The sequence below is a fragment of the Corallococcus interemptor genome (assembly GCF_003668875.1).
Taxonomy (GTDB): Bacteria; Myxococcota; Myxococcia; order Myxococcales; family Myxococcaceae; genus Corallococcus; species Corallococcus interemptor.
Window position 1 is genome coordinate 1 of the sequence record NZ_RAWM01000003.1, and the last position, 113291, is coordinate 113291.

The 113291-nt window shown below is 71.1% G+C and carries 95 protein-coding genes and 2 pseudogenes (1 of these 97 running past the window's edge); 44 read left to right on the top strand and 53 right to left on the bottom strand.

Features of this window, described 5'->3' with window-relative positions; translation table 11 throughout:
* Positions 1-145: 145 nt before the first annotated feature.
* Entirely contained in the window at positions 146-856 is a 711-nt protein-coding gene (locus D7X96_RS01600) for a C40 family peptidase (protein WP_147442934.1), read from the bottom strand.
* Between the two features lie 131 nt (positions 857-987).
* Entirely contained in the window at positions 988-1869 is an 882-nt protein-coding gene (locus D7X96_RS01605; RefSeq protein ID WP_121768799.1) for a hypothetical protein, read from the bottom strand.
* 161 nt (positions 1870-2030) lie between these two features.
* Between D7X96_RS01605 and D7X96_RS01610 the strand changes: the two genes are divergently transcribed.
* The 4 genes from D7X96_RS01610 to D7X96_RS01625 all read left to right on the top strand — a co-directional run bounded on the left by D7X96_RS01610 (position 2031) and on the right by D7X96_RS01625 (position 7565).
* On the top strand, positions 2031-2273 hold the full coding sequence (locus D7X96_RS01610) for a hypothetical protein (RefSeq protein ID WP_233610131.1): 243 nt from the start codon (positions 2031-2033) through the stop codon (positions 2271-2273).
* A 12-nt stretch (positions 2274-2285) separates the two neighbouring features.
* A complete protein-coding gene (locus D7X96_RS01615) occupies positions 2286-4841 on the top strand; it encodes a M1 family metallopeptidase (protein ID WP_120547620.1) in 2556 nt (851 codons plus the stop codon).
* 87 nt (positions 4842-4928) lie between these two features.
* A complete protein-coding gene (locus D7X96_RS01620) occupies positions 4929-5582 on the top strand; it encodes a hypothetical protein (RefSeq protein WP_244219411.1) in 654 nt (217 codons plus the stop codon).
* Between the two features lie 624 nt (positions 5583-6206).
* Complete coding sequence (locus D7X96_RS01625; protein WP_121768801.1) at positions 6207-7565, top strand: DUF6986 family protein; 1359 nt, start codon at positions 6207-6209, stop codon at positions 7563-7565.
* Here the strand turns inward: D7X96_RS01625 and D7X96_RS01630 are convergent.
* From D7X96_RS01630 to D7X96_RS01650, 5 genes are all read right to left on the bottom strand, one after another.
* Positions 7557-8630, bottom strand: coding sequence for a zinc ribbon domain-containing protein (locus tag D7X96_RS01630; protein WP_147468197.1), 1074 nt, complete (start codon positions 8628-8630; stop codon positions 7557-7559). The two genes, D7X96_RS01625 and D7X96_RS01630, sit on opposite strands and share 9 nt — an antisense overlap.
* 106 nt (positions 8631-8736) lie before the next feature.
* Entirely contained in the window at positions 8737-9810 is a 1074-nt protein-coding gene (locus D7X96_RS01635; protein WP_121724743.1) for a DUF2804 domain-containing protein, read from the bottom strand.
* Between the two features lie 95 nt (positions 9811-9905).
* Positions 9906-11078: an ABC transporter permease gene (locus D7X96_RS01640; RefSeq protein ID WP_121768802.1), complete on the bottom strand. Its 1173-nt coding sequence runs from the start codon at positions 11076-11078 to the stop codon at positions 9906-9908.
* Entirely contained in the window at positions 11075-11809 is a 735-nt protein-coding gene (locus D7X96_RS01645; protein WP_120547613.1) for an ABC transporter ATP-binding protein, read from the bottom strand. Before D7X96_RS01645 ends, D7X96_RS01640 begins: the two co-directional genes overlap by 4 nt.
* Positions 11810-11822: 13 nt before the next feature.
* Positions 11823-13358: an alpha/beta hydrolase gene (locus tag D7X96_RS01650; protein WP_370450049.1), complete on the bottom strand. Its 1536-nt coding sequence runs from the start codon at positions 13356-13358 to the stop codon at positions 11823-11825.
* Positions 13359-13448: 90 nt separating this feature from the next.
* Here D7X96_RS01650 and D7X96_RS01655 point away from each other — a divergent pair, with 90 nt between their 5' ends.
* The 5 genes from D7X96_RS01655 to D7X96_RS01675 all read left to right on the top strand — a co-directional run bounded on the left by D7X96_RS01655 (position 13449) and on the right by D7X96_RS01675 (position 16706).
* Complete coding sequence (locus D7X96_RS01655) at positions 13449-14291, top strand: LEA/WHy family protein (protein WP_121723159.1); 843 nt, start codon at positions 13449-13451, stop codon at positions 14289-14291.
* A gap of 101 nt (positions 14292-14392) precedes the next feature.
* Positions 14393-14785, top strand: coding sequence for an aspartate 1-decarboxylase (gene panD, locus D7X96_RS01660; protein WP_120527400.1), 393 nt, complete (start codon positions 14393-14395; stop codon positions 14783-14785).
* 106 nt (positions 14786-14891) lie between these two features.
* Positions 14892-15332: a hypothetical protein gene (locus tag D7X96_RS01665; protein WP_121768804.1), complete on the top strand. Its 441-nt coding sequence runs from the start codon at positions 14892-14894 to the stop codon at positions 15330-15332.
* 43 nt (positions 15333-15375) lie between these two features.
* Positions 15376-16011: an EcsC family protein gene (locus D7X96_RS01670; RefSeq protein ID WP_120547609.1), complete on the top strand. Its 636-nt coding sequence runs from the start codon at positions 15376-15378 to the stop codon at positions 16009-16011.
* A 155-nt stretch (positions 16012-16166) separates the two neighbouring features.
* Positions 16167-16706, top strand: a complete 540-nt coding sequence (locus D7X96_RS01675) for a winged helix DNA-binding protein (protein ID WP_120547608.1) — start codon at positions 16167-16169, stop codon at positions 16704-16706.
* Between the two features lie 2 nt (positions 16707-16708).
* Here the strand turns inward: D7X96_RS01675 and D7X96_RS01680 are convergent, their stop codons facing one another.
* Positions 16709-18412 (bottom strand): carboxypeptidase regulatory-like domain-containing protein, encoded by a 1704-nt coding sequence (locus tag D7X96_RS01680; protein WP_121768805.1) that lies wholly within the window; start codon positions 18410-18412, stop codon positions 16709-16711.
* A 6-nt stretch (positions 18413-18418) separates the two neighbouring features.
* On the bottom strand, positions 18419-19282 hold the full coding sequence (locus tag D7X96_RS01685) for an endonuclease/exonuclease/phosphatase family protein (protein WP_121768806.1): 864 nt from the start codon (positions 19280-19282) through the stop codon (positions 18419-18421).
* A gap of 325 nt (positions 19283-19607) precedes the next feature.
* Between D7X96_RS01685 and D7X96_RS01690 the strand changes: the two genes are divergently transcribed.
* The 5 genes from D7X96_RS01690 to D7X96_RS01710 all read left to right on the top strand — a co-directional run bounded on the left by D7X96_RS01690 (position 19608) and on the right by D7X96_RS01710 (position 23321).
* Positions 19608-20198, top strand: coding sequence for a hypothetical protein (locus D7X96_RS01690; protein WP_120547604.1), 591 nt, complete (start codon positions 19608-19610; stop codon positions 20196-20198).
* Positions 20199-20225: 27 nt separating this feature from the next.
* Entirely contained in the window at positions 20226-20870 is a 645-nt protein-coding gene (locus D7X96_RS01695) for a hypothetical protein (RefSeq protein WP_120547603.1), read from the top strand.
* A gap of 93 nt (positions 20871-20963) precedes the next feature.
* Positions 20964-21704, top strand: coding sequence for a putative metal-binding motif-containing protein (locus D7X96_RS01700; RefSeq protein ID WP_121768807.1), 741 nt, complete (start codon positions 20964-20966; stop codon positions 21702-21704).
* A gap of 63 nt (positions 21705-21767) precedes the next feature.
* Complete coding sequence (locus tag D7X96_RS01705) at positions 21768-22658, top strand: Ig-like domain-containing domain (protein ID WP_121768808.1); 891 nt, start codon at positions 21768-21770, stop codon at positions 22656-22658.
* A gap of 126 nt (positions 22659-22784) precedes the next feature.
* Positions 22785-23321 (top strand): Uma2 family endonuclease, encoded by a 537-nt coding sequence (locus D7X96_RS01710; RefSeq protein ID WP_120547600.1) that lies wholly within the window; start codon positions 22785-22787, stop codon positions 23319-23321.
* Position 23322: 1 nt separating this feature from the next.
* Here the strand turns inward: D7X96_RS01710 and D7X96_RS01715 are convergent, their stop codons facing one another.
* Both D7X96_RS01715 and D7X96_RS01720 read right to left on the bottom strand, forming a co-directional pair.
* Positions 23323-24135, bottom strand: coding sequence for a hypothetical protein (locus tag D7X96_RS01715; RefSeq protein WP_121768809.1), 813 nt, complete (start codon positions 24133-24135; stop codon positions 23323-23325).
* Positions 24132-26564 (bottom strand): TonB family protein, encoded by a 2433-nt coding sequence (locus tag D7X96_RS01720; RefSeq protein ID WP_208647254.1) that lies wholly within the window; start codon positions 26562-26564, stop codon positions 24132-24134. Before D7X96_RS01720 ends, D7X96_RS01715 begins: the two co-directional genes overlap by 4 nt.
* A 114-nt stretch (positions 26565-26678) precedes the next feature.
* Here D7X96_RS01720 and D7X96_RS01725 point away from each other — a divergent pair, with 114 nt between their 5' ends.
* A complete protein-coding gene (locus D7X96_RS01725; RefSeq protein WP_121768811.1) occupies positions 26679-27566 on the top strand; it encodes a hypothetical protein in 888 nt (295 codons plus the stop codon).
* 39 nt (positions 27567-27605) lie between these two features.
* On the opposite strand, the gene trxA is transcribed toward D7X96_RS01725, so the two are convergent.
* The 5 genes from trxA to D7X96_RS01750 form a co-directional block, all read right to left on the bottom strand.
* Positions 27606-27989, bottom strand: coding sequence for a thioredoxin (trxA, locus tag D7X96_RS01730; protein WP_120547596.1), 384 nt, complete (start codon positions 27987-27989; stop codon positions 27606-27608).
* Between the two features lie 9 nt (positions 27990-27998).
* Entirely contained in the window at positions 27999-28322 is a 324-nt protein-coding gene (locus D7X96_RS01735) for an FKBP-type peptidyl-prolyl cis-trans isomerase (RefSeq protein WP_120547595.1), read from the bottom strand.
* A 182-nt stretch (positions 28323-28504) separates the two neighbouring features.
* Positions 28505-29644, bottom strand: coding sequence for a hypothetical protein (locus tag D7X96_RS01740; protein WP_121768812.1), 1140 nt, complete (start codon positions 29642-29644; stop codon positions 28505-28507).
* A 201-nt stretch (positions 29645-29845) separates the two neighbouring features.
* Positions 29846-31738: an NAD(+) synthase gene (gene nadE, locus D7X96_RS01745; RefSeq protein ID WP_121723147.1), complete on the bottom strand. Its 1893-nt coding sequence runs from the start codon at positions 31736-31738 to the stop codon at positions 29846-29848.
* 93 nt (positions 31739-31831) lie between these two features.
* Entirely contained in the window at positions 31832-32488 is a 657-nt protein-coding gene (locus tag D7X96_RS01750) for an LON peptidase substrate-binding domain-containing protein (RefSeq protein ID WP_120547592.1), read from the bottom strand.
* A 117-nt stretch (positions 32489-32605) separates the two neighbouring features.
* Here D7X96_RS01750 and D7X96_RS01755 point away from each other — a divergent pair, with 117 nt between their 5' ends.
* Positions 32606-33196, top strand: a complete 591-nt coding sequence (locus tag D7X96_RS01755) for a YqaA family protein (RefSeq protein ID WP_120547591.1) — start codon at positions 32606-32608, stop codon at positions 33194-33196.
* 7 nt (positions 33197-33203) lie between these two features.
* Here D7X96_RS01755 and espC read toward each other — a convergent pair whose 3' ends face one another.
* Positions 33204-35654, bottom strand: a complete 2451-nt coding sequence (espC, locus tag D7X96_RS01760) for a serine histidine kinase EspC (RefSeq protein WP_167510784.1) — start codon at positions 35652-35654, stop codon at positions 33204-33206.
* 210 nt (positions 35655-35864) lie between these two features.
* On the opposite strand from espC, the gene D7X96_RS01765 reads away from it, so the two are divergent.
* Positions 35865-36086, top strand: a complete 222-nt coding sequence (locus D7X96_RS01765) for a hypothetical protein (protein WP_121723769.1) — start codon at positions 35865-35867, stop codon at positions 36084-36086.
* 92 nt (positions 36087-36178) lie between these two features.
* Here D7X96_RS01765 and D7X96_RS01770 read toward each other — a convergent pair whose 3' ends face one another.
* Together D7X96_RS01770 and D7X96_RS01775 are read right to left on the bottom strand one after the other, a co-directional pair.
* Positions 36179-36370, bottom strand: coding sequence for a hypothetical protein (locus D7X96_RS01770; RefSeq protein ID WP_120547588.1), 192 nt, complete (start codon positions 36368-36370; stop codon positions 36179-36181).
* A gap of 92 nt (positions 36371-36462) precedes the next feature.
* Complete coding sequence (locus D7X96_RS01775; protein WP_120547587.1) at positions 36463-36669, bottom strand: cold-shock protein; 207 nt, start codon at positions 36667-36669, stop codon at positions 36463-36465.
* A 358-nt stretch (positions 36670-37027) separates the two neighbouring features.
* On the opposite strand from D7X96_RS01775, the gene D7X96_RS01780 reads away from it, so the two are divergent.
* Positions 37028-38161 carry a fatty acid desaturase family protein gene (locus D7X96_RS01780; RefSeq protein WP_121768814.1) on the top strand — a complete coding sequence of 378 codons (1134 nt, stop codon included), beginning with the start codon at positions 37028-37030 and terminating at the stop codon, positions 38159-38161.
* Positions 38162-38230: 69 nt separating this feature from the next.
* On the opposite strand, the gene D7X96_RS01785 is transcribed toward D7X96_RS01780, so the two are convergent.
* The 4 genes from D7X96_RS01785 to D7X96_RS01800 all read right to left on the bottom strand — a co-directional run bounded on the left by D7X96_RS01785 (position 38231) and on the right by D7X96_RS01800 (position 40958).
* On the bottom strand, positions 38231-38890 hold the full coding sequence (locus D7X96_RS01785; RefSeq protein ID WP_121768815.1) for an HAD family hydrolase: 660 nt from the start codon (positions 38888-38890) through the stop codon (positions 38231-38233).
* Between the two features lie 108 nt (positions 38891-38998).
* Complete coding sequence (locus D7X96_RS01790; protein WP_120547584.1) at positions 38999-39577, bottom strand: ExbD/TolR family protein; 579 nt, start codon at positions 39575-39577, stop codon at positions 38999-39001.
* Between the two features lie 18 nt (positions 39578-39595).
* A complete protein-coding gene (locus tag D7X96_RS01795) occupies positions 39596-40084 on the bottom strand; it encodes an ExbD/TolR family protein (protein ID WP_120547583.1) in 489 nt (162 codons plus the stop codon).
* Between the two features lie 136 nt (positions 40085-40220).
* Positions 40221-40958 carry a MotA/TolQ/ExbB proton channel family protein gene (locus D7X96_RS01800; RefSeq protein ID WP_120547582.1) on the bottom strand — a complete coding sequence of 246 codons (738 nt, stop codon included), beginning with the start codon at positions 40956-40958 and terminating at the stop codon, positions 40221-40223.
* A gap of 314 nt (positions 40959-41272) precedes the next feature.
* On the opposite strand from D7X96_RS01800, the gene D7X96_RS01805 reads away from it, so the two are divergent.
* Positions 41273-42145 carry a cyclic di-GMP-binding domain-containing protein, MshE-related gene (locus D7X96_RS01805; protein WP_121768816.1) on the top strand — a complete coding sequence of 291 codons (873 nt, stop codon included), beginning with the start codon at positions 41273-41275 and terminating at the stop codon, positions 42143-42145.
* 3 nt (positions 42146-42148) lie between these two features.
* On the opposite strand, the gene D7X96_RS01810 is transcribed toward D7X96_RS01805, so the two are convergent.
* The 5 genes from D7X96_RS01810 to D7X96_RS01830 all read right to left on the bottom strand — a co-directional run bounded on the left by D7X96_RS01810 (position 42149) and on the right by D7X96_RS01830 (position 49410).
* Complete coding sequence (locus D7X96_RS01810; RefSeq protein ID WP_121723766.1) at positions 42149-44071, bottom strand: ATP-binding protein; 1923 nt, start codon at positions 44069-44071, stop codon at positions 42149-42151.
* Entirely contained in the window at positions 44061-46019 is a 1959-nt protein-coding gene (locus D7X96_RS01815) for a PAS domain S-box protein (protein ID WP_199747002.1), read from the bottom strand. Before D7X96_RS01815 ends, D7X96_RS01810 begins: the two co-directional genes overlap by 11 nt.
* 53 nt (positions 46020-46072) lie before the next feature.
* Positions 46073-47704 carry a right-handed parallel beta-helix repeat-containing protein gene (locus D7X96_RS01820; RefSeq protein ID WP_121768817.1) on the bottom strand — a complete coding sequence of 544 codons (1632 nt, stop codon included), beginning with the start codon at positions 47702-47704 and terminating at the stop codon, positions 46073-46075.
* 209 nt (positions 47705-47913) lie between these two features.
* Complete coding sequence (grxC, locus tag D7X96_RS01825; RefSeq protein ID WP_120547578.1) at positions 47914-48192, bottom strand: glutaredoxin 3; 279 nt, start codon at positions 48190-48192, stop codon at positions 47914-47916.
* Positions 48193-48276: 84 nt separating this feature from the next.
* Positions 48277-49410 carry a heparan-alpha-glucosaminide N-acetyltransferase domain-containing protein gene (locus D7X96_RS01830; protein ID WP_121768818.1) on the bottom strand — a complete coding sequence of 378 codons (1134 nt, stop codon included), beginning with the start codon at positions 49408-49410 and terminating at the stop codon, positions 48277-48279.
* A 262-nt stretch (positions 49411-49672) separates the two neighbouring features.
* Here D7X96_RS01830 and D7X96_RS01835 point away from each other — a divergent pair, with 262 nt between their 5' ends.
* Positions 49673-52282 (top strand): U32 family peptidase, encoded by a 2610-nt coding sequence (locus D7X96_RS01835; RefSeq protein WP_121768819.1) that lies wholly within the window; start codon positions 49673-49675, stop codon positions 52280-52282.
* Positions 52283-52315: 33 nt separating this feature from the next.
* Here D7X96_RS01835 and D7X96_RS01840 read toward each other — a convergent pair whose 3' ends face one another.
* The 4 genes from D7X96_RS01840 to D7X96_RS01855 form a co-directional block, all read right to left on the bottom strand.
* On the bottom strand, positions 52316-53062 hold the full coding sequence (locus D7X96_RS01840) for a queuosine precursor transporter (protein ID WP_121723763.1): 747 nt from the start codon (positions 53060-53062) through the stop codon (positions 52316-52318).
* A gap of 76 nt (positions 53063-53138) precedes the next feature.
* The gene (locus D7X96_RS01845; RefSeq protein WP_120547574.1) at positions 53139-53930 is read right to left on the bottom strand and encodes a dihydroneopterin aldolase; all 792 of its coding nucleotides are present in this window, start codon (positions 53928-53930) and stop codon (positions 53139-53141) included.
* Positions 53927-54652, bottom strand: a complete 726-nt coding sequence (locus D7X96_RS01850; RefSeq protein WP_120547573.1) for an SDR family oxidoreductase — start codon at positions 54650-54652, stop codon at positions 53927-53929. Before D7X96_RS01850 ends, D7X96_RS01845 begins: the two co-directional genes overlap by 4 nt.
* Before the next feature lie 154 nt (positions 54653-54806).
* Positions 54807-55295: a hypothetical protein gene (locus tag D7X96_RS01855; RefSeq protein WP_167510785.1), complete on the bottom strand. Its 489-nt coding sequence runs from the start codon at positions 55293-55295 to the stop codon at positions 54807-54809.
* Positions 55296-55431: 136 nt separating this feature from the next.
* Between D7X96_RS01855 and D7X96_RS01860 the strand changes: the two genes are divergently transcribed.
* Positions 55432-56142, top strand: coding sequence for a class I SAM-dependent methyltransferase (locus tag D7X96_RS01860; protein WP_121723376.1), 711 nt, complete (start codon positions 55432-55434; stop codon positions 56140-56142).
* On the opposite strand, the gene D7X96_RS01865 is transcribed toward D7X96_RS01860, so the two are convergent.
* Positions 56139-56660: a GreA/GreB family elongation factor gene (locus tag D7X96_RS01865; RefSeq protein WP_120547571.1), complete on the bottom strand. Its 522-nt coding sequence runs from the start codon at positions 56658-56660 to the stop codon at positions 56139-56141. The two genes, D7X96_RS01860 and D7X96_RS01865, sit on opposite strands and share 4 nt — an antisense overlap.
* Positions 56661-56787: 127 nt before the next feature.
* On the opposite strand from D7X96_RS01865, the gene D7X96_RS01870 reads away from it, so the two are divergent.
* Entirely contained in the window at positions 56788-57123 is a 336-nt protein-coding gene (locus tag D7X96_RS01870) for a PilZ domain-containing protein (protein WP_158616186.1), read from the top strand.
* A gap of 9 nt (positions 57124-57132) precedes the next feature.
* Here the strand turns inward: D7X96_RS01870 and D7X96_RS01875 are convergent, their stop codons facing one another.
* From D7X96_RS01875 to D7X96_RS01895, 5 genes are all read right to left on the bottom strand, one after another.
* Complete coding sequence (locus tag D7X96_RS01875) at positions 57133-57624, bottom strand: hypothetical protein (protein ID WP_244219412.1); 492 nt, start codon at positions 57622-57624, stop codon at positions 57133-57135.
* A gap of 749 nt (positions 57625-58373) precedes the next feature.
* Positions 58374-61214 carry an Lnb N-terminal periplasmic domain-containing protein gene (locus D7X96_RS01880; RefSeq protein ID WP_121768820.1) on the bottom strand — a complete coding sequence of 947 codons (2841 nt, stop codon included), beginning with the start codon at positions 61212-61214 and terminating at the stop codon, positions 58374-58376.
* Positions 61211-62143 carry a hypothetical protein gene (locus tag D7X96_RS40710; RefSeq protein WP_233609853.1) on the bottom strand — a complete coding sequence of 311 codons (933 nt, stop codon included), beginning with the start codon at positions 62141-62143 and terminating at the stop codon, positions 61211-61213. The genes D7X96_RS01880 and D7X96_RS40710 overlap by 4 nt, the downstream gene beginning before the upstream one ends.
* A gap of 159 nt (positions 62144-62302) precedes the next feature.
* Entirely contained in the window at positions 62303-63664 is a 1362-nt protein-coding gene (locus D7X96_RS01890) for a D-arabinono-1,4-lactone oxidase (RefSeq protein WP_120547568.1), read from the bottom strand.
* 4 nt (positions 63665-63668) lie between these two features.
* The gene (locus tag D7X96_RS01895) at positions 63669-64844 is read right to left on the bottom strand and encodes an alanine racemase (RefSeq protein ID WP_121723373.1); all 1176 of its coding nucleotides are present in this window, start codon (positions 64842-64844) and stop codon (positions 63669-63671) included.
* 390 nt (positions 64845-65234) lie between these two features.
* On the opposite strand from D7X96_RS01895, the gene D7X96_RS01900 reads away from it, so the two are divergent.
* Positions 65235-66362, top strand: a complete 1128-nt coding sequence (locus D7X96_RS01900) for a helix-turn-helix transcriptional regulator (RefSeq protein ID WP_167510786.1) — start codon at positions 65235-65237, stop codon at positions 66360-66362.
* Positions 66363-66404: 42 nt separating this feature from the next.
* Positions 66405-67553 (top strand): metallophosphoesterase, encoded by a 1149-nt coding sequence (locus D7X96_RS01905; protein ID WP_121768821.1) that lies wholly within the window; start codon positions 66405-66407, stop codon positions 67551-67553.
* Between the two features lie 19 nt (positions 67554-67572).
* On the opposite strand, the gene D7X96_RS01910 is transcribed toward D7X96_RS01905, so the two are convergent.
* A complete protein-coding gene (locus D7X96_RS01910) occupies positions 67573-68952 on the bottom strand; it encodes a thioredoxin family protein (protein WP_121723370.1) in 1380 nt (459 codons plus the stop codon).
* A 110-nt stretch (positions 68953-69062) separates the two neighbouring features.
* Between D7X96_RS01910 and D7X96_RS01915 the strand changes: the two genes are divergently transcribed.
* From D7X96_RS01915 to traB, 4 genes are all read left to right on the top strand, one after another.
* The gene (locus D7X96_RS01915) at positions 69063-70802 is read left to right on the top strand and encodes a GTPase (RefSeq protein WP_121723369.1); all 1740 of its coding nucleotides are present in this window, start codon (positions 69063-69065) and stop codon (positions 70800-70802) included.
* Between the two features lie 86 nt (positions 70803-70888).
* Positions 70889-71953: a hypothetical protein gene (locus tag D7X96_RS01920; RefSeq protein ID WP_120547563.1), complete on the top strand. Its 1065-nt coding sequence runs from the start codon at positions 70889-70891 to the stop codon at positions 71951-71953.
* 138 nt (positions 71954-72091) lie between these two features.
* A complete protein-coding gene (traA, locus tag D7X96_RS01925) occupies positions 72092-74149 on the top strand; it encodes an outer membrane exchange protein TraA (protein ID WP_121768847.1) in 2058 nt (685 codons plus the stop codon).
* The gene (gene traB / locus D7X96_RS01930; protein ID WP_121768822.1) at positions 74146-75762 is read left to right on the top strand and encodes an outer membrane exchange protein TraB; all 1617 of its coding nucleotides are present in this window, start codon (positions 74146-74148) and stop codon (positions 75760-75762) included. Before traA ends, traB begins: the two co-directional genes overlap by 4 nt.
* A 7-nt stretch (positions 75763-75769) precedes the next feature.
* Here the strand turns inward: traB and D7X96_RS01935 are convergent, their stop codons facing one another.
* The 3 genes from D7X96_RS01935 to D7X96_RS01945 all read right to left on the bottom strand — a co-directional run bounded on the left by D7X96_RS01935 (position 75770) and on the right by D7X96_RS01945 (position 82626).
* Positions 75770-76609 (bottom strand): Ig-like domain-containing protein, encoded by an 840-nt coding sequence (locus tag D7X96_RS01935; protein ID WP_121768848.1) that lies wholly within the window; start codon positions 76607-76609, stop codon positions 75770-75772.
* Positions 76610-76737: 128 nt separating this feature from the next.
* Positions 76738-80718, bottom strand: coding sequence for a protein kinase domain-containing protein (locus D7X96_RS01940; protein WP_244219414.1), 3981 nt, complete (start codon positions 80716-80718; stop codon positions 76738-76740).
* Positions 80719-80742: 24 nt separating this feature from the next.
* Positions 80743-82626 (bottom strand): lipase maturation factor family protein, encoded by a 1884-nt coding sequence (locus D7X96_RS01945; RefSeq protein WP_121725538.1) that lies wholly within the window; start codon positions 82624-82626, stop codon positions 80743-80745.
* 138 nt (positions 82627-82764) lie between these two features.
* Here D7X96_RS01945 and D7X96_RS01950 point away from each other — a divergent pair, with 138 nt between their 5' ends.
* Complete coding sequence (locus D7X96_RS01950) at positions 82765-83418, top strand: MBL fold metallo-hydrolase (protein ID WP_244219415.1); 654 nt, start codon at positions 82765-82767, stop codon at positions 83416-83418.
* A gap of 4 nt (positions 83419-83422) precedes the next feature.
* On the opposite strand, the gene D7X96_RS01955 is transcribed toward D7X96_RS01950, so the two are convergent.
* Together D7X96_RS01955 and D7X96_RS01960 are read right to left on the bottom strand one after the other, a co-directional pair.
* Positions 83423-84220 (bottom strand): hypothetical protein, encoded by a 798-nt coding sequence (locus D7X96_RS01955; RefSeq protein WP_121768825.1) that lies wholly within the window; start codon positions 84218-84220, stop codon positions 83423-83425.
* Positions 84210-85112, bottom strand: coding sequence for a dimethylarginine dimethylaminohydrolase family protein (locus D7X96_RS01960; RefSeq protein ID WP_244219416.1), 903 nt, complete (start codon positions 85110-85112; stop codon positions 84210-84212). Before D7X96_RS01960 ends, D7X96_RS01955 begins: the two co-directional genes overlap by 11 nt.
* A 147-nt stretch (positions 85113-85259) precedes the next feature.
* Between D7X96_RS01960 and D7X96_RS01965 the strand changes: the two genes are divergently transcribed.
* The 3 genes and pseudogenes from D7X96_RS01965 to D7X96_RS41970 form a co-directional block, all read left to right on the top strand.
* Positions 85260-86204 carry a hypothetical protein gene (locus tag D7X96_RS01965; protein ID WP_147468198.1) on the top strand — a complete coding sequence of 315 codons (945 nt, stop codon included), beginning with the start codon at positions 85260-85262 and terminating at the stop codon, positions 86202-86204.
* A 127-nt stretch (positions 86205-86331) separates the two neighbouring features.
* Complete coding sequence (locus D7X96_RS01970; RefSeq protein ID WP_121768827.1) at positions 86332-87945, top strand: Na+/H+ antiporter; 1614 nt, start codon at positions 86332-86334, stop codon at positions 87943-87945.
* An 81-nt stretch (positions 87946-88026) separates the two neighbouring features.
* A pseudogene (locus tag D7X96_RS41970) lies at positions 88027-88395 on the top strand (DUF7151 family protein); the annotation flags it as partial.
* A 1524-nt stretch (positions 88396-89919) separates the two neighbouring features.
* On the opposite strand, the gene D7X96_RS01990 reads toward D7X96_RS41970, so the two are convergent.
* Positions 89920-90582: an SRPBCC family protein gene (locus tag D7X96_RS01990; protein WP_121724624.1), complete on the bottom strand. Its 663-nt coding sequence runs from the start codon at positions 90580-90582 to the stop codon at positions 89920-89922.
* Positions 90579-91229, bottom strand: coding sequence for a 2OG-Fe(II) oxygenase (locus tag D7X96_RS01995; RefSeq protein ID WP_120550097.1), 651 nt, complete (start codon positions 91227-91229; stop codon positions 90579-90581). Before D7X96_RS01995 ends, D7X96_RS01990 begins: the two co-directional genes overlap by 4 nt.
* A 238-nt stretch (positions 91230-91467) precedes the next feature.
* Between D7X96_RS01995 and D7X96_RS02000 the strand changes: the two genes are divergently transcribed.
* The 4 genes from D7X96_RS02000 (at position 91468) to D7X96_RS02015 (ending at position 96645) form a co-directional block, all read left to right on the top strand.
* Positions 91468-93735: a di-heme oxidoreductase family protein gene (locus D7X96_RS02000; protein ID WP_208647255.1), complete on the top strand. Its 2268-nt coding sequence runs from the start codon at positions 91468-91470 to the stop codon at positions 93733-93735.
* Between the two features lie 157 nt (positions 93736-93892).
* Positions 93893-95419 carry an ATPase domain-containing protein gene (locus D7X96_RS02005; protein WP_121768831.1) on the top strand — a complete coding sequence of 509 codons (1527 nt, stop codon included), beginning with the start codon at positions 93893-93895 and terminating at the stop codon, positions 95417-95419.
* Positions 95419-95808, top strand: coding sequence for a response regulator (locus tag D7X96_RS02010; protein ID WP_121768832.1), 390 nt, complete (start codon positions 95419-95421; stop codon positions 95806-95808). Before D7X96_RS02005 ends, D7X96_RS02010 begins: the two co-directional genes overlap by 1 nt.
* A 144-nt stretch (positions 95809-95952) precedes the next feature.
* The gene (locus tag D7X96_RS02015) at positions 95953-96645 is read left to right on the top strand and encodes a hypothetical protein (RefSeq protein WP_121768833.1); all 693 of its coding nucleotides are present in this window, start codon (positions 95953-95955) and stop codon (positions 96643-96645) included.
* A 3-nt stretch (positions 96646-96648) separates the two neighbouring features.
* Here D7X96_RS02015 and D7X96_RS02020 read toward each other — a convergent pair whose 3' ends face one another.
* Positions 96649-99555, bottom strand: a complete 2907-nt coding sequence (locus D7X96_RS02020; RefSeq protein WP_147468201.1) for a PD40 domain-containing protein — start codon at positions 99553-99555, stop codon at positions 96649-96651.
* A 121-nt stretch (positions 99556-99676) separates the two neighbouring features.
* Between D7X96_RS02020 and D7X96_RS02025 the strand changes: the two genes are divergently transcribed.
* On the top strand, positions 99677-101386 hold the full coding sequence (locus D7X96_RS02025) for a GTPase (RefSeq protein ID WP_121768850.1): 1710 nt from the start codon (positions 99677-99679) through the stop codon (positions 101384-101386).
* 222 nt (positions 101387-101608) lie between these two features.
* Here the strand turns inward: D7X96_RS02025 and D7X96_RS41370 are convergent.
* Positions 101609-102001: pseudogene (locus D7X96_RS41370) on the bottom strand (M23 family metallopeptidase); the annotation flags it as partial.
* A 369-nt stretch (positions 102002-102370) separates the two neighbouring features.
* Here D7X96_RS41370 and D7X96_RS02035 point away from each other — a divergent pair.
* The 7 genes from D7X96_RS02035 to D7X96_RS02065 all read left to right on the top strand — a co-directional run bounded on the left by D7X96_RS02035 (position 102371) and on the right by D7X96_RS02065 (position 108956).
* A complete protein-coding gene (locus D7X96_RS02035; protein ID WP_208647256.1) occupies positions 102371-103018 on the top strand; it encodes a TetR/AcrR family transcriptional regulator in 648 nt (215 codons plus the stop codon).
* A 21-nt stretch (positions 103019-103039) separates the two neighbouring features.
* A complete protein-coding gene (locus tag D7X96_RS02040; RefSeq protein ID WP_120550089.1) occupies positions 103040-103933 on the top strand; it encodes a sterol desaturase family protein in 894 nt (297 codons plus the stop codon).
* A 182-nt stretch (positions 103934-104115) separates the two neighbouring features.
* Positions 104116-105705, top strand: a complete 1590-nt coding sequence (locus D7X96_RS02045; protein WP_121768835.1) for a glucose-6-phosphate isomerase — start codon at positions 104116-104118, stop codon at positions 105703-105705.
* A gap of 795 nt (positions 105706-106500) precedes the next feature.
* Positions 106501-106881: a hypothetical protein gene (locus D7X96_RS02050; RefSeq protein ID WP_244219417.1), complete on the top strand. Its 381-nt coding sequence runs from the start codon at positions 106501-106503 to the stop codon at positions 106879-106881.
* 95 nt (positions 106882-106976) lie between these two features.
* Positions 106977-107558, top strand: a complete 582-nt coding sequence (locus tag D7X96_RS02055; protein ID WP_120550087.1) for a methyltransferase domain-containing protein — start codon at positions 106977-106979, stop codon at positions 107556-107558.
* A 57-nt stretch (positions 107559-107615) separates the two neighbouring features.
* Positions 107616-108386, top strand: a complete 771-nt coding sequence (locus tag D7X96_RS02060) for an SDR family NAD(P)-dependent oxidoreductase (protein ID WP_120550086.1) — start codon at positions 107616-107618, stop codon at positions 108384-108386.
* Between the two features lie 42 nt (positions 108387-108428).
* On the top strand, positions 108429-108956 hold the full coding sequence (locus tag D7X96_RS02065) for a hypothetical protein (protein WP_120550085.1): 528 nt from the start codon (positions 108429-108431) through the stop codon (positions 108954-108956).
* On the opposite strand, the gene D7X96_RS02070 is transcribed toward D7X96_RS02065, so the two are convergent.
* The 5 genes from D7X96_RS02070 to D7X96_RS02090 form a co-directional block, all read right to left on the bottom strand.
* Positions 108946-109956 (bottom strand): cytochrome d ubiquinol oxidase subunit II, encoded by a 1011-nt coding sequence (locus D7X96_RS02070; RefSeq protein WP_121768852.1) that lies wholly within the window; start codon positions 109954-109956, stop codon positions 108946-108948. The genes D7X96_RS02065 and D7X96_RS02070 overlap by 11 nt on opposite strands.
* On the bottom strand, positions 109946-111286 hold the full coding sequence (locus tag D7X96_RS02075) for a cytochrome ubiquinol oxidase subunit I (protein ID WP_244219419.1): 1341 nt from the start codon (positions 111284-111286) through the stop codon (positions 109946-109948). Before D7X96_RS02075 ends, D7X96_RS02070 begins: the two co-directional genes overlap by 11 nt.
* Positions 111287-111322: 36 nt before the next feature.
* Positions 111323-111820, bottom strand: coding sequence for a hypothetical protein (locus D7X96_RS02080; protein ID WP_121768837.1), 498 nt, complete (start codon positions 111818-111820; stop codon positions 111323-111325).
* Entirely contained in the window at positions 111817-112221 is a 405-nt protein-coding gene (locus tag D7X96_RS02085; RefSeq protein WP_120550082.1) for a phage holin family protein, read from the bottom strand. The genes D7X96_RS02080 and D7X96_RS02085 overlap by 4 nt, the downstream gene beginning before the upstream one ends.
* A 184-nt stretch (positions 112222-112405) precedes the next feature.
* Positions 112406-113291 carry the 3' portion of an ADP-ribosylglycohydrolase family protein gene (locus D7X96_RS02090; RefSeq protein WP_120550081.1) on the bottom strand. 146 nt of this gene lie beyond the right edge of the window, so 886 of the gene's 1032 nt are visible here — the last part of the coding sequence; its start codon lies off the right edge, out of view; it ends in the stop codon at positions 112406-112408.

Below are 113291 nucleotides of genomic sequence, written 5' to 3' on the forward strand. Positions count from 1 at the left end.
CACCAGCACGCCCCCCACCGCCCAGCGCGCCCACCGCCTCTTGCGCGGCGGCGCCTCGGGGCGCACCTCGGGCGCTGCCGGCGGGACGGGTCCGGAACTCGGGGGCTCGGGCGGAGCTTCGACGGTGGACATCGGCCGGCCGTGTCTAGCGCCGCGCGCTCCGGGCGTCACCCTTCACGGCGAGCTTCGCGGAGGCCAGGCGCGGCGGCTCGGGCGAGCGCCAGCGCTCGTCCACCGACGCGAAGCCCGCCACCAGCTCCCCCGCCAGGTAGCCGCGCGTCTTCTTCCCCTTGCGGCGCAGCCAGTCGTTGAGCACGTGCCCCTTGGCGTCCTTGCGCGCCTCCGGCTGCAGCAGGTTGAAGCGCGAGCGCTTCACCAGCCCGCCCGACTTGTGCACGAACGTCACCGTGCCGTCCGCCCCCACGCGCTCCACGATGCCGATGTGCGTGAGGCCGTCATTCATGAGGCCGTCGCGGTTCTTGTCGAACGTGTTCGTGAAGAACACCAGCGCGCCCGGCTTCGGCGTGTCCGTCAGCATCCCCAGCGCGCGCGCCTTGCGGTGGATGGCCGTGACGCCGTTCTCCTCCGGGAGCACGTCGTCCGGCAGCAGGTCCAACCGCTTCTGCTGGAACGCCAGCCGCGTCATGCCCGAGCAGTCATCCGTCACCGTCGAGCTCATCTTCGCCAGCGTCGTCATCCCCACCCAGGACTTCGCCCGCCACAGTGCCCGGTCCGCCAGCTGGACCACCGGCCGTTCCTTCTTCGTCGCCGTGGCCTTGCTCGCGGCCTCGGCCGCCCCGCCCCACACCAGCGCGCTCACCAACGCGCCCACCCACACGCCTCGTCCCATGCCCACGCGACAGAGCAACCGCCGTGCCCGGCCCGCGCGGCGTGGCGCGTGTCCACCTCACGACGAAGCGCGCGCACCCTTCGGCACGAGGTGGGCAAGGAAGTTCCCACCCACGGCAAGCGCGCGCCCTGAAGCCCTCAGGGCAGGTCGTTCTCGTAGGGGTTGTCCCGCCGGGAACCCGAGGCCGCGGGCTCGATGGGCTGGCCCTCCGTGCTCGCGCGGTTGTTCCACCGCCGCGAGGGCCGGGGCGGCGGCATCTTCCCCGTGGGGGGCAGCGTGAACAGGTGCTCGTCGTGGACGGTGGGCGCCTGACGGGGCTCGGGGTCGAAGAGGGCTCGCGAGGACGGAGGCCGCTCCCCGCCGGAGGTCTGCACCGGAGCACAGCCCCGGGACGCGCACCCGGGGACGTTGGACTCGCCGGCGGGCCCCCAGGTCCGCGTGGGCCGGGGCTGCAGCCGGGTTGGAGCGTTGGGCGGCGGAAACTCGCGCGGCGGCGGGCTCTTCTCCCGGGCCTCCAGCGCGACCATCAACGGCAGCGCCAGCCCCAGGACCGCGAACTGCCCAAGGGCGCCCGGCATCCGCGAGCCCGGCGCGGGCAGCACCTGCGTGCGCAGGCTCGAAAGGATGAACGCGCCACCAATGGCCATGCACAGCGCGAGCGCGCCCCACGTCATGGCCTGCGCCGTCAGGGTGATGGAGGACAGGCGCCACGTCGTGCCCATCTCCACAGCCTCCTTCCAGGCCCGGGCCTTCCAGTCCGCCGCCGGCCCGGCCATGCCGTAGCCCACCGCGCACGCCGCCACCCACACCGCGGCGCCATGCACCTCGCGCCGCAAGAGCCACCCCTGCGTGAGGCCCACCACCACGCCCTGCTCCACCATGGACAGCCGCCAGACGGCCGCGGACGACAGCACCGCCTCCAGCAGACGGGCCCCGTCCTCCGCCTGCATCAGCGGAAGGAACAGCCCCGCCACCGTGGCCACCGCCACGAGGAGTACCTGCGACAGACGTGCGCCCATGCCCGGCAGTCTGCGCGACTCCCGCCGTCCAATGCCATCCAGGGGGCCCACCTCCTGCCCTCCGGCCAACGAAGGTGTCGCCCGGTGGAGGTGGATGTACGGCGCGACAGGACCCCACGGGCACGTGGGCGCCGGGACAGCGGCCCCGCATCCAGGTGTGGATGCGCACCGCGAAGCGCGGCCGGGTCGTGGCCTTCCGCACGTACCTGCGCACCTTCCTGCATGAGCTGTGTCACCTGGACTTCCTCTGGCTGGAGCTGCCCTCCTCCTTCCACACGGAGGGCTTCTTCCAGCGCGAGTCGAGCCTCTTCGGGCAGCGGGTGCCCCCGGCGACAGGGGTGGAGGGCCGTGAAGCGCAGGACACTGGGAAATGGAGCACGAGCACAAGGCGCGGCCGGCGCTAGATTGCCGCCCCTATGGCGCATCCCACCGACGACAAGAACTTCCGTCTGCCCACCACCCTCCGCCCGCGCCGCTACCAGGCGACAGTGACCCTGGACCTGGAGGGGCGCAGCTTCGCGGGTGAAGAGCGCGTGGAGCTGGAGCTGTCCCAGCCCACGACGGAGATCATCCTCCACGCCAACGCGCTGGAGCTGGGCGAGGTCACCTTCCGCGCCGGCAACGACGTGCGCAAGCCCACGTCCAAGCGCGTGTCGACGGTGAGCGAGACGGTGGTGCTCACGTTCGACGCGCCCCTGCCCGCGGGCAGCGCCACGCTGGAGGTGCCGTGGACGGGGCGCTTCAGCGACGGCCTGCGCGGCCTGTACGCGGCGGGCAAGGTGGCCGCCACGCAGTTCGAGGCCGCGGACGCGCGGCGGCTGTTCCCCTGCTTCGACGAGCCGGCCTTCAAGGCGCGCTGGGCGCTCACGGTGCGCGTGCCGGAAGGCCACACGGTGCTGGGCAACGGCCGCGTGGTGAAGGACGAGAAGGACGGGGCGCTGCGCAAGGTGACGTTCGAGGAGACGGAGCTGCTCAGCTCGTACCTCATCGCGCTGGTGGTGGGCCCGCTGGTGGGCACGCCCGAGGAGAAGGCGGAGGGCATCCCGGTGCGCACGTGGGCGCTGCCGGAGAAGGCGCACCTGGCGAAGTTCGGTCAGGACGCGGCGCTCCAGGTCCTGCCCCGGCTGCAGGACTACTTCGGGCTGCCGTATGCCTTTGGCAAGGTGGACCAGGTGGGCATCCCGGACTTCGAGGCGGGCGCCATGGAGAACGCCGGCCTCATCACCTACCGGGAGGTCGCGCTGCTGTTGGACCCGGCCACCGCCCCCCTGTCCGTGCAGAAGCGCGTGGCGGAGGTGGTGACGCATGAACTGGCGCACCAGTGGTTCGGCAACTGGGTGACGATGGTGTGGTGGGACGACCTCTGGCTCAACGAGGCGTTCGCGACGTGGATGGCCTTCAAGATTGTCGACCAGTGGAGGCCGGACTGGCGCATGTGGCTGGACTTCGACGCGCACCGGGCCAGCGCCCTGGCGCTGGACGCGCTCAAGTCCACGCACCCCATCCACGGCGAGGTGCGCAACGCGGGTGAGGCCGGTGAGAGCTTCGACGCGATTACGTATGAGAAGGGCGGCGCGGTGCTGCGGATGATTGAAGGGTTCCTGGGAGAGGGCCCCTTCCGCGAAGGCATCCGGCTGTACATGCGCAAGCACGCGCGCGCGAACGCGGTGAAGGAGGACCTGTGGAACGCGCTGGGTGAAGCGGCGAAGCAGCCGGTGAACGAGCTGGCCACCAAGTGGATTGGCCAGAGCGGCTTCCCGCTGGTGTCGGTGAAGGTGGAGGGGCGGAAGGTGACGCTGTCGCAGCGGCGCTTGTACTCGGAGCCGGGGGTGACGAGCGCGGAGACGTGGCCGGTGCCCATGGTGCTGCGCTTCGAGGACGCGGGCGGCGTGCGCGAGCAGCGGGTGCTCTTCCGCGACGCGAAGACGACGGTGACGCTGGAGGGCGGCGCGGGGGACGTGAAGTGGCTGTGCGCCAACGGCGGCTCCACGGGCTTCTACCGGGTGGCGTACGAGAAGCCGGCGCTGGACGCGCTGGTGGCGAACCTGGGGACGCTGGTGCCGTCGGAGCGCATCTCGCTGCTCGCGGACACGTGGGCGCTGGTGCGCGCGGGGCAGGCGCCGGTGGCGGACCTGTTGGACCTGGCGGCGCGCTTCGGGGACGAGGAGGACGAGGCGGTGCTGGACGAGCTCATCGGGCGGCTCGGCTACATCGACAACCGGCTGACGGAGGGCGAGGACCAGCAGCGCTTCCGCCGCTGGGTGGAGGGGCTGTTGGGCGGCGGCCTGAAGAAGCTGGGCTGGCAGGCGGCGCCGGGTGAGCCGGACCGGGTGAAGCTGCGCCGCGCGGCGCTGGTGCGCGCGGTGGGCGGGCTGGCGCGCAGTCCGGAGGTGCTGGCGCAGGCACGTCCGCTGGTGCAGCGGATGCTCCAGGGAGACAAGGCCGCGCTGGACGCGAACCTCCTGGACACGGCGGTGGGCATGGTGGCGCGCGCGGGCGACACGGCGCTCTTCGAGGACCTGCTGCAGCGGATGCCGAAGGAGCCGGACCCGGCGACGCAGCGGCGCTACCTGATGGCGCTGACGTCCTTCGAGGACGCGACGCTGGCGGAGCGCGCCCAGGGGCTGTTGTTCACGGAGACGGTGAAGACGCAGGACGTGGCCAGCTTCGCGACGGGCCTGTTGGGCAACCGCACCGGCCGCGACGCGTGGTGGGCGCAGCTGCAGAAGCGCTGGAAGGACCTGGTCTCGCGCACGGGAGCGGCGCCCATGCTGCTGCGCCGGGTGGTGGAGGGCCTGGGCCTGCTGCGCACGCGCGAGCAGCTGGAGCAGATGAAGGCGCTGCTCCAGGCGAACCCCATCCCGGAGGCCCAGCAGGCCACGGCGCAGACGCTGGAGCGGCTGACCCAGGACGTGGCCCTGCGCGAGCGCGTGGCCCCGGAGGTGTCCGCGTGGATCAAGCGCCAGCCGTGAGGTGAGTACGCGCTGGGAGGGGTGATGTGGAGATCACTTCTGTTCTGCATGGCCTGGGGGCTTGGATGCGCGGCCTCCAGGCCTCCTGTGGGCGTCGTTCAACCGCCTCCCGGTGAGCGCCTGGAGCGCATCGCCGGTCCCCTTCCTGGCTACGGCCCCTATCCGACCTACTCCGATGCGCTGATTGCGGCCTGCCCGCTGATCCTGAAACAACCCCAGGCCACCGCGGGCCGTCCGGGCGACCAGGAATTTCCGCTGCGCTGGAGGCTCTCGAAGGAATACTGCGCCTGGGTCTACTACACGCCGGATCAGCAATTTGAATTGAGCATGCTCGCGACCAGCGCGGTTCAGGACGATCCACGCAAGAGGAGCTGCGCGCTGCCGGCCGTCGTGGAGGCTCCTCGTCACCCACCGGAGAGCCTGGGTTACGTCTTCATCCTCCACAACCATCCCTTCGAGAACGAGCTCTCCGATTTCGACATCCGGTTCGCCGTCGCCATGGCGGACGTCCATGGCCTGAGCGTGAACACCCGGGCGGGTTCCGTCCCTTTGTCCATCATCGCGTTCTTTTCCAAGGGCCACGACCCCACGCAGCCCACCTGCGATGGCTTCTTCCAGTACGTTCCCGGCACCGGGCAAATCATCCGGTGGACCGCACAGGAGAAGGGGCGATGGCAACGAAAGCAGATCGCCACGCTCACCTGGCTCGATGACACGAACTACCGCATCCAACGGCAGTAGGGGCTCCCTCCTCATGCGCATGAGCACGCTCTTCATCGTGTCCGGCCTGATGCTCGGTGGCTGCATGAAGGCCCATCGCCCCGTGCTGGTGGAAGCCGAGCCGTCGCTTGTCTTTCCTTCCTTCTTCGCTGGCACCAGCGAGCCCCTGGGAAGCGCTGGAAGCACATATGTATTGGACGGCGCCGTCCTGCGCGCGCTCTCCCTATCCGTCGAAGATTTCCTTCCCCCCCCTGCATCCTCAACGCCCTGCTGGGACCGGCCTGAGTCCCATCGCTATCGGATCGTCCGTGAGCCAGGCGTCGTCTTCATCCGGATTGAAGAGGATCCCGCTGCCTGTGGCCGCCAGGTCCCCGCCCTGCACTCCGGAGCGCGCTATGCATTCAGCGACGATGGCCGGCTTCTACGGCGCCTGATTGATGGCGAGCCGGAGAACTCTCCTGACCAGACGTCCCCCAAGGACGACGCGGGCGAGGATGCGCCACCCGGCACGCTCCCACCTCCAGGCCCCCAGCCGGGAGGCCCCCCTCCTCGTTTCTCCCATGCCCCAGACGGCGGCACTCGGGCCATGATGCCCGCGCCGCCAGTGGAGCCGAGTCCCCCTCCTGATGGTGGCCCTGGAACCCCATGAAGACCACGCTCACGCCCGAAGCCTCCGCCGCCTCCCGTGAGGCCCTGCGCCGCGCCAACGTGGCATTCACCCACGCCTATCCGGGTGAGTCCTCCCGGCGCCAGCCCGTGCACACCGTGTACGGCGGCGCCCACCTCTTCCGCGCGAACACGGCCCGGAAGATGGGGGACCTGGCGCTCGCGGCGCTGCGCGATTACGCCGCCGACGGCTCCCAGCTGGCCCATGGCCTGGGCCTGCCCCAGCGCGGCGGCTTCGCCCAGCGCGTCCATGACCGCGTCGTGGACAAGCTCCAGCGCGAACCCGTGGAGGACTTCCGCATCGACTTCGAGGACGGCTATGGCCACCGCCCCGACTCCGAGGAAGACGCCCACGCCGTCGCCGCCGCGACCGAAGTGGCCCGCGGCCTGGAGCAGGGCTCGCTGCCGCCGTTCATCGGCATCCGCGTGAAGTCCTTCACGGAGGAGCTCTACGCGCGGGCCTCGCGCACGCTGGACCTCTTCGTCACCGCGTTGCTGGAGCAATCCGGTGGCAGGCTGCCTCCGTCCTTCGTCGTCACCCTGCCCAAGGTCACCGTGCCCGAACAGGTGACCGCCCTGGCCAAGCTCCTGTCGGAGCTGGAGTCCGCCCACCAGCTGCCTCCCGGCGCGCTCGCGCTGGAGCTGATGGTGGAGACGCCCCAGGCCCTCTTCGACGCGCGCGGCCGGCCGCACCTGCGCTCGCTCGTGGAGGCCGGCGAGGGCCGCTGCTCGCACGTGCACCTGGGCGTCTACGACTACACCGCCGCCCTGGACATCAGCGCGCACATGCAGCACATGCGGCACCCCGCCTGTGACTACCTGCGTGACACCGTGCAGGTGCTCCTCGCGGGCAGCGGCGTGCGCCTGTCCGACGGCGCCACCAACGTCATGCCCGTGGGCCCCCACCGCAAGCAGGGCGACACCGCGCTGCTGCCCACCGAGCGGCGTGAGAACACCGACGCCGTGCACCGCGCGTGGCAGGTGGCGTACCGGCACACGCGCCACTCGCTGGAGCGCGGCTATTACCAGGGGTGGGATCTGCACCCCGCCCAGCTCCCCGTGCGCTACGCCGCCGTCTACGCCTTCTTCCTGGAGGGCCTGGAGCCAGCGTCCCAGCGCCTCAAGGCCTTCGTGGACAAGGCCGCCCAGGCCACCCTGCTGGGCGACGTGTTCGACGACGCCGCCACCGGCCAGGGCCTGCTCAACTTCTTCCTGCGCGGCCTGGCCTGCGGCGCCCTCACGGAGGAAGAGGCCCGCGCCCCCGGCCTGACGCTGGAGGAGCTGCGAAGCCGCTCCTTCCGCGGCATCGTCCAGGGCCGCGCGAGCGCGTCACGCTGACGCGGGCGGCTGCCCCGGAGGTGTCGCGCTCCGGGGCCCCAGCCACTCGCGCGCGACGGCCACGTCCACCGCGAGGATGCCCAACAGGAACAGCCACGGCCCCGGCCGCGACGACAGGCCCGTCAGCGCCCAGACGGTGATGAGCCCCGCGAGCACCGCCGGCACCACCGGGGGCAGCGCCTCCCGCGCGCGCCGCACCGACCCCAGCACGCCCAGCGCCAGCAGCCCCAGCACCACGCCCGTCGAGCCCAGCCGGCCGCGCCCCGTCCCCGCGCCCTGCGCCGACGACGGGAACACCAGCGTGTTGAACTTCCACGTGTCGTGGTCCTGGATGTCCCAGGCGAAGTTGTCGTCGATGGTGATGTTGCGCTCGCGCTGCAGGTGCGCCGTGGGCACCAGCGAACCCGTCCACGCCGAGCTCCACGGCAACAGCAGCCCCACCGCGCACGCCGCCACGCCCGCGAACACCCACCGCTTCAGCCGCACGTCCGCCGGCCGCCGCGTCAGCGACGGCTCCGCCAGCGGCGACGCCTGGAACGCCTTCCACTGCACGAAGCCCAGCACCACCGCCGCCAGCACCCACAACAGCGGCGCCACGCCCAAGCCCAGCGACAGGAACGCCTGCGTCACCGTGAGCGCGGTGAACATGGGCAGGAACGCCGGATGCGCGGCCCACTTCACCGCCGGCACCAGCGCGTCCGGCAGCTTCCGGCCCGCGGCCAGCCACTCGCGCGCGCCCAGCATGCCGGCGCCCACCAGCATCAACGCCGCCCACGGCAGCCCCAGCCCGCCACCAATGAAGGGCAGCACCGGCACCACCACCGCCGCCACCACCAGCCCGGAGCCGAGCAGCGGCAGCGAGCCCCCGGGCAGCCGCTCGCGCAGCCTCGGGTCGTCCAGCACGTCCTGCACCGCGCGGCCCGCGGAGTCCGCCGCCCGCTGCGCCTTGTCCGCGACGTCGTCCATCACCGGCGAACCGGGCGCGTTCACGTCCCCGCCGCAGTGGGGACACGTCCGCGACGACAGGCCTTCAGGGAGCGGCTGACCACAATGCGGGCAGGACATGGGGTGGAGTCCTCCTCAGGTGAGACAGGAGCGCGAAAGCCTACACCGTGCCCCGTCGCATCCATGAACCATCACCCGGGCTTCGCCCCTCCCGCACGCCCGGCCGCTACCAGAGCATGTCCTGGTCCTCGGTGACGCCGGGGACGTTGGACAGCTTCAGCTCCTGGCCGCCCACGCGCAGGGTGCCCTCGAAGAAGCCCACGGGCTGGGCGAAGTGGCTCACCACCAGGCGCAGGTTGCGCTCCTCGCGGTGCACGTAGATGGGCTTGAAGCGCAGGTCCACCGCGCCGTCCGCCGTCGTCAGGCGCCACGGGTCCAGCAGCTCCTTCGCGTCGTATTCGAAGTGCGCGCGGCCTACCGGATAGAGCCGGTCTCCCAGCCAGACCGCGTTCTCGTTGGCCTCGGTGGCGCCCTCGTTGAAGCCCTCCACCAGGTTGAGCCCCACGGGCGTGCCGTCCGGAAGCCGCCCGGCCGCGAAGGCCCAGCGCCAGGCGGTGTGCCGCGCCAGGTAGCCCTGCGTGTAGTCCATGCCGCCCACGCCGCCGTCCAAACGGAAGCGCCGGCCGCCCGCCTCCAGGCTGCCGAAGGCCAACAGGCCGCTGCGCTTCTGGGTGACGTTGACCAGCCCGTCGCCCTGCACCGGCGCGATGACGGTGAGGGCCGGAGGGCCGCCCGCGACCAAGAGGTCGCCGTTCCACTGGAACGACTGGAGCGACTGCGTGCGCATGCGGCTGACGTCCACCTCGACCTGGTAGCGCTCGTCGGACTCGCCGCGCTTCACGGACATGCGTCCGCCCAGCGTGCGGAAGGCCGCGACCAGCCCCGCGCCCGGCTTGTCACTCACCTCCGCGAGCGGCCCGGGCACGCCCAGGAAGCTCACGTCGCAGAGCGGCTTCTTCTCCTGGAGGTCCACCGCGACAGCGAAGGCGTTGGCCGTGTAGCCCAGGTCCACCACCGCGAAGAGGGCCGCCACCTCCTGCGTGGCGACGAAGGTGTAGTGCCAGCGCTTGCGCTTCAACAGCCGCGTCGCGCGCCCCGGCGCCCACTTCCCCAACAGCCGGGGCAGGTCCACCTCCGGCAGCTCTCCCTGGTACGTGCCGAACCGCGGTTCCCCCGCCGTGGAGGCCACCGAGTTCGGGGCGAAAGGCAGCAGGGCTTCTCGTTCACGCTCGAGCGTCATCGCGAAACATTGGATGGCACTTCGCCAGCGCTGTCACGCGAACAAGCGGCCCAAGTTGTGCCCTGAAAACACTCGGGGCCGCGCGTGCCTGCCCGCTAGCTCCTGCCGAAGATGATGCGCTCCTCGGTCAACAGACGCGTGGTGAAACGCAGGGCCAGAAGCGCCACCAGCACGCACGACACGAACGCGAGCAGGAAGGGCACCGGCCCCAGCGACTCGCCGCGCATCACCTCGCCCGCGAGCAGCTCCTGCCCCAGCACCGGCACCGCGAACATCCACGTCTGCGTCTGGATGGGGGACAGCGCCAGCATCATCCCGGGCAGCGTGGGCAGCACCATCAGGAGCGACAGGTAGGTCTGCGCCTCCTTGAACGAACGTGCATACGTGGACACCCACATCTGGACAGCGGACGCGGCCAGGACCAGCGGCATCACCGCGGCCAGCATGCCCAGCGCGGCCGGCGCGTCGAAGCGGGCGCGCACGCCCAGGTCCTCCAGCGGCACGCGCTTCACCACCAGGAAGTAACCCACCAGACACAACAGCACGCCCGTGCCCGCCATGGCGCAGGTGGCCAGCCACTTGCCCGCCACCACCGCGCCGCGAGGAGCGGGGTTGAGCAGCAGGGGCTCCAGCGAGCCGCGCTCGCGCTCACCCGCCATGGTGTCGCTGGCCAGCTGCATGCCGCCCGCGAACGCCGCCATCACCAGGAACAGCGGGATGGTGGTGAGCACCGTGGCCGCGGTGCGCTCGGGCGTGGACAGGTCCAGTTCGTCCACGCGCACGGGCACCGCCAGCTCCGGGGACACGCCGCGCGCGAACAGGCGCTGGCTGCCGGTCTGCTGCGAATACACCGCCAGCATCCGCTGCGCGCGCTGCACGGACTGGCGGGCCTTGTTGCGCGAGCTGTCCACCACCAGCCGCACCGCCGCGGTGTGCCCGTCCGCGAAGTCCTTCGCGTAGTCGTCCGGCACCACCAGCACCAGGTCCAGCTTCCCGGCCTGCACCAGGGACTCGTAGTCCTTGGGCGCCTCCGACAGCCTGGCCCCATAACGCTCCAGGAAGGCCATCAGGCTGGGCGCGTGCTCACGGCCCACCACCGGCATCTCCAGCGGACGGTCCTGCCGGTACCAGGACGCCATCACGTTGAACATCACCAGGAACACCAGCGGGCCCAAGAGCGGCCACATCACCGCGGAGCCCAACGTGCGCTTGTCCCGCAGGTGGTCGAGCACTTCCTTGCGCAGCACCGTCCCGACGAGGCCCTTCATTCGCGCAACCCCTGCTCGCTGCCAATCACGCTCACGAAGGCCTCCTCCAGGCTGTCCTTGCCGGTGGAGGCGCGCAGCGCGTCCGCCGTCCCGTCCGCCACCACCCGCCCGCGCGCCACCACCACGATGCGGTCACACAGCGCGGCCACCTCCTGCATCACGTGGCTGGAGAACACCACGCAGCAGCCCTGCGCCTTCAGCTTGCGCAACAGCGTGCGCACGGAGCGCGTGGCCATCACGTCCAGGCCGTTGGTGGGCTCGTCCAGGAGGACGTTGCGGGGCCCGTGCACCAGCGCCCTCGCCAGCGCCACCTTCACGCGCTCGCCCTGGCTGAAGCCCTCCGTGCGCCGGTCCGCGATGTCCTTCATGTCCAGCAGCTCCACCAGCTCCTCCACGCGCGCGTCCAGGACAGCGCCGGACAGGCCGTGCAGCTCGCCGAAGTAGCGCGCGTGCTCGCGGGCGGTGAGGCGCGGGTAGAGGCCGCGAGCATCCGGCAGCACGCCCAGCGCGCGCCGTGCGACCTCCGGCTGCTTCGCCACGTCCACGCCGTCCACGGTGGCGGTGCCGCCGTCCGGGCGCACCAGCGTGTAGAGCATGCGCAGCGTCGTCGTCTTGCCCGCGCCGTTGGGGCCCAGCAGGCCCGTGATGACGCCGTCCTCCGCGGTGAACGTCACGTCGTGCACGGCCGTCACGGAGCCGAAGCGCTTGTGCAGGTTCCTGGCTTCAATCATGGGCGCGTGGGTCCTACGGCACGGGGCCAGCGAAGGAGGTGAAGAAGGGCGGCCGCTTGAGGCCCGCGCCACAGTCCGGCGTCAGGCCCTCCACGCTGCCGCGCGTGAGCAGGTCCGCCATCAGCGTGCGCGCGCAGTCCGCGCCCACCGTGTTGTGCCCCAGCCCCGGCACCACCACGTGCAGGCTGTGCGTCAGCGTCCGCTTCGCCTCCTCGCCCCAGGGCGGCGGCGTCACCGGATCCAGCTCGCCGGACAGCAGCAGCGTGGGGATGTCCGACTTCACGGGCTCGCGGAAGCTCTTGGGCACGTTGGACTGCGGCCACTTCGCGCACGCGCGCTTCACGTCCAGCGCCATGCGCGGGCCGAACCAGGTGCCCTTCGCCTCGCGCTCGGCGTCCTCCTCCGTGAAGAAGGGCGCGTCCTCCGCGCACACCACCGCCATGAACATGCCCCGGCTGGTGGTGCGGGCCACCTCGTCGGTGAGCCCCAGCGACAGCGCGACGAAGGGCGTCCAGTCCTCCTTCGTGGCGCGGTCCAGCATCAGCGGCACCAGCGACGCGACATCCGGGCTGTAGAGCAGCGCGAACAGCTCCGACAGGAAGACGCGCCGGGTGAGCGTGAAGTCCTCCACCACGCCCGTGCGCGGGTGCGCCAGGCGCACCTTCGCGGGGGCGGCCGTAAGCTTCGCGAGCAGCGCCTCCGTGCGGGCGCGCAGGTCCGGGTACGCCTTCGCGCAGACGCCGTCCTTCGCGCACGCGTCCAGGAGCAGGTCCAACGCGCGCTGGCCGTCGCGCGCGGCGTACAGCGGCAGGTACTGCCCCATGGGGGCCACGCCATCCAGGATGGCGGTGCGCACGCGGTCCGGGTGCTGGCGCATGTACACCAGCGCCGCGCGCGTCCCGTAGGAGATGCCCCACAGGTTCACCTGCCGGTAGCCCAGCGCCGCGCGCACGTCGTCCAGGTCGTCCATGGCGATGGACGTGGTGTAGAGCCGCTCGTCCGCGTCCCAGCCCTTGCGGCACTGGGGAATCACGTCCGCGTCCTCGCGGTCTTCAAAGCGCTCCGCCAGCGACGCGCGCGACGGGTTCATCGCGTCGCAGTCCAGCGGGTGCGAATCCCCCGTGCCGCGCTGGTCCACGAAGACGATGTCGCGCTGGCGGCGGATGCGGTCCAGCGCGGGCAGGATGCGCGTGCGGGACGCCGCCTGGCCGGGGCCGCCCGCCAGGAAGAACAGCGGATCCTCCTTCGGCTGCGACGCGAGCGCGGGCACCACCACCACGCGCAACGAAATCTTGCGCCCCTGCTGGGCGGCCCGGTCCTCGAAGACCTCCAGCGTGCCGCACAGGGTCTGCGCGGCCACCCCGTCCAGCCGGCACGGCTTGAGCGCCATCCGCCGGTCGGGCGCCGCCTCCGAGGCGCGGGCGCCGGACTGCGAGCAGCCCGTGAGTGACAGCGCCGCCAGCACCGCCAGCGCGAAGGGGTGAGACAAGATACCACCTGTCACGGGGGGCCAACCTCCAGCACGGGGGAGTCTCCTGGCGCATACCATTGGCGTGCCGAAGGTGCACCCCATGAGCCCCGACGCGCGCGGCGATTGAATCCGCGCGAACGTGGGGCGTCCTCTGCTACGCCCATGCCCATGAAGAAACAGAAACGCGCGTTCCTGGTCCTCTTCGCCCTGTCGCTCACCACGCTGTCCGGCTGCGCAGCGCTCCAGAGCCTGCTCAACGGCGCCTTCAAGAAGCCCACGCTGAAGTTCAAGACGGCCCGGCTGGCGGACGCCTCCCTGTCCGACGCCACGGTGGATCTGGTGTATGAGCTGGACAACCCCAACGGCCTGGGCCTGAAGGTGGCGTCGGTGGACTACGCCTTCTTCGTGGAGGGCAAGCAGCTGGTGGCCGGCAAGCCCCGGGAGGGCGTGAACCTCAAGGCCAACGGCAAGAGCCAGCTCGTGTTCCCCGCCAACGTGAAGTTCGCGGACATCGCGCCGGTGGTGACCACGTTCCTGGACAAGGACGTGGCGGCCTTCAAGGCGCAGGGCTCGCTGGGCATCCAGACGCCGCTGGGCGTGCTGAAGTTCCCCCTGGAGAAGGAGGGCACGTTCCCCGTCCCCAAGATTCCCCAGGTGCAGTTCCAGTCGCCGCGCATCACCCACATCACGCTGAGCGGCGCCACGGTGGAGTTCCCCCTGGCCATCACCAACCGCAACGCCTTCCCGCTGCCGGTGGCGGGCATCACCGGGGCGCTCAAGGTGGCGGGCGCCAACGTGGGCAACCTCTCCACGGGCAACCTGGGCATGCTGGATGGCAGCGGGACGAAGCAGGTGACCCTGCCACTCACCATCAACTTCGCGAGCGCGGCCTCCGCGGCCATGGCGCTGCGCTCGGGTGGCAACGCCCAGGTGAGCCTGACGGGCAACCTGACCTCGGACGCGCAGTCCGTGCCCCTGAACCTCAACCAGCTCCTGAATTTCACGAAGTAAACAGCAGGGCGTGCAGGGAGGCAGGCGGTGCGTGGGACACCGGGGATGTTGTCCCCGGGCAGGGGAGCCGTTACGGTTGCGCCGCTTCCCGAGGGCCCCCCATGCGCCGCATCCTCTTCAAGTCCAAGATCCACCGCGCGACGGTGACCCAGGCCGACCTCGACTACGAGGGTTCGGTGACCATCGACAAGGACCTGCTCAAGGCGGCGGACATCCTCCCCTTCGAGAAGGTCGCGGTGTGGAACGTCACGCGCGGCACCCGGCTGGAGACGTACGCCCTGGAGGGCGAGTCCGGCAGCGGGGTCATCTGCATCAACGGCGCGGCCGCGCACCTGAACCAGCCGGGCGACCTGGTCATCCTGGCCACCTTCGCGGAAGTGGAGGAGGCGGAGGTCGCGAACTGGAAGCCCACGGTCGTCTTCGTGGACGGCAAGAACCGGGCGGTTCCTGGCGTCACCGAGGAAATCCCCGGCCCCGCGCGCCGTATCGCCTAGAGACGCCGGACGGGGCGGCTTTGCCACCCCGCCCCTGTCTGCCATGCTCCCCGCCCTTCCCTTGAGGCGCGGGCGCGGCGGTGCGCGTCCCGGAGGCGATGACGCGATGAAGTGGACGTGGGCGGGCCTGCTGGCCCTGGTGACGGTGGCGGGGTGCAAGCAGGTGGGCCCGTATCAGCGCGACCCCAACGACGAGGACGCGTTCGGCTCCAACGTGCCGCTCATCCGCGCGCCCGCGCAGGACCGCTGCGCGGCGCTGGGGAAGGCTTCCGTCCGCGGTGGCTGTGACGACGCCCTCTACCTGGCCAGCGAGTACGCCCGGCGCCTGTCGGTGGGGGACGAGGTGTGCCTGGAGGGCGGCTTCGGCGAGGAGCCGGGCGCGGCGTGCAAGGCGCGCGCGGCGGTCATCGACACGGGGGCCAACCGCGTGAAGCTGGAGGTGCGCTCGGCGCGTCCGGATTCGCGGTGGTTCAAGTCAGAGATGCGACACGCCTGGTACGAAGAAGGCGCGTTGGTGGACCTGTACCTGGCCGAGCGGGGTTACTAGAGACGACCGGCCGCGCGCGTCGCGGCCCCAAGGAGGAGAAGACATGGCCTTCTACGACGGCGTGACGGAGCGGCTGGGCTTCATGAAGAAGCTGACCCCCGCGGAGCTGAAGAAGCTGGGGACGCTGCGTCTGTCGGACCTCATCCAGGGGGAGATTGGCCGGGCGCGCGTGCGCGTGGCGGCGCTGGAGAAGCGCTACCCGTCCGCGACGACGAAGGAGCTGGCGCAGCGGCTGGTGGATGAGAAGAAGAGCCTCGCTGGGATGGTGGGCGGGGTGAGCGGCGTGTTCGGGCTCATCTCGCTGCCGGCGGACCTGACGTTCATGGCGTACCTGCAGCTCATCCTGCTGACGGACGTGGCCACGCTCTACAAGGCGAACCTCAAGACGGACCGGGCGCGCGGGGAGCTGCTGGACCTGTTCGGCTACGCGAACGGGCTGGGGCCGCTGCACCGCTCCGGGCCGAAGGTGCTGGGGAAGCTGGCTGCGCTGCTGCTGACCAAGGGCGGCATGTCCACGCTGGGCCGCGCGATGCCGCTGGTCGCGGCGCCCATCACCGCGTACCTCAACAACCAGCACATCCAGATGGTGGGTGAGCAGGCCGTGCGCTTCTACGAAGGCTTCGACAAGGCGCACGCCAAGGCCCGGACCGCCAGGCGCAAGGCGGCGAGCGGGGAGTAGCTGGGCGCCTTCCCGCGAAAATGCCGGTCAGCAACCAGGACGATATGACCGTCACGTATCTCCGTTGAGTGCTTCGCGGGCGCATCCGCCCGCGGCATGCCGGAAGCGGCGCACGCGGGGCCGAACGCGGGTGCTTGCTCGGCTCGGAGGGATGCATGACGGAGCTTTCGGTGGATGTGCGCGTGCAGGTGGCGCGGTGGCGGAACCTCCTCGTGGACGCGGCTCGCTGCGGCGCGCTGGAGAGTCCCCTGGACGCCCTGAGCCATCCCCATTGGGAGCCCCGGGAGCTCCAGGCCCTGTGGTGGCTGCGCTCGGAGAGCCTGCTGCCCGTGGGCGTGCTCGCCACGCGCCTGGGCGGACTCGCCATGCCGCGCCTGAGCCGGCTGGTGGACCGCTTGGAGGACGGCGGCCTCGTGCGCCGTGAGCGCTCCGTGCGGCATGACCGCCGCCGCGTCCGCGTGCGCCTCACCGACGCGGGCCGTGCGCTCGCGGATCAGCTCGACGCGCAGGTGCAGGCACGCATGGCGCAGCGGCTGGCCCCGCTCCAGGGTGAGACGCGCAGCGCGCTGATGGACGTCCTGGAGCTGTGGGTGCAGGCCCTGACCGTCCAGGCCCGCACCGCCGGGGAAGTGGCCGAGGAGAACGCCGAGCTGGCCAGTGCCCCCGACGAGCTTCTAACGGCTTCGGCCGCCTGAACCTACAGCCGCACCTCGACGACGCCCGAGCGGCGGCACGCCTCCGCTCCGTCACCCTCCCATTCGTTCCCCGCGCCCAGCACGCGCAGCGGCACGGCGTCCGAGTTCACGGCCCCCATCCTCCAGCGCCCCGTGCTGTCCGTCTCCGCTCGCACGGGCGGCAGCGACGGGCTGCTTCCGCTCGCGATCACCACCGCGCCATCCACCGGCTGTCCCTCGCGGGTGACCTGGACCTCGCACGCGGACAGGAGCCCGTCCTCCGCGGACAGCCGCACCTCCGTGTCCGCGAAGTCCTCGCCCACCCGCGCGACGCTGCTCGGGCGTGAGGCATACGGCGACGAGGCCACCCGCACCCGGTAGGTGCCGGGCTCCACCAGCGACACCGCGAGGCCGTCTTCTTCCGGGTGGAACTCACGCGTGGGCACCAGGCTCCAGGCGCCCTGCGCATCACGGCGCTCCAGCAGGTACACCGGATAGGGCGGCTCCGAGCGTTCCCTCAACTGCGCCCGCGTGAAGCCATCCATCCGGAGCACCAGCCACCGGTACACCGGCATGCGCCACACCACGTCCACCGTGCCCCGCGTCTCCGCCGTCGGCGTGAAGTCGAAGTCCCACCACAGCGGTCCCAGCGGCCGTCCCTGTTCCTCCCCTACCTCCCGCCGCACCGTGAAGCGGGTCTCCTTCCACGTCGGCACGTCCTGGATCGTGAAGCGTCCATCTGGCGTGAGGGGCAGCTCCTCGCCGCCATCTCCCTGCCGGAACACCGCCGTCCCCAAAGGGCGCGTCCCATCGCCCAGCAGCACCCGGCCTCGCAGCGTGACGGTGCCCCCCACGCCCTCGGGGAACAACCTCGCCACGTCCAGCGTCACCGGCTCCACGAAGCCCTCGCGCAGGGGGACGTCCACCGGCTCGCTCTGCTTCCCCGAAGGCGTGCGCAGCCAGAGTCGCACCGACCTGTCTGGCGGCAGGGGCGCGAGCCGCGTCTCTTCGTCTTTCGACAGGGGAACGGGCGTGTCGTTCTCGAAAGCGTGCATCAGCTTCGGTGCCGCCAGCGCGAGGACCGGCAGGAGGCGGCTGGATTCTTCCGCCTGCTCCGGATCCACGCCCCGCTGCATCCGCACGAAGAACGTTCCCGGAAGGTCTCGCGCACCTTCCAGCCGCACGCGCACGCCCGTGGGCGGATGGGCCTTCACCACGCCCAGGTTCACGCGCCCCGTCACCGGTTGCGTGGCGGGCACCTCGTCGCCCCACCAGACCGTGCCATCCGGCGCGAAGGCCATCACCTGGTAGCGAGGCGCTGACGGCACGGCCACCGGCCCTACCACGCTACCGGTGACAGGGGACTCCACCCACTCGCGCACGTGGGCCAGGTCCTCCAGGCGCGCAGGCCCCGTACGCGCGAAGCGCAGGCGCCCCTCCTCTTCCCACCAGCCGCGATCCGAGTCGGAGATGAACGCCGCGCCCACGCGCGCCTCGCCCTCGAACGGATGCGCGCCCTCCAGCGTCGCCGTCAGCCACAGGCCCGCGTCCTCCACGGTCTCCACCCCGGGAGCCACCTCCGGCACACCGGCGTCCTCGACCCGCGTGAGCACGGGGGGCGATGACGGAGCCGGCCGTGACACGGGCTCGGGACGCAGCAGCATCCACGCGCCCACGCCCAGCAGCACCGCCACCACCAGCCCGGCCAGGACCTGCTTCCGACGCATGCCGCCTCAGTCCGTGTCGCTGTTGGAATACAGAGACAACCACACCGGCGCGTGGTCCGACAGCCGGGTGACGTAGTCCACCGGGTTCGCGATGTAGTCACGGCCCGTGCTGGAGAACTCCGTCACGTACGTGTCCTGCATCCAGAAGTGGTCGTACGCGTTCGCGTATCCACCGGACGTGTTCATCGTCGTGGCCACGTCCAGCTTGCACGTCACCGCGGGCGACAAGCCCTTCAGCTGGCTCCAGGACGCATGAGTACAGACCATGTTGTGGTCGCCCACGAGGATGACGTCCTGGTCCGAAGCACTCGCCGACTGCACGGACGCGAACACCTGGTCGATGGCCTGCGCCTCCAGCGCGCGGTCCGTCGCCGTGCCCCAGACCGCGTGCCAGTTGAGGAACGTGTAGTCCGCGCCCGTCGGCACGTGGCGCACCTTCACCACCTGCGGCTCGCGCTCGAACAGGTCCCCCGTGTCCGTCCACACCGTGGAGGACACGAGCGACACCGTGTCCGTCCGGTACAGCACCGCGTAGGACTCCTTGTAGGACGACCGGCCGATGAGCGGCGTCACCACCGCCTGCCACCTCACCCCGGACACCTGCGTCAGGTTCTGCGCGATGGCCGTCGCCGCCGCGGGCTCCATCACCTCCTGGAGGAACACCAGGTCACAGCCGTTGTTCGACGTGCTGCTCGCACCGAACTGGTTCCACAGCTGCTTCGCGTCATCCAGATAGGTCTGCTCGGCCGCCCATCCCTCATGGCGGAGGTTCCAGCTCACCACCCGAAGGTATGAGCCCGCCCGGGCCGCCCCGGGGAGCACCAGCAAGGACAACACCAGGACGCGCGACAAGAAGGACGACCCTCTCATTTCAAGGCACCTCCACGCCTGCGGAAGACAAGCGCCCCATCTTCCGCACGTCCCGGTGCCGGGACCATCGCCCCTTCGTGGGTTCGAGGTGACAGCTCCTCCCGCAAGACACTCCCCGGACGCCGCCCATTAAATGCAACTTGATTGCATATGAATCATTGTGGCATCTATTGCGGGGCCCCGCGCGGGAAGGCGGGGCGGCGCGCGCACCGCCAGAGGTGCGTCCTGAGGGGAAACCTTTCGGCTCCGCCCACCGTGTTCCAGCGGGCGCCCGGACCGCTCCTGGCCCCCCTCTCACCCGCAGCCCCCCTCCAAGGAGTCATCCATGTTGAAGCACCCGCATGTCCTGATCACCGCCGTCTTCCTCCTGGCCGGCTGCGGCACCGAAGAAGCGCCCACCCCGGAGTCGCAAGCCCCCGTCACCCAGCAGTCGGAGCTGCTCGCCGCCTGCGTGGACACGGAGGAGCTGGCGGAGGTCGCCGAGCACTCCTGCATCCACGCCGAACACGGCCCCTTCGAGTCCGTCACCGCCGCGCCCCATGGCGGCCCGTCCTTCGTGGACGTGAGCGTGGGGCACACCGCGTACAACGTCACCCTGCCGGCCATCAGCTACCGGCAGTGGACGCTGGGCTACGCGGGCTCCGTCATCTTCACCCCGGAAGAGTCCACCGAGTACGCCCTCCTCACCTCCGGCTACCGCGCGGTCCGCGTCGTCAACGCGGCCACGAACGAGGAGGTCGGCCTGGAGTGCCGCTACAACATCCCGCAGGAGGTCTGCGGCAACCTGCGCACCGCCGTCACCGCCGGCCTGGAGGGTGGCGTGGACTACCGCGTGGACCTCGCGGCCATCGTGCCCCAGCCCGCCACGTTCCTCCTCATCATCGAGGAGACGGGCCACGGCCACCACGAGGAATAACCCCCGTGATTCCGATGAGGCAGCTCCATGCGCACTCCGTTTCCAGCCCTCCTCCTGGCCAGTGGACTCGCGGTCATGACCGCCTGTGGTGGCGACGACGCTCCCCCCGGCCCGGACGGCACGCCCCAGGAGCAGGCCGACCCATGCGCCCCCCACGGCCACATCCACCGAGAGCCTGACGGCGACTGGTGCCACTGCGACCGGGGCTACCTGGCCAGTGAAGGGGGCCTGTCCTGCGTGACGGACCCGGACTACGTGCCACGTGACGGCTTCGACTTCGGCGACAACGGCGAGCACGCCTGCTGGCACGTCACCAACGGCCCCTTCGCCACCGTCACCGCGTCCCCGGACCGGCAGCCGCGCGTGGACGACTTCCACACGCACTACACCGTCCACCTGCGCCCGGAGAACAGCCAGTCCGTGGGCACGTTCAGCTTCAAGGCCTGGGCCACGGGCGACTTCGTCCTCTACCTGAGCACGCCCGACGTCGCCGTCACCGTGAAGGAGGGCGAGCGCGTCGTGCCCCCCGTGGGCACGCAGGCCACCGGCGCCTTCTGCGACGGCCTGAAGCAGATGGTCGGCTACGAGCTGACGGACAAGGTCCAGTACACCGTCACCTTCGGCCCCACCGCGCTCACGGGGCTGGGGCTCGTCGTCGAACACCTCCAGTGACGGACTGAATTGCCCTGGCATTATTGCAACAAGGTTGCTTCTGAATCTCAAGTGAAACACCGGACCCGTCCGGCATCCCGAAAGGAAACACCCATGTTGAAGATGAAGCGCATCGCGCTGGGCGCGCTGTTGTCGCTCGGCCTGACGGCCTGCGGACCGATGGAGGAGGCGCCGGAGTCCTCCTTCGAGGCGCAGGACTCGCAGGAGCTGGAGGCCGGCTGCACGTCGCTGGGCACGGGCATCACCTCGCACGCGTGCATCCACGCCGGCAGCCCCACGGACCACGTGTCCATCACGGCGAGCGCCACGCGCGTCACCAGCGCGCCCGCCATCAGCACGAAGCACAAGGCCTATGACCTGGCGCTGCCCTCCGGCGCCGAGGGCTCCGTGACGTACGTGTCGGCCACCACCGGTTCGTACGCGTTCTACCGGACGCAGAACGTGGCCTTCACCGTCGTGAACGGCGCCACCAGCGCCACGGTGCCCGCCGCGCTGGCGCACACCGTGTCGTCCTCCGGGTGCTCGCTCACGTACGTGTCCGTCCACGACCTGACGGCGGGCACGGCGTACATCCTCGCGGCGGGCCCCGCGTCCGGCAACGCGCTCACCGTGGTGCCGGAGTTCCTCAACGACACGCGCACGCGCTACTACCAGGACGCGGATGGCGACGGGTACGGCAACAACTCCGTGTCCGTCCTCAGCGCATGCACGCCGCCCTCCGGCTACACGACGCAGCGCTTCGACTGCAACGACACGGCCGCGAGCGTCAATCCGGGCGCCACGGAGATCTGTGGCAACGGCATCGACGACAACTGCGACGGGTCGCAGTGCTGACCGCCGTCCCCTGACGCGGACCTGAGAAGGCCCGCTCCCGCGCCTGCACGAAGGACTCTCCCGATGCGTCTCTCCTCCGCCACCTTCCTGCTCGTCGCCCTCACCTTGAGCGGCTGTGATGACAACGAGCCCATCGTCACGCCGGACGCGGGCACGCGCGTGTCCACGGCCATCGTCACCACCGCCAGTCCCTCCGAGGGCGAGACGGACGTCTACCCACTGGAGATGTACCTGGACGCGTCCGGACAGACGCCGGTCATCGCCTTCCGCAAGGTGCTGACGCTCACGTTCAGCGAGCCCATGGACCCGTTGGCCGCTCAGGTCGCCCTGCACGACCGCACGGACACCACCGTCCCCGCCCGCGTCCTCACGGGCGCCTGGTCCGAGGACGCGCGCACGCTCACCGTCACCGTGCCGCACACCGGGGAGAGCACCCGCCCGCTGGAGGTCTCCACGCGCTACGCAGTGGCGCTGGACGCGCTGCGGGACGCGGCCGGGCTCGCGTTGGCATCCGACGCCGCGCTGGAGTTCACCACCGGCGAGCGCGACCCGGAGCTGGAGCACGCGTGCACGCACACGCTCGTCAACACGCCGGAGGCCGTCACCGCGGGCCGCACACCCTTCGACTTCCCGCCCGACACGCAGACCGGTCACGCTCGCTACGACGTCACCCTGCGCGCGGGGGAGGCGGGCTTCGGTGGCTACACGGGCTTCATCTCCGACCCGGAGAACGCCGAGCACGTCACGCTCTACCTGAACCAGGAGGTGCCCACGAAGGTGACCAACGACACGGCGGGGACGGACGTGGCGTCGGTGCTCGCGCCCGCGCGGTTCATCTGCGCTGGCATCACGCACACGGTGACGTTCACGCCGGAGCCGGGGGATCAGCTCCACCTGTTCCAGTTCGGTCCCGTGGCCTCGGAGCACATCCAGTTCGTGCTGGAGCGCGAATAGCAATCCCACACGTCCCGTGGGGAGGGCGTACGTCCACCAGGACAAGGTGGGCCGCCCTGGCGGTCCAATGCCGCGCGGAACACTGCTCGCTACGGTGACGGTCTCTCTGACTCGGAGGCCCACCGCATGCGCCACGCCGCGACCCGCAGGACGCTCGCCCCTTACGAGGAAGTGCAGACGCTGCCCCACTACCTGGTGGGCGAGGCGCTGGATGGCGTCCTCTACGTCTCATCGCCGCCCACCGCGCGCGCGCAGGGCCTGACGCCGCTTCTGGGCCGCGCGCCGGAGGGCTGGTGGTGGACCGCCGAACCCCGGCTGCTCCTGGGCGAGGACGTGTTGGTGCCGGACCTCGCGGGCTGGGTGGGCGGACGGCCGGCGACGCTGCCCGACGGCTCGTTCATCGACCGCGTGCCGGACTGGGTCTGCGAGGTGCTGACGCCCGCCACCGCGAAGCTGGACCTGACCCTCAAGCTGCCGCGCTACGCCCGCGCGGGCATCCGCCACGCCTGGGTCATCAACCCCGTGCACCGCGTGGTGGAGATGTTCCGCCTGGACCACGAGCGCTGGATGCTGACCCACACCCTGGTGGGCGAGGAGCTCGTGCGCGCGGAGCCCTTCCTCCGGGCAGACCTGCCGCTGACGCCGTTCTGGACCCAGGCCTGAGTCACACCCCGGGCTCCCACGCGCCGGTGAACGCGTCGAACCGGCGCACGTTGACGCTCAGCGCCCGGTACACCTGCGTGTCCGGTCCCACCTCCACCGGCCCGCCCTCCGCGGACACCGTCAGCCGGTCGAAGCGCGCGCCGGTGAACCAGCGATGCGGTCGGGGCTCCAGGACGAACAGGCCCTCGTCGTCCAGGTCCACTTCGATGGGCACGAAGTCCACGCGCTGAAGCTCCACGGGCGGCGGGAAGTCCATCGCGACGCGGAAGGGCACGCGCGCCTGTGCCTGCGTCGCGATGCCCTCCAGAACCAGGGAGCGCCCGCCCATCACGTCCGCCTCCGCGCCCAGGGCGCTCGACGGTGGCTGGAGCAGCAGGGACAGCGACCGAGCGAGGCCCGCGATGCCCGGAGAGCGCCCCAGCACGCGCGCCCGTCCCGCGTCCGCGAGCAGGTCGAAGACCACCTCGCGGTCCCACTCCCCCAGCACGTGGCCTCCGGAGAAGAAGTCCCCTTCGTGCGCGTGCGCGGTGGGCAGCAGCACGTCTCCCAGCCGGCGCAGCAGGGCCTGGGGCTGGAGGGGCGAGGCCTTCTCGAACAGGTAGATGGGCCCCAGCACCAGGCGCGCCGTGGTGAGCGTCACGCGCCAGCCGGTGTCGGTGGTGAAGGTGTCCACGGTGGGCTCACCGGGCGCGGACGCCGTGCGCAGGCCCATGCGGAAGGTGATGCTCCGGCCTCCGGTGCCGGACAGGCCGCAGCCCGCCGCGAGCGCTCCGCCCAACATCCACGTGAAGGCACGACGGGAACAGCGCTTCATGGCCGGTCCTCCTGGAGGTCCAGGTACACGGTGAGGGTGCCGCGCACGGTGCGAGGAGCACCTGCGGAGAAGTGACGCGTGGCCAGCAGGGACGCGGGCGCGTCGGGGCCGCGGAAGTTGGACACGTAGTTGAACTCGGACTCGCGCCAGCGCGCGTCCAGCAGGTTCTCCACCGACACGCCCAGCTCCACGGCGCGCCAGCGCGCTCGGGCCGCCACGTCGAAGAGGAAGATGGACTCGCTGTAGCGGTCCAGCGGCAGGGGCTTGGGCCCGATGGCGCTGTGTCCCAGCGCCACGCTCCACCCCACCGGCTGCCGGGCCACGGTGGCCGTCCCGCGCCAGGAGGCATCCACGCGCCCCAGCACCTGCGGGATGTACGGCAGCACCGCGCCGTCCCACGGCTTCCACGGCGAGGCCCCGGGCACGGGCTGCGTCGCGCGGGCCCACGCGAGGCTCGCCTGCACGTCCAGGTGCTGCTCCCACGTGAAGCGCGCGCTGCCGAACGCGCCCAGCCGCTGTGATGGGCCAATGGGCTGGTTGCGCCCCGTGGTCTCGCTGAACACCAGGTCCTGCGACACGCGCGTGGCGAACATGGCGCCGCGCAGCTCCAGCGAGGACGGGCCCTCACTCCACCGCCACCCCAGCCCCGTCTCTCCCGACGTCACCCGCGCGTACGGAGCGAACTCCGCGTCGGACAGTCCGGCCGCGTCGCTGGAGCGGGCGCCCAGGCCCGCGCTGGTCAGCCACGTGAGGCGCGGCGTCAGGCGCACCTCCGCGCTGGCGCGGGGGCTGGCGAAGAAGCCGTAGGCCTCCACGGACTCCTCCGGGATGCGCCCCCCCTGCCGGTCCTCCGAGGGCCGGTTCAGGTCCTCCACGCCGAAGAGGAACGTGTCCACGCGCACGCCGCCGCGCAGCGTGAGCCATTCCAGCGGCGCGCCCCGCAGGGACAGGTACGCGCCCAGGTTCGTCACGCGCACCTGGTTGTCGAACACGGTGGCGTAGGGCGCGCCGCCCTTGTCGCGCAGGCGCCGCGCGCGGGTGTGCACGTTGTCGTAGCGGGCCACGTAGCCCAGCTCCACCGGCCAGGTGACACCCGGCGTGTAGCGCCCGCGCAAGCCCACGGTGGTGCCCTGGTAGGACTGCTCCGTGTTGTCGCCGCGCTGCGATTCGCCGATGGGCGGCGTGTCCTGGAGGAAGCCGGTGAAGTTCTCGCGGCTGCGCATCTGCCGCGCGATGACGAAGGCCTGCTGCACGAAGCGGCCACCGCGCTCCAGCCGCGACGTCAGCTCCACGGAGGCGATGTGGCGCTGGCTCGCGCCGCCCTGGTTCGGGTCGTAGAGGCAGAAGAACTGCGAGTCCGCGTCCGCGTCGCACGGCAGCCGGGCGTCCACGACGTCCGTCTCCCGCACCACGCCCGCGGAGGCGTAGCGCGCGGCGTAGCTCGCGCCGAACAGGCGCAGCTTCGTCTCCGGCCCCAGGCGCAGCTCCGTCTGGGCCATCAGGCCCGCGTTCGCGTACGCGCGGTTGGGGCCGAAGCCATGCCCCTGGCGCAGCAGCACGCCGACGAAGGTGGCGGCGGTGGACTCGGGCGGGCCCCACACGAGGGACAGGCGGCGGGACGCGAAGCTGCCTTGGCTGGCGGACGCGGTGATGCCCCGCCGCTCCAACCCCAGCTGGTACTCCACGGTGCCCGCGACGCCGAAGTCACCTTGGGATGGATCATACGGGCCCTCCGTCACGCGCAGGGACTGCACCAGCTCCGGGATGATGAAGTACGTGTCGGCGTAGCCGTGGCCGTGGGCGTTGGAGACCTCGTTGAGGGGCACCCCGTCCAGGCGCATCTCCACGTCCTTGCCCTCGCCCGCGTCGAAGCCGCGCAGGTAGACGGTGTCCGCGTGCCCTTCCCCGCCGTGGTTGGCCAGCATCACGCCCGGGGCCAGCAGCATCAGGTCCGTGGCCGAGTTGCGTGGCACGTCCGCCAGCTGTCCCACCGTGATGTGGAAGTCGCTGACGGCGACCGGAGGCGGCGCGGCGGACTGCCCCCGCACCGTGGTGGAGAACACGGGCGGCTCCGGCTTCGGCGGGGGCGCGGGTTCCTCCTCCACCACGGGCGGTGGAGCCACCGGCTCGAACGTCACCGGCACGTCCACCCGCACCTCCAGCGGTTCCTCTCCCTGCCGAGCAGGCTCGAAGCGCCAGCGCAGGGCCGCCGCCATCGCGGCCGCGTCGAAGGACGCTCCGCCGGATTCCCGCACCTCCACCTGCGACACCTCACCCGCCGCGTCGATGGTCAGCCGCAGCAGCACCCGCACGGCCTCCGACAACGGCGGGACCTCCGCCGGCATCACGGGCGGCGGCGCCTCCACGGGCACGGGCGGCGTCACGGGCGACGCGCTCAACAACCAGAGCACCAGCGTCGGGATGAACACGGGCAACGACCTCGGCCGGGGTCCACCCGGCACAGGCGGTCCTCCCAACGGCCGCCCGTGGATACCGCAACCCAGACTTGACTTGCAACATAGTTACAAATACCAACCAGATGCATGAATCGACGAAGCAAGTGGACCCGGGGCCTGCTGCTCGGCGCGTGGGGGCTCATGGCCTGCGGCTGCGGTGACACCGTGGCGCGGGGCGACGTGCGGGTGACGTTGAGCGGTGGGGACGGCACGCAGCGCGGCTACGCGGATCACCTCTTCCAGGACGGCTGGTCCGTGCAGTTCACCAGGTACCTGGTGTCCCTGGGCGACTTCACCCTCACCTCCGCGTCCGGCGGCGTGCACACGACGGCCGAGCACCTGCTGGTGGACGTGCAGAAGGGGGACGTGTCCCTCACCGGCCTCACGGGCCTGGAGGCGGGGCGCTACGGCGTGGCCTTCCGCGTGAGCCCTCCGGAGGCGCGCACCGTGGCGGGCGCGTCCGTGTCCGAGGCCGATCTGGCGATGATGCGCGAGCGCGGCTTCAGCTACTTCGTGGAGGGCCGCGCGCAGAACCGCGATCCCTCCCTGGGCGTCTACACCTTCCGCATGGGCTTCCCCGTGGACGCGCGGATGGTGGACTGCATCAACGGCGCGGACGGCACACAGGGAATCGTCGTGCCGGAGGGCTCCGTGGCGGAGGCCGAGGTCACCATCCACGCCGAGCACATGTTCTACGACCGGCTGGGCACCCACCGTGGCGTGCAGCTGCGCTTCGAGGCCATCGCCGCCACCGCGGACGCAAACCACGCCATCACCCCGGAGGGGCTGGCGTCCCAGGACCTGCTGGACCTGCGCGGCCTGGACGGCGGCGAGCTGCGCGACGCCCAGGGCCATCCGGTCGTCTACCAGCCCGGCGCCTACGCCCTGCGCACGCTCCAGGAGTTCGTCACCCAGAGCATCGTGGATCAGGCGCACCTCAACGGCGGCGGCGTCTGCACCGTCGCCGCGCCCTGAGGGCCTTCCCCTGCACCCAGGAAGGCCCCAGGCACGCCGTCAGGCCTTGGGCGCTTCCTTCGCGGCGCGCTGCGCTTCAACCTCGCGCCGCACGTCGTCCATGTTCAGCGCGCGGACCTGCCGGAGCAGATCCTCCAGGGCCGCCGCCGGCATCGCGCCCGGCTGGTCGAACAGGAGGATGCCGTCCCGGAACACCATCAGCGTGGGAATGGAGCGGATCTCGAACGCACCGGACAGCTCCGGCTGCGCTTCGGTGTCGATCTTCCCGAACACGATGTCCGCGTGCTTGTTGGAGGTGCTCTCGAAGACGGGCGCGAACGCGCGGCAGGGGCCACACCAGGCCGCCCACCAGTCCAGGACGACGATGCCGCTCTTGCCGACCGTGTCCTTGAAGTTGTCCTTCGTGATTTCGAGCGTCGCCATGAAGTCCTCCTACCGAACGTCCAACAGCTCCACCTCGAACAGGAGGGTGGCGTTGGGGGGAATCACACCGGCCGCGCCGCGCGAGCCGTAACCGAGCTCCGGCGGGATGGTGAGCTTGCGGACGCCGCCGACCTTCATGCCGGCGACCCCCTGGTCCCAGCCCTGGATGACGTGGCCGGCGCCCAGCGGGAACGTGAAGCCCTGGCCGCGGTCACGGCTGCTGTCGAACTTCTTGCCGTCCGTGAGCGTGCCCACGTAGTGCACCGTCACCCGCTTGCCCGCGACCGCTTCCGCGCCGGTCCCGACCTTCACGTCCTCGACTCCCAAGCTCATGCCAGGCTCCTCAGGCGGGAATCCGCCATTGAAAAATGCGCACTCTAACGCCGTGCGCAGCCCCCTGCCTCCCTGAATGGCGGGCGCCTGGGCGGGAATGAAAAAGTGGCGGCGGGGGCCGGACGATTCCGGACACCCCGCCGCCAGCTCCTGCCATGGAGGCCGTGAAATCAGGCTTCAGGTCAGAAGGTGCCACCCACGTTCAGCGTCGTGGTGTAGCTGCCACCGCCGCCCGCGTCGCCGCCGCCCGGATCGATGTTGGGGGCGAACTGCTTGTCGAACAGGAAGTTGTAGTAGCCACGCAGGTCCGCGGTGAAGTGGCCGAAGTGGCCGCGCACGCCCACGCCCGCCGGCACGTTGCCCACGGTGTCGTCGCTGTAGCCCAGCGATTCACCGCCGCGGAAGTGGTAGTTGCTGATGCCGATACCGCCCAGCAGGTAGGGCTGCACGGCCGACGGCGAGATGGCGAGCGTCAGGGCCGCCTGGCCACCATTGCGCACCAGGTCCGGACCATCATCCGCGCCAGCGGAGCCCGCGTCCTTGATGTTGTTCAAGGCGCCGGAGTAGCCGACTTCGACGCCCAGCACGGACGTCGGCTTGAGCGACGCCGTCACGGCCGCGGAGGGGCCGGGAGCAATCTGCGGAGCCAGGGCGCCGGTGTAGCCTTCCACACCGCCACCGATGAGGAGCGTGAGGCCCTTCTTGTCGTTCTTGTCCTTCTTCTCCACCTCCAGCGGCTGGATGTCCTCATTGGAGGACGTCGTGGGAGCGTAGGCGGGAGGCGGCGAGGCCACGCCGCTGCCACCCGTGGCGTCCTCGCCGTACATCGAGCTGCTGCTCTGGCTCATGCCGCCGCTGCTGGTGCCGGACGGAGGCGGAGGCGGAGCAGGAGGCTCCGCCGCGGGAGGCGGCGCGGGAGGCTCGGTCTGCGGCTCGATACCGCTGGAGCCGCTGCCGCCCGTGGCGGGCGACTTGTCCACCGGCTCGCAGCGCAGGTAGACCGCGCCGCTGCCGCTGCCGCCCGTGCCCGCGCTGGGGCTGCTCAGGCCCTGGTCGCTGGTGCCCAGGCTCTGTCCGCTCTTCGAGGACTCATCCAGCGACCCGCTGCCGCCCGTGCCCTGAAGCGATTCATCCACCGGCGCCTCTTCGATGGTCAGGTCCTCCTCCTGGACCCCACCCTGAGAGGACTGTGCCGACATGTCCTTGTTCTGCGTGTCCTGATGGACCGCGGTCTGCCCTGGAGGGCAATCCTTCTCCGCCGCGCCCGCGCCCGTCCCATACATGAGCGCCGCAACGGCGCCCGCCAGAATCTGTGCTTTCATCCAACCCTCCATCGTCGACTGACTGACATGAAGGTTGTCGTGAGAGGGACATCCGGCAAGCCTTGTTCAAGCATTCAAAGACAGCCAACCTGCCCGCCTGCCCTCCAGGGGAGAAGGCGTGGTTTCAGAGCCACTTCACGGGGGCGGGGGGCTTGAACGCCCCCCTGTGCACCGTCAAAGACAGACGCCCAAAGGCATCCGTCACGCGCCGCGAAGCCAGGCGGAACCGGTGACGACAGGCAATTGCAGTGCGCGCTCGCGGTCCAGGTCCAGGTTGCCGATGTGCAGCGACAGCGGCGACTGCACCCACTTGTAGATGGACTGCTGGAACAGGCGCACGAAGCGGTCCACGTACCCGCCCAGCCGCTCCGCCTCCACCTCCGGGAACATGGACGTGAGCGCGGTGCGCATCTCCGACGGGGTGAGCTTCTCCCCCGCGTGCAGGTAGAAGCACGCGTCCAGGATGGGGAAGGGCATCAGCTCCTCCTCTCCCACCTGATCATGCGCCAGCTCCGGACCGGCGGGCCTGGCCAGCACCTTGCGGATGCCCTCGTAGCCGGTGGTCTCCTGCAGGTAGTCCAGCAGGTACATCACCACCGTCTTGGGCACGTTGGCGATGACCGCGAGCGCGCCCATCAGGTCGCCGCCGATGGTGGTGTAGCCCACGGACTTCTCGCTCATGTTGCCCGTCTGCAGGAACAGGCCACCGCAGGAGTTGCTCCAGTTCCACATGCGCTGGGCGCGGATGCGGGCCTGGATGTTCTGCTCGGTGATGGGCGTGAGCTTCGTCTCCCCCAGCATCTGCTGGGCGGCGGCCTTCTCCCGCTCGAAGGCCTCTTCAATGGAGACGACCTGGAAGGGCACGCCCAGCTCGCGCGCGATGGTCTCCGCCGCGTCGCGCGTCTGCTGACTGGAATACGGGCTGGGCATGTAGAACGCCTGGATGAGCGAGCCCGGATTGTCCGGCCGCGCGCGCTTCGCGTACCGGTGCGCGATGAGCAGCGTGAGCAGCGAGTCGCGTCCGCCCGACAGCGCGATGCCGAACAGCTTGAAGGCGCGCGTCTTCTCGAAGTAGTCGCCCACGCCCAGCGACAGCGCGTCCAGGATGTCCTCGCACAGCGCCACGCGCGCGGTGCGGCGGGTGTCCGGCGCGGGCAGGAAGAAGCTGCGGTGCGCGGGCACGGGATAGGGCAGCTTCTGGCGCTGCGTCTTCACGGCCTGCGTGCAGTCCAGGGTGGGCACCTTCTTGCCGCCGGCCGCCACCCAGTCCTCGCGGTCCACGCGCCAGGTGGTGTTCTCCGTGCGCAGGCGCAGCGTGCGGTCCAGGTCCACCACGGCGGAGGTGAAGCCCTGCTGGAAGCGCGGCGTCTCCAGCACGGGGCGGCCGTTCTGGTTGATGAAGCCGCCGCCGTCGAAGACGAGGCCGTCGTTGCTGCCCACCGCGTTCGCGTACGCGATGGTCACCTGGTGGTCGGACGCGCGCGTGGCGATGAGCTCACGGCGCGTCTCCCAGAAGCCCAGCCGGAAGGGGGACGCGGACAGGTTCACCACCAGCTCGCCGCCGGAGTACGCGCGCCGGCGCATGGGGCCGTCCGCGCTCCAGATGTCCTCGCACACCTCCGGCGCCACGGTGCCGAAGTCGAACTGGAACATGAAGTCGCCCAGCGGCACGCCCCGGTGCGCTTCCGCCATGCCCGGCTGGCCGTGCCCGAAGGTGCGGCCCTCATAGAAGACGTTGTACGTGGGCAGCTTCTCCTTGGGGACCAGGCCCAGCACCTTGCCGCCCGCCACCACCGCCGCGCAGTTGAGGCGCACGCCCTGGAGGGCCACGGCCACGCCCAGGATGCTCACCAGGGGCAGCGACGCGGTCTCCCTCGCGAAGCGCTCCAGCTCCGGCCACTGGTGGTCGATGAAGCCCTGCCACTGGACCAGGTCCTCCGCGGGGTAGCCGGCGATGACCTGTTCGGGGAAGACGCCCAGCGTGACGTCCTCCGCCGCCATCTTCCTCGCCAGGTCCACCACCCGGTCGGTGTTCGCCTGGAAGGCGCCCACGGTGGTGTTGACGCTGGCGATGCCAATCTTCACGAGCCGCATGGTGCGTCGCTCTCCCTCAAGAAGGCGGGTTGCCCCCGAGCAATGCGCGCATGGGGGGCCCAGGGCAAGCGGATGCTGCGGCCTGCCGCCCGGTTAGTTCAGCGGCCCGCTGGGGCGCATGGGCTGCAGCTGGCTCAAGAGGTCGCTCACGTCGCCCAGCACCTCTTCCAGGCGGCGGCGCACGTCCAGCTGCGACAGCAGCTCCTGCCGGCGTCCGGGCTCCGGCACCAGCGCGGACGCCACCACGTCCGCCAGCATGCCCCCACCGGCGCGCGCGGCCGCCGGCAGCAGGCTCTCCGCGAACGAGGGCGGCACCCGGCCGGCCAGCTCGAAGACGGCCTGGCGCAGCTGCTCCTCCTCCGGCCCGGTGTAGGGGAGGTCCGGCAGCACCTGGGCGCGCACCTGGCGGTAGGGCGTGTCCGGGGACAGCTCCTCTGTCATCCGCACCCGGCTGACGCCCTGGAGGAGGATGTTGTAGCGCCCGTCCTCCACCTGTTCGTCCCAGACGATGACGCCCGCGCACATCAGGGGCTGCAGCGGCGGGCGGCCCTCGTAGTTGCCCTCCCAGCCCGGCTCCAGCTGGCCCAGGGCCAGCACCCGGTCCGTGGCGAGCGCGTCCTTCACCAGCGCCCGGTAGCGCGGCTCGAAGATGTGCAGGGGAATCACGGTGTGCGGGAACAGGACCGCCGACGGCAGGGGAAACACCTTCAGCGCACCGGCGGCGCGTTCCACGGTTTCTTGAGCGGTCATGGTCACCCTTCCCCGTGTGTAAGCCCCCGGGGCATGGGGCGCATTCCAATCAGGCAGGCATCCGGGCCCGGCGTCCCGGTGGCAAGGGCCCCGGGTTCCGCTAGGGTGCGCCCCCGAATGTCCTCTACCGAGCCTTCCTCCCCTACCGCCCCGGCCACTCCGGCCGCGGATGCCCCGAAGCTGTCCTGGTACCGCCGGCTGTACCTGCGCGTGGAGGCCGCCTCCTCCACCCCGCATGCGCTCGCCACGATGATGGCGGTGTCGGTGGTGGATGGGTCCGTCTTCCCCATCCCGCCCTTCGCCGTGCTGGTGCCCATGGTGCTCGCCCAGCCGAAGAAGTGGGTGCGCTACTGCCTGCTGGGCACCCTGGCGAGCCTGGTGGGCGGCCTCATCGGCTACGCGCTGGGTGCGTTCGTGGGGGAAGGCGTCGCGCAGCTGCTCCACATCGACCTGAACGTGCGCGTGGACCGCTTCGGCGTGTCCGGCACGGTGGGCGAGCTGCTGGGCCAGAACTTCTGGGTGCTGGCGCTGCTGTGCTCCATCCTGCCCACGCCGTTCAAGATCGTCGCCATTGGCAGCGGTCTGGTGTCGGTGCCGCTGGAGCGCTTCCTGCTGGCGTCCATCATCGGCCGCTCGGTGCGCTTCTTCCTGGTGGGCGGCGTGGTGCGCTTCTTCGGCCCCACCGCCCGCAAGTGGCTGCGCGTCTGAGACGCCTCTAGCCGCGGCGCGTGCCGCCCACCGCGCCGCGCGCCACCTGCTCCGGGGAGTGGTCCTCCAGGACCGCATCCACCGTGTCCAGCAGCACGTCCGGGCGCACCGGCTTCTCCAGCACCCGCTGCGCCACGGTCTCCACGAAGGCGCGCGCGTCCGGCGAGGACGCTCCGCCGGAGATGAACACCACCCGCGACACCAGCGCGGGCGCCTCCTGCTGGAGCCGCCGGTAGACGGTGATGCCGTCCATGCCCGGCATCTGCAAGTCGCACAGCACCACGTCGAAGGACTCGCCCGCGGCCACCTTCGCCAGCGCGTCCTCGCCGCGCGTGGCGACGACGACCTCATGCGTGGGCTCCAGGAGCAGGCGCATGGACTGCGCCAGCCGGGGCTCGTCGTCCACGATGAGCACCCGCCCCCGCCGCCCCGAGCCCACCGGCTCCGGCTCCTCCGCGATGGACGCCACGGCGTGCAGCGGCGGAAGCCCCGCGCTCTGCACGGGCGCGGGCGGCAGGAGCAGCGTGAACGTGGCGCCCTGCCCCGGCACGCTGTGCACGCGCAGCTCGCCCCCGTGCGTGCGGACGATCTGCTGACAGATGGCGAGCCCCAGGCCGGTGCCCTCGTCGCTGTTCTTGGTGGTGAAGAACGGGTCGAAGATGCGCGACAGCACGTCCGGCGGGATGCCACCGCCCGTGTCCTCCACCTCCACGCGCGCGTGACCGGACGCGTCCGTGCCCGTGCGCACGCGCACCTCGTGGCGGTTGGGGTCCCCTTCCGGGATGGCCTGCAGCGCGTTCACCAGCAGGTTGAGCAGCACCTGCCCCAGCCGCGCCTCGCTGCCCAGCACGCGCGGCACCGGCCCGAAGTCCTCCACCAGCCGCGCGCGCGAGCGCAGGGCGTGCAGCACCACGCGCACCGCGGGCGGCACCAGCGCGTTCAGGTCCACCAGGCCGCGCTCCGGCGCGCCCTCGCGGCTGAACACCTGCAGGTCCCTCACGATGAGGCGGATGCGCTCCGCGCCTTCTTGCGCCCCCCGCACGCTGGAGAGCGCGTCGCGTGCGCCCTGCGGAGACGGCCCCCCGTCCGCCGCCAGGACCCTGCGGGCGGCCTCCAGGTTCAGCGCCAGGTAGGCCAGCGGGTTGTTGATTTCATGGCCCACGCCCGCGGCCAGCGTGCCCACGGCGGCCACGCGCTCGGCGGCCACCAGGCGCGCCTGCAATTCCTTCGTCGCGGTGACGTCGCGGTGGGTGGCCACGAAGTGCGTCACGGCCTGGCCGTTGGCGCGCACCGGGGACAGCTGCATCTCACTCCACACCCGCGTGCCATCCGGCCGCGTCAGCGCCACCTCCGCGCGCAGCGAACGCTCCTCGCGCAGCGCCTCCAGCAGCCGCTGACGCTCCGGGCCATCCGCGGACGCCAGCAGCACCCCGGGCGCCGAGCCGACCAGCTCCTCGCGCCGCCGCCCCACCAGCGCGCACAGCGCCTCGTTGGCGAAGACGGTGTTGAGCTCCCCCGGCTCGCGCACCTCGCAGATGAGCACGCCTTCGTGCACCGCGCGCACGGTGGTGGCCAGCAGCTCCAACAGCTCCACCGCCTGGCGGCGCTCCGCGCGCGCCGCCGCGAGCAACAGGCCCGTCAGCGACGTGATGCCGATGAAGAGCTGGAGCACCACCAGCCCGCGGTACGGCAGGTCCACCGTGAAGAACGGTCCCAGCTCCCGCGCCGTGCCGGTGATGGCCGCCAGCGCGATGGACAGCGAGGACAGCGCCGCCCCCCGCAGCCCGAAGCCCAAGGCCGCCCAGGCCATCAGCGGGAAGAGCAGGAACGTCATCGCGTGCGCCGCGCCGGAGCCCGGCCGGGGGAAGGCGAAGACGCCCACGCACACCGCCGTCGTCAGCGCCGTGAGCAGGAGCGCCTCCCACGCGCGCTCCATGCGCCGGGGCCTGCGCAAGAGCAGCACCGGCGTCACCAGCAGCATGCCCAGCAGGTCCGCCATCCACCACAGCCAGACGGAAGGGCCCCACTGCGCGACGGGCACCACCCCGCCCAGCACCAGCCCCAGCGTGCCCAGCGCCGCGCCCACCAGCGCGCCCAGCCCCGCGCCCGCGCCCAGCCACACCACGTCGCGCACGCGGTGCAGCTCGCGCGCGCCCTCCATCCGCCGGAACAGCAGCGCCGGCAGCACCGCCTCCAGCGTGGAGCCCAGCACCACGGACAGCCCCACCCCGGGCGTGACGTCCATGGCGTACGCCACCGCGCCCGCGCCCATCGCCACCGCGGGCCAGCGGGACACGCCCAGCAGCAACAGCCCGCCCAGGGCCACGCCCGAGGGAAGCCAGACGGGACAGATGTGGCTCTTCTCCGCGGCCAGTGACAGCGCCACCCGCGCGGCCAGCAGGTACACCGCCGCCAGCGCGAGGCACTCCACGAGGCCCCGGATTGGGAACGCCGCCACACGGGCCTGAGGACGACCTTGGATGATGACTCCCCCCGTCCCCGCCGGGCCGTGAATCCAGGGCCTCGGGAACATGCGCCATGCTAGCGGGGACCGCAGGACGTTGCACCCCATCCGCAGGCAGGCCCACCCGGCAGGCAGGCGGTGCCCGGCGGGCATGCAATGGACACCCTTCAGGACCGTAGAAGAGGGCAAGGAGGAACGAATCTCATGTCGCGTCCCGGTCTTGCTGCGCTGCTGTCGTTCTTCATCCCCGGCGTGGGGCAGATCTACAACGGAGACATCCTGCGCGGGGTCTTCTGGCTCATCGTCACGCCCGGCTTCTGGCTGGGCACGGGTGGCATCCTCGGCTGGGTGTGCCACGTCATCGCCGCGGCCACCGCCTACAACCGCGCGGAGGACAAGGAGCGGCTGAGATACAGCGTGGGCTGACGTCACGCGGACATGAAAAAGGGGCCGCCAGGCCCCTCACCCACCGCCGCCCCGGTGCCCTCATGGGCCGGGGCGGTGTCGTTGCATCCGCCTCAGGTGTTGAAGGCGTCGGGCAACGGCTGCGGGCCCGGGACGATGCCGGCGATGTCCGGATCCTCTTCGCCCGGCCCGCGAGTCGGACGCTGGTCCTTCTCGGTCTTGCGCTCGGCCTTCTTGGCGTCCTTCTCGCGCTGCTTCTGCGCGCGCGCCATCTCCTTCTGCCGCTTCGTGGACCTTCCCTGCATGGAACCTCCTGGAAATCATTGACCGAAAAAGAGGCCCGGCCCCGTCAAGGCCGGACCTCGTGGATGCGTGAAGAGCAGCCGAGCCGGTTGGCTCAGCCGACCGGGCGGACGTTCTCCGCCTGGAGCCCCTTGGGGCCCTTCTTCACTTCGAACTCCACCTTCTGGCCCTCGGCCAGGGTGCGGAAGCCGTCCGACTGGATGGCCGTGTGGTGGCAGAACACGTCCGGACCACCGCTGTCCTGCGTGATGAAACCAAAGCCCTTCGCATCATTGAACCACTTCACCGTACCACTTGCCATGATCTGCTTCCTTGTCCCACTGGCAACCCGGCTAAATCGCCGGACTGCCCGCCCCCATATTTTGGGGCGAAGACCGCGCCTTAACCCTGAACAGGCATGAAGTCGAGCCGGGAACCACTCCCGGTTTCCCTCACGTCGTCGAAGGTAACAACCTCGATCCGGCAGTGAAACGCCTTCTCGGGGCGGTGCATTTCCCGCTGGCTGACGCTCCAGACGGCCAGGGGTGACAGGTTTGGGAGGCGGCGGTGTTCCGGAATAGTTTTCAGCCCTGAACACTTCCGCCTGGACGTGTCCTATCGTGGAGTCCACCGGTTTCCGCTCCACCCAGCCGTCCCCCTCCCGTGAGGCGTCCCTCCCAGTGACAAACCCGACCCGTGTGACCTTTGGCCAGCGAGACGCCTCCTTCGCGGAGGACCTGAAGCGACGCGTCTCTGAATACTTCGAGACCCGGAACCTCTCGCAGCGGGCCAACAAGGCCATGTACGTGAAGGCCCTCTGCATCCTGGGCTTCACGGCGGGCGTCTACGGCCTCCTCCTCAGCGGTCACTTCAACGCCTGGGGCATGCTGGGTCTGGCTGTACTAATGGGCGTGGCCATCGCGGGCATTGGCTTCTGCATCGGCCATGACGGCGTGCACGGCTCCTACAGCGACGACGCCAAGGTGAACACGGTGGTGGGCCTGGCGTTCGACCTGATTGGCGCGAACAGCTACATGTGGCGCATCACCCACAACGTCCTGCACCACACCTACACCAACATCCAGGGCATGGACGAGGACCTGACGGTGAGCCCGCAGCTGCGGCTGTCGCCGTACAGCGAGTGGAAGGGGTACCACCGCTTCCAGCACCTGTACGCGTTCGCGGCGTACTCGCTGACCACCGTCTTCTGGGTGTTCGCCAAGGACTACAAGTACTTCTTCCAGAAGGACCTGGGCCCCTACAAGGACAAGAAGCACGCGCCGGCCGAGTGGGCCCGCCTGCTGGCGATGAAGGCCGTGTACTACGGCTGGACGCTGGTGATTCCGTGGCTGGTGCTGGACGTGACCTGGTGGCAGTTCGTGGTGGGGCAGCTGGCCATGCACATGACGGCGGGCTTCATCCTGGGCATCGTCTTCCAGCTGGCCCACGTGGTGGAGCACGCGGAGTTCCCCGTGCCGGACACGGACGGCAAGGTGGAGGACGCGTGGATGGTGCACCAGCTGCGCACCACCGCGAACTTCGCCCGCAAGAACCGCCTGCTGAGCTGGTACGTGGGCGGCCTCAACTTCCAGGTGGAGCACCACCTGTTCCCCAAGGTGTGCAGCATCCACTACCCGGCCCTGAGCGAAATCGTGAAGGCCACCGCGCACGAACACGGCCTGCCCTACATCGAGGCGACCACCTTCCGGAGCGCCGTGGCGTCGCACTACCGGATGCTCAAGATGCTGGGCCGCCCGCCCGCCGTGAACGCCGTCCCGGAGCAGTCCAAGCCGGACCTCGCCGTGGCCGCCTGATCCACGAAGTCACCGCGCGGTAACTCCAGGGGCCGTCCTCCTCACGAAGGAGGCGGCCCCTGCTGCTTTTCAGGCGCCCGCGGTCCTCAGCGCCGCCAGCAGCTCGCCCGCGGAGGACACCACCGCGCGGGCCCCGTGCGCGTGCAGCTCCTCCGCCGTGCGGAAGCCCCAGGTGACGCCCACGCCGTACATGCCCGCGGCCTTCGCCGTGTCCATGTCCACGGAGGTGTCCCCCACGAAGCCGCACGCGCCCGGCGCCACGCCCAGCTCCGCCGCCAGCGCCAGCGCCGCCGTGGGGTCCGGCTTGCGCGGGATGCCCGGCCGCTCGCCGTACACGGCCGTGAAGCGCACGCCCGGCAGCAGCCGCGCCGCCAGCCGCTTCACGAAGTCATCCGACTTGTTGCTGAGCACGCCCAGCCGCACGCCGTCCGCCGCCAGCTCCCCGAGCGCGTCCTCCACGCCCGGGTAGGCGCGCGTCCGGTCGAACAGGTGGCTGTCGTAGTAGGCGTGGTAGGTGGCCAGCACCTGCCCCTGGAGCGCGGCGGGCGCGTGGCCCGTGGCCCGCTCCGCCAGCTTCGCGACGCCCTCCCCCACGAAGCGCAGGTAGGCGGCCTCCGGGTGCGGCGGCAGGCCGTGGTGCACGAGCGCGTGGTTCATCGCCGTGGCGATGTCCCCCAGCGAGTCCACCAGCGTCCCATCCAGGTCGAAGAGCACGGCGCGCAGGAGCATGGGGCGCTTCTCTAGCAGAAACGCGAACGCCCCGACCCAGGCAGGGTCAGGGCGTCTTTTGTAAAGCGCGGACCCCGGAACCGGCCGGGGTCCGCCGCGAAGCTTGGGTTACGGCGTGACGGCGGCGGTCTTCTCACCGGCGGCGGCGCCACCGGCCTGGATGACCGCGAAGTTGATGTTGCCGTAGCCGGCCGTGGCGCAGCTGAACATCACCCGCTTGATGACCTTGAACTGGACGTCCTTGTTGGCCTGGATGTTGACGTCGCCCTTGAAGGTCTCGCCACCACCGGCCATGGAGTGCAGGTCCTCGAACTGCTTCTTCATGTCCCGCAGCTTCTCTTCCAGCGCGGGGATGTTGAGGTACTCGTCCTTCGTGAGGTCCTCCACCCGGCCCACGATGGTGCCCGACACGCTGACCTGGTCGTTGGACACCATCACCACCGGGTGCATCTCCACTTCCTTCACGTTGACCGCTTCGGGAAGGACGATGTCCTTGGTCATCATCAGCACCTCGCCCGTCGCGGAGAAGTTCGCGATGAGGAAGAGCACGATGATGACGAACATGTCGACCAGCGGGGTGATGAGCAGGTCGGCGTTGCCGTTCTTCTTGCCGTGACCGCCGTGTCCGAAGACCTTGGAGTGCTCCAACCGCTTGCCGTACCGCTTACCGGGAACCTTGATGCCCATGGCTTGGGTGCTCTCCTGTTAGCCCATCGCCGCGGAGACCGACACCTGGGGAAGCCCGGAGCCGATGCACTCGTCGATGATGCGGACCAGGTCCTCGTAGCGGACCGCGTCCTCGGTCTGAAGGGTGATGGCGGCCTGATCCGGCAGCTGCGCCTTCAACTCCTTGAAGCGCGCGACCAGCTTGGTCAGGTCCGGGCGGCCCTTGTCATCCCGGGTGAGGGGGATGGGGTCGAAGGCGCTCTGGTCGGCGGTGAGGCGCATCTCCGTGGCGGACACCAGGAGGGTGAGCTGGACCGTCTTGGTCTTCTCCTCCTCCTGCTGTTCGTCCGTGGAGGCCCCGCCGGCCTGCGACACCTGGAGACGGCCGATCTGGGTCCAGACCGCCGTCATGATGAGGAAGCTGATGGTCACCGCCATCAAGTCGATGAAGGGCACCATGTTGATGGCGGTATCGAGCGGCTTCTTGCCACCCTTTCCACCGGTGCCCAGGTCCATTCCGCCGGCCATGGCGACTACCTCCCAACCCTACCGCGCTCTTCGCGCACGAACGACGTTTCAAGAAGACTGCGAAGGATGGCGCGCTTCCCACAGACAACGCGCCAGTGCTTCCGGTTCCACGTCCACCGCGACTGCCTGAGGAGGACTACTCCTCGGCGTGGGCGGAGGCCGGGATGTTCAGGTTCTTGAACTTGTCGCGGTTGGCCACGATGAGGTTCAGCACGGAGACGGAGGTCTCGTTGATGTCGTTGATGATGCCCTGGGTGCGGCCCATCAGCACGGAGAAGGCCACGAGCGCCGGGATGGCCGTGAGCAGACCGAAGCCCGTGCAGTTCATGGCTTCAGAGATGCCGTTCGCCAGAATGGTCGCCTTGTCGGCCGGGTTCACGTTCGCCACCGCCTCGAAGCAGGTGATGAGACCGTTCACCGTACCCAGGAGGCCCGCGAGCATCGCCGCGTTGCCGAGCATCGCCAGGTAGCCCGTGCGCGCCTCCAGCTTCGGCGTCTCACGCAGGCTGGCCTCGTCGAGCGCCGCCTGGACCTCTTCCTGGCCCTTGGGCACGCTCATCAGGCCGGCCTTGACGACGTTGGTCAGCGGGGTGCTCTTCTGGCCCGCCACGTAGTTGATGGCCTTGTCCAGGTCACCCGCGTAGATGTGCTTCTTCAGCCCGCGCAGGAAGCCTTCCTTGTTGATGGAGGCCTTGCCGAACAGGACGATGCTGCGCTCGATGATGATGGAGAGCGCGATCACGAGACAGACCGCGATGGGGTACATGCCGGCCTGACCGGACTCCCAGCGGCGCCCCAGCTCCTGCAGGAAGGTCTCATTGCTTCCGCCGGCGTTGGCGAGGACGGACAGATTGGCTACGAACCCCAGGTTCATCACGGAAAGCCTCCAGATGGACGGCGCGGCACGCGCCTGCGAGCCGCTCCGCACTGCTACCGGCCGGGTGGACATCCACCCAGGTCAGCGGCAGGAATTTTGGATCACGGTGGCGCCGAGTCTAGGAACCGCTCCCAGGCGTGTCAAGGCAGGCACCCTCAGCGTTAGTTACTGAAATCTCACAGGAATTTTGCGTTGGCGCGCGGCTTGCCAAGTCGCTCTCCAGGGCACATGACAGGCCCTTTCCTGCCTCTTGCGCAACGTGCGTGCCAGCGATTTGGGCACCTTGGGAGGCCGTGTTAGGCGGGGAAACCATGGCCAGGAAGCGCATTGGTGAGCTGCTGGTGGAACGCGGCGCGATCACCCCGGAGCAGCTGGAGGCGGGGCTCACGGCGCAGCGACAGACGCGGCAGCGGTTGGGCGTGACGCTCATCGGGCAGGGCGCCATCACGGAGGCCACGCTGGCCCAGGCGCTCAGCGAGGCCCTGGGGATGCCGCAGGTGGACCTGGCGGCGATCACCCCGGACTGGGCGGCGGTGCACCTGCTGCGTGCGCGCTTCTGCGAACAGCACGACCTGTTCCCGTACGCGCTGGAGACCGTGGCCGGCAAGCGCCAGCTGGTGGTGGCCATGGCGGATCCGCTGAACATCACCGCCATCGAGGAGATTGAGTTCACCAGCGGCCTGAAGGTCAGCGGCCGGGTGACGGCGCTGTCCGCGGTGCGCGGCGCCATCCTGCGCTACTACCACAAGGTCCCGGTGGCCACGGGCCCCCGCCCTGCCCCGGCGCGTCCGCCTGCAAGAGCGGCTCCAGTGCCCGCGCGCCCGGCCGTGGTGGAGGACGACGAGGAGGTCATCGTCGGCGAGGAGCTGCCCGCGGCGGAGAAGACGCAGCGCACGTCGCTGGCGGACCTCATCCGCGAGCGCGAGGAGCAGGCGAAGCGCAAGCGCGGCGGCGGCGGCGGCACGGCGGACAAGCCCAAGGCGCGGGCGCCGGCGTCCGGCGGTGGCGGCGGCGTGCTGGATGACCTGGACTACCTCTTCGGCCAGGCGGCCCGGGAGGAGCCGGACCGGATGGAGGAGCTGGAGCGCCGCTTCTGGGCGCTGATGCGCATCATGGCGCGCAAGGGCCTGCTCACGAACGAGGAGTTCCGTCGCGAGCTGGATGACGAGGGCGGTGAGGGCTGAGTTTCAGTCCGCCGCCAGGGGCAGCCGCACCGTGAAGGTGGTGCCCTGCCCCAGCGTGCTCTCCACGGTGAGGCGTCCGCCGTGGTTCTCCACGATGCCCTGGCAGATGGACAGGCCCAGGCCCGTGCCCCGGCCTTCGGGCTTGGTGGTGAAGAAGGGCTCGAAGATGCGCGACAGGTTGCGCGGGTCGATGCCGGTGCCGGTGTCACGCACGCGCACCACCGCCTCCGGGCCCTCCTGGAGCGTGGACAGGGACACCAGTCCGCCGGGCTGCATGGCGTGGCAGGCGTTGGTGATGAGGTTGACGAAGACCTGCACCAGGTTGGCGCGCACGGCGGCCAGGGGCGGCACGTCGCTGGCGTACTCGCGCTGCACGCTGACGCGGGCCTGGGACACGACGTGCTCGCAGAAGCCCACCGCCATGTCCACGACGGCGTTGAGCGACACGCGCTCCGGCCGGTCCTGGGCGGGCCGCGCGTAGCTCACCAGGTCGCGGGTGAAGCGCAGGATGCGGTGGCTGCTCTCCAGGATCTTCTTCAGCTTCTCCTGGTCCGCGGGGTTCGCGCCCGGCGTCATCCGCGAGCGCTGCAGGAGCGCGTCCGCGTACGTGGCCACCGCCGTCATGGGGTTGTTGATTTCATGCACCACGCTGGCCGCGAGCTGGCCAATGGAGGCCAGCTTCTCCGCGTGGATGATGCGCTTCTCCAGCTCCTTCACCACCGTGACGTCCTGGCCAATGGCGATGACGCCTTCGACCTCTCCCGGCTGGGTGAGCATGGAGGAGGTGGCGAAGGACACGCGCACCTCGCCGCCGTCGCGGGTGAGCAGGCGCGTCTCGAAGTTGTTCACGGACTCGCCGCGCATGGCCGCCGCCAGCACGGGCGCCAGCCGCAGCTGCTCGCTGTCCGCCACCAGCGAGGACAAATCCCTGCCCAGCACCTGCTCCTTGGTGAGGCCGGTGAGCGCGCTCAGCGCCTGATTGAAGACCACCACCTGCTTGTCCCGGTTGACCACCAGGATGAGCGCGTTGGCCTTCTCCAGCAGCTCCTCCAGGTACTTGCGCACGAACGTCAGCTCGTCGATGAGCTTCGCGTTCTTCACCGCCACGGCGACCTGGCTGGCCAGCTGGAGCAGCACGCGCTCGTCGTGCGCGGGGTCCGCGTCCAGCCCCTCCGGGTACTCCATGTTGATGGCGCCAAAGAGCTGGCTGCTCGCGACCAGGGGCGCGCTCACGGCGCGGGTGCTGCCGTGGAAGAGCAGCGGGACCTCTTCGGAGATGGTCACCCGCCCCTGGGGCAGCGCCGTGGGGGTGAGGTTGGTCTTCTCCACGGAGCGCTGGAAGAGGACCAGCGGTTCGTGCGCGCCTTCCTTCAGGCGCCCTTCCGCGTAGAGCGACGTGAGGCCGCCGGTGCGCGCGTCCACGATGCGGATGCAGAAGGCGCGGCCGGGGAAGAGCTCTTTCACGCCGCGCGCCACCGCGGCCACCAGCTCCTCCTCGCCGCCGGCCTCCGCCACGCTGCGGCCCAGGTCCAGGAGCACGCCTTCGGTGCGCGCCTGCTCCAGCAGGGCCCGCTCCGCCACCACCAGCCGGCCGCTGATGACCTCCGTGTCCACGCGGGCGCGCACCGCCACGGTCTCCGCGCGGCGCGACAGGGTGAGCACCAGCGAGGTGCCGCTCTGGAGCACCAGGTCGATTTCGTGGGACTGCCCGTCCTCCGGCGCGACGGCGCTGGACAGGGCCTCCGCCACCACGTCCACGCTGATGTCGTGCGCGGCGCAGAAGCGGCGCATGGCCGCGTTCACGGCCGCGATGCGCAGGGCCACGTCGCAGACGGCGGCGGGCTCGTCCAGCGCGTCGAAGAAGGCCTGGAAGGCGTCGGGGGCCAGATTTCCGGACGGACGCACGGCGCGGACCTCACTCTTCATGGGAGCTGGCCTTGTCCAGGTCGAGGATCTGCTGCGCGCCCACGTACGACTTCACCTCGAAGCGGGTGATCTTCCCGATCTTCCGGACGATCTCCGCCATGCGCTCCGCCTCGCGGTAGATGATGTCCACGGGCCTGTAGGCGAAGTCCTCCTCCTTGAGCTTGCGCTTGAGCAGCTCCGCGTAGCCCATCACGGAGGTGAGGGGCTGGTTGAGTTCGTGGGCCGCGGTGCCGGCGAGCGCGACGATGACGGCGTTCTTCTCGCTCGCCTCCAGCCGGTTCTCCACGTCCGACAGCTTGCGCTCCAGCTGCACGCGGTCGCGAAGGTCCGTGAAGATGCCCACGGTGAAGGACTCGCGGCCGCCCTCGTAGACGATGGAGGCCGTCATGTTCACCGGCACGCGCTCACCGGAGCGGTGCACCAGCTCCTGGCGCGTGAGCGACAGCCGGCCCTTGCCGCCCATGTCGGGAGCGCGCAGCTGGGCCATGATGCTCCGGGCGACGCCGGGCGGATAGAGCTGGTTCGCGTTGAGCTTCTCCTGGGCCTCCTGCGCGGTGTAGCCGCACATGGCCTCCGCGCCCTTGTTGAAGAGGATGATGCGCCCCTTCAGGTCGGCCGCGATGATGGCGTCCACCGACGAGTCGATGAGCCGCTCCAGGAAGTCCTTCGTGTTGCGCAGCTCGTCCTCCAGCTTGCGCGCGTGCGTGACGTCGCGGAAGGACAGGATGGTGGCCGCGTCCTCGTCGCGCAGCGGCGCGGCGGACATGGACAGCGTGAGGCAGCGTCCGGCGGGCGTGCGCACCACCACGTCCACGCCCATGCGCGCCTCACCGCGCGACGCGGACGTCACCAGCTCCATCAGCACGCCGTCGTCCACCGGCTGGGTGATTTGATTGAGGTGCTTGCCCCGGGCCTCGCTGGCGGTGGTGTCCAGCATCTGCGCGCCCGCGGGGTTGAGCGACAGCACGGCGGCCTCGTCGTCGAGGATGGCCACGCCCTCGCTCACGTGGGCGAAGAAGAGCTGGTAGGGCTTGAAGGACGCGGCCTTCTCCTCCGCCGCCAGCCGCGCCGTCTGCACGGACTGGAGCACCGACGCGCTGCGCAGGGCCACCGCCGTCGCGTGGGCCACCGTGGTGAGGAAGTCGATTTCGCGCGTGCTGAAGGCCCGCCTGCGCCCGGCCGCGCGCAACAGGAGCACGCCGCGCACCTGGCCGCGGATGGGCAGGGGCAGCGCGGCGATGGCGTGGATGCCTCGCGCGGCCACGGCCCGGCGCTCCGTGTCGCCCAGCAGCGGGTGCGTGGCGGCCTCCTGCATCACGACGGGCTTGCCCGTACGCACGACCTCGCGGATTTCGGGGTAGCGCGCCAGGTCGATGCGCAGGTCCTTCATGCCCGGGTCGTCGCTGGCGGCGACGATGACGCCCTCGTCCACGCCGCCGCCCACCATCACCAGCGTGGCGCGCGCGATGTCCAGCTGCTCCGCCAGACGGCGCGTCACGCCGTGCAGCAGCGCCTCCACGTCGGAGCTCTCCGCGTAGTCGGCGGTGAGTTCCAGCAGCAGCGCCAGGTCCGTCTGGCTGCGGGCCTGCTCCTCGCGCTCGCGGTGGCGCTCCGCGGCGCGCTGCAGGCGCCAGGCGAGTTCGTGGGGCAGCCCCTGGTGGGTGACGATGTCCGCGGGGCGCAGCGTGTCCACGGCGGCGAAGCCGCGCGGCTCCGGGGACACCACCGCGAGCAGCGTGAGGTGCGGCCCGTTGAGGGACGTGAGCAGCTCCACCACCGCGGGGCCGCAGCCGGGGGCGGTGAGGTCCACCAGCGCCAGGGCGGCGTCGTCCGGGTCGTCCACCACGCGCAGGCCCGCGCGCTCGGCGGCGGCGTTGAGGGGTTCTCTTGCCACCGACCCCGGGGGGACCAGGACGATGCCGAAGGCGGGTTCCGACGGGGCCGACACGGGGGCGCAGGACTCCGGAGCGAGGGGCCCCGGAGTCTACACAACCCCCGGGGTCAGGGGCAGCCCGACTCGAACGCGCCCTGGTCCGGCGCCGGACCGCAGAAGGGCAGCCCCAGGGACAGGCCCGCCTCGCGAGCGGGCGACTGCGCCGACAGCTGGTAGTCGTCCGCGCCCGTGTCCACGAAGCCCGGGGCGCGCTCCTGGGAGCGCTTGTCCAGGCCAGCCTTCGTGCGCCAGTCCGCCAGGCTCAAGGAAGCGCCCTCCAGGTTGAACACCACCGCGCCGCCGCTTCGGAAGTACAGGTTGCCGTCCACCACCGCGCCGCTCCGTCCCGAGCCGCCGCGCGCGGCGGTGCCACAGCCCGCGAAGACGTTGTTGCGCACGTCCAGGCCCTGGCTCGCGCCGTTGGAGCCCGTGCCGAAGACGAGGCACGCGCCGCTCAGGTTCCAGACGGTGTTGTGTTGCACCTTCACGTCCACGGACGCGTCCACGCGGATGCCGGTGCCCTCCTCGCCGTCCGCTTCGCCCAGCCCGTCGTGGATGAGGTTGCGGCGGAGGATGACGCGCGTGGGGGGCGCGCCCTCGCGGTTGCCGCCAATCTGGATGGCGCGCGCGTTGGCGTAGAAGACGTTGTCCTCCAGCGTGACGTCGGACGGGGACATGTGGACGAGGATGCCCTCGCCCGCGGAGGTGGACACGGCGCGGTGGTTGTAGACGGTGTTGCCGCGCAGCGTGACGCGGGTGCACGTCTTGATGTCCGCGCCGTTCTCCCGGTTGTCGTGGAGCTGGTTGTTCTCCACGAGCAGGTTGTCGAAGGGCGTGCCCGGGTTGGTGGCGCCGCCCTCCGGCCCCAGGCACTGCACGCCGTCGCCGGAGTTGTGGTGGATGTCATTGCCGCGCACGGTGACGTTGAACGCGGAGGTCTGCACCGCGACGCCGTGGCTGTCCACGTCGCCCTGGTCGAAGCGGGAGATGTCGTTGTTCTCGACGAGGACGTCGTGCGCCTTCTCCGTCACGTAGACGCCCGCGCCCTCCCTGCCGTTCTTCACGATGCTGTCCTTCAGCACGCCGTGGTGCGCGCCCGCGCCGCGCCACATCACCGCGAAGGCGGACTCGCCGCCCACGTCCACGGTGAGCCCCTGGATGTTCCAGTGCGCGCCGCTCACGTCCACCAGCGCCGTCTCGCCAATGGAGCCGCCCTTGAGGATGGCCGTGGCGCCCGGCGCGGCCCTGAGCGTCAGCGGCTTGTCCGCCGTGCCCTGCCGTTCCTTCAGCTCCACGTGCTCGCGCCACGTGCCGGACTGGAGGAACACCGCCTCGCCGGGCTTCACCAGGGACAGGGCTCGCGCCACCGTGCGCAGGGGGAGTTCCTGCGTGCCCGCCGCGGAGTCGTTGCCGCTGGGCGAGACCCAGAGCACGCGCGTGTACTGCGACCCGGCGGGCGGCGGAGGCTCCGGCTCTTGCGGCTCCTGCGTGGGCGGCGGTTCGGGAGTGACAACGCCTGCGTCCTCTTCAGGGCTCGTGGGGGTCTGCGGGCGCTGGGGAGGGGTGACGACGGGCGGCGTGGACGTGCCCGGAGGCGTGGCTATCGCGGACGCGGGCTCGACCTTTCCGGTACAGCCGGCGGCGCCAGCAAGCATCCCGGTGGCACAGACGATGGTCGTCAGGGTCTGGCGGAAGCGCATGTGGACTCCTCGTGAGGGTTCACGGCGCGGGGGTGCGCTCGCGGGGTCGGCGGGCAACGGGCACACGCGTGGCGCGCATTCCCCGTCAGCCGTGAACTCCGCCCATGCCTGTCCGCAGGGCAACCGGGCAGCCGCGCGCGGGACGGACGACGCGAGCCGTGTCCCCCGTCATGAGGAACACGGCCCGGATGCGACAGCGGCTGACGGCTTCAGGGAGCGGTGGAGTCCTGGGACTCCCGGCCCAGGAGTGCGTCCAGCTGGCCGCGCGCCTCCAGGTCGTAGAGGTCATCGCAGCCGCCGATGTGTTGGCCCTCGATGAAGATCTGCGGCACCGTCTGACGGCCGCAGCGCCGCAGCATCTCCTCGTGCCGCCGCTCGTCCGCCGCGACATCCACCTTCTGGAACTCGCAGCCCTTCTCGTTGAGCAGCTCCATGGCCTGCCGCGAATAGGGGCAGGTGCGCTTCATGTAGACGACGACCTCAGGCATCACGACCTCCTGCGTCGAAGGGTGGGGACGCCGTTCAGGGTCCGCCACCCGGCGCGAAGGCGCTCGCTCCCCTGCCCGCTCGCTTTAGCGAGCAACGACCGCGGGCAGGCGCGCGCTGGCCTCCCGGGCACGGCCGCGCAGGTCCCACGCGTACAGGGCGCACCACTGGAGCCCGGCGGTGAACACGAACAGCAGCGGCCACAGCGGCGTGTAGTGCAGCCGCAGGAGGTACAGCCCCGCGTAGTACACGTAGAACTGGAGCACGAACGCGAGCAGCGAGTGCCGGCCGATGACGCTCGTCGCGCGCAGGTAGCGCGCCAGGTATCCGGCCTGCTCGGCGCGCATCAGGAGCCCCAGCAGCGCGAGCACCGTGCCGCCATAGAGCATGAGGTAGGCCGGCCCCGGCGGGTACTTCTGCGCCTGCGACGTGAGCGCCATCAGCGTGTCGAAGCCCGCGCCGTGCCACAGGTGGTGCACCGCGATGTGGACCACCACCAGTCCGGCGCCGCCCATGGCGATGCCCAGGCCCACGAGTTCGAAGCGGCGCCCCACGCCCTTCGCGTCCGCGCGGCCCCAGGTCCCCATCCACTCACCGAACAGGCTGCCCATCAGGTACACGCCCAGCCACGGCACCACCGGGAAGCCGGAGAGCAGCACGGACAGCTGGCGCTGACCGAAGAAGACCTCCTTGAGCGTGCGCGCCACGGCCGACTCCGGCCACCAGCACAGGCTCACCACCCAGCTCAGGACGAACAGCCCCAGCCCCAGCGCCGCGCGGGCCCGTCCGTTGAGCCGCGTCACCAACCAGGGCCCCACGAGCAGCGCCACGCCGAGGGTGTCCGTCACCACCAGGGTCCGCAGCAGGTACAGCGGCTCGTCCGGCCAGAAGCGATACGTGGGCACGATGAGCAGGTGACCCACGGTGAGAAGGAAAAGACCCCGGCGCTGGAGCCGCGTGCGCAGCGGACCGAAGTCCCGGCTGCGCGCGTACAGGAGCCCCAGCATCAGGCCGCTGATGAGCATGAACCCTGGCGTGGCCAGCCTCGTCAGCAGGTTGAGCCGCTCGCGCAGGTGCGCGGCCTCACCGCCCAGCGGATAGAGATACGCATCCGCGAAATGCGACAGGAACACGAGCAACATCACCGTGCCCCGCATGGCGTCCACCGCTTCCAGCCGTCCAGAGACGGATCGCGCCCCCGACACCTGCTCGCGCTCCATTGGGATTGTCCTTTCGGATGACGGCGCGCGGCGTGGATGGCACCCCTCCCCCTCGAGCGGGTGCCTGCCTTGCGCGCCGGATGACTGGGATATCACCCTGGCCCGCAAAGACAAACATCCGGCCCAAATGCCTTTCCCACTGGAATCCTTGTCGCGCCAAGCACCGTGTCTTGGATTTGGACGAAGCCGGGTGGCCGCCCGGTGGGGAGGTGGACAGGCATCAGGAGGGGTCCGGCGGGACCGGGCGTGCTAGGTAGGAGTCATGTCTCCCCGACGCCCCGAAATCCTCGCCCCCGCTGGTGACCTGGAGTCGTTGCGTGCCGCCCTGGCCAGTGGCGCGGACGCCGTCTACTTCGGGCTCGATGAAGGCTTCAACGCGCGCGCCCGCGCGGAGAACTTCTCGCTCGAGCGGCTGCCTGAGACGGTGGGGCTCATCCACCGGGCGGGCGCTCGCGCCTACGTGACGTTGAACACGCTGGTGTTCGAGCCGGAGCTGCCGGTGGTGGAGCACCTGCTGCGCGGCGTGGCGAAGGCCGGGGTGGACGCGCTCATCGTGCAGGACCCGGCGGTGGCGCTGCTGGCGCGGGCGGTGTGCCCCCAGCTGGAGCTGCACGCCTCCACGCAGATGACGCTGTCGAGCGCGGAAGGGGCGCGCTTCGCCACGGGCCTGGGCTTCACGCGCATGGTGGTGCCGCGCGAGCTGTCGGTTGCGGAGATCCGCCGGCTGGCGTCGCAGACGGACATCGAGCTGGAGGTCTTCATCCACGGCGCGCTCTGCATGTCGTGGAGCGGCCAGTGCCTCACGAGCGAGGCCTGGGGTGGCCGGTCCGCCAACCGGGGCCAGTGCGCGCAGTCCTGCCGGCTGCCGTACGACCTGGTGGTGGACGGCGAGACGCGCGACCTGGGCGAGGTGAAGTACCTGCTCAGCCCCAAGGACCTGGCGGGCGTGCGCGCGGTGCCGGAGCTGGCGGACATCGGCGTGCACAGCCTGAAGATCGAGGGCCGGCTCAAGGGGCCGGCGTACGTCTCCAGCACGGTGCAGGGCTACCGCCGCTGGCTGGACGGCGTGATGGCGGGCAAGCCGGACGGGGCGCGGCTGGCGAAGGACCTGGCGGACATGTCGCTGTCGTACAGCCGGGGCTTCTCCCATGGCTTCCTGGCGGGGTCCGACCACCAGACGCTGGTGGAGGGGCGCTTCCCCAAGCACCGCGGGCTGTACCTGGGCCGGGTGCACGCGGTGTCCGGCAAGGACGTGCTGGTGGTGCCGGACGACCGGCCGTGGACGGGCGCGCTGGGCCTGGGCGACGAGCGCCCGGAGGCTCCGGCGGGCAACGTGTCCGCGCCGCTCACGGGCGACACGGACCCCGCGGACGTGGATCCGCGCCCGGGCATGGGCGTGGTGTTCGACGCGGGCGCGCCGGAGGACAAGCACGAGCCGGGCGGCCCCATCTTCCGCGTGGAGCGCGAGGGCGACGCTTGGGTGCTGGGCTTTGGCCATCCGGGTCCGGACCTGGGCCGCGTGGCGCCGGGGCAGCGCGTGTGGCTGAACAGCGATCCGGCGCTGGCGAGGCGCACGGGAGAATTGCTCGCGCAGGGTGAGCCCGAAGGGCGCATCCCGCTGTCACTGGTGGTGACCGGCGTGGAGGGCTCGCCGCTGCGCGTGCGGATGAGCACCGGGCGCTTCACGCGGGAGGCGGTGGGCACGACGGTGCTCGCGCCGTCGCGGGGCGCGGGCGTGGACGCGGCGCTGCTCAAGGACAAGCTGGCCGCGCTGGGCGGGACGTGTTTCCACCTGGCGCAGCTGGATGCATCCGGCCTGGCGCCGGGGCTGCACCTGCCGGTGTCGGAGCTGAAGGCGCTGCGGCGGCAGCTGGTGGCGGAGCTGACGGCGGACGTGGAGCGGGGCCCTGCCTGGACGGTGAGCACGGAGGCGGTGGAGGCCGGCGTGCGGCAGGCGTTGCTTTCGAAGGTGGCGTCGCGGCCGGCGGAGGAGGCGCCCCGGTTGCTGCCGCTGTGCCGCAACGACGCGCAGCTGGAGGCGGTCATCGCCGCGGGCCTGCGCGAGGTGGAGCTGGACTGGATGGAGATGGTGGGGCTCCAGAAGGCGGTGGAGCGGGCGCGCGCGGCGGGGCTGCGCGTCACCATCGCCACGGTGCGCGTGCAGAAGCCGGGTGAAGAGGGCTACGACACGCGCCTGGACCGGCTGCGTCCGGACGCGGTGCTGGTGCGCCACTGGGGCGCGATGATGCACTTCCTGGAGCAACCGGCGGGGGCGTCGCGGCCGGTGCTGCACGGGGACTTCTCGCTGAACGTGACGAACTCGCTGACGGCGGCGCACCTGTTGAGCCTGGGGCTGGACACGCTGACGGTGTCGCACGACCTGGATTCGGAGCAGCTGTTCGCGCTGCTGGAGCAGGCGCCGGCGCACCGGTTCGCGGTGGCGCTGCACCACCACATCGCGACGTTCCACACGGAGCACTGCGTGTATTCACACACGCTGTCCAACGGGCGCGACTACAAGGCCTGCGGGCGGCCTTGTGAGAAGCACGCCATCGCGCTGAAGGACCGGCTGGGGTTGGAGCATCCGGTCATCGTGGACGTGGGGTGCCGCAACACGGTGTTCAACGCGCAGGCGCAGAGCGCGGCGTCGCTGGTGCCCCGGCTGCTGGAGCGCGGCGTGCGGCGCTTCCGCGTGGAGTTCGTGCGCGAGTCTCGCGAGGAGGCCGCGCGGGTGCTGGGCGCGTATCAGGAGCTGCTCGCGGGCCGGCTGTCGCCCGCGGAGGCGGTGAAGCGCGCGGCGGTGCACGAGCAGTTCGGCGTCACGCGCGGCACCATGCAGGTGCTCAAGCACCCGGCGGCGAACGCGCGCTGAAGTAGGACGCCGGTGACGTCCTGAGGGATCCGCTCAGGCCGCGGCCGCGGGCGGGGGCGCGGTGTTCGTCTCCACCAGGTTCACCGGCTCACCGTCCTCGCCCAGGATCACCGGGGCGATGCCCAGCTTGCGCTCCACCAGCGCGTGCCCCAGGTAGACGAGCGGCGTCAGGCCGATGGCCACCAGCAGCTTCACCGCGTACGAGGTGAAGATGATGCGGAAGATGACGTTCTGGGGCAGCACGCCCGTCCACGCGACGAACTGCACCACCATCGTGTCGATGAGCTGCGACACCACCGTGGAGCCCGTGGCGCGCAGCCACAGCATCCGGTTGTTCGTCACCCGCTTGAGCAGGTTGAACACCGAGATGTCCAGGAACTGCGCCACCAGGTACGCCACCATCGACGCCACCAGGATGCGCTGCGAGCCGCCGAACACGTTGTTGAACGACGACGCCACCGTCCCCGTGTAGTCCTTCGCCTCCGTCATCGGCGCCCACGGAATCAGGCCCGCCAGCGCGACAATCACGAACGTGAAGATGGCCATGAAGAAGCCCACCCACGTCACGAACCGCGCCACCTTCTTGCCGTAGAACTCATTGAGGATGTCCGTCAGCAGGAACGTCACCGGGAACGGCAACATCCCCACCGACATCACCGCCACCACCGGGCCCAGGTGCACCTCGAACAGCTTCACCCCGATGATGTCGCCCACCACCAGCGAGGTGATGAACACCCCCGCGAGCACCATGAAAAGCTGAATCCGCCGGTCCAGGATCATCCGATGCGTCCTTCAAGAGCGAGGCGCCCCTACAGCTAGCACACCCTCCCGCCCTCGTCGCTTGGACGCCCGGCCTCTACTCGGGCAGATAGTACTGCCGGCCCGGCCCCACGGCCGCCATCTCCCCGGGGACGCCTCCCTCGGACAGCACCAGGCGCGGCCGGTACACGCCCAGCACCGTCTGCTCGGTGGCCGTCGGGTTGTCGTAGCCGTGCCCGAAGACGTCCGAACCGCTGAAGGCCATCCCCCGCCCCACCGGCTGCCCGGCCAGCAACACCCCCGCGCCCAGCACCAGCTCCATGCCCTCCGTGTGGCCGTCCGCTCGCGGCGGGATGGCCTTCCCCGCCTCCACGCGCAGCCGGTACACGCCGTAGGTCGCGCCCTCGTGGATGACGTCCACGTGGCCAAAGGCCTTCGCCTCCGTGCGGTACACCATCTCCTCCGCGGTGCGGTGCACCTGGAGCGACGGGATGGCCCAGCCCGTCAGCGCCTCCGGCTTGGTGACCCGCACCGTGGCCGCGTGCAGGAGCGCGTGCGGCGCGGCGTCCGTGGGCGGCGCCAGCAGGTAGCGGCACACCGCCTCCGCCGCGGACTCCAACAGCTCGAAGCGGCACGCATCCAGGAGGAAGCGCAGCTCTCCGGCCAGCCGTCCGTAATGCACCGTGTTCGCCAGCCTCCCGCCCACCGCCGCCTGCCTCGCATCCAGGAAGAGCGCCACGTCCAGGCGCAGCGGCTGCGGCGTCACGCGCTCGCGGTTGTAGAGGCCCACGATGACGTCCACCGTGAGCCCGCGCAGCTCCATCACGTCCAGCGGACGGCCCTGCGCGTCGGTGACCACCGGGTGGTTCCACACGGATTCATGGCTCACAGCTGCGCGCTCCTTCCACCATCCACGGCGATGACCTGCCCGGTGAGATAAGGCGCTTCGCGCGCGAGGAACACCACCGTGCGCGCCACGTCCTCCACGCTGCCCTCGCGCCCCATGGGCACGCGCTGGAGCACGTCCTGGCGCGCCGCTTCGTCGAAGTCCTCCGGGAAGGCCACCACGCCCGGCGAGATGGCGTTGACGCGCACGTGCGGCGCCAGCTCCACCGCCAGCGCGCGCGTCAGCATCACCAGCCCCGCCTTGCTCACCGAGTAGTGCGCGTAGTGGCTCACCGCCCGCTCCCCACCGATGTCGGTGAGGTGCACCACCAGCGGGTCCTTGCCCGCGCGCAGCGACGGCAACAGCGCCTGCGTGAGGAAGAACGGCGCGTCCACGTTCACCGCGAGCATGCGGCGGTACTGCTCGCGCGTCACCGCCTCGAAGTCCACCCGCTCGTAGAGCCCCGCGTTGTGGACCACCACGTCCAGCGCGGGATGCGCCTCGCGGACCTCCGCGCCCAGCGCGTCCACGGCCTGCGCATCGGAGAGGTCGGCGCCGTGGAGCGTGACGTCGCGGCCCAGCGCTCGCAGCTCGGCCGCCAGTGACTCCAGCGGCTCCATGGAGCGGTTCGCGTGAAGCGCCAGGTCGTAGCCGGCGCGGCCCAGCGCTCGCGCCACCGCGCTGCCCACGCGCACTCCCGCGCCGGTGATGAATGCGGTCCCCATATGCGGGCCCTGCCTAACAGGCCCGCCCGCGAAAGGCACCTGCACGAAACACCGCGGGGCGACACCTGGAGTCCCCACTCCAGGCACCGCCCCGCGTCGTTCCCCTGCGTCCCTCTGCGTCGTTCTTCCCCTGAGAGTTCTTCCGCGTGCTGGCTTACGGGTAGTAGACGACCGTCTGCCAGCGGCGCCCCTGGTACGGCACCCAGACCCACTCCGTCACCGCCTGGTAACCGCCCGGCACATATTGCTGGTCGTAGTAGCCCGGCGTGCACCGCACGTGGCGGCCGTGGCGGCCACGGGACACGCACTGCTCGGGGACCCAGACCTGCTCGTAGCGCGCCGGCACCCAGCGCTCCACCGTCTGCAGCTCGTAGCGGCCGCGCGAGTCCACCGCGCGCGGCATGGGGCCGTAGTTGCAGTTCGGGCCGCGGCAGCCCATGAAGCGGCGCGTCTTCGCGTCGTCATCGTCGTAGCGGAACGCCTGGCCCTGCGGCGCGGAGGCCCAACCGCCCGAGTACCGCTGCTGGCCGCCCCACTGCGCATCCGCCCGGGTCGGGCCGCGCCAGTCCGCCGCGAACGACGTGGAGGAACCGAGCAGCATTGCACCGAAGGCCAGGGTCGCGAGTCCGAGCTTGAAAGCCATGTCTTCCATCCTCCGTCCGAGTTGCTTGTCCTGACTGACGGGGCCCCCGCCGGAACATTCAAATCCCGTCGAGTCCTTCTCGACATCAGGGGCCGCGGGGTGGCGGGCTCCGGGGGATGTGGGTACATCTCCGGTCATGTTCCACCGCGACGGCCCCACCTTCCGCGAGCTTGCACGGCAGGCCCTCACCTCCGTGGAGGAGGGCTACGACCTGCTCGCGCCCAAGTTCGAGCACACGCCGTTCCGCACGCCGGATCCGGTGCTCCACGCCGCGCTCGCGCACGTGGGCAGCGTGGGCAGCGCGCTGGACGTGTGCTGCGGCACCGGCGCCGCCATGCGCGTGCTGCGCCCGCTGTGCCGCGAGCGCGTCGTCGGGTTCGACCTGAGCCAGGGCATGCTGGATGAAGCGCGGCGCCGGCTCGCGGATGCGCCGGGGAACGCGACGCTCGACTTCGTGCGGGGGGACGCGCTGGCGCTGCCCTTCGACGCGGCGTTCGACCTCGTCACCAGCTTCGGCGCCTTCGGGCACATCCTGGAGGAGGACGAGCCGCGCCTCGTCGAGGGCATCACGCGGGCGCTGAAGCCCGGCGGCCGCTTCGTCTTCGTCACCGGGCAGCCGCCGTCCGCGCTCAACCCCGGCTACTGGGTGGCCAAGGGCTTCAACGCCGCCATGCGCGTGCGCAACGCGCTCTGGAAGCCGCCGTTCGTCATGTACTACCTGACGTTCCTCGTGCCCCGCGCCCGCGCGCTGCTGGAGGCGGCGGGGTTCGACGTGGAGGTGCGCGAGGGCGACATGCCGGAGCCCTTCGGCCGGCTCGTCACCGTCATCGCAACGAAGCGGCCCTAAGGCGCGGCCGCCGCGGCTTCGGACTCCGCGTACTCCACCGCGAGGATTTCGTACTCCACCGTGCCGCGCGGACGCTCCACCTGCACGGCCTCGCCGGCCTCCTTGCCCAACAGCGCCCGGGCCAGCGGGGACTCCACGCTCAACCTCCCCGCCTTCACGTCCGCTTCATCCGGACCGACGACGCGGTAGCGCATGCGCGCGCCGTCCTCGTCCTCCAGCACCACCCACGCGCCAAAGAAGACGCGGCCGGCCTGCGATGGATCCGGCGCCACCACGCGCACGTCCTCCAGGATGGCGGTGAGCTCGCGCGCGCGGCGCTCCCGTTCACGCTTGCGCACGCCGGCCTCCAGCTCCGGCCAGTCCCGGGGCACGGGCCCCTGCAGCTCCAGCAGCTCTTCCTGGAGCGCGCGGTAGCCCTCCGGGGTGATGTAGCGCTGCTCCGCCGACGTCGACCGGGGACGCGCGGGGGTGAGCCCCTCGTCGCCGCCCCCGTCTTCCTTGGTGAATGCCTTCGACATGGGCCGTGCCCTCCTGTCAGGGAAATTTCTCAACGTTTCCCAGGCTTTGCATCCAGGGTCCGCCTGCCCGCCTGCTTTCTATTGGCGCAATTTTACTCTCCAGACGGAATCCGCCAGACTTCAGGGCATGCACCTCCCCCGAGCCGTGCCCCGCTTCGAGCACCGCCTGGCCGTCCGGCTGCGCGGCATGCTGCCGCTCTACACACGGGATGTGTCGGAGAGCGGCTTCTGCGCGGAGATGCTCCAGCCGATGAAGGCGGGCGACCTCGTGGAAGGCGCGCTGCTGCTGGGGGATGAGGAGGTGCCGTTCCAGGCCCGGGTGATGTGGGCCCGCCGCTCCGCGGGAGAGCGCACGCGGGGACGCTGCGGCGTGCGCTTCGTCACCATTGGCGAGGACTTCCAGCGGCGGCTGGTCGCATTCAGACGCCTGCAGGGCAGGCGCCTGGTGCGCTGGTTCACCTGACGGCCAGGCCTACTTCGTCGTGGAGTCGGGGTTCGCCGGGGCCGCGGTCTCCGACGGAGCGCTGGGCGTCGCGGGCGTGGCGGACGACTCCGAGGTGGAGGACCCGGTGGGAGCCGGAGCCGGGATGGCGTCGCCTTCCGGCGCGGGGGCCTGACCGGAGGGCACCACCTGGAGCCTGTAGTGGCTCACGCCCTTGGGCAACACGACCTCCACCAGCGGGTTCTCCTTCACCATGCCCGGGTCGAGCTTGATGGAGAACTCGCCGTTCTCATCGGTGGTCGCGTTGAGGTGGTTGCGGTACTCGCCGCCGAGCACCTTGGCGCCCTTCACCGGCTTGCCCGTCGCGGTGTCCAGCACGCGCAGCACCACCAGCTGGCCCTCCTGGAGCGAGGTGGCGCCGTTCGCCTTCACGATGTCGTTGTAGCGCGGGCGCAGCGCGCAGGCGGACAGCAGCGCGGAGGAGAGGACGGCGACGGTCAGCAGGTTGCGGCGAAGGCTCATGGAATCCATCCAGGCTGGGAAGCGGTACGTCTGAAGGCGCGGCAGCATAGCCGCCAGCCACCGGACGCCAAGTCTCCGATGTGTGACGGCCCCCGGGTATGGAATCCGCCCCTACGCCGGGTCGCGGAAATTCCCGGCGGGCAGGCGGAGCATGCGCCCTCCTTCTCAGGGACCGGTGGAGCCGTCAGCCCTTCCACCCGCCCGCTTCCAGCACCATCTCCCAAGGTGTCCGGGCACGTCCTTCCCCCGCCCGCACGGAGGCCAATGCGCCATGGATGAGACCTACAAGGAGGCGTCGGATCGCATCACGAATTCGAGCGACTACCTCCACCTGAGGAACGCTCAAGTCGATTACGTGGCCATTCCGCCCGGCGTGCGCGTGGAGGAGAGCCGCTTCACGCTGAAGCACAACCGGTTCGACGTGAGCGTGCTGACGATGGTGCTCATCAGCACCGTCACGTTCTTCATTCCGTTGTTCAACGGCCTGCTGGCCGGCACGTTCGGAGGCTTCCACGCGGGCCGCCCCCGCCGGGCACTGGGCGCCGCGCTCGTCGCCTCGGTGGTGGTGCCCGCCGCGTTCTACGTGGCCTTCAACGTCTTCAGCGTGGGCGGCGAGCGCATCTTCCTGGGCCTGGGTTGGGGGAACTGGACGCTGCTGCACGTCATCGGCATGTTCATCGGCGCCCTCTGCGGCGCCTCCAGCCGTCCGGTGTTCACCGGGGAGTTCCCCGTCTTCCGCACGCAGTACGTCAGCGGAGCTCCACTCCTAACGCAAGGCGATGTCGCGCCAGTCCTTCCGGAAGGCTCGCGAGACTTCTCCCGGGACCTGCCCACGACGCAAGTGTCCCCTCCCAGTGGACCTGTGCGCGGGGAGTGAGCAGCACGCTCCAGCGGGCGACGCGCCCCAGGTACCACTCCACCTGGAGCGTCGCGTCCGCCTCGTGCGTGAAGCCGGGCGTGATGCCCATGCGCCAGGAAGGCACGTACGTGGCCTCCAGGCGCAGCGCGCTGTTGCCCGGACCGGGCAGGCCCGTGCGATGGGCCAATGACAGCCGGGGCCCGACGTGCGGGACCGTCTCTCCCCGGGTCCAGGCCATGGTGGCCTGGGCCCCCAGCCCCACCGCGAGGAAGGTGTCGAAGCGCTCCGAGGCCGCCACCACGCCCAGCGCCTCCGCCTCCACCGTCGCGCGGTAGGGCAGCGGCCGGTCGATGTCCGTGGACATCCTCGCCTCCGCGCCCCAGCCCAGCGAATCGGACAACGACCGCTGCTGCTGCGGCAGCTCCGGGAGCAGCGTGCGGTAGCCCACCAGCGTCAGGCGCGAGCCGATGATGCGCGGCACGCCCCAGCGCGGCTCCACCGACAGCTCTCCGTCCAGCACGCGCAGCTCGCTGCTGGACTGGAAGCCGTGCAGGCGCGCGTCGCCCAGGGATTCATTCATCGCGGAGGTGCGCAGGCTCACCACCGGCCGGGCGGCGCCCACCTCCGGGAAGTCCACGCCGCCGCTCACCACCATGCGGGCCGCGCCGGACTCACGCAGCGCGCCCCGGGCCCAGGTGGTCTCCGCCTCCTTCTTCTGTTCGTGGTCCTTCGCCAGGAAGGCGCGCGGATCCACGTCCGCGAACGGTCCGTCGTTGAGCGTGCCCTGCGCCTCGGTGGCCGCGGCGAAGGCGGCTTCGGTGTGCTCCGCGCGGACCAGGGCCTTGAGCTCGTCCGGCGTGGGCAGGCGCTTGGTGGCGGTGTCCAGGGCCTGCTGGAGCAGGGCCGTGCGGTCGAGCACCACGAGCTTGCGCTGCATGGCGTCCTCGCGCTCGAAGAGGCGCTGCCGGTCCTTGACGCCCTGGGCGGCGCCGCCCGCGCCCTTCAGCTCGACGGCGACCAGGCGCTCGCGTTCGATGGCCAGCTTCTCCGCTTCGGCTTGATCCACCGCCGCGCGCTCCACCCGCACCGCGTGCGCGACGTAGGCGTGCAGGACCTCCCGGGTGTCCGCACGGGCATCGAGCGCCGTCGTCACCGCGTGCGGCAGCTGTGCGTAGGCCTGGCGGCGGACGCCGGGTTCGGGGGACTGGAGCTGGCGGTGCACGTGGTGCAGGGGCTCCAGCGCCCTGGACGGCAGCAGCGTGGCCAGCTTCGTGAGCAGCCGTTCCTGTTCCACCCTGGCGCGCCGCGCGCGGTCCCCGGTGGATTCGAAGGCGTCCGGGACGTGCTCCAGGAGCGGCACCGTGCCCCCCTTCGCGTCCACGACGTTCGTCTTGGCCAGCGTGTCCAGCGTGGCGGTGGGCAGGACCCACAGCATGCCGGGGGCGCTCACGTGACGGCCGTTCTCCAGCGAGCCGTTGAGGAGGAACAGGAGCGCGGCGGCGCAGTTGTCGGTGAAGAAGTAGTAGCCCAGGTAGCCGCGACGCTCGAGTTCCCAGATGCGCTCCAGCATGCGCTGGGATTCGCCGGGCGTGAGGTTCAACCGGAAGCGGCGGATGGTGCGCTGCTCCAGCTCCAGCGATTCGTGGGTGATGTCGCCCAGGGTGCCCGTGAGGAAGACGGTGTTGTAGCCGCCCGTCATCCCCTTCATCAGGTAGCCCAGGCCCTTCTCCTCCATGCCGGTGAGCGCCACCAACTGCACGACGCGCTCGAAGCCGGGCCCCTGCACCCTGGCGCCTTCGCGCCAGACCGGGCGCAGCAGGAGGTGGCCGAAGAGCGACTGGGGCTGCCGGCCCGAGGCCGCGACGAGCAGGACCTCCAGGTGCGAGAGCGCGTCCGCCTCCGCCCACGCGTCGAAGGCCGGGCAGCCGCCCTTCGCGGGCAGCGTGCCCAGGCGCGCCTCCGTGATGAACTCCGACAGGGCGCGCGCCTTGGAGAACTCCTGGCAGCGCACCTGATCATCCACGGGCAGCGCGTCCGGGCGCAGGGACTCCACGGGGACGAACAGCTCCTCCGCGAACGTGACGAAGTCCAACGACGCGCTGACCTGCCCCCGGGCGCGGCTGAAGGCGCCCGCGTAGGTGATGCTCGCGGATTCCTTCCACGTGAGGGGCCGCTCGAAGGGGAGCAGCCACCCGTCCAGCCTGCGCCACTGGGGACGCTTGCTCCAGCCGCGCGCGTCGTCCCAGCGCTGCATCACCGCGTGCACCACGGCGCGGCGGCGCCACAGGTGCGCTGACTCCGTGTCGGTCAGCCGCGACAGGCGCAGCGTGGCCCGGCGCTCCTCGGAGGGCGCGTAGCGGTAGAGGTGGAACTGCTCGCGCTGCTCGGACCAGTCGGGCCGGGCCTTCGTGCCGTCACCCAGCCCCAGCGGCGCGGGCTCCGGGTGCAGCACGAATTCCAACCTGCCTCCGGGCGGACGGCGCATCGCGGGAGGCAGGGCCTCGAGCCCCGCCTCCACGTCCGTGACGAGCCACGCATCCCGTGCCGCGTCGCCGCGCAGGACGATGCCCGTGGTGGCCTCCAACGCCGCGACCCGCGTGGCCAGGGCGGTCTCCGACGCTTCCTTCAGGAACGCGGGCACCGCGAGCTGGCCCGGGGCGTCCTCTGCCCGCGCCAGGGCGGGCAGCAGCAGCACCGCGAGCCCTGCCACCCAGGCCGGGCGGGGCCTCACTGAAGGGCCTCGGCTGTCTGGGCCGCCCCTTCCTGTTCCAGGAGGAACGCCTGCCGGTCCTCTTCGAGCCGGGGTTCGGTGCGCGCCAGCTCGCCCACGCGCTCCAGCCAGGCGCGGGCGCGCTCGGGCGTGAGCGTCTTCGCGTCCGCCAGCTTCAGCAGCTCCTGGCGGTGCGTGCGCAGCAGCTTGCCGAAGACGTCCAGGTTCTCACGGCGGATGCGCGCCGCCTGCGCCAGGTCCTCCACCGTCGGGCCCGCGCCCAGCGCCAGGTCCTCGCGCAGCTGGTGCGTGCGGGCGCGCAGGTACACCTGGGCCGCGTGCCCCACCTCCCTGGGCGAGGGCCGGTGCTTGCCCTTGCGCCGCTCCGCCCTCGCGTACGACTGCCAGATGACGATGCCCAGGCCCATCACCGTCAGCGCCACCGTGGCCGTGGACAGGAGCTGATTCTCGCGGCCGTTGCTGCTCTCGCTGCGCGTGCGCGAGTCGTCGCCCTGGTCCACCTGGTTCGACTCGCTGCTGCCCGAGTTGCTGTGCTCGCTGGAGCCGGAGTGGCTGGAGCCCCCTTCTCCCGAGCTGTGGTCGCTGGAGTCGCTGGAGCCCGAGGAGTTCGAGTCCGACCGGCTCGAGTCGCCGTGGCTGGAGTTGCCCGAGTCGGAGTCGCTGGACTCGCCCGAGCCCGACTCGCTGGAGCCCTCGTCGCTGGAGCCGTTGGAGTCCGACTGGCTGGAGTCGCCCTGGCTGGAGTTGCCCTGGCTGGAGTCACCCTGGCTGGAGTTGCCCGACTCCGACTGGCTGGAGTCGCCCTGGCTCGAAGCACCCGACTCCGAGACCTCCGCGCCCCTCAGGCCCGCGGCGGGCGTGCGGCACCCCACGGCGAGCACCAGCATCGACGCCGTCACCACGCGCTTCCACGAAGACTTCGTCCGCATCCATCCCCCTCGAAAGGGCGCCACCGGGCCTGGCGCCGGGGCATGCCCTAGCCAACGGCATGCCGGGAGATGAATTGTGCATTATCGGGAGGTTGGTGGATCGTCTGACGCGATACGGCGCGAAAACACGGGCCCGGGGTGCGTCGCGGACTTCGCGCCTCAGGCGAGCCGGGCGCTTCCGATTTCACCCCGGGTCCGGCGGGCGCCCTCCTCCAGGAAGAGACGTCTCAGATAGGGATTGAGGAAGCGCCCCTCCGGGTCCAGCTGCTCGCGGACGCGCTGGAAGTCGTCCCAGCGCGGATACAGGTGTTTCAGTGTCGCCGCCGTCTGCGTGTGCAGCTTGCCCCAGTGCGGCCGGCCGCCGTGGTTGCGGAAGATGGCCTCCGCGCCGGAGAAGTAGGGCTCCAGCGGCATGCCCCGGTACTGGTGAACCGCGATGAACGCGCGGTCCCCGCCGTGCGCCGGGCTGAGGAACACGTCGTCGCCGCGCACGAAGCGGTACTCCACCGGGAAGTGCACGGGCAGCTGCTCGCGCGTGATGTATTCGGACAGCTCGCGCAGGCAGTCCGGCCCGCGCTCCACCGGCACGGCGTACTCCATCTCCTGGAAGCGCACGAGGCGCGGCGTGGCGAACAGCGTGTGGCTCTGCCCCGCCAGCACGCCCTCCGACGCCAGCTTCGCGGACAGCCGGCTCACCGGCGCGCACAGGGCGGGCCGCATCCGGCACGCGCGGCTCACCGCGCCGAAGACGGCGTTCTCCATCACCATCTCGCTGAACCAGCGCCCCACGCCCACGCCGTGCGGCGTCTCGTCCGTGAGGTCCATCGCCTTGGTCATCACCCGGTCGGAGTGCGGGAACCAGAAGAACTCGTAGTGCCGGTGGCGAGCGCGCGCCTCATCCAGCCCCGCGAGGCATTCCTCCAGCCCCAGGTTGCGGCGCGTCAGCCGCAGCCGGTACGCGGGCAACAGGCGCAGCCGCACCCGCGTCACCACGCCCAGCGAGCCCAGCGACACGCGCGCGGCCTGGAGCAGCTCCGGAGACGTGTCCTCCGAACACAGCACCTCGTCGCCGCTCGCCGTGACGAGCGTCATCGCCGCCGCCTGCGTGGAGAGGATGCCCAGCCCCACGCCCGTGCCGTGCGTGCCCGTGCCCAGCGCGCCGCCCAGCGACTGCTTGTTGATGTCGCCCAGGTTCTCCATCGCGAGCCCGTGCGACGCGAGCAGTGAGCCCAGCTCGCGCAAGGAAGTGCCCGCCCACACCACGGCCTCGCGCGCGGACGCGTCCACGGACTCCAGGCCCCGCAGCGCTTCGAGCGAGACCATCGTCTCATCCGTCGCGCACAGGGGCGGGAACGAGTGGCCGCTGCCCACCACGCGCACGGTGCGCGACTGGGCGCTGGCGTCGCGGAGCGCGGCCTTCAGCGCGTCCACGGACTCCGGCTGGAGGAAGCCGGACGGATGGGCCACCACCGCGCCGGACCAGTTGCGCCACGTCCTCGTCTTCGCCGTCTCGGTCGTCATGCCGTCACCCCCATTCACCCCGGTAGGTCGGGACCTCTTCCACGACGCGTCCTTCGGAGATGAGCAGCAGCGTGCGGAAGTGCTCGCACACCTCGCCCGCCTTCGCGTGGCGGAAGAACACCGGCGCGCCCAGGGGCAGCGGCACCGGGCCCGCGTACGCGATGGGCGTCTGCACCTCGCCCGCGCCCTCCAGCGGGAGCAGCCTCGCGCCCTCGGGCAGGTAGGGCACCGGCAGCTTGTCCACCCCCGCCGAGCCGGAGGCCACGTAGCCCCCGCCCTGCAGCGTGAAGAGGCCCGGGCCGGGGCGCCGCGTGACGGGGATGGCGAAGGCCACCGCGGGCTGATGGTGGAAGCCGCGATAGCCGTCGAAGAGCGCCGGGGAGTACAGGCCGCTGCCCGCGGTGAGCTCGGTGACGCTCGAGTCCTCGCGCGTGGACTCCAGGCTGCCCGTGCCTCCGCCGTTCACGAAGCGCGGCGTGAAGCCCGCCTCCTTCAGCGCCGCCACCACCGCCTGCCTGCGCGCGTGCACGCGGCCCACCGAGCCCCGCTTGAGCGCGCGGATGACCACGTTCTTCGGCCCCGCGTGCGGCGCCGCGTCCGGCACGCCCGCGAGCTGCGCCTCGTAGCCCATGACGCCCGCGAGGAACACGGCGTCGCCCTCCGCCGTGATGCTCCTGGCCACCGCCAGCGCGGCCTCCGGCGAGCGCACCGGCGAGCGGTGCACCCCGAAGCGCAGGCCCGGCAGGTCCACCGACAGGTCCACGTCCAGGCACAGCGGCGCTCGCGTCCCGTGCAGACGCGCCGCGCGCGCGGCGAGCGCCACGTGCTCCGCCGAATCGACCATCAGCGTCACGGGCGCTGGCGGCCGGCACAGCTCCGCCAGGGCCTCGGCATCCACGACCGGGTACCCCATGAGCAGGTCGCTAAAGCCGCGCTCCCGCAGGCGCACGGCCTCGTCGGCGCTGAAGCACATGAGGCCCTGGAAGCCGGGATGCCCTTCGAGCACCCGCCGCAGGAGCGCCACGCAGCGCACCGACTTCGTGGCCACCCGCACCGGCCTCCCTCCTGCGCGCCGCAGCAGCGCGGCCGCGTTTTCGCCCAGGAGGTCCAGGTCCGCGAAGGCCAGGGGCAGCCTCCGTCCCTCCAACGCCCGGGCGTAGTAGGCGTAATCACGCGGCATGTCAGGGCCTCCGGACGCTTTCACGACGGGAGCGCTCATCATCGCCGCGCTCCGGCATGTCCGGGGCCCGGTGGTACCCATCACGTGGGGTGGTGGACAAGTGAGGGGAAGGCGCCGGAAAAGGGGCAGCGCGCCGGACATTCCTGGGGGAACGCCCGGCGCGCGCGCACACGGATGCTTCGACTCCTGGGTCGGCCCACCCCCCCGGAAGGGCACGGAACGCCATGGTGCCGTCAGCCGAAAGTCATTTCTATTGAGGAAATCACGCGAGTCTTAAACGACTCGGGGGAGCCGGAATCACTTCCCACCTGGACAGGCGGAGGAAGCACTGATTCCACTCCCGACCTCCCAAGTCTTCCAATTGCCCCCAACGGCTATAGTAAGCAAATCGTGATTGATTTGATTTCCGAGGACCAACGCCTCTTGCAGGAGCTGGAGGGCCTGCTGGAGGGGTTGGAGCCCGGCTCCGAGGCCCTGCCGACGGTCCTCGCCGCGCTCCGAGGCGCTTTGCGCGCGGAGCGGACGGCGGCCTACGGCGTGGACGTGGGCCCGGACCGCTATCACACGGCGTTCGTGCACGGCGTGGGCTTCCCCCAGCCGCCCTCCGTCCTGACGGAGCTGTTCGACGCGGCGCTGCCACCGGCGGGGAGCCGCTTCGGCTACTTCGACCCCGCGCGTCCGCCGCTGGCCCAGCGCAACCGGGCCATGCGCTTCTCGCCCCTGGGCATCTCCGAGCCGCTCCGGGCCCTGCCCATCACGGGCGAGGGCGAAGGGCCGCTGTGGGAGCGGCTGGGGTTGACCGAGGCGGAGTGGGAGCACGCGCGGACGCAGCTGGCCGGGTACGCGTCCAATCTCTACCGGCAGCTGGGATTGGAGCACCTGGCGCAGCTGCGGGTGCTGGTGTGCGAAGGCGACATGATGCTGGGCTGGGTGGGCGCCTTCCGGGCCGAGCCCTTCACGGAGCGGGAGCAGCGGCTGCTCCAGGCGCTGACGCCCGCCATCCAGCGGCGGATGGCCATGGACCGGCGGCTGCGCGAGGCGGGCCTCCTGGGTCCGGCGCTGGGCGCGGCGCTGGAGGTGCTGGGGCGGCCCGCGTGGGTCGTGACGTTCAGCGGCCGGGTGATGCACGCGAACAAGGCGGGGCAGGCGCGGTGGGAGCAGGACTCCGGGGCGCTGGCGGCGCAGGTGCGCGCGTGTCTGCGCAGCCCCCCGGGCACGGGGCCGCTGTTCTCCTCCGGGCCGCTGCGCACGCAGGGGCTGCCGGACCACTACCTGGTGCTGGACCCCGGCCCGCCGATGGAGCCGACGTCGCGGCTGCCGGTGCTGACACAGCGCTGGGGGCTCACCGCGCGCGAGGCGCAGGTGCTGGAGCACGTGGTGCAGGGAGAGACGAACAAGGCCATCGCCCTGCACCTGGGCTGCGCCGAGCGCACGGTGGAGGTGCACGTCACGCACCTGCTGAACAAGGCCCAGGTGGAGAGCCGCTCCGCGCTCATCTCGCGCTTCTTCCAGTCCTGACGCGCCGGTGGGCAGTGCCCGGGGCGTGACTAGGATGGAGGAATGGATGATGCGCTCTTGAGGAAGGCGCTGGCTCGCGCGGACGCGGCGGTGGCGAAGGGGCCCCACGCGGTACCGGCGGATGGCCAGCGCCGCACGCTGCACGTGGCGATGGGGGACCCGCAGGCGGACTTCGACCGGGTGCTGTCCATCCTCTCGCTGCACGGGCTGCTGGACGAAGAGGGAGGGCTGCGGCCGGACGTGTGCCTGGTGTCCGTGGGCGACCACTTCGACTGGGGACCCGCGGCGGACCGGGAGCGCGTGGCGTCGAGCGCGCTCCGGCTGGTGGCGTGGCTCGCGTCGCATCCGGCGGACCAGGCGGTGATGCTGCTGGGCAACCACGACCTGGGGCGCGTGGGGGAGCTGGCGGACTTCACGGATGTGACGTTCCGCGCCGCCCAGGTGGAGGCGGACCGGGTCTACGCGGGGGACGACACGGACGCGGAGAAGGAGCGGGCCTTCCTCCAGCGCTGGCCCGGGTTGCCGAGCGCGGAGCTGGCGGCGCGGGACTTCAGCACCTGGACCGGGGAGCAGCGCGCGTGGGTGGAGCACCTGCTGCGAGTACGGCGCTTCCGCGTGGCGCACGCGGCCGGGGATTCGCTGCTGGTGCTGCACGCGGGCGTCACGCGCGAGGACCTGGGGGTCGTGGGGCTGGAGCCTGGAAGGTGGGCGGATGCGCGCGCGGTGGCGGAGGCGCTCAACGGCGTGATGGACCGGGCGGTGGCGGCGTGGAAGAGCGGACCGCTCGTGCTGCCGGGGCTGCACCATCCGGGCAATGCGAAGGATGGCGAGGGCGTGGGCATCTTCTACCAGCGGCCCAGCCTGGCCTCCGAGGACGCGGAGCGCGTGCGGGGAACGCCCCGGCGCAGGTTCGATCCCCGGCGGTTGCCGCTGGGGTTGAGCCAGGTGGTGGGCCACACGCGGGACAAGCGGGTGCGTGAGCTGGTGTCACCCGGTCCCGTGCGCGACGGAGTGCTGCGCCACCTGGTGACGGACGGGACGCGCGTGGACTACGCGCACGGCCCGCCGCCAACGACAGGTCCGGGCGAGGCGGTGATGGTGTTCACCGACGGCGCCATGCGCGAGGGCCGCGCGGAGGACTTCCAGCTGTTCGACCTGGACGCCCGTCGCGCGGTGCCGCTGGCTCCGTGAACCTTCGCAAGTACGGGTGCTACGGCGCGGCGCCCGGGACAGCAGCCGGCGACTTGAGGCCAGCGAGCTTCTTCTCCAGCGACTCCACCTGACGCGGAGACACCTGCGCGGCGGGCAGCGTCTTCGCGAAGGTCAGCGCCTCCTCCAGCGTCTTCACCGCGCCCGCGGTGTCCTTGCGCGCGACCTGGATGTCCGCGCGGCCGGAGAGCACGGACAGCCGCCGCGCGCCCTGCACCCGCGCCAGTGCCCGGTCATTCGCGGCGAGCGCGTCATCGAGCCGGCCGGACAGCCGGTACAGCGTCGCGAGCCGCGCGGGCGGGTTGTAGTCCTGCGGCAGGTCCTTCTCGCTCTGCTCCAGCGCGGGGATGGCCCGCTGCGGCTGCTCCAGCGTCATCGCCGCGAGCATGCGGTGCGAGTCGAACACGCTGCGCGCCTCCGGGTTCGGCGCCTTCGCGGCCTCGCCCTCCAGGAACGTCAGCCACTCCTGGGCCACCTGCTTCGCGCCCGCCGTGTCCTTGTCCTGCTTGCGCGCCTCCACCAGCACCTCGTACAGGCCGGAGCGGTCATCCGCCTCCATGTCGATGGCCGGCGGCGCCAGCACCTCGCGCGCCTTCGCCTCCAGCGTGTGCCGCAGGTCCGCGGCCTCGGGCGTGCCCTCCGGGATGGCCAGCGCGCAGCTGAGTCCGTTGAGCACGCTGTTGGCCTGGTTCAGCGAGCGCGGCACCTTGGGCAGCTCCGCCACCGCCTTCTGTGCGCAGGGCACGTACTGCTTCGCTCCGTACTGCGCCATCAGCAGCGACTCCAGCGCGCGGCCCCGGCGGGACCAGTCCGCGGGCGCCTCCGCGAGCGCGAGCGACAGGGACTCGGCGGCCTCCGCGGGCTTGCGCTCACCGTAGAGCGCGTCGCCCCGGGCGAGCAGCGCGTCCGCGCCGGTGGCACCGCCCTGGTAGGCGCGCTCACCGTCCTCGAAGAGGCGCTCCAGCTGCGGCACCGTCGCGCTGCCAGCGAAGCGCAGCAGGGCCTTCTCCTCGCGCGGGTCGATGATGAAGAAGGTGGGCCAGAACTCCACCGGGTACTTCTCCTGGAACACCGCGTTCTGGGTCAGGTCGGTGTTGAGCTCCAGCCACACGAAGCGGCCCGCGTGCTTCGCCAGCGCCTTGTCCGTGAAGACGTACGCGCGCATGGAGCGGCAGGTGTGGCACCACGGCGCCCAGGTGTCGACGAACAGGGGCACGCCCTTCGCCTTCGCCTCCGCGAGCGCGCGGGCGTAGTCGTCCGGGATGAAGGGCAGCGGGCCTTCGGCATGGGCTTCGGCGGACGCGGTCGCGGGCGCGTTGGCGTTCGTGGCCGTGCAGGCGATGGACCCCGACAGGAGCAGGCAGGCGAGGAAGGAGCGCATGCGGCGCACCCTAGCGCGCCTCTTCTGGGGTGTCCCCGGTGGACAGTGCGCGCACACCGCGCTGGGCACCACGCGGCCTGCGTGCTGTCCTGCGCCCGGCCCCTATGCCCATGAAGGACCCTCGCGCCCTGCGCACCGCCCTCGCGTCCGCCCTGGACGCCCTGCCCGCCTCCGAGCGCTTCCCCGACAGCGCTGACGCCGACGTCGCCCGACGCCTGGCCGAACGCCTGCGCCGCGACCTGCTGCCCCGCCTGGGCTCCGGCGACGCGCCGCTGCTCCTCGTGGCCATCGCCGGACCCAACAACGTCGGGAAGTCCACGCTCTTCAACGCGCTGGCGAAGGCATCCCTGTCCCCCGCGCGCCCCGAGGGCGGACTCACCAAGCAGTGCCTGGCCGCGGCGCACGCGGAGACATGGACGGGCGCGCTGAAGGACGTGCTCACCCAGCGCTACGACATCGTCCCGGTGGCCGACGGCACGGTGGCGCCGGTGGACGAGCCCGGGCCCGCCGGCCGGCTGTACCTGGTGCTGTCGGAGGCCGTGCCGCGCGGGCTGCTGGTGATGGACACGCCGGACTTCGACAGCGTGTACCGCGACAACCGCGAGCGGGCCGAGGCGCTGCTCGTCACGGTGGACGTGCTCGTGTTCGTGGTGAGCCGGCAGACGTACCAGAACGCGGCGCTGGTGGACTTCCTGCGCGCGGCGGTGGGCCACGGCAAGCCGTACCTGCTCGTCTACAACGAGGCCACGCGCGAGGACGTGGCGCGCGGCCACCTGGACAAGCTGGCGCAGGACGTGGGCCATCCGCCGATTGCCCGCTACCTGGCGCCGCACCAGCCGGACGTGGAGGCGGGGCTGAAGCCGCTGGCCACGGAGGCGCTGGATGGACGGCCTCCGCTCGCCGCGCTGCTGGGCCAGGCGGAGCATGCGCGCGAGTTGAAGGCGCGGGCGCTGGAGGCGTCGCTGTCGGATGCGCGCTCGGAGCTGGACGCGGTGTCACGTGCGGCGACCCGCGCGGCCCGCGAGCCGGAGCGGCTGCGGCAGCGGCTGCGGCACGACCTTCAAGGCATTGGCGCGCAGGCGGCGCTGAAGGCCGTGCCCGCGGACGTGCTGGTGGACGCGTTCCGCGATGAGCTGGATGCGCGCAGCACGTTCCACCGGTTCGTGCGGCTGCCGTTCCGGGGGCTCGCCACGGCGCTCACGTTCGTGAGCCGCAAGGTGCGTGACTCCTTCACCGGGCCCCGGCCCCAGGAGGCGCTGCCCACGCAGGCGGTGGATGAGTCACTGAAGGACGGGCTGCGCAGGCTGGTGGATGCCTTCGCTCCGGAGGTGGCCGCGTGGCGAGGAGACGCGGAGACCCGGGAGAAGCTGGCGCAGGCCTTCGGGCCCGCGATGATTGGCCGGCTGGATGCGCCGCTGGACCTGGGCTCGCTGCATGCGCACGCGGCGGACCGGGCCACGCTGTATGACTTCTGCCGCCAGCTGGTGGGCAGCGAGCTTCAGGGCGGCATGCGCGAGGAGCTGCTCCAGGCGCTCACCACGCTGGTGTACTCGGTGCCGTCCGGCGCGGCTGCGGTGGTGACGGTGGCCACCGGAGGCCTGGGCCATGACGCGGTGGTGTGGGCGGGGACGCTCCTGTCCACGCCGCTCCTGGAGCGCTTCGTGGACCTCCTGGGCGCCCAGGTGCGCGCGACGGTGACGCGCAAGTGGGCGGACGCGCACGGGGCCACGCTGGCGCAGGCGATGGAGACGCGCTTCTTCGCGGACCTGTTGTCCCACCTGGACGCCCAGGCGGAAGGGTGGCTGCGCACCGCCTCCACCCTGGAGACGGCACGGCGGGCGGCGGAGTAGGCGGCCGGTTCCCGACAGGGCCTCGCCTCCGGGAGGGAGGCGAGACTTCGTGCCTCATCGCCACCGATGCGTCATGCTGGTCCGCCATGACTGGTCCGGGCCCGGAGGCGGGTTCCCCTCTCATCCTGTCGTTCCGTCACCTGCTGACCGAGTCCGTCAGTGCGTTCCTCGACGAGGCGGACATGACGTGTCCGCAGACGGCGGATGCGCTCAGCGAGCTGCTGGTGACGCTGTCGCGCTACCGCGAGGAGGGCGCGCTGCTGTTCCCCACCGCGTTCCTGGGGGACGACCTGGGCGCGATGATGGAGCTGTTGGGCGGACACGACCCGATTCCCCTGGGCTCGGGGCCGCGCAACCGCGCCACCATCCAGCGGGCGCTCAAGCAGTGCGCGCCGCTGGGACAGGGGCGCTGGTGGGCGCTGTACCTGCTGCGCGATTCCGCGGGCCTCACCTACGGCATCTTCCGCACGGATCCGTTTCCCCTGGCGGACACGCCGCTGGAGCGCCTGCGGCACGCGCCGGACCGGGGCTCGCGCGTGGTGGGCGTGTTGCAGCTGGCGGACAACATCATCGAGCTGCGCGGAGGCGGCGGGCTGTGCCGGCACGTGTACCTGTCCGGCGCGCGCATCGACCTGGAGCCGCCCTCCGTGGTGCTGGACACGCTGGCGAGCGCGGTGACCGAGCAGGTCCTGCCCTCCAGCCGTGAGTACGCGCGGGGCTTCTTCCGGCGGGTGATGTTCGAGGTGATGCAGTCCTCGCACGGCACGCTGGTGGCGGTGCTGCCCCGGGAGCGCGCGGGTTCCGCGCTGTTCGTGGATGGCATCCTGTTGCCCCGGCCCATGGACGTGGTGTCGCTGCTGGACCGGCATCACGCGACCCAGGATGGCAGCGCGGGGTCGGCGGTGCGGGCGGCCGCGCAGCTCCTGCGCGGCATGATGGCCACCGACGGCATCACCGTGCTGCGCGCGGATGGGTGCATCCTCGGGTACAACGTCTTCGTGCGTCACCCGGAGACGCTGACCCGGCAGCCGGGCTTCTTCGGTGGAGCACGGCGGCGGACGTACGAGGTGCTGTGCGCGGCGCTGGGCAACGAACTGGCCGCGGCGTTCATCCGTTCGCAGGACGGGGATGTCGCCTGCCGGCGCGCGTGACGGTTACAGGTTTTGCGTGCTGTCCTGATTGACTGTTGCTCCGAGGGACGGAAGGTTGAGAACATCAACCTAATCTGTAAGGCTGCGCCCGTTTTGCGCACAGCTCTCCTCCCCGCCCGCGCGATTGCCGCCCTGTCCCTGCTCGCCGTGTGCCTCGCGAGCGCGCCCGCTGTGGCGCAGAAGCTGCCGGATGTGGTGGTGAACGGGCCGCCAGCTGCGCCTTCTCCCCCGGATACCGGGACAGGGCTTTGCATGGCGTCCAACCTGTGGACGCGGCCTGCGGCGGAGTATCCGCAAAGCCAGACGAACTACACCGAGAACCTGAACATCTACATGGAGGAGAACAGCGGGACGCGCATGACGTCCGTGCTGCGCTCAGCGTTCGACCTGTCGAACAACCTGAACGACGGTCGAATCCTGAGCTACGGCGACTTCGTCAGTGTGGTCTCGGGCTGCCCCCAGGGTGGCTGCCCCTTCCACTACAACGATTCGACCACGCGGTTCGTCTCCCGATTTCGCGGATACCTGAACGTCACCCCGGCCATGGTCGGGCGTGTCCTGCACTTCGGCTTCTACGCCGACGACGCCATCAGCCTCGTGCTGTTCGACAAGGCCAGCAGGCGCTACGACATCGTCATCCGGCCACCGGAACTCGGTGCAGCAACACGACGTACCACCAACTCCGTCACCTTCACTCAATCCGGGCTCTATCCCATCGAGTTGCTTTACGTGCAGATCGTGGAGCACGCGGCACTGGAGTTCGCGGTGCTTGACGGCGCGTTCGCGGACTACGACCGCCCGGCGAATCAGGTTCCAGTCGTCCCGCTCAACACTTCCGGCTTCTCACTGGTACAGCCCGCGCAGCTCTACCAAACCGAAACTGGCCGGCCTTCGTTCCCGGACAATCTGGATCAGTGTGTCCAGTGCAACCGGGCGTTCGCGAACCAGGCTGGCAATGGCAGTTGCGGTTCGTCCTACTACTGCAACTCCGCTGCGCTCTGCGCGCCGTGTGACACGAACCTCCTCTGTGGCGACACGTGCTCTCCGTGCGGCCCTACCGCGCCCATCTGCGCGCAGGTCAGCGGCCAGTTCACTTGCGTCCAGTGCACCCAGAACAGTGACTGCCAGACCGGCAAATGTGACACGACCACCAACGTGTGCACCGGCTGCGTCCGCGATACCGACTGCGGCTCCGGCATGGTCTGCGACGAGCCGAACTACAACTGCGTCCAGTGCACCGCCGACTCGGAGTGTCCTGGCAGCCAGGTGTGTGACCTCACCGCGAACACCTGTGTCGAGTGCAACGAAGACACACAATGCGACCGCGGCGAGTCGTGCTCCAACCACGTCTGCACGCCCTGCAACACCAACGACTCCTGCGCCGGCAACTCCTGCAACTGCTGCCCCAATGGCACCCAGTGCGCCGCGCCCACTCCCGGCGCCCCGCCCTCCTGCGTCGAGTGCACCACCGACAGCCAGTGCTCCAATGGCCAGCGCTGCGACACCCTGAACGGCGCCTGCGTCGACTCCGTGCCGGAGTGCAACACCTCCGACCGCTGCGGCCCCGGCTGCTCCAAGTGCCCCGGCGAGCGCCCCTACTGTCTCGACGGCGAGGTCTGCGTCCAGTGCCGCAACGACCTGGAATGCGGCGACGGCCAGACCTGCGTCAGCGGTGAGTGCGGCTCCTGCACCACCGACAAGCGCTGCGGCCCCCGCTGTGACTCCTGCGGCGGCGACACGCCCTTCTGCCTCTCCGACGGCACCGTGCAGAACAGCGTCTGCGTGGGCTGCGTCAACGACTCCGACTGCGGCAGCGGCACCTGCGACCCCACCACCCGCACCTGCTCCAACACCGGCGCCTGCGCCGTGACGTGCGCGGAAGGGCTCGTGTGCGACGGCTCCGCGTGCGTCGAGTGCTTCGCCGACGCCCACTGCCCCTGCGGCGGCACCTGCGACCTCAACACCAACACCTGCCTCGAAACGTGCGCCGACAGCGGCGACTGCCTGGGCGTGGAGTTCTGCTCCGCCGAAACCCAGCAGTGCGAACGCGGCCGCCGCAAGCCCGGCACCGAGCCCCAGGGCGGGGCCTTCTGCTGCGGCACCACCGCCGAGGACACCCCCACCGGCAGCACCGCCATGCTGGTCACCCTCGCGCTGGGCTTCCTCCTTCTGCGCTCCGCCCGCCGCGTCCGATGAAGCCCTCCCGCACGCCGCCGCTCCTCCCGCTGCTGCTGGCCCTCGCGCTGTCCACCGCCGCCCACGCCGCGCCGGATCCGCGCTTCAACATCCAGGTCTTCCGCCCCTCCGGCGCGCCGCAGGACCTGGTGATGGTCACCCAGTCCCGGCCCCTGTCCCACCTGTCCGTCTCCGCCGGGCCCTACTTCAGCTACTCCATCAACCCGCTCTCGCTCGTCCCCAAGGACGGCGACCTGGGCTCCATCAGCCTCGTGGGCAACCGGCTCCAGCTGGACGTCATGGCCACCGTCGGCCTCTTCGACTGGTTCGAAGTCGGCGTGGACATGCCGCTCGTGCTGCTGCAGGGCGGACAGAACCTGGAGGTCATCGGCACCGAAGGGCCCGTGGAGAGCTTCGCGCTGGGCGACCTGCGCCTCATGGGCAAGGTGGCCATCCCCGGCCTGCGCCGCTCCGCGGAAGGGCACGGCTGGGGCGCATCACTCACGCTCAACGTCAGCTTCCCCACCGGCGTGCAGGAGGCCTTCGCGGGCGACGGTGAGCTCACCTGGGCCCCGGGCCTGGTGCTCGATTACCGCTTCGAGTCCGGCATCCTCCTCGCCTTCAACGGCGGCTTCTGGAAGCGGCCGGACGTCATCTTCAGCGGCGTGCAGCTGGGGGACATGGCGCCGTTCGGCCTGGGCACGGAGGTGCCCCTCTTGCGAGGCAGCGGCATCACCGCGCTCGGCATGGTGAACGGCGCGGTCGGTCTCAAGAAGGCTCCGGGCCAGGAGCGGCAGATTCCCGCGGAGCTGCTCATCGGCCTGCGCTGGTACAGCTCGCTGGGCGTGACGTTCACGTTCGGCGGCGGCCTGGGCTGCGGCTGCTCGCTGGCGTCGCCGAACCTGAGCTTCTTCACGTCCATCCTCTGGGTGCCCGCCAAGACGCGCGAGTGGGAGGCCATCGAGCGCTTCAAGGAGCCGCCCCCGCCGCCCCCGCCGCCCGTGGACCCGGACAACGACGGCGTCATTGGCGAGCGCGACCGCTGCCCCAACGTCGAGGGCCCGGTGGAGAACGCCGGCTGTCCGGACACCGACGCGGACTCCGACGGCGTGGTGGACCGCATCGACAAGTGCCCGGACGTCCCGCAGGGCAAGCGCGGCCGCGACGGCTGCCCGCTCGCGCGCACGTCGGGGAACAAGATCGTCATCCTGGAGCAGGTGAACTTCGCCACCGACCAGGACGTCATCCTCTCCGAGTCCTACCCCGTGCTGGAGGAGGTCGCGCGGGTGATGGAAGAGAACCCGCGGATGGACCGCATCCTCATCGAGGGCCACACCGACTCGCGCGCCAGCGACCAGTACAACCTGGAGCTGTCCAAGCGCCGCGCGGCCAGCGTGAAGCGCTTCCTCATCGAGAGCGGCGTCGCCGCGGAGCGCGTGTGCTCGCAGGGCTTCGGGCGCAGCATGCCCGTGGCCGACAACGCGACGGAGGAAGGCATGGCCCTCAACCGCCGCGTCGAGTTCACCATCCAGCCGCCGAGCGACGGGCCCCGCCCGCCCTGCCCGGATGACGTGGAGGCCGCGTCCAGGAAGAAGGGCGGCAAGAAGCCCGCGCCGCCCGCGAAGAAGCCGTAGGCGGGCCCTACTCGACGATGAAGTCCGCGGCCGTGCGGCGGCGGCCGGCCACCACCGACACCACCGCGCGGCCCCTGCCCACGGCCGTCACGCGGCCCTCGGGGGACACCGTCACCACGGCGCTGTTGGAGCTGAACCACTCCAGCGGCACCTTCTCCAGCGCCACGCCGTTGCGGTTGTACGCGCGCGCCTGGACCATCACCGACTGGCCCTTCTTCTTGAAGGTGTACGAGGTGAGGTTCAGCCCCAGGCGCACGAAGTCCGGCGGCACCACCTGCACGGCGATGGCGCGGTGCAGGTGCCCCAGCGTCGCGGTGACGGTGGCCACGCCGGCCGTCACGGCGATGAGTTCACCGTTCTCCACGCGCGCCACGGCCTCGTTGTTGGAGCGGAAGTCGGGCGTCGCGTCGGGGATGACGTGGCCCGCTTCATTGCGCGCCACCACGCGCAGCTTGATGGTGCGCCCCACCTCCACGAAGTCCGCGCCCGGCGCGCGCACGTCCAGCGACGCGAGGATGGTCAGGTCCAACGGCAGCGCCGCCTTCGCCCGTCCGCCCTGCACGCCGATGATTGTCTTTCCGGACTTGCGCGCCACCACCGTGCCGTCCTCCAGCACGGAGGCCACCTCCGGCGCGGAGCTGGTCCAGCGCAGGCGCGTGTCCATCATCTTGCGCCCGTCCGCGTCCAGCACGGTGTAGTTGAGCGGCAGGTTCTGCCCCTGCGTGCGCAGGTAGCGCTGCTCGGGCTGTTCCAGGGTGATGGTCGTGGGCGACGGTCCACACGCACCGAGGACGCCCAGCGCGAGGAAACCCAAAAGGGAAAAGGAAGCGGGACGTGACGTCTTCACGAAGGCAGGCACGGGTCGGTGGGGGAGGGGCCGAGTCTACCGGTGGACCACGCGGCGGGCGTGAAAACCGCGCGTGTCCGCGCTGAAGTCCGCGCGCCTGCACGCCTGCTGACGGATACCCGGCACTTTCAGCGGCGCGGGGCCCGGGCCTCCATCGCCCCCAGCACCTGCGCGGCCAGGGCCTCGCCCTCCCGCCAGCCCGCCACCCGGGCGCGCTCCCTCGCCTGCTCCAGCCGCTCCCGCGCCTCCGGCGCCCGGCCACCCGCCACCAGCAGGCGCCCGGCGTTGTAGTGGATGCGCGCCACCTCCTGGGCATCTCCCCCCTGCTCGGCCAGGGCGAGCGCGCGCTCCAGGTCCGACAGCGCCTGGGCCGGCTCGCCCGCGAGGACCCGCAGGCCCGCGAGCTGCGACAGCGCCCGCGCCTGCCCCACCGCGCTGCCCACCGACCGCGCCTGCTCCGCCGCGCGCGTGAAGGCCACCCGCGCCCGGTCCTGCTGCCCCAGCCGCTGCTGCAGCCGCCCCAGCAGCAGGTAGTGCTCCCAGAAGAAGTCCGCCACCTGCGGGGTCCGGTTCCCCATGCGCTGGAAGGCCCGCGCCAGCAGCTCCACCGCCGCCGTCGTCTCGCCCTTGGCCTCGCGCACCCGCGCGAGCTCGCCGAGCACCAGCGCCTCCACCTCCGGGTCCGAGCCCGCGGGGCCCTGCGCCATGCTGAGGCGCACCTCCGCGTCGTCCACGCGCGAGAGCTTCAGCTCCGCGACGGCCAGGCGCCGCGCGGCCTCCGCCCACCGGCCGGGGGTCTGCATCACCGGCACGTTGTCCAGCCACGGCGTCACCAGCCCATCCACGGCGGCGGGGTCCACCTGCGTGAGGCACGACGCCGCGCGCGCGAGCACGTCCAGCTGCCAGCGCACCACCGCCGCCGTCGCGCCGGGCGCGCGGCCCAGGGCCCGGCGGTAGAACTCCACCGCCGCGCGCCACTCGCCTCGCGCCGCGAACCAGTCTCCCGCCCGCTCGCACGCGACCGGCGCGCCGGAGGACTCCGCGCCCAGCAGGTGGTCCGCCACGCGCACCTCGCGGGCCGGCTCCTGCGCGAACGCCACCATCTCCAGCGCCTCCGCCAGCTCCTGGTGCGCGCCGCGCAGCTGCGAGGTCGACAGGCGCTCGCGCAGCACCTGCCGCGCCTCCTCGCTCGTGAAGCGGAAGATGCCGGGCTGCGCGGGCACGGGCACCACCCACTCCGCGTCCTCCAGCACCTCCGCGCCGTCCGTGGCCGTCAGCGACGCGCGCACCAGCTCCGCGCTGAAGAGCGAGCCCTCCACCGCGGCCCGCTGGAGGAAGCGCAGCGACGCGGCGGGCAACAGCTCCAGCCGCGCGCCCAGGGCCTGTCCCAGCCTCTGCGGCAGCATCGCGGCGGACAGCGGACCATTGGACTGGAAGCCGCCCTCCGTGCGCTGCAACACCCCCACCGACACCAGCAGCCGCACCAGCGCCAGCGCATGCGCGGGATTGCCGCGCACCCGGTCCGCCACCGCCCGCTCCAGCGACGGCGACAGCGGCAGGCCCAGGCTCGCGGTGAGCAGCGCGTTCAGCTCCGACGGTGACAGCCCCTCCAGCACCGTCACCGGCAGGGACGCCAGCGCCGGGGGCACCGCGTCCACGTCGCCCGTGGCCACCAGCGCCACGCCTGGCTCCTTCGTCGCCAGCAGCCCCGCGAGCAGCTCCAGCGAAGGGCCGTCCACGCGGTGCACGTCGTCCACCAGCAGCAGCAGGCCGGACGGCTTCGCCACGCGCTGGAGCGCGTCCACCACGGCCCCGTCCCCCGCCGGCAGGTGCCCGCCCACCGGCGCGCCCCGCGCGAGCCTCCGCCACAGCGCCGCGGCCTCCGATTCGGAGAAGCCCAGGCCCGACAGCGGCGGCAGTGACGTGTCTCCACCGGTCGCGCTCCGCGACAGCGCGGCGAACACCGTGCGCCACAAGCCCAGCGCTCCCGCGGAGCGAGGGTCGCCGCCCCACGCGTACACCACGCGCGGCGAGGCGCCCGTGGACAGCTCCGACACCGCCTCCAGGAAGCGGCTGCGGCCCACGCCCGTGGGACCCACGAAGAGCCGCGCGCCACCTTCGCCCTTGCGCGCGGACTCCACCACCGCCGCCGCCTGGGTCAGCGCCTCGTCGCGCCCCACCAGCGCGTCCACGCGGGCCGACGGCGCGCCGGACTCCACCCGCCACGCGGTGCCGCCGGGCAGCTCGCGCGCCACGCCGATGCGCACCCCGCCCGCCTCCACCAGCAGCGCCTTCACCGAGGCGCCCACGAGCAGTTCCCCGGGCACCGCCGTGTCCGCCAGCGACCGAGCCCGCTCCAGCCCCAGGCCGGACAGCCGCGGCGACCCCGTCTCCGCGCTCAGGCGCACCACGCCGGACTCCAGGCCCCGGCGCACGCTCAGGCCCGCGCTGGCCAGCTCCTCCGCGCACTTCAAGGCCCGCGTCGCGTCGTCCGGTCGCGCCTGCGGCAGCCCGAAAGGCAGACACCACTGCGCGTCCGCCAGCGCCACCGCCTCCACGTGGTGGCGCGCGGACACCTGGGACACCGCCTCGCGCAGCCGGGCCGCGTGGGCCGGCTCGCCCGTGACCACCAGCAGCGTGAGCCGGCGCATCCGCGCCTGCGCGTCCATCGCACGGATCTTCACCGTGGGGCCCGGGGCCTCGTCTCCCAGGGCCGGGGGCCCGTCGTCGTCATCGTCCCCGGAGGTGGTGGCGGACGGCGGCTCGGCCAGGGCGGAGGCCAGCGGCGCGGGCACCTCCATCGTCGGGTCGGTGGGCGGCTCGTGCACGGCGCCGTCGTCGCGGCGGGCGGGCGCCTTGGCCGTGGGCGCGTCGGGGACGTCCTCGTCGCCCAGGTGCACGGGCGGCTCGCGCAGCAGGGGCATCCGCGAAGGCTGGCGCGCGGCGTCTCCGGAGACCGGCGTCCTCGACAGCTTCGGCGAGGCCTCTCCGGACGCGGGCGTGAGCGAGTTGCCGCACGCGGGGCAGAAGCGGTTGGTGGCGCTGGTGGCCTGGCCACAGCGCGGGCACGACACGTTGGAGGGCTCGCGGACCTGGGGCAGCCCGGGCTCGCCGCTGGCCGCGTCTCGCAGCCGCGCCAGCACCGTGTCCCCCACCAGCCGCGTCACCACCGCGGAGACGCTCTCTCCCGGCGCCTCCGGCACCTCATCCAGATAGGCCTGGAGCGCGCGCGCCACTTCCGAGCACCGGGCGAAGCGCTGCCCGGGCGCGCGGTGGAGCATGCGCAGGATGATCTGCTCCAACAGCGGCGACAGCCCCTCCACGAACTGCGAGGGCCGGGGCACCGCCGCCAGCGCGATGCGCCGCATGGCCTCCGCGGGGTTGTCCGTGTCGATGAACGGCCGGCGCGTGCACAGCTCCCACAGCACGACGCCGAGCGCGAACTGGTCACTGGTGCCGGAGACGGGCTCGTTGCGCACCTGCTCCGGCGACATGTAGCGCAGCTTGCCCTTGAGCACGCCCGTGCGCGTGCGGCTGGCGCGGATGGTCGCCTTGGCCACGCCGAAGTCCACCACCTTCGTCAGGCCATCCAGGCGCACCATGATGTTCTGCGGGCTGATGTCCCGGTGCACCAGCTCCAGCGACGCGCCCTGGCTGTCGCGCGCGTGGTGCGCGTGGTCCAGACCCAGCGCCGCGTCGCGGATCATCTGCGCGCAGACGCGGTGGGGCAGCGGCGTGCCGGCCCGCTGCGCCGCCTTCGCCAGGCGGCCCAGGTTCTCGCCCTCGATGTACTCCATGGCGATGTAGAACGTGCCCTGCCACGCGCCGACCTCGTACAGCGACACGACGTTCGGGTGGTTCAGGTGCGCCGCGACGCGGGCCTCGTCGAGGAACATCTCCACCGAGCCGTCATGCTCCAACAGGTCCGGCAGCAGGCTCTTGAGGATGACGGGGCGCTCGAAGCCGCTGACGCCCACCTGTCGTGCCAGGAAGATTTCCCCCATGCCCCCCACGGCCACGCGGCGCAGCACCGCGTACCTGCCGAAGATGAGGGATGACGGGGAAGCACCGGACACCATCGCCCTTGCACCGTACCCAGCGATCCCCATCCCCCGCCAGTCCCGGGCGCTGTTTCAGACGGACCAGGTCAGCCGTCCCGCCTGCTCGGACGACGCGGGCGCGAGGGTCAGCGGCGACACATAGAGCCCGCGCCGCTCCCGCTTCCACCAGGCGCCGGTGCGCTGGCGCTCCTCCCGGGACGTCATCCGGTAGTCGTGCAGCACCGCCCGGACCAGCCGGGGTGGACGCTCCGGGAAGGGGTTGGACGCGAAGAGTTCCAGCACCTCCGGCGAGCCCTCCAGCAGCCGCTCCATCAGGGCCAGGAACCACGAGGGCGGTGACCCCAGCGCGGCGAACCACATCTGCCAGTCCAGCCGGGGCTGGTGCGGGGCCACCTGGCGCGGCGGCCGGTCCACGCCCGACGTCTTGTAGCGGAACGGGTACTCCACCCAGTGCACGCCGTCGTTCGAGCCCTCCACGGTGATCTCCGGCCGGTCCACCGTCATCACCGCGAACAGACCGTAGGAGTTCACCGAGTGCAGCGGATGCACTCGGTCATCCAGCCAGTCCACTGCCCGCACCAGACGCTCCGGGCCGCGCGGCCACCACCCCATCCGGCGCAGCTGCTCCATGGTGCCCAGCGTGAGCAGCGGCACCGCCGCGGCCACCGACTGCGCCATGCCGAGCCACGACGGCCGGCGCGCGGGCCCCGCGTCACGCCACAGCGATTCCGGCAGCACGCGACGCAGGGCCGCGTCGTCCAGCAGCCACAGCCCCAGGGCCAGGGACTGCACGTTGAAGAAGCCGTAGTTGCCCGTGGCCATGATGGCCGCCTGCAACGCGGTGAAGACGCCGAAGGCGGCCTGCCGCACGCGCCGGGGGCCGAAGGCGAGGAAGGGCACCGCCGTCTCCGCCGCCAGCACCGCCGCCGTGCCCGCGTGGCGCACCTGGCGCGGAAGCTGGTGCGCGGCCCAACCGCCGCGCGTGGGCAGGGGCGCGGTCTCGAAGTACACGTCGCACGCGCTCAGCTCACGCCACGTCCGGTCCCCCGAGTGGAACTTGCTGATGCCCGACCCGAAGTAGAGCCGGAACACGAGCATCCGGAAGAGGAACACGTCCAGCGCGGACACGTCCCGCTTCCCCAGTCCGGGCCGCAGGCCATACGGCGCGGTGTGCGCGCCCAGCAATCCCATCTCCAACAGCAGCACGTCCCACTGGAACGACAGGAACTCGCGCCCCAGGGACACGTAGGACAGGTACAGCCCCCACAGCGCACTCGCGCTCAGGCGCGGCGCCACGTTGAAGAGCAGCGCCAGCGACAGGGCCTGTCCCACGCGGCAGCCCCGCACCAGCGCCGCGTCCGACGCGTCCTTCCAGAACACGCTGGGACGGCGCCGGCGGCCCTGCGCGGCATAGCGCTCGGACTGGGCCACGTCACGGATGGGACGGATGCCCTTCTCCCCGTAGAGCCCCAGCACCTGCTTGCCCAGCGACGTGAAGGCGATGAGGAACGTGCCGCCCAACAGCCGCAGGAAGGCCCAGCGCACCAGCCGGTGCTCCGCGGGCTCCGTCACGCGGCCGAACAACCACCGGTCCCACCGCGATGCGCGCCGGCGGTTGTGCGCGATGACTGAATAGACAGCCCCCGCCACCTGCCGGACACCGGGCGCCAATCCCAACCGCGCGGCGAGCCGCGTGCTCCAGCGGGGCGACCAGGCGAGCATGCGGAAGACGGCCTCCGCGCCGGACGAGCGGCGCCCCGACGGCTCCACCAGCTGCATCGCCCGCCGCATGTCCTTCTTCGGAATCCCAAGCAGCCTGAGCAGCCAGCCGCTCCCGCGCGCGAAGCGCACCCGGCCGCCGGTGTCCTGGCTCCAGCGCGCCACCCAGCGCTTGCAGAAGCCGCAGTCCCCATCGAACAGCACGAGCGGTCGCATCTCGCGGGTCATCGCGCGCATCACGTCTCTCCTTCGTCCGACGACAAAGGTGCGCGCGGCGGGCGGGATGCGAAGGGGGCGGCGGGGCCCGCCAAAGGGGCAGGCGGCCGGCGGAGCGTGCCCCCTTGTATCCCGGGACAGGTGCCTAGCTTTGTCCGCATGAGCGAGCCCAAGGCCCAGGCGAAGAAGACGGATGAAATCGTCCCCGGCGTGCACCACTGGACCGTCGCCGACGACCGGCTCGGCGGCATCCGCAGCGACGCCTACGCGGTGGTGGATGAGGACGGCACCGTCACCCTCATCGACCCACTGCCCATCGACGAAAAGCTCCTGCGCAAGCTGGGCGACATCAACGCCATCGTGCTCACCGCGGGCAACCACCAGCGCTCCGCGTGGCGCATGCGCAAGCTGTTCGGCGTGCCCGTCTGGGCCCCGGAGGGCGCGCAGGGCCTGGAGGAGAAGCCGGACTTCGAATACGTGAACGGCTCCACGCTGCCGGGCGGCCTCAACACCTTCCAGACACCGGGGCCCACGGAGGCCATGTACACGCTGTGGCTGCAGAAGAGCCCGCACGCCGTGGTGTTCATCTCCGACCTGCTGTCACACGAGGCCCGGCGCACGCCCACCTTCGTGCCCGGCGAATATCAGGACGAACCGCTGCGCACGCGCACCAGCATCCAGCGCATCCTGGACCACCTGCCCATCCAGACCGTCTGCTTCGCGCACGGCGCGCCCATTCTCAAGGACGGCGCCAGCGCCCTGCGCAAGGCGCTGGAACAGGACGACGAGTTCCCGCACGCGCCCGCGCCCTGAGCCTTCAGCCCTCGGGCAGCTCGCGCACCAGCACGTGGCCGTCGTCCTGACCGGGAGGCACCAACTCCAGCCGGGCGCCTCGTTCGACGCGGTCCAGCAGCGTGCCCAGGGACAACAGGTCGGTGACGGGGATGCGCACGGCGGGCGCGGCGGGCGCATCGCCGCGGACCATGGACCGGGCCACGCGGGCCTCGTTGGAGAGGTCCGTCTCGTAGACGAACGTGCGCTCGTCGTAGTCGTGGCCGCCGGGAACGCGCCCCACCAGCCGCATGGGCCCCAGCCGCGAGTGCACGCGCACGGCGGGGTTGTCCCACTGGGTGACGCCGCGCAGCCGCTGCGCGCGCACCATGCGCAGCGTGAGCAGCTTCACCCACGCGGACGCGCCCCGGCCCGGCAGGAAGCTGAACAGCGACACGCCCACGAACAAGCCCGGCGTCAGCGACGGCGCGACGTAGCAGGCCGCGCCGATGGCGGACTCCTCGTCCGCGAGCAGCAGCCGCTCACGCGCGGGTGCCTTCAAGAGCCGCGCGGGACAGCGCAACAGCCCGATGGCGCCGGGCAGCAGGTACAGGTCCGACAGCACCCAACGCGGCACGCCGATGCCGCCGAACGCCAGTTGGTTGAGCGTGAGGTACTGCCGCGCGAGCTCCGAGTTGTGCTCCGCCAGCAGGTGCGTGACCGGGACGCCATACGGCGCCAGGTCCAGCGACGGGACGTGCACGCCGGAGCCCAGCGCCTGCAATGCCAACTCCGGGGTGGCGGCGAAGAACGCCTGGGCCAACGACGCGAGCTCACCCGCCATCGGCTTCGAGGTCCTTCGCCACGACGTCCAACCGGTACTCGGGAGGAATGACGACGCGGGAGGCGTCCACCGACGCGCGCGACACGAGGCAGCGCGACGACCCGCCGCCCTTCTCCGTCAGCTCCGGCATGGGCATGGACACCACGCGCATGCCCAGCCGCTCGAAGGTCTCCACGATGTGTGGGGGCATCACCGTGGGCGCGAGCAGGTCCCTGCCCAGGGGCAGACCGTTCGTCGCGTAGCGCCGGATGTCCGCCTCCGTCACCCGCACCAGCCGGTTCGCGCCGAAGCGCTGCTCCAGGAGCGCCACGGACTCCGGCGCCATCACGTCCGGGCACACGACCAGACGGTCCACCGCCGGCAGGGGAAGCACCGCCATGTTCCCGTGGAACGCGGGCTCGCGAACCTGAACGCGCAGGGCCTCACCGGGGAAGTAGCGCTCGGCCGCCTCCAGCCCGTCCAACGTGGTGCGCCCGCCCCAGAACAGCAGCGTCACGCCGTCGAACGTCGCCACGTCGCCGTGCGCCTCCCAGATGTCCACGCCGGGGTCCACGACCTCCAGGCCCAGGCGCTTCGCCAGCGGCGTCCAGTGGTCGCGCTCCGCGAACCGGTGCGCGCTCATCATCCGGGGCAGCAGGAACAGCGGGGCCTGGCCCTCGCGCGCCACCACCTGACCGCACTCGGCCGCGTAGGGCATGCCCGTCAGCGCGTCCGACGGCGAGGGCAGCGCCACCACCGTGCCGCCTCGCGACTCGATGTGCCGGGCCAGCGTCAGCCACTCCCGCCGCGCGCCGCGCGCATCCGCCGGAGCGGCCTCACGGCTGCGGAAGTTCGAGCGGCCCCGCAGCGCCCAGCCCCGCCCCGGGGGCGACATCAGGAAGAGGTCCATCATGCCCCGCTTCTAGCCGCCGGCCCGGAGCGTCACAATGCATCCGTCCAGCCTCCACTGCCCGCCTGAACCCCGGCCGTCCACCGCTCCACAATGCAGAGGACCCACGGGCGCGCTCCATTCCGTATCCAGGGAGGCAAGGAGGAACACATGGGATTGATTCCACGATGGCGCACGGGCGGACGGCTGCTGCTGCTCACGGGATGGCTCACCGCCTGCTCGGAGCCAGAGCCCACCCCGACGCCCGACGCGGGCCCGGGGGAAATCACGGACGCGTGCAACAGCCGCGAAGAAGCACTCACCCTGTCCGAGTGCGTGCTCCCGTTGGACAACACGCCGCGCCAGGCCTACGTGAGCGCCCTCTACGACTCCGACTGGTATCGCGTGGAGGCGGTCGCCCCCGTGACCCAACCCTCCATCATGCGAGTCCGCGCGGGCTACGCCGTGCCCCAGACGCCCGTGAACCTGACGCTGGAGGCCAACGTCCCCTTCACGGCCAGCCGCCCCACCTCGCGCGTCAACCGCCATGACCCGGCACAGGCGCCCTCCTTCGTGGAGATGCTGATTCCCTACGTGGAGGATGCGAACTTCCGGCTGCTGACGGTGCGGGATGACGCGACCGCCTTCGACACCCAATCGCAGTACACCGTCCAGGCGGAGCTCATCGCGGATCCGGATGGCCACGAACCCAACAACCTGCCGCCCTCCCCCACCCCCATTCCCCTGGTGGCGACGGAGCAGGGCACGAGCGGCACCATCACGGGCGTCCTCGCCACCGAGGGCGACGTGGACGTCTTCGGGTTCCAGGTGCCCGCCACCGCGAAGAGCATCTCCGTCCAGCTGAAGGCGGAGGCCTTCACTCCAGCGCTGCCCTTCCGCTTCTCCTATTTCCTCCTCGACCCGTCGGGAGGCATCGTCGAGCGCAAGGCCGCGCTCGACCCCGCCGCCGCCACCGACCTGGGCAGCACCACCACCGTGTCCTCCGAGGGCCGGTGGCAGGTCTGGGTGCAGCCCGCCAAGGCCCTGGATCAGGACTTCGCCATGCCCGGCGACCTGCGCTCCCGCTACACGCTGGAGGTCCGTCTCCAGCCTTGAGAAAACGGTCTGGCAAAATGCAACGCCTGCCCGTCCCCTCTCATTTTCCCCCCGAAAGGGGGTTGCCCCACCGCCCCGCGCGCGTGGCATCCTCCCCATTTTTGAGCACAAACGGGGCTGGAGATTCATGCACTTCGAGTTGGCCTTCGTGCTGCTCTTCTCCATCGCGACAGCGGTGGCGATCGCGGCGCGCTACTTCAAGTTTCCGTACACGGTGGCGTTGGTATTGGCGGGCCTGGGCCTGGGCATCGTGCAGGCCTTCGAGCCGCCGCACCTGACGAAGGAGCTGCTGTTCGCGGTCATCCTGCCGGGCCTGCTGTTCGAAGCGGCGTTCCACGTGGACTTCCGCAAGTTCATGAAGAACAAGCTGGCCATCACCTCCATGGCGATTCCCGGCGTGGTGGCGTCCATGGCGCTCACGGCGCTGCTGCTGTCGCCGGCCATGAGCGGGCTGAACCTGCTGGAGGGCTTTGGCCTCATCCACGCGATGGTGTTCGCGTCGCTCATCGTGTCCACGGACCCCATCGCGGTGGTGGGCCTGTTCAAGGCGCTGGGCGCGCCCAAGCGGCTGGCCATCCTGGTGGAGGGTGAGAGCCTGCTCAACGACGGCACCTCCGTGGTGCTCTTCACGCTGGTGGTGGGCGTGGCCGGCGGCCAGGCGTTCACCGCGGGCGGCGCGGTGCTGGACTTCATCAAGGTGGCGGGCATGGGCGCCGTCATCGGCGCGGCGGTGGGCTGGGCGGTGGGCAAGGTCATCCTGCGCGTGGAGGACGCCATGGTGGAGATCACCTGCACGGTCATCGCCGCGTACGGGTCCTTCGTGGTGGCGGAGCACTTCCACTATTCAGGCGTCATCGCGGTGGTGGTGGCCGGCATGGTGTGCGGCAACTGGGCGGCCCAGGAGGGCATGGGCCCCACGGTGCGCATCGCGGTGGAGAGCTTCTGGGAGTACCTGGCGTTCGCGCTCAACTCGGTGGTGTTCCTGCTCATCGGCCTGGAGGTGCAGCTGACGTCGCTGCTGGCGTCGTGGCAGCCCATCCTGCTGGCGTACGCGGCGGTGCTGGTGGGCCGCGCGGTGGTCGTCTACGGCGTGTCCGGCCTGTTGCGCTTCACGTCGGAGAAGCTGCCGTGGAAGTGGAGCGCGGTGCTCACCTGGAGCGGCCTGCGCGGCGCGGTGTCCATGGTGCTGGTGCTGGGCCTTCCGAACGACTTCGCCCACCGCGAACTCCTGGTGAACATGACGTTCGGCGTGGTGGTGCTGTCCATCATCTTCCAGGGCCTCACCATGGCGCCCATGCTCAAGTGGCTGGGCATCACCGGCCTCAAGGACGTCTACCAGGAGCAGTACGAGCTGGCCCGGGGCCGGCTGGGCGCCATCCACGCGGCGCTCGCGTCGCTGGAGGCCATGCGCCGCAAGCGGGAGATTCCGGTGGACGTGCTGGATCCCATGGAGCGCGACTACCAGCAGAAGGCGCAGGCGGTGGAGCAGGAGATCATCACGCTCAAGCAGCAGTCCAACCGCTTCCACGAGGAGGAGCAGCAGGAGGCCATCCGCCGCGTCCTCATCGTGGAGAAGGAGGCCGTCTTCAACGCCTACCAGCAGGGCACGCTCAACAAGGAGGTCTACGAGCACCTCACCGCGGAGCTGGACGAGCGCATCGCCACGGCGAAGGACGCGGAGGCCCACGGCGCGCCGGAGGACGCCCACACGCCTCCGCCGCCCCAGGCCCTGGCCTCCTGAGCGCGCCAGCGACCCGGCCGGGCCCCCCTGTCCGTATGAAAGGCCGAGGGCCCGTCCGGCCGGATTCGAGAGGCGACGCACATGCGGTGGACCTGGGGTACGTGGCTGTCACTCTGCTTCGTCGCGGGAGGGTGCGCGCCGCTTGACCTGACCGTCCTGCACCCTCAGGCCCCCGCCCTCTCCCGCTTCACCGCCGAGCCGCCCGGCGCCGCGTGCGCCTTCGGCGGACAGGCGGTGGGCACGGGGCTGGACCTCGACGGCAACGGCGTGCTGGACGACGCCGAGGTCACCCGCACGGAGTACCTCTGCGCGGACGCTCCCGCACAGGTGGTGGCGCGCAGCACGGAGGTCGCCCCCGGCGCCGTGTGCGCGGAAGGGGGACGGCTGACGCAGGCGGGGCTGGACCTCAACGGCAACGGCGTGCTGGACGACGCCGAGGTCACCCGCGAGGTCCCCGTCTGCACGCGCACCGCGGCCATCCTCACGCGGATCCACCCGGTGCCGGACAGCACCGCCTGCCTGTCCCCCGCCACCGTGCTGGAGGCGGGCGGCGACGTGGACGGCGACGGGGTGCTCGGCCCCGCGGAAGTCCAGGCCGCCCATCACTTCTGCTTCGTGGACAGCTCCCTGTTGCGCGTCCAGGTCCAGCCCGAGCCGGCCGGAGGCGCGTGCGGGCGCGCGGGCATGCGCGTGGAGGCCTTTGGCGACCTCGACGGCAACGGGCGGATGGATCCGGACACGGAGGTGCTGACGGTCCTCCTCCTGTGCCAGCCCACGCGCGTCTACACGGGCCCCTACGTGGTGGCCACCGCCGAGGACCTCGCGGGGCTCCAGGGCGTCACCCGCGTGGACGGGGACCTGCTCGTCAACAGCGAGACCCTGACGGCCCTGGACCTGCCGGAGCTGTCCGCCGTCGTGGGCTCGCTGACCGTCCAGGCCAACCCCCGGCTCACCCGCGTGGCGCTGCCGTCCCTCCGCTTCGCCGGGGAGGTGTGGCTGGATGACAACGCGGCGCTGACCACGGCCGCCATGGGCGACCCGGCCCAGCCGGTCCACGTGGACCGGGACCTCTCCGTGCGGGGCAACCCCGTGCTCGCGTCGCTGGACGGGCTGCGCGCGCTGGCCCCGCGACGCTGGCTGGGCGTGTCCGACAACGCGCTGGTGGAGAGCTTCGAGTTCCCCGCCGTGGACAGCCTCCCGGAGGGCCTCAGCGTGCAGGCGAACCCACGGCTGCGCAGGCTGGCCCTGCCGAGCCTCGCGTCCGCGGGCAGCGTGTCCCTGAGCCAGAACGCGGCCCTGGAGTCGCTGTCCGGCCTGTCCTCGCTGCGCACCGTCGACGTCCTGTCCATCTTCTCCAACGCCGCGCTGACGAACGTGGAGGGGCTGGACAGCCTTCAGTCCGCGAGCGCCATCAGCATCGCCGGGAACGCGAAGCTCCAGTCGACGGCGGGCTTCCCCCGCCTCAGCCGCGTGGGCTCGGTGGCCATTGGCGACAACGCGATGCTGGAGTCCGCGGGCGGCTGGCCCGAGCTGCGCACCGTGTCCGGGGACATCACCCTGCGCAACAACGCCCGGCTGAAGTCGGTGACGGGCCTGGACCGCCTGGACTCCGTGCACACCGTCATCGTGGAGCTGAACCCGCGGCTCACCGACCTGGGCGGATTCGGACGGCTCTTGCGGCTGGACCGCCTGTCGGTCCGCTACAACAACGACCTGACGGAGCTGGCCCGGTTCCAGAACCTGCGCGAGCTCCAGCTCCTCACCGTGACGGACAACCCGTCCCTCCAGGCGCTGGGGCTCGACGGGCTGCGGGTCGTGGGCCAGGGGTTCACCGTGGCCACCAATCCCCTGCTGCCCACATGCCAGGCGCGGGCCCTGGCCGACCTCGCCTACCAGGGCCCGCAGGAGGCGCGCGTCATCACCGGCAACGACGACGGAGCCAGCTGCGCGCCTCCCCAGGCTCCGGCAGCCACGTCAGCTCGCGCCGCCCTCCACGCGCGACTGGAGCACCGCGCCCAGCACGTCCGCGGTGTCCTCGCGCAGCCGCGACAGGTGCGTGTAGAGCGCGTCCTCCACCTGGGCCACCGTCTCCTTCGGCGCGCCCGCCTCGCGCAGCCCCGCCAGCACCGTGTACGCGGCCACCGCCAGCGGCCCCACGTAGCCGCGAGACTCCTCCCAGAACTCCTCGAAGCAGGGCACGGCCTCCCCCGCCACCACGCGCGCGAGCCGGCCCAGGCACGCCTCCCAGTAGCCCCGGTGCGCGTCGCGGGCCGCGTCGTCCGCGAACGGCCCCTGGCGCAGCTCCAGCCGCGTGCCTTCCTGCGTGAGGTGGAACGTCAGCTCCGCCCGGGTACGCCCCGCGGGCATCGGCCCGCCGCCCTCCCAGTCCATCTCCAGCGCCAGGAAGCGCCCGGGGTCCACCTCCACGATGCAGCCCACCTGCGAGAACGCGCGGCCCGCCGCGTCCCTCAGGCCCACCCGGTAGGGCTGGCCCAGCGCGCCAGGGTCGGGCGCGTGCGTGCGGTAGCAGCCCGGAGGCGCGCCGAACCAGCGGCGGATGAGCGCGGGCTCGGAGAGCGCGGGGAAGACCGCCTCCGGCGGCGCGGGCAGCTTCCACTCCAGCGTCAGGCCGCTCACGCCCGCACCCCCGAACGCGTGCGCAGCTCGAAGCGGGGCACGTTCGCCAGCAGCTCCGGTGGCGCGCGGTACTGCTCCACCACCAGGCTGATCCGCGACTCCCGCATCGACTCCGCGCCGGAGGTGATGGCCTCCACCTCGTGCAGCAGGTCACCCCGGAACATCACCAGCGCGTTCTCTTGCGGCTTCAGCTCCGCCACCTGACCTCCCCGGTGGTACAGCCGCAGCGCGCCACCGCGGAGTTCCTTCGGAACCTGGACATACAGCACGCTCACCGCCACCGGGCAGCCGATAGCCGGGCCGTAGAACTCCAGACTCCGGTCGATGTGCGCCGCCACGTTGCGGCCCTTGCCCACCAGCAGCGGGTTGAGCAGGAAGGCGTTGCACTCCGGCAGCAGCGTCCTGGCCAGGTACGGCGCGAAGGCTGGGAACCGCTCGTGGACCTCCGGCAGCGCGTCCCGGCGGAACGTCAGCGAAAAGCCGTACGTGCCGGAGAACTGCCCGGACAGGTTCGACTCTCCCAGGAGCGACGAGCCCAGGATGGCCGAGCGGATGGAGGCCATCGTCTCCTCCGGGAGGACGTCCGGAGTGCGGTGGAAGAAGGTGTCGAGCCGGAAGGCTCCACCCCACGGTGGCTGGAAGCGCATGGCCCCGGAGTCTACCCACCCACCCTGTGCAACACGACGCGTCAATCCCTGACAACACGGCGCGTCAGGGATGACATCAATTTCTCTTATTTATCATTTATCACGTCAAAGCCGAATTCTCCGGCATCCCACCTTGCGGCTTCCGGGCGTTCCTACTTTCTTCGGTCAAGCTACGAAGTCCCCTTCGCAGCGCTCGCCGTCCCACGCCCCATCCACCCCCACCATGGAGTTCGCAACCATGAGCCGAAGCAGACTCACGGGAATCGCGCTCGCATTCCTGGCCGTCAGTTGTCTGGCGGTTCAATCCGCAGAAGCCGCCACGTATGGCGTTACGCCATCGGGCTCCTCCGCCGTCTTCTACGTCGACACGACGGACTGGGCGGACATCCACTACGTGCTCAATGGCGGCGGACAGCAGAACATCCGCATGACGGTGACGGGAGGCCGCAACCAGTACACCGTCACGGGCCTGAGCGCCGGCAACACCATCGACTACTTCTTCACGTACTGGGACGTGTCGTGCGCGTGCGCGCGGGACACGACCTGGACGCGCTACACGCACAGCGGCACCGGCACCGGCACGGACGCGGGCACCGGCACGCCGGACGCGGGCACGGGCGTGGACGCCGGTCCTCCTCCCAACGGCGACGCGGGCCCGGTGGTGCCGCTGTTCACCAGCGCCACCGCGCTGGAGCCGGCCACGGTGGAGAACACCTCCACGGCCATCATCACCCGCGTGGGCGACCGCGTGCGCGACCGCCACATGCGCGAGGACATGTATCAGGCGTACGACCACTACCTGAAGCTGTACTTCGAGAAGCGCACCCACTGGATTGAGATCGTGGACACGGTCGCCAAGGGCGGCTCCATCATCACGGTGAACCTGTACACCATCTACCCGTACGACTCGCCGGACTTCCGCGCGTTCTTCCGTGGCCTCAACACGGTGGCGGAGTACTTCCACAACGCGGACTTCGTGAAGGTGAACGACTACAAGTACACGTCGTCGGTGAACTTCAACGCCAAGGAAGGCCGCGCCATCCGCGTGGGTGACCGGATGGAGCTGGAGATTGGCGTGTTCCTCCAGCAGCCGGTGGAAGGCCGCTTCAACTACTACTCCACGGGCATGCTCTACATCGTGGGCCAGGGCGGCCTGGTGCCCTTCGAGGGTCAGGGCAGCATCCGCGACTCCTTCGCGCTGCCGGAGAAGGCCTGGTCGGGCGGCCGCGGAACGCTGCACACGCCGTTCTCCAACGAGCCGGACAACCGCTTCCTGCAGATGCCCACGAACCTGGCGCCGGTGAACGCGCAGCCCTTCGTGGAGGGCCGCCGCCTGCACCACACGAACTTCCGTGACGGCAGCCACTCGGAGCCGGACAACCCCATCTTCACGGCGCAGGTGAACAAGCTGGGCAACAACTACGTCAACGTGTCCTGCGTCTCCTGCCACAAGCAGAACGGCCGCGGCCTGCCGCCCTCCACCACCAACACCACGCTGGAGAACTACGTGGTGAAGGTGGGCAAGGTGAACAACGGCGTGGTGTCCGTGGATCCGGCGCTGGGCTTCCGCCTGCAGCCGCGCGCGGTCAGCGGCACGCCGGAGGCGGACGTGCGCATCGGCAGCTGGACGACGACGGCCAGCGGCACGCTCAACGGCGGCACGACGTACAGCCTGCGCAAGCCCAACTACAGCTTCCTCAACGTGACGCCGACGAACTACTCCGCGCGCATCTCGCCGCAGCTGATTGGCATGGGCCTGCTGGAGGCGGTGCCGGAGTCCCAGATCGCCGGCCTGGCGGACCCCAACGACGCGAACGGCGACGGCATCTCCGGCCGCATGCAGACGGTGAAGGACCCGGAGACGGGCGTCACCCGCATGGGCCGCTTCGGCTGGAAGGCGGGCGCGGCGCGCGTGAAGCACCAGGTGGCGGAGGCGCTCAACAGCGACATGGGCGTGACGTCCAACGTGTTCAAGACGCAGGACTGCGGCTCGTCGCAGCAGGGCTGCGCGGGCACGAGCGCGGAGCTGTCCGACAACGACCTGGACAAGCTCACCCGCTACATCGCGCTGCTGGGTGTCCCGGCGCGCCGCGACCACTCGGACGCGACGGCGCTGCAGGGCGAGACGGTGTTCACCAACGCGGGCTGCGCGAAGTGCCACGCGCCCACGCTGACCACCAGCCCCTACGCGGCGATGAACGAGTTCCGCGGCCAGACCATCCGCCCGTACACGGACCTGCTGCTGCACGACATGGGCCCGGGCCTGGCGGACAACCTGCCGGAAGGCCAGGCCTCCGGCTCCGAGTGGCGCACGCCGCCGCTGTGGGGCATTGGCCTGACTGCGGGCGTGTCCGGCGGTGAGGCGTACCTGCACGACGGCCGTGCGCGCAACGTCACCGAGGCCATCCTCTGGCACGGCGGCGAGGGCGAGGCCGCCAGGCAGGCCTTCGTGAACCTCAGCGCGTCGGACCGCAACGCGCTCCTGAAGTTCGTCAACTCGCTGTAGTCAGCACCTGTCACGACGGACGCCGGGCGGGAGGGGGCAGCGGGCCCCTCGCGTCCGGCGTCCTGGCGTTTCAAGCCTGCCCGCCTGCCACGCCTCCGGGCGGTCCAGGGTTCAGGTGGGACGTCCCATATTTGGGTCCAGAGGGAGGAGCCAGGGGATGGACGACTTGCGGGAGGAGGAGACCGCTGCGCGCTTCAAGAGCGGGACGCCCCACCTGGATGAAATCCTGTGTGGCGGCTTGCTGCGCGGCGGCCTGTACCTCATCGCCGGCCCCCCGGGCAGCGGCAAGACGACGCTCGCCAACGAGATGTGCTTCCGCGCCGCCGAGTCGGACGCCAGCAGCCTCTACGTGACGCTGCTGGCGGAGACCCACGAGCGCATGCTCCTGCACCTGAGCTCCTTCCGCTTCTTCCAGCGGGACTTCGTGGGCACCCGGGTCCACTACGTCAGCGGGCTGCCCTCGCTGCGGGAGGGCGGGGGCAAGGGCTTCGTGGACATGCTGGTCCGCACGGTCCGGGAGCGTGGCGCCAGGTTGCTCATCGTGGACGGCCTCATGGTCCTCAAGGAGCGGCTGCGGCCAGCCGAGGACCTGCGCGAGCTGCTCCAGGCGCTCAACGTGCGGCTGGCCGCCCTGGACTGCACGACGCTGCTGCTGAACACGGAGACGCAGAAGGGCACGGGCCCCGAGTTCGGCGTCGTCGACGGCGTCGTGGCCCTGAGCGCGGACCTCATCGGGCTCAAGGCCACGCGCGGCATCGAGGTCACCAAGTTCCGTGGCAGCAACAACATCCCGGGCCGGCACACCTTCCTCATCGACGAGAAGGGCGTGAGCATCTACCCGCGCTTCGAGGCGGTGATGCGCGAGACGCCCCGCAAGCTGGCGGACCCGCGCGACCGCAGCCGCTGGGGCATCGAGGGGCTGGACGCCATGTGCTCCGGGGGGCTCGTCACCCGGTCCTCCACGCTCATCATGGGCAGCCCGGGCAGCGGCAAGACCATCATCGGCATGTCGTTCCTGGAGGAAGGGGCGAAGAAGGGAGAGCCGGGGCTCTACTTCGGCTTCGCGGAGAGCGGCGCGCAGCTCACGCTCAAGTGCCAGAACATCGGTCTGGAGCTGGAGCCGCTGCAGCGCCAGGGGCTCTTGCGGCTGGAGGCGCGCGCGCCGGTGGAGACGCTGCCCGACGCGATGGCCCAGGAGCTGATACTGCTGGTGAAGGAGCAGGGCGTGAGGCGGCTGGTGCTGGATGGCCTGGAGCCCTTCGCCAAGGAGGCCATCGACCCGGAGCGCACCACGCGCTTCATCACCGCGCTCATCAACGCGCTGCGCGAGCGGGACGTCACCCTGCTCATCACCCAGCAGACGAACGACATGTTCGGCCCGGAGCTGCACTCGCCCATCCGGGGCATCGACGCCATCTGTGACAACGTGGTCTTCCTGCGCTTCTTCGAGCTGCACGGCGAGCTGCACCGGCTCATCACGGTGCTGAAGATGCGCGACAGCGCCAACGACCCGTTCCTGCGCGAGCTGCGCATCACGAACGAGGGCCCGCGCGTCGGGGAGTCGTACGTGGCGCTGGAGGCCATGCTCACCGGGCAGCCCCATGCCCGCGTCCAGGGGTCCAGGGCCTCCACGGGAATCAGGCTGACATCCGGCGGGCCTGGCCGGGCCGGGGAGGACGGGTGATGTCACGCATCCTCGTGGTGGAGGACGAGGAGACCCTGGCGGACGCCATCCGGGACGTGTTGCAGGACGCCGGCTTCGAGGTGCAGGTGGCCCGCAACGGACTGGAGGCCCTGCGGGAGCTGGAGGCCGGCACGCCCGACGTGCTGCTCCTGGACCTGATGCTGCCGCTCCTGGACGGCCGCGGCCTGCTCACGCGGATGCGGAGCCAGGAGCACCTGCGCGAGCTGCCGGTGGTGGTCATGACGAGCGCCAGCCGCAAGGCGCTGGCGGACCACCCGGTCGGCTCGTTCCTGCAGAAGCCCGTCACGGCCGTCGGGCTGCTCAAGGCCCTGAAGGCCGTGCTCCCCGGTGCGGAAGGGGGAGGCCCCACATCACCGGACGCCGCCTGACACCCGGGCGGCCCGGGTCAATGCGCATGGGCGCACGGTTTGCCCCCGTGATGCGCAATGGCAGACAAGCGTGGGGGAGTCCCCACTCCCGGCCCCGTGAAGCGTTCCGACCTTTCCGGTGTCTCTTTCCCCGGGAGAACCTTCATGGCGCACCGTCCTGATCCTCCGCCGCCACTTTCCGACAGCGCCATCCAGGTGGAGGCCGTGGCCTTCATGGATGCCCGGGGACATTGGCTGACCGCCGTCGCGGCACGGCGGGTGGCGGCGGTGCGCGAGTTCTTCCGGCAACACGCCCACCTGCGGCGCGACTTCCTCCGGGAGCGGGCCCAGGAGGAGCGCCGCGAAGGACGGCTCACCCTGGAGCTGTTCTCCCGCGCGGCCCAGCGCGTCCGCTGGCTGCTCACCACCGGCGACGGCTCCATCACGCGCATCCATGGCGCGGAGGCCGGGCGCGACCTGGGCCTCTTGTTCGCGGGCACGGACTCCGGCCTGGATGGCCTGACGTCTGAGCGCGAGCAGCGCTGGAACCTCAACCACCCGCACCCGCTCCCGCCCACCGGCTTTCGCACTGGCCACCTCGACGAAGACCCGACCCACCACCTGGCCTTCTACGCGATGTTCGGCGCCTCCAACGAAAGCTTCCCCGAGGAACAATTCAACAAGCTGACGGGCACGCTCAGTGACATGGGCCCTCCGGAGGATCAGCGCCTGGCCTGGGACGGCATGGACCTGGGACGCCAGCTGGGCGACCCGCGCTTCGACGTGAACGCCTGGCTGTGGAAGACCTTCGGGGACCCGGCCCAGTTCCCCCAGGCCGCCGAGGCCGTCGCGAGCTGAGGCTCAAGGGATGGGCGGCAGCGGCAGCAGCATGAGCTCCTCGATGTATGGCTTCTGCCGGGCAATCCGCACGTAGGACAGCCAGCGGCCATCGGGCGACGCCATGGCCGCGAACACGGCGTAGGCCTCGGACTCCAGGTCCAGACTCCAGCACCTCCACGGGCGCACCGCCGTGCACAGCCACGGTGAGCGTTCGTTCTTCGGGGCGTGCAGCAGGAACCTGCCCTCCAGCAAGGCGGATCCTCCGCCGGCGCGCGCCGCGAGCACCAGCTCCTCCGCGGTGGGTGCACGCGTGCGCACGGGGCCCGCATCCTTGGGGACTTCGAGGACCTTGAACTCCGGAGCCAACTCACCGCGCGAGGTGTCCGCGAACAGCGAGGCCCTCGGCGACAACGGCAGGACGTCCCGCAGCTGTTCCGACACGGGAACGGAGCGGCCTCCCATCGGGTAGCACGCGCCCGGGTGATACTCGGACTTCTGGAGCAGGTCCTCTCGCGGGAACGGGCGGTCCTGCTTGTTGACCAGGGGGCCCCACTTGCGCGCCGCCGGGTCGTAGCAGCGCACCTGTGCGCCATCCGGCTGGACCTGGCACAGGGTGCCATCCCTCCAGTACAGCTGGGGCCCGCGCTCCGGAGGGATGCTGGGAACGGACTCCACCCGGCCGATGACCTCCGCCCTCCCCTTCAGCCCCCTGAAGCGCGGTGGAGGCGGAAGCGTGGCGGCCTGGAGCCGCTGCTGGAGGGCGCGCATGCCGTAGCGCTCGGCGCAGCCGCCGTCTGTCTTCAGCGAGCCGTGCAGCTCCGGGTGGACCCCGTCCGCGAGCGCCCGCCGGGCGGCGATGGCCTCCAGCGCAGTGGAGACACAACCCATGCGGGAGATGCGCCCGTCCTCATTCGGCGTCTTCCCATACGCGGCCTCGCGCGCGGCCTCGTTCATCTTCACCAGCCGCGCGAAGGCCTCCAGGGCCTCGCGGGCGGGCGCGTCGTCGCGGGCGAGCAGTGCCTGGAGCCGGGCTTCGGTCTCCGGCGCCAGGGCCCAGCGCACCGCGCCGAACGCGCCCATGTTCGCGGCCAGCGTCAACGCCGGGAAGCCGGGCACGCCCTCCATCCACAACGACATGCGGCCCGGCTGGCAGCGCACCTTCACATCGCCTTCCGGTAACCGGCTGTCCCCGGCGATGGCATTGGCGTAGCGCACGAACTTCAGGTTCCCGGGTGCGGTCAATTCCTGACGCAGCTTCACCCAGCCGCCGTGACAGTTGTCCGCGGGGCTGAGGGGGTCGTACGGCGAGACGATGCGCTGCGTCTCCATTTCGAAAGGAATGCGTGGGTCCTGGCCCAGGTCGCAGGAGATCCGCGCCCGGTCGAGGCGGTCGTTGTCGTCCCACTTCAGCGCGGGCCCGTCCCAGACCGGCTTCGGCATCACCACGTCCGTCCGCGCGAGCGGCGCTTCCGTCGAAGCGAGCACCCGAGGCGCGACGTACGGCCCCAGCTCAAGAGAGCGCACGACCAGGCTCAGCGTCCGTTCATCCGAGTCCACCTTGCTCGGAGGAGCGTCGCGAAGGTAGGCGATCCACCGGCCATCCGGAGATACGCGGGCCTCCGACAACTGATTGGCGCCCTCATCCTCCTGACCGCCCCATCGCAGGGACCAGCACCCCAGGGGCTTGCGCACGGAGCAGAACTGCTTGCGGTCCTCGTCCAGGATGAAGCGGCCTTCGCCAAAGAGCCGCGAGCCGGTGGACGCGAGCATCGCCTTCTTCAGTTCCTCCGCTTCCGGCGCGCGCAGGCGCGGTGGGCCATCCCCATCAGGGACCTCCATGACCTGCGCCCCGTGGACCCCGCCGGTCCAGAACAGGACGGCCCGGGAAGACAAACGCAATTCAGGCGGGAACCCTCCAGGAGGACGGACGTTCCGGGTCCCCAGGGGAACGCCGCAGCGCCCCATGCGAAGGCTCCCGTCACCCCGGTCCACGGGGACGGCCTTGCCCCAGCGCCGCGCCATGGGGTCGTAGCAGCGCATCCGCTTGCCGGTGTCCTGCTGCACCACGCACAGCCGTCCCTGGCGCCAGAACAGGTCCGAGTCCGACTCGGACGGCTGGACCTCGCCGATGGTTTCGGGAGCGCCTGTCTTCAACGGCGGCCGGTCTCCCTCCAGGTCCGGAGCCAGGACATCCCGAGGGCTGTACTGCTCCACGTCTTCGCCCGCGGCCAGGGTGGCGCGGCTCCGGGCGCGCTCGAGCGCGGCGGCCAGCCCCGCGACGCTGTCCGCCTCCGGCAGGTTCGCGTCGCGAACGTACATGCGGGAGGGGACGCCCTTGCCCACCAGGAAGTCCCATTCCTCCAGCGCCCTGCGCGCCCCGGCGTCGTCGCGGGCCAGGAGGGGCAGGAAGCGGGCTTCGCTGTCCCGGGACACCCGGAACTTCACCGAGCCGGAGGTGACGCCGATACCGATGGGCTCCAGCGTCAACGAGGGGGACTCGGGCACGCCTTCCACGGACAGCTCCAGCCGCCGCGCCTCGCAGCGGGCGCGGATGCGCGGACGCGGAGGAGGCGGTGGCAGCTGGGTGCCCGGAGCGTCATCCACGACGCGAAAGCGGCGCTCGACATGTGAGCCGTCTGGCAGGGACAGCTTCTGGGTGATGACCGCCTCGGCGGGCCGGCAGAAGTCCGGGAGGGCCTGCGTCACGTCCACGGTCTGGGAGACAATGAGGTCGGGGGTTTTGCCCAGACCCAGGTCGCAGGCAGCGGACTCCGTGAGCTTGGGAGGCAGCGCCTTCGCCTCCGCGAAGGTCCGAGGCTCGGCGGCGAGGACCACGCCCTGCGACGGCGGTTCCGCGGCGGAGGCCCGGGTCGCGGACACGGTCAGCAGGAGCCCCAGACACCACCCACGGACGGTACGAAAGTGCATGTGTCACGGACCGTAGCAGCAGGCCATCCCCCGCCGTCCAGGGAGGGGAATGCACGCTGGCGCACCGTCGCCGCACATCCCGGTAGCCACCACGCGCGCGCCACGCCACGCTGGCCCTTCCGTGGACGACACCCGCCTCCCCGACCCCGAAGCCCTCCGCCCGCTGCTCACCGACGCCCTGTCGCTGCCCGCGCTCAAGCCGCATGGCCCGCGCCTGGAGCGCCTGCTGGAGGACTACGCGCGGGGCATGGCGCGCAGGGACGCGCCGCTCGTCGTCGCGCTGGTGGGCGCCACCGGCGCGGGCAAGTCCACCCTGCTCAACGCCCTCTCCGGACAGAACCTCTCCCGTGAAGGCGTGGACCGCCCCACCAGCACCGTCTCCACCCTCTTCGCGCCGGAGGGCACGGCCACGGACGAGCTGGCCCGCACCGGCGCGCGCGTCGTGCGCTACACGCCCGGCCCCCAGGGCCTGTGGAGCGGTCAGGTCTTCATCGACACGCCGGACCTGAACAGCGTGGCCACCGCGCACCGCGACGTCGCGCGCGCCGCGCTGGACAAGGCGGACGTGGCGCTCGTGGTCATGCACCGGGGCAGCGTGGCGGAGGCCACCCAGGTGGAGTTCCTCTCCGAGTTCGCCCGCCGCCGCGCGCTCGTCTTCATCCTCAACTTCGCGGATGAGCTGTCCGCCGAGTCCCGCGACGCGCTGAAGTCCCAGGTCCGCCGCGTGGCCACCCAGCACTACGGCCTGGCCGCGGAGGACGTGCCCGTCTTCGCCATCAGCGCGCGCGCCGCGAAGGACGGCCAGGACGTCTCCGGCGAGTTCGGCCCCCTCCTCTTCCACCTCCGGGGCCTGGCCACCCAGGCCGTCGCCGCGCGCGTGCGCCACACCAACGCACTGGGCGCGCTGGAGGAGTTCGCCTCCACCGTGCAGACGGCGCTCACCGACACGGACGCACTGCTCGCGAAGACGCGCACCGCGCTGGACGCGGGGCTCGCGCGCGCGGCGGAGTCGCTCCAGGCGGACTTCGACGCGCGGCTGTCGCTGGCCCACGGACACCTGGCGTCGGAGGTGCGCCGGCAGGCCGCGGGCCGCTTCTGGGGTCCCGCCGCGTGGGGGCTGCGGCTGTCATTGTGGGGTGCGTCCGGCATGGGCGCCGCTGCGCTGGTGGGCCGTCGCAGCCTGCCCGCGGGGCTCGCCGTGGCGGCGGCCTCCACCGTGGTGGATGCCGTCAGGGACCGCACGCGTGCGCGCGCCGCGGAGGTGGCGGTGGTGGAGCCCTTCGAGGACGACTTCCTCGCGGAGTCCGCCGCGCGCACCGCCCTGGCGGAGGCGCGCAGCGTGGCGCGCACCCAGGGCCTGGAGGCGGAAGCGCTGGGCGTGCCGGACGTGGACGCGATGCTGGCGGAGCTGCGCATGGCCCGCGCGGGCGCCTGGCGCTACACGGCCTCCACCGCCGTCGCGGAGGCCGTGGCCCGCTGGTGGCGCACGGCCCGGTGGCTGGTGCTGCCGCTCATCAACCTGCCCCTGCTCGCATTGCTGGGGCACGTGGGCTACCGCGTGGTGCGCGGATACATTGAAGGCCCCCTGTTGCCGTTGGAGTACTTCCTCAACGCGGGGGCCTTCTTCGGGCTGCTCGCGGGCGCCGGAGCGCTGCTCGCGTCAGCGAGTCTCGTCGGAGCCGCTCGCCATGCGGGGAGAGCGGGCCGGAGCCGGTTTGTCGAGGCCCTCGCCGCCCTGGGCAGGAGGCTGGGAGAGACCGTCGATGATGGCCTTGGCACCGGGCGGCAGGCCGCGCGACGCATCCTGGAGCGGATTCGCGCTGTCGGGTGACATGGACATCACGGCCTGGCCGGGCATGTGGACGCCGCCGTTGGAGGCCATCATCGGCTGCGCGGAGTCCTTGCACAGCGGCGCCGACACCAGCGTGTCACGCACCGGGTCCCCATAGCCCACGATGCGCGCGGGCACGGAGGGGTTGTTCCAGCCGGCACCCTGCTCCTTGGCGACCTTGAAGTGCAGGTGCGCGCCGCACGCCCAGCCCGTCGCGCCGGAGAAGCCGATGAGCTGGCCCTCCTTCACCTTCTCACCGGCCTTCACCACCACGGCGCTGAAGTGCAGGTACTGCGTCTCCAGCCCGTCGCCGTGCGAGATGACGACGTAGTTGGCCAGCGGCGCGAACTGCTCGCCGCAACCACCCTGCCGGCTGTCACCGCGCGCCATGCGCACGACACCGTCATGCGCCGCCACGATGGGCGTGCCCTCCGGCATGCGGAAGTCCCACGCGAACGTGTCGTTGTGCTGGTGGCTGCCCGTCTCATGACCCTGGCTGACCGTATAGATGCGACCACAGGCGAACGGCACGCCTACCTCAGGCATGTTCGCGGGCGAGGGGACAGCAGGAGCCGAAGCAAGGAGGGAGCCGACGAGAAGAGCGGAGAAGTTCATATCGGGGCGGGCGGACAACCGGTGCAAGGCCTTGCGCTATTTCCCAGCCATTTTCGCTCAGTCCCGAACGGATCACTAGCAGCCGAGCCGGGCCCTGCCCTGTCTCACGGGGGCGACCCTTGACCACATTCCAGAGGGAAAACGGCTCGAAAGCGCAGGAGCGCCTGTCTCCTCGCCTGTCCCGTTGGCAGGCATTGGGCCTCCCAGCCTCATCCGCTCCAATCCCTGTCAGCTGACCCGAGGTAAAGGCAGACGCCCGCCCGCCCGGGCGCCTCACGGGCAGGCCCGGAGGTCCGCGATCAGCCACCCCCGGAAGCCCCCTTCAGAAAGTGACTGGTCACTTTTTAAGTGGCCGATTATGGTTCCGGCATGCCCCCGAAGTCCGCCCCCCGGAAGATGGCGCAGGCCGCGGCCCCAGCGCGCCGCACGCAGGCGGAGCGCCGCGAGTCGACGCGCCGCAAGCTGCTGGACGCCACCATCGAGACGCTGGTGGAGCAGGGCTACGCGCGGCTGACGACGGTGGAGGTGGCGAAGCGGGCGGGGGTGTCGCAGGGGGCGCTCTTCACGCACTTCGAGACGAAGGAGGAGCTGCTCGCGGTGGCGGTGGAGCACCTCTTCCCGCGCCTCATCCAGGACTTCCTCGCGGGCGTGGGCGCGCGCCCGTCCGGCAGGGACCGGGTGGGCGCGGCGGTGGACATGCTGTGGGCCGCCTACCAGCGGCCGGAGCTGCAGGCCGCCATCGAGCTGTACGTCGCGGCGCGCACCAGCCCGGAGCTGCAGAAGGCGCTGGCGGCGGTGGACGGGCCGCACCGCCAGAACCTGCACCGCGTGGCGCGCGAGCTGTTCCCGGACGTGGCCGCCACGCACCCGGACTTCGACGACGTGGTGGAGCTGGCGCTGGACGCGGTGCAGGGCGCGGCGGTGGGCGGCGCGGCCCGCCCGGAAGACCCGGCGCACCGCCGCATGCTGGACACGCTGGCGCGCTTCATGCGCGTCGCGTTCGCACCCAGGGATTGATTCGCAAGGAGGTCCGCAGCCATGGACATGTCACACATCCCCGACCTCATCACCCCGGCCATCCCGGTGTTCGTCATCACCGTCATCGCCGAGGTCTTCTGGGTGAAGAAGCTGCGGCAGGAGCGGGGCGAATCCATCAAGGGCCACACCTGGAAGGACACGCTGGCCAGCCTGTCCATGGGCCTGGGCAACGTGGCGGTGAGCGTGTTCTGGAAGGGCGTGGCGTTCGCGGGCTACGCGGCGCTCTACCACCTGACGCCGCTGCGCATGGGCCACGGCCTGCTGGCGTGGGTGCTGCTCTTCTTCCTGGAAGACCTCTGCTACTACGCCTTCCACCGCGTCCACCACGAGAGCCGCTTGTTCTGGGCGTCGCACGTGGTGCACCACTCCAGCCAGCACTACAACCTGTCCACGGCGCTGCGTCAGACGTGGACGCCCATGACGGGCTGGGTGTTCTGGGCGCCGCTGGCCCTCTTGGGCTTCTCCCCGGAGATGATCGTCACGCAGCAGGCGGTGAGCCTGCTGTACCAGTACTGGATCCACACGGAGGCCATTGACCGGCTGCCGCGTCCCATTGAGTGGCTGTTCAACACGCCGTCGCACCACCGCGCGCACCACGCGTCCAACGCGGCCTACATCGACGTGAACTACGCGGGCATCCTCATCATCTGGGACCGCCTCTTCGGCACGTTCGTCCCGGAGACCGAGCGTCCCATCTACGGCCTGACGAAGAACCTCACCACGCACAACCCGGTGCGCATCGCGTTCCATGAGTTCGCCGCCATCGCGAAGGACGCGGCCCGCCCGGGACCGCTGAGCCAGCGGCTGGGCTACATCTTCCGCAACCCGGCGTGGAAGCCCAAGGAGGCACCGCCTCCGGCGCCCCCGGTGGAGGCCGCGCCCTCGGCGCCCTGAAGCTCCAACGCCGGCGGTGCCCTTTTCCGGGTGGAGGACAGCCCCGGCGTGGAAGCGACGTCCAGGCAACGCGGGGCGCGACATCGTTGCCTCCGCGCCGTGCGGGCCTTGCTACGGTGCGCCGCGACGGTTCTGGCGGGCGCCGCGCATGAGGTCGGCGCCCCTTGCAAGGGAGTCGGGTCATGACGGAGCGCGAGTTGTGGGAGCGGTACCAGCGGCACCTGTGCGTCGTCCCCTCCGTGGGGCTCACGCTGGACATCTCCCGCATGAACTTCGGCGCGGACTTCCTGGACGGGATGCGCCCGCGCATGGACGCGGCGTTCCAGGCCATGGACGCGCTGGAGAAGGGCGCCATCGCCAATCCGGATGAGAAGCGCCGCGTGGGCCACTACTGGCTGCGCGCCCCGGAGCTGGCGCCGGAGGCGGAGCTGAAGACGGCCATCACGGACATGCAGGCCCAGGTGGCCGCGTTCGCGAAGGACGTGCACGCGGGCAAGGTGAAGCCCGCGAAGGCGGCGAAGTTCACGCAGGTGCTGATTGTCGGCATCGGCGGTTCGGCGCTGGGTCCGCAGCTGGTGGCGGACGCGCTGGGCAGCGGCCGGGACGCCATGCAGGTGCACTTCCTGGACAACACGGATCCGGACGGGATGGACCGGGTGCTCAACGGCCTGGGCGAGCGGCTGGCGGAGACGCTCACCGTGGTCATCAGCAAGTCCGGCGGCACCAAGGAGACGCGCAACGGCATGCTGGAGGCGGAGGCCGCCTACACGCAGCGCGGTCTGGACTTCGGCGCGCACGCGGTCGCGGTGACGGGCGACGGCAGCGAATTGGACAACTACGCCAAGGGCCACAAGTGGCTGCGCACCTTCCCCATGTGGGACTGGGTTGGCGGGCGCACGTCGGTGATGTCGGCGGTGGGGCTGTTGCCGGCGTGGTTGCAGGGGCTGGACGTGGACGGCTTCCTCGCGGGCGCGAAGGCCATGGACGCGGCGACGCGCGTGCATGACGCGGCGGCGAACCCGGCGGCGCTGCTCGCGCTGATGTGGTTCCACGCGGGCGGCGGCAAGGGCCAGAAGGACATGGTCATCCTGCCGTACAAGGACCGGCTGATGCTGATGTCCAAGTACCTCCAGCAGCTGGTGATGGAGTCGCTGGGCAAGGAGCTGTCGCTGGACGGCAAGGTCGTGAACCAGGGCATCGCCGTCTACGGCAACAAGGGCTCCACGGATCAGCACGCCTACGTGCAGCAGCTGCGCGAGGGCGTGAACAACTTCTTCGCCACCTTCGTGGAGGTGCTGAAGGACCGCGACGGTAGGTCCCTGGCGGTGGAGGGTGAGAACACCAGCGGCGACTACCTCCTGGGGTTCCTCCTGGGCACGCGCCGGGCGCTGTTCGAGAAGGGCCGCGAGTCGATGACGCTCACCGTGCCGGACGTGAGCGCGCGCACGGTGGGGGCGCTGATTGCGTTGTATGAGCGCGCGGTGGGCTTCTACGCGAGCCTGGTGAACATCAATGCCTATCACCAGCCGGGCGTGGAGGCGGGCAAGAAGGCCGCGGGGCGCGTGCTGGAGCTGCAGGGCAAGCTGCTCGCGAAGCTGAAGTCCGCGAAGGCGGAGGCGCGGTCCGCGGATCAGCTGGCGCAGGACATCGGCGCGGCGGATGAGGCAGAGACGGTGTTCAAGCTGCTGGAGCACCTGTCCGCGAACGGGGACCACGGCGTGAAGCGCTCGGGTGGAGCGCGTCCGGCGGAGGCCCGCTTCCAGTCCGCGTGACACATCATTGCCCGCAGGGGCAATGCCTGACGGTTCCAGGCCACGGCTAGCCTGGACCGTCATGGGCCGAGCACACGCGGTGGGGCTGTGGCTGTGCGTCCTGGGCGGGCTGGCGGCATGCCCGGAGGTGCACCGCCCGGGAGGGAAGCTGGACCGGGCGGCGCACCAGGATGCGTTGGAGCGCATTCACGAAGCGGGATGTGACGCGAAGGTTTACGAGGACCTCTGTCCCGATGACGCCGAGCCGACCGAGGAATGCATTGCCCGGTGTGGTGGCCGATGACACGGCCCTGGCATGTTCCCCTGAGCCTGCTGGCCTGCCTCGTGCTCCTGGCACCCGCGGTCTTGCTCCTCAGAAGCGTCCGGGAAGCCCGCGCGTCGCCCGTCGTGGACCCCAAGGGGCTGGTCCCCATGCTGGACTACGACGCGCGGATGCGGCGGGCGACCTACCATCAAACCTGTTCGGAGCAGACCGAGTGTGAGGCCCCTCTCGTCTGCTTCCACGACGGCCGCTTCCGGAGCTACTGCTCGGACAGCGAATGCACGACCGATAGCCAGTGTCCTGAGGACCAACGCTGCAGGACCGTGATCGCCCCCAGGACAGAGGGGGGCCTGATCAGGCTCTGCCTCCTCGTCGGCATCCGACAGGAAGGTCAGGGCTGCCTGCGGACTCCTTTTGACGTCACCGCCGCCTGCATTGATGGCCTCGAGTGCAGGGGCAGGGATGGCTACTGCGCCCGCGCCTGCACGCCAGGCCAGCATGAGTCATGTCCCGAGGGCTTCTTCTGCGCGGACGTGAAGCCGGCCCCTGCGTGTCTTCCCACCTGTGAGAAGCAGGGCTGCCTCCAGGGGGAGCGCTGCATTCCGTTCAAGGAGGGCACCTCCATCTGCGCGTCCATCTATGGACCGAACTGTCTGGATACCCCCTGTCCCGAGGGCCGCGAATGCGAGGTGCGCTCGAACCCGGAGTTCCCGGGCAAGGTCTGGGCGGAATGCCTCCATCGCTGCTCCCCCACGAATCCGGCCTGCGAAGAGGGCCAGGTCTGCGACCACTACCACTGTCTCCAGGCCTGTGACCCGAACGGTCCCAACCCCTGCGCCGAGGGTTTCCACTGCGACCGGCGCGGCGAGGAGCTCCCGTGGTCCTGTCAGCCGGACACCTGGCGCGGCGGCTGACCACCGCCCGACGCTCCGCCTGCCCCGCGAGGACGGGATGTGGAGGGCCCGGGCGGCTCCCATCGTGAGGACACGCCCCCCAGGAGCCCCTCCCGATGAAACCGTCCTCCGCCATCCTGCCGGCCCCGCCCCTCGCGTCCCGGGAGGCCGAACAACCGTGGCCCCTGGACGCGCTGGGCTGCGTGCGCAGCCGCGACGACGTGACCCTGGATGCGCTCCCCCGCGCGCGCTACCGCAACGCGCTGGAGATTGGCGGCGCCACCGGCCTGCTCACGGAGAAGCTCCAGGAGCGCTGTGACGCCCTGCTCTCCCTGGAGCCCTCCGAGTCCGCCCAGGCCCGCGCCATCCACCGCTGCCGCCACCTGCCGCACGTGCGCTTCGAGCGCATGAGCGTGCCGGACCGCTACCCCGAGGGGACCTTCGACCTCACCCTCATGTCCGGGCGCGGTGCGTACTGGAGCCTCACGGAGCTGGCGCTCGCGCAGCAGCGCATCCTGGAGCACCTGGAGCGCGGCGGGCACCTGGTCCTCGTGCACTGGACCGGCCAGACGCGCGACATGCGCTGCAGCGGCCACGAGGTCCACGCCGCCTTCCGCCAGCTGGCCCCCAGGCACCTGCGCCACCTGCGCGGCGAGATGGAGGGCACCTGGCGGCTGGACGTCTTCGAACGCCTTTGAACGCCCGCGGTGAATCCCGTCCCCCACCCGGCCCGGCGCGGCGGTAGAAGGGACGGCATGGAACTGGGAATCACGGGAAAGACAGCGCTCGTCACCGGCAGCAGCCGGGGCATCGGGCGGGCCATCGCCACGGTGCTGTCGCACGAGGGCGCCCGGGTGTGCGTGTGCGCGCGCCACCTGGAGCCGCTGGAGGTACTGGCGAAGGAGCTGCGCTCCGAGGGCGCCCAGGTGGCCACCGTGGTCGCGGACGTGGCCACGCAGGAGGGCGCGTACCTGGCGGTGGACTCCGCGGTGCGCGCCTTCGGCTCGCTGGACATCCTGGTGAACAACGTGGGCGGCAGCGGCGGCGCGGGCGCCTTCGACGCGGCCAGCACCCAGCAGTGGAACGACGTCATCCAGCGCAACCTGATGTCCGCCGTCTGGTGCAGCCAGCGCGCGCTGCCGGTGATGCGCCAGCTTGGCGGCGGCAGCATCGTGCACATCAGCTCCATCTTCGGCCGCGAGTACGCCACCAGCGCGCCCTACAGCGCCGCCAAGGCGGGCCTCATCGCGCTCACCAAGGAGATGGCCGTGGACCTGGCGTCCCACCGCATCCGCGTCAACGCCGTGGCCCCGGGCTCCATCTTCTTCCCGGGCGGCAGCTGGGACAGACGCCAGCAGCACGACCCGGAGGCCGTGGCCAAGATGGTGCGCGAGCAGATTCCCTGGGGCCGCTTCGGCACGGCTGAAGAGGTGGCGGACGTGGTCGCCTTCCTCTGCTCCGAGCGGGCGAAGTGGGTGACGGGCGCCACGCTCCCCGTGGATGGCGGCCAGGGCCGTGCCTACTAGGCCCGGTTGCGGTATGGAGTCCGCGCGAATGAGGCCAACGCATTGCTGAAGCTCTACAAGAAGGACGGCGACACCCTGCGCTACTGGGAAGCGTGGGAGCACGAGGGTGTCGTCACGGTGCACTGGGGCACCGTCGGTGACGGAGGCGAGCAGAAGACCGTCCCCGTCCCCCCGGACGAGGACCCCGACATGGTCATCGCCCAGGAGGCTGAAAGCCTGGTGGACGCCGGCTACGACGAGCCCGAGCCGGACGCCATGTCCGTGCTGCTCGTGGAGTACTCGGTGCAGGGCAAGGGCACCGGCCACGACTTCGAGCAGCGCAACGCCGTGGAGGAGCTGCTCACGGACGCGCTCGGCTGGACGGGCAACGGCGAGGTGGAGGGCGGCGAGACGGAAGAGGGCACCATGCGCGTGCACTGCCGCGTGATGGACCCGGACACCGCCGCGCGCACCGTGGTGGAGGCCCTGGAGTCAGAGGACCTGCTCGAAGGGGCCCGCGTGCTGGTGGCGCGGGGCGAAGAGAAGCCCCGCGTCGTGCACCCGCCCCTGTTCCCGGTCCTCAAGTCGTAGCCTGTCCCCGGGGCCCGAAGACGCGGAACAGCAGCACCAGCGACGGCACCACCGTCACCAGGCCCACGACCAGCGCCACCAGGAGCAGCCGCTGCACCCCCGGCTGCGCCGCGGCGCTCTGGAGCGTCAGGTTCGGGTAGACGAGGTACGGCGCCTGAGACACCGCCCACCCCAGGACGATGAGCCCGCCCTGCGTGGCCGCCGCCACCCGAGCGGCCCGGAAGCGCCGCGTCCACAGGAGCGCGAACGCCGTCACCGCCGCCACGGCCGTGCCTGAGTGCAGCACCAGCGCGAAGGGCGTCTGGAGCAAGCCCGTCCACACGCGCGGCGCCCCCTCGCGCGACAGCAGCAGGGCGGCCAGGGCCAGCGGGAACAGGAGCCCGCCTGACACCAGCGCCCGGCGCCGGAAGTCCTCCGCCAGCTCCGGCGCCGGCGCCTCGTGCGTGAGGTACACGGCCGCCAGGAACGCGAACAGCCCCAGCGTCAGCACGCCCACGGACAGCGCGAAGGGCGACAGCCACGACGCGAAGAAGCCGCTCACCACCGCGTGCCCCTGCATGCGGATGGCGTCGCTGGCCACCGCGCCCACGCACATGCCCAACAAGAGCGGCGCCACCACGCTCGCCACGCTGAACACCACGCCCCAGCGGCGCTCCACCGCGTCGCCGCGCGTGTCGTAGGCGCGGAAGGTGAACGCCGTGCCCCGGAACACGATGCCCAGCACCAGCAGCGTCAGGGGCACGTGCAGCGCCACGCTCAGGGCCGCGAAGGCGCGCGGGAAGCCGCTGAAGAGCAGCACCAGCCCGACGATGAGCCAGACGTGGTTCACCTCCCACACCGGCCCGATGGCGCGGGCGATGAGCGCGCGCTGCTCCGCCTTGCGAGGCCCACGCGCGAGCAGGTCCCACACCCCACCGCCGAAGTCCGCCCCGCCCAGGAGCGCGTACAGCACGAACGTGCCCGCCACCGCGAGCCCCAGCACCGTCGTCTCAGTGGGCATGGGCCACCCCGCCATCCAGTTCCTCGCCGGGCCCCCTGGGCAGCGTGCCCGCCACCTGCCGCCAGAGCACGAAGAGCACCGTCACCCCCAGGAACAGGTACACCGCCGTGAAGGTGAAGAACGGCGCGGCCAGGTGCGGCACCGGCGTCACCGCCTCGCCCGTGCGCATCACGTCCCGGACAATCCAAGGCTGCCGGCCCCACTCCGTCACGAGCCACCCCGCCTCCAGCGCCACCAGCCCCAGCGGCCCCGACCAGAGCCACGCGCGCATCATCCCCTTGCCGTGAGGCCACTCGCGGCCGCGCCACCTGCGCCACAGCGTGGCCAGCGCGAGCAGCGCCATCAGGCTGCCCGTGCCCACCATCACCTGGAAGGCCAGGTGCACCTTGGCCACCGGCGGCCAGTTCTCACGGGGGAACGCGTTGAGCCCCTTCACCTCCGCGTCCGGGTCCGCGAACGCCAGGATGGAGAGCCCCTTCGGCAGGTCGATGGCGCCCGTGACGGTGCGTGTCTCCACGTCCGGCCATCCGCCCACCTTCAAGGGCGCGCCCGCCTCCGTGTCGAAGTGCGCCTCCATCGCGGCCAGCTTCACCGGCTGCTCGCGCGCCACGTGCTTCGCGGACAAATCCCCCACCAGCGGCTGCGCGAGCGCGGTGACGCACGCGAGCGGCAGCGCGATGGACAGCGCCTTCTTGTGGAACGCGGCGCCCGGGTGCTTCAGCAGGATGAAGGCGTGGATGCCCGCCATCGCGAAGGCGCTGGCCTGGTAGCAGGACAGGAGCACGTGCGCCGTCTGGTACTGCCAGCCGGGGCTGAACATGGCCACCAGCGGCTGCACGTCCGTGGGCCCCGCGGGCGTGGGCGTGAAGCCGGACGGGTTGTTCATGAACGTGTTCACCAGCGTGACGAAGAACGCGCTCGCCGCGCCGCTCACCGCCACCATCACGCCGCTGAACAGGGGCAGGCCCGGCGACACGCGCTCGCGGCCGTACAGGTAGATGCCCAGGAAGATGGCCTCGGTGAAGAAGGCCACGCCCTCCAGGCTGAAGGGCAGGCCAATCACCTCCCCGTAGCGGCCCATGAACTCCGGCCACAGCAGGCCCAGCTCGAACGAGAGCACCGTCCCGCTCACCGCCCCCACCGCGAAGAGGATGGCGGTGCCCTTGGCCAGCTTCTCGCTGAGCTTCCGGTAGTCGGCGTCCCCCGTGCGCCGGTGCTTCAGGTCGCTCAACACCATCAGCACCGGCAACGCCACGCCGGCCGCCGCGAACACGATGTGGAACGCGAGCGAGAGCCCCATCTGCGCGCGCGCATAGAGCAGGTCCGTCATGGACATCAGTCTGCTTTATGCCCGCTTTTTACGCATTCAGTATTTCTTATCCTTGTCCGCAGGGACCTTGGTGACGGTCCGCGAGGGCACCAGGGTCTGCATGGAGTTGCGGGCCACGGCGGTGGCGAGCGAGGTGACGAAGATCATCACCACCTTGCGGCCCAGCTCCGCGCCCAGCGGCTTGTCCTCGATGCTGGTGGCCACGCGGTCCGGGTGGGCCCAGGCGCGCTCCAGGGCCTTGCGGCGCAGGCGGCGCACGCGCTCGTCGTGGTGGCGGGCGCGGTAGATGGCGATGCCCACGCCCAGGCCCACCGCCACCAGGGCGGCGGCCCCCACGGTGATGAGCAGGTCCTTGTTCTGGTTGACGTGGTAGCGCACGTCCGTGGCGCGGGCGCGCCGGCGGTCCAGCTCCTCCAGGGTGAGCAGCAGCTCGTCGCGGATGCGGTCCGCGGTCTTCTCCACCTGCTCGCGGTCACCCATGCGCTTGGTGATGGCGTGGTCGGCGTGCGTTTCGGTCTCGGAGGCCTGGCTCATTGCAGCGTCTCCCGGGTCATCTGAAGGTCCGTCTTCAAGCGTTCCTGCGTGTGGACCAGCGGCTTCTTGGGAATCCGCTTGGTGCCCAGGAACAGGAGGAGTCCGGCCACGGCCAGCAGCACCGCGCCCACGATGAGCACGCCCACCGCCTCACCCAGGGGCAGCGCCAGGCCCAGCGCGACGAAGAGCACCGACAGCGATGTGAGGGCCAGGACAGCCCCGGCGCCCAGGAAGATGCCCGCCAGCCTGGCTGCCTGCAGCTCCTGCTTCAGTTCCTTCTTGGCGTGCATCACCTCCGCCTTCACCAACAGGCGGGTTTCCGACAGCGCGTGCCGGATGAGCTCAGGGGTGGAGAGCGTCTCCAGCTGGCTGCGCTCCAGGCGTTCCGATTCGAGGTCCACGACCGTGCCTCCGACAGGATGACTTCACGGGGAACCGCTGACGGCCGCCTGCTCGGCGTCCCAGCTGTCCCCGGTCTGTCCCTGAAGTTGGTCAGGAAGGGTGTGTGGGAGAAGTCCCGCCGCACACCCCGGCCTCGTCCGGCTGCCTGCCTGGTGCCCCCGCCCTTCCAGGCGGGGTGTCCGGCTAGCGGCGGGTCTTCTGGTGCGCGATCGCCGTGGCCAGCGTCTCGCGCACCTGGCGGGCCCGGAAGAGGCGGTCCGCGGTGTCCAGCAGGTTCTCCGCGTACAGCACCTGCTTGCGCAGGCGGGCCGGAATGGCGCGGGTGCCCAGGTGCGCGCCCAGCAGGGCGCCCGTGAGCGCGGCGGCCACGTCCGCCTCGCCGCCACAGCGCAGCGTGAGGACCACGGCCTCGCGGAAGTCGTGCGGTACCTTCAGCGTCGCGTACAGCGACGTGAGCAGCACCGGCACCACGTGGCACGGCAGGCCGTCCACGCCCTTCAACTCACTGGGGGGCACGCCCACCTTGCGCAGCTGGTTGAGCGCGCGCTGCGTGTCCCAGGTGAGCAGCCGCGGCAGGTGGCGGATCTCCTCCGCCAGGTTCTTGTCGTGCACGGCGGCGGACAGCGCCAGGGCCTCGCAGAAGGCCGCGGGCGTCAGGGCCTCCTCCTCCATGCCCAGCGCGACGGCCTGCGCGAACGCGGCCGCGGCGGCCGCGCAGACGGGGTCCTTGTGCGTGATGACGGTGAGCACGCCCGCGTCGTGCGGCAGGCGCGCGCGCTGACCGCTTTCGAAGAGCCCCACCACCAGCGCGCGGCTGAGCACCGACGGGCACTTCGTGCCGAGCGGAGCCCCCGCGCTCATCCACGGCGTGCCGCTGGCCAGCCGTTGCAGCGCTTCGGAGAGGCTGCGCGGCGGCTGGAGGATGATGCCCTCCTGCCACAGCCACGCCAGGTGCAGCGCCGCGCTGCGGCCGTCCACCTTGCCCTCGCGGATGACGCTCTCCGCGGCGGCGAGGAGCAGCTGCGTGTCGTCGCTGAACTGGCCCTTGGCGAACTTGCCGCGCGGCCGG

Excerpts from the sequence above, each read along its gene's own strand:
- D7X96_RS01740 (WP_121768812.1), bottom strand. The coding sequence starts at position 29,644 with ATGAAAGCACAGATTCTGGCGGGCGCCGTTGCGGCGCTCATGTATGGG.
- D7X96_RS02040 (WP_120550089.1), top strand. The coding sequence starts at position 103,040 with ATGGACATGTCACACATCCCCGACCTCATCACCCCGGCCATCCCGGTG.
- D7X96_RS02055 (WP_120550087.1), top strand. The coding sequence starts at position 106,977 with ATGAAACCGTCCTCCGCCATCCTGCCGGCCCCGCCCCTCGCGTCCCGG.
- D7X96_RS01755 (WP_120547591.1), top strand. The coding sequence starts at position 32,606 with ATGTCCTCTACCGAGCCTTCCTCCCCTACCGCCCCGGCCACTCCGGCC.
- D7X96_RS01750 (WP_120547592.1), bottom strand. The coding sequence starts at position 32,488 with ATGACCGCTCAAGAAACCGTGGAACGCGCCGCCGGTGCGCTGAAGGTG.
- D7X96_RS01945 (WP_121725538.1), bottom strand. The coding sequence starts at position 82,626 with ATGCGCGCGATGACCCGCGAGATGCGACCGCTCGTGCTGTTCGATGGG.
- D7X96_RS02075 (WP_244219419.1), bottom strand. The coding sequence starts at position 111,286 with ATGACGGACCTGCTCTATGCGCGCGCGCAGATGGGGCTCTCGCTCGCG.
- D7X96_RS01700 (WP_121768807.1), top strand. The coding sequence starts at position 20,964 with ATGTTGAAGATGAAGCGCATCGCGCTGGGCGCGCTGTTGTCGCTCGGC.
- nadE (WP_121723147.1), bottom strand. The coding sequence starts at position 31,738 with ATGCGGCTCGTGAAGATTGGCATCGCCAGCGTCAACACCACCGTGGGC.
- D7X96_RS01770 (WP_120547588.1), bottom strand. The coding sequence starts at position 36,370 with ATGCAGGGAAGGTCCACGAAGCGGCAGAAGGAGATGGCGCGCGCGCAG.
- D7X96_RS01860 (WP_121723376.1), top strand. The coding sequence starts at position 55,432 with ATGTTCCACCGCGACGGCCCCACCTTCCGCGAGCTTGCACGGCAGGCC.
- trxA (WP_120547596.1), bottom strand. The coding sequence starts at position 27,989 with ATGGCGACGCTCGAAATCACGAAGGACAACTTCAAGGACACGGTCGGC.
- D7X96_RS01960 (WP_244219416.1), bottom strand. The coding sequence starts at position 85,112 with ATGATGGACCTCTTCCTGATGTCGCCCCCGGGGCGGGGCTGGGCGCTG.
- D7X96_RS01670 (WP_120547609.1), top strand. The coding sequence starts at position 15,376 with ATGGCCTTCTACGACGGCGTGACGGAGCGGCTGGGCTTCATGAAGAAG.
- D7X96_RS01785 (WP_121768815.1), bottom strand. The coding sequence starts at position 38,890 with ATGCTCCTGCGCGCCGTGCTCTTCGACCTGGATGGGACGCTGGTGGAC.
- D7X96_RS01830 (WP_121768818.1), bottom strand. The coding sequence starts at position 49,410 with ATGGAGCGCGAGCAGGTGTCGGGGGCGCGATCCGTCTCTGGACGGCTG.
- D7X96_RS01820 (WP_121768817.1), bottom strand. The coding sequence starts at position 47,704 with ATGCGCTTCCGCCAGACCCTGACGACCATCGTCTGTGCCACCGGGATG.
- D7X96_RS01655 (WP_121723159.1), top strand. The coding sequence starts at position 13,449 with ATGAAGAAACAGAAACGCGCGTTCCTGGTCCTCTTCGCCCTGTCGCTC.
- D7X96_RS02060 (WP_120550086.1), top strand. The coding sequence starts at position 107,616 with ATGGAACTGGGAATCACGGGAAAGACAGCGCTCGTCACCGGCAGCAGC.
- D7X96_RS01705 (WP_121768808.1), top strand. The coding sequence starts at position 21,768 with ATGCGTCTCTCCTCCGCCACCTTCCTGCTCGTCGCCCTCACCTTGAGC.
- D7X96_RS01645 (WP_120547613.1), bottom strand. The coding sequence starts at position 11,809 with ATGATTGAAGCCAGGAACCTGCACAAGCGCTTCGGCTCCGTGACGGCC.
- D7X96_RS01940 (WP_244219414.1), bottom strand. The coding sequence starts at position 80,718 with ATGGGGATCGCTGGGTACGGTGCAAGGGCGATGGTGTCCGGTGCTTCC.
- D7X96_RS01675 (WP_120547608.1), top strand. The coding sequence starts at position 16,167 with ATGACGGAGCTTTCGGTGGATGTGCGCGTGCAGGTGGCGCGGTGGCGG.
- D7X96_RS01795 (WP_120547583.1), bottom strand. The coding sequence starts at position 40,084 with ATGGCCGGCGGAATGGACCTGGGCACCGGTGGAAAGGGTGGCAAGAAG.
- D7X96_RS02070 (WP_121768852.1), bottom strand. The coding sequence starts at position 109,956 with ATGCCCACTGAGACGACGGTGCTGGGGCTCGCGGTGGCGGGCACGTTC.
- D7X96_RS01895 (WP_121723373.1), bottom strand. The coding sequence starts at position 64,844 with ATGCCGCGTGATTACGCCTACTACGCCCGGGCGTTGGAGGGACGGAGG.
- D7X96_RS01615 (WP_120547620.1), top strand. The coding sequence starts at position 2,286 with ATGGCGCATCCCACCGACGACAAGAACTTCCGTCTGCCCACCACCCTC.
- D7X96_RS02035 (WP_208647256.1), top strand. The coding sequence starts at position 102,371 with ATGCCCCCGAAGTCCGCCCCCCGGAAGATGGCGCAGGCCGCGGCCCCA.
- D7X96_RS01890 (WP_120547568.1), bottom strand. The coding sequence starts at position 63,664 with ATGACGACCGAGACGGCGAAGACGAGGACGTGGCGCAACTGGTCCGGC.
- D7X96_RS01920 (WP_120547563.1), top strand. The coding sequence starts at position 70,889 with ATGACTGGTCCGGGCCCGGAGGCGGGTTCCCCTCTCATCCTGTCGTTC.
- traB (WP_121768822.1), top strand. The coding sequence starts at position 74,146 with ATGAAGCCCTCCCGCACGCCGCCGCTCCTCCCGCTGCTGCTGGCCCTC.
- grxC (WP_120547578.1), bottom strand. The coding sequence starts at position 48,192 with ATGCCTGAGGTCGTCGTCTACATGAAGCGCACCTGCCCCTATTCGCGG.
- D7X96_RS01835 (WP_121768819.1), top strand. The coding sequence starts at position 49,673 with ATGTCTCCCCGACGCCCCGAAATCCTCGCCCCCGCTGGTGACCTGGAG.
- D7X96_RS01690 (WP_120547604.1), top strand. The coding sequence starts at position 19,608 with ATGTTGAAGCACCCGCATGTCCTGATCACCGCCGTCTTCCTCCTGGCC.
- D7X96_RS01715 (WP_121768809.1), bottom strand. The coding sequence starts at position 24,135 with ATGAAGCGCTGTTCCCGTCGTGCCTTCACGTGGATGTTGGGCGGAGCG.
- D7X96_RS01665 (WP_121768804.1), top strand. The coding sequence starts at position 14,892 with ATGAAGTGGACGTGGGCGGGCCTGCTGGCCCTGGTGACGGTGGCGGGG.
- D7X96_RS01765 (WP_121723769.1), top strand. The coding sequence starts at position 35,865 with ATGTCGCGTCCCGGTCTTGCTGCGCTGCTGTCGTTCTTCATCCCCGGC.
- D7X96_RS01950 (WP_244219415.1), top strand. The coding sequence starts at position 82,765 with ATGAGCGAGCCCAAGGCCCAGGCGAAGAAGACGGATGAAATCGTCCCC.
- D7X96_RS01640 (WP_121768802.1), bottom strand. The coding sequence starts at position 11,078 with ATGAAGGGCCTCGTCGGGACGGTGCTGCGCAAGGAAGTGCTCGACCAC.
- D7X96_RS01810 (WP_121723766.1), bottom strand. The coding sequence starts at position 44,071 with ATGAAGAGTGAGGTCCGCGCCGTGCGTCCGTCCGGAAATCTGGCCCCC.
- D7X96_RS01625 (WP_121768801.1), top strand. The coding sequence starts at position 6,207 with ATGAAGACCACGCTCACGCCCGAAGCCTCCGCCGCCTCCCGTGAGGCC.
- D7X96_RS01965 (WP_147468198.1), top strand. The coding sequence starts at position 85,260 with ATGGGATTGATTCCACGATGGCGCACGGGCGGACGGCTGCTGCTGCTC.
- D7X96_RS01905 (WP_121768821.1), top strand. The coding sequence starts at position 66,405 with ATGGATGATGCGCTCTTGAGGAAGGCGCTGGCTCGCGCGGACGCGGCG.
- D7X96_RS01605 (WP_121768799.1), bottom strand. The coding sequence starts at position 1,869 with ATGGGCGCACGTCTGTCGCAGGTACTCCTCGTGGCGGTGGCCACGGTG.
- D7X96_RS01840 (WP_121723763.1), bottom strand. The coding sequence starts at position 53,062 with ATGATCCTGGACCGGCGGATTCAGCTTTTCATGGTGCTCGCGGGGGTG.
- D7X96_RS02000 (WP_208647255.1), top strand. The coding sequence starts at position 91,468 with ATGAGCCGAAGCAGACTCACGGGAATCGCGCTCGCATTCCTGGCCGTC.
- D7X96_RS01970 (WP_121768827.1), top strand. The coding sequence starts at position 86,332 with ATGCACTTCGAGTTGGCCTTCGTGCTGCTCTTCTCCATCGCGACAGCG.
- panD (WP_120527400.1), top strand. The coding sequence starts at position 14,393 with ATGCGCCGCATCCTCTTCAAGTCCAAGATCCACCGCGCGACGGTGACC.
- D7X96_RS01910 (WP_121723370.1), bottom strand. The coding sequence starts at position 68,952 with ATGCGCTCCTTCCTCGCCTGCCTGCTCCTGTCGGGGTCCATCGCCTGC.
- D7X96_RS01630 (WP_147468197.1), bottom strand. The coding sequence starts at position 8,630 with ATGTCCTGCCCGCATTGTGGTCAGCCGCTCCCTGAAGGCCTGTCGTCG.
- D7X96_RS01875 (WP_244219412.1), bottom strand. The coding sequence starts at position 57,624 with ATGAGCCTTCGCCGCAACCTGCTGACCGTCGCCGTCCTCTCCTCCGCG.
- D7X96_RS01685 (WP_121768806.1), bottom strand. The coding sequence starts at position 19,282 with ATGAGAGGGTCGTCCTTCTTGTCGCGCGTCCTGGTGTTGTCCTTGCTG.
- D7X96_RS01680 (WP_121768805.1), bottom strand. The coding sequence starts at position 18,412 with ATGCGTCGGAAGCAGGTCCTGGCCGGGCTGGTGGTGGCGGTGCTGCTG.
- D7X96_RS01610 (WP_233610131.1), top strand. The coding sequence starts at position 2,031 with ATGCGCACCGCGAAGCGCGGCCGGGTCGTGGCCTTCCGCACGTACCTG.
- D7X96_RS02015 (WP_121768833.1), top strand. The coding sequence starts at position 95,953 with ATGGCGCACCGTCCTGATCCTCCGCCGCCACTTTCCGACAGCGCCATC.
- D7X96_RS02080 (WP_121768837.1), bottom strand. The coding sequence starts at position 111,820 with ATGAGCCAGGCCTCCGAGACCGAAACGCACGCCGACCACGCCATCACC.
- D7X96_RS01995 (WP_120550097.1), bottom strand. The coding sequence starts at position 91,229 with ATGCGCTTCCAGCCACCGTGGGGTGGAGCCTTCCGGCTCGACACCTTC.
- D7X96_RS02005 (WP_121768831.1), top strand. The coding sequence starts at position 93,893 with ATGGACGACTTGCGGGAGGAGGAGACCGCTGCGCGCTTCAAGAGCGGG.
- D7X96_RS01915 (WP_121723369.1), top strand. The coding sequence starts at position 69,063 with ATGAAGGACCCTCGCGCCCTGCGCACCGCCCTCGCGTCCGCCCTGGAC.
- D7X96_RS01790 (WP_120547584.1), bottom strand. The coding sequence starts at position 39,577 with ATGGGCATCAAGGTTCCCGGTAAGCGGTACGGCAAGCGGTTGGAGCAC.
- D7X96_RS01635 (WP_121724743.1), bottom strand. The coding sequence starts at position 9,810 with ATGACGCTCGAGCGTGAACGAGAAGCCCTGCTGCCTTTCGCCCCGAAC.
- D7X96_RS01725 (WP_121768811.1), top strand. The coding sequence starts at position 26,679 with ATGAATCGACGAAGCAAGTGGACCCGGGGCCTGCTGCTCGGCGCGTGG.
- D7X96_RS01800 (WP_120547582.1), bottom strand. The coding sequence starts at position 40,958 with ATGAACCTGGGGTTCGTAGCCAATCTGTCCGTCCTCGCCAACGCCGGC.
- D7X96_RS01870 (WP_158616186.1), top strand. The coding sequence starts at position 56,788 with ATGCACCTCCCCCGAGCCGTGCCCCGCTTCGAGCACCGCCTGGCCGTC.
- D7X96_RS01805 (WP_121768816.1), top strand. The coding sequence starts at position 41,273 with ATGGCCAGGAAGCGCATTGGTGAGCTGCTGGTGGAACGCGGCGCGATC.
- D7X96_RS02020 (WP_147468201.1), bottom strand. The coding sequence starts at position 99,555 with ATGCACTTTCGTACCGTCCGTGGGTGGTGTCTGGGGCTCCTGCTGACC.
- D7X96_RS01955 (WP_121768825.1), bottom strand. The coding sequence starts at position 84,220 with ATGGCGGGTGAGCTCGCGTCGTTGGCCCAGGCGTTCTTCGCCGCCACC.
- D7X96_RS02045 (WP_121768835.1), top strand. The coding sequence starts at position 104,116 with ATGACGGAGCGCGAGTTGTGGGAGCGGTACCAGCGGCACCTGTGCGTC.
- D7X96_RS01865 (WP_120547571.1), bottom strand. The coding sequence starts at position 56,660 with ATGTCGAAGGCATTCACCAAGGAAGACGGGGGCGGCGACGAGGGGCTC.
- D7X96_RS40710 (WP_233609853.1), bottom strand. The coding sequence starts at position 62,143 with ATGCGGACGAAGTCTTCGTGGAAGCGCGTGGTGACGGCGTCGATGCTG.
- D7X96_RS02010 (WP_121768832.1), top strand. The coding sequence starts at position 95,419 with ATGTCACGCATCCTCGTGGTGGAGGACGAGGAGACCCTGGCGGACGCC.
- D7X96_RS01855 (WP_167510785.1), bottom strand. The coding sequence starts at position 55,295 with ATGGCTTTCAAGCTCGGACTCGCGACCCTGGCCTTCGGTGCAATGCTG.
- D7X96_RS01775 (WP_120547587.1), bottom strand. The coding sequence starts at position 36,669 with ATGGCAAGTGGTACGGTGAAGTGGTTCAATGATGCGAAGGGCTTTGGT.
- D7X96_RS01710 (WP_120547600.1), top strand. The coding sequence starts at position 22,785 with ATGCGCCACGCCGCGACCCGCAGGACGCTCGCCCCTTACGAGGAAGTG.
- D7X96_RS01850 (WP_120547573.1), bottom strand. The coding sequence starts at position 54,652 with ATGGGGACCGCATTCATCACCGGCGCGGGAGTGCGCGTGGGCAGCGCG.
- D7X96_RS01695 (WP_120547603.1), top strand. The coding sequence starts at position 20,226 with ATGCGCACTCCGTTTCCAGCCCTCCTCCTGGCCAGTGGACTCGCGGTC.
- D7X96_RS01735 (WP_120547595.1), bottom strand. The coding sequence starts at position 28,322 with ATGAGCTTGGGAGTCGAGGACGTGAAGGTCGGGACCGGCGCGGAAGCG.
- D7X96_RS01650 (WP_370450049.1), bottom strand. The coding sequence starts at position 13,358 with ATGGTATGCGCCAGGAGACTCCCCCGTGCTGGAGGTTGGCCCCCCGTG.